Annotated in this window: 102 protein-coding genes, 1 tRNA gene and 1 riboswitch (2 of these 104 cut by a window edge); of the genes, 75 read left to right on the top strand and 28 right to left on the bottom strand. The window is 72.2% G+C overall.

The window, feature by feature from the left end:
- Positions 1-586 carry the 5' portion of an Asp23/Gls24 family envelope stress response protein gene (locus AB0N27_RS07680; protein ID WP_364364722.1) on the bottom strand. It extends 509 nt beyond the left edge of the window, so 586 of the gene's 1,095 nt are visible here — the first part of the coding sequence; it begins with the start codon at positions 584-586; its stop codon lies beyond the left edge, outside the window.
- A gap of 172 nt (positions 587-758) precedes the next feature.
- Between AB0N27_RS07680 and AB0N27_RS07685 the strand changes: the two genes are divergently transcribed.
- The 3 genes from AB0N27_RS07685 to AB0N27_RS07695 all read left to right on the top strand — a co-directional run bounded on the left by AB0N27_RS07685 (position 759) and on the right by AB0N27_RS07695 (position 4,212).
- On the top strand, positions 759-1,601 hold the full coding sequence (locus AB0N27_RS07685; protein WP_364364724.1) for a phytanoyl-CoA dioxygenase family protein: 843 nt from the start codon (positions 759-761) through the stop codon (positions 1,599-1,601).
- Between the two features lie 139 nt (positions 1,602-1,740).
- A complete protein-coding gene (locus AB0N27_RS07690) occupies positions 1,741-2,622 on the top strand; it encodes a hypothetical protein (protein ID WP_364364727.1) in 882 nt (293 codons plus the stop codon).
- Between the two features lie 282 nt (positions 2,623-2,904).
- Positions 2,905-4,212 carry a hypothetical protein gene (locus AB0N27_RS07695; RefSeq protein WP_364364730.1) on the top strand — a complete coding sequence of 436 codons (1,308 nt, stop codon included), beginning with the start codon at positions 2,905-2,907 and terminating at the stop codon, positions 4,210-4,212.
- Between the two features lie 137 nt (positions 4,213-4,349).
- On the opposite strand, the gene AB0N27_RS07700 is transcribed toward AB0N27_RS07695, so the two are convergent.
- The gene (locus AB0N27_RS07700) at positions 4,350-4,697 is read right to left on the bottom strand and encodes an Lsr2 family protein (RefSeq protein WP_364364733.1); all 348 of its coding nucleotides are present in this window, start codon (positions 4,695-4,697) and stop codon (positions 4,350-4,352) included.
- 147 nt (positions 4,698-4,844) lie between these two features.
- Positions 4,845-5,450 (bottom strand): response regulator transcription factor, encoded by a 606-nt coding sequence (locus AB0N27_RS07705; RefSeq protein WP_364364736.1) that lies wholly within the window; start codon positions 5,448-5,450, stop codon positions 4,845-4,847.
- 238 nt (positions 5,451-5,688) lie between these two features.
- Between AB0N27_RS07705 and AB0N27_RS07710 the strand changes: the two genes are divergently transcribed.
- The 3 genes from AB0N27_RS07710 (at position 5,689) to AB0N27_RS07720 (ending at position 9,569) form a co-directional block, all read left to right on the top strand.
- Positions 5,689-6,558, top strand: a complete 870-nt coding sequence (locus AB0N27_RS07710; RefSeq protein ID WP_364364738.1) for a manganese catalase family protein — start codon at positions 5,689-5,691, stop codon at positions 6,556-6,558.
- A 141-nt stretch (positions 6,559-6,699) separates the two neighbouring features.
- Positions 6,700-9,030 carry an endopeptidase La gene (lon, locus tag AB0N27_RS07715; RefSeq protein WP_364364741.1) on the top strand — a complete coding sequence of 777 codons (2,331 nt, stop codon included), beginning with the start codon at positions 6,700-6,702 and terminating at the stop codon, positions 9,028-9,030.
- A gap of 134 nt (positions 9,031-9,164) precedes the next feature.
- Entirely contained in the window at positions 9,165-9,569 is a 405-nt protein-coding gene (locus AB0N27_RS07720) for a DoxX family protein (protein ID WP_364364744.1), read from the top strand.
- 49 nt (positions 9,570-9,618) lie between these two features.
- Here AB0N27_RS07720 and AB0N27_RS07725 read toward each other — a convergent pair whose 3' ends face one another.
- Positions 9,619-11,349 (bottom strand): DEAD/DEAH box helicase, encoded by a 1,731-nt coding sequence (locus tag AB0N27_RS07725; protein ID WP_364364747.1) that lies wholly within the window; start codon positions 11,347-11,349, stop codon positions 9,619-9,621.
- Positions 11,350-11,412: 63 nt separating this feature from the next.
- Positions 11,413-12,312, bottom strand: a complete 900-nt coding sequence (locus AB0N27_RS07730; protein WP_364364750.1) for a hypothetical protein — start codon at positions 12,310-12,312, stop codon at positions 11,413-11,415.
- Positions 12,313-12,444: 132 nt separating this feature from the next.
- On the opposite strand from AB0N27_RS07730, the gene AB0N27_RS07735 reads away from it, so the two are divergent.
- Genes AB0N27_RS07735 through AB0N27_RS07745 form a run of 3 tightly spaced genes read left to right on the top strand, consistent with a single transcriptional unit; the run spans position 12,445 to position 14,732 of the window.
- Positions 12,445-13,599: a histidine kinase gene (locus AB0N27_RS07735; RefSeq protein ID WP_364364753.1), complete on the top strand. Its 1,155-nt coding sequence runs from the start codon at positions 12,445-12,447 to the stop codon at positions 13,597-13,599.
- Positions 13,596-14,201 carry a response regulator transcription factor gene (locus AB0N27_RS07740; RefSeq protein WP_364364756.1) on the top strand — a complete coding sequence of 202 codons (606 nt, stop codon included), beginning with the start codon at positions 13,596-13,598 and terminating at the stop codon, positions 14,199-14,201. Before AB0N27_RS07735 ends, AB0N27_RS07740 begins: the two co-directional genes overlap by 4 nt.
- A 21-nt stretch (positions 14,202-14,222) precedes the next feature.
- Positions 14,223-14,732 (top strand): 2'-5' RNA ligase family protein, encoded by a 510-nt coding sequence (locus tag AB0N27_RS07745; protein WP_364364759.1) that lies wholly within the window; start codon positions 14,223-14,225, stop codon positions 14,730-14,732.
- A gap of 48 nt (positions 14,733-14,780) precedes the next feature.
- On the opposite strand, the gene AB0N27_RS07750 is transcribed toward AB0N27_RS07745, so the two are convergent.
- Positions 14,781-16,775 carry a tachylectin-related carbohydrate-binding protein gene (locus AB0N27_RS07750; protein ID WP_364364761.1) on the bottom strand — a complete coding sequence of 665 codons (1,995 nt, stop codon included), beginning with the start codon at positions 16,773-16,775 and terminating at the stop codon, positions 14,781-14,783.
- 674 nt (positions 16,776-17,449) lie between these two features.
- On the opposite strand from AB0N27_RS07750, the gene AB0N27_RS07755 reads away from it, so the two are divergent.
- From AB0N27_RS07755 to AB0N27_RS07765, 3 genes are all read left to right on the top strand, one after another.
- The gene (locus AB0N27_RS07755) at positions 17,450-27,373 is read left to right on the top strand and encodes a polymorphic toxin-type HINT domain-containing protein (protein WP_364364764.1); all 9,924 of its coding nucleotides are present in this window, start codon (positions 17,450-17,452) and stop codon (positions 27,371-27,373) included.
- Positions 27,373-27,654: a DUF3349 domain-containing protein gene (locus AB0N27_RS07760; RefSeq protein ID WP_364364767.1), complete on the top strand. Its 282-nt coding sequence runs from the start codon at positions 27,373-27,375 to the stop codon at positions 27,652-27,654. The genes AB0N27_RS07755 and AB0N27_RS07760 overlap by 1 nt, the downstream gene beginning before the upstream one ends.
- A gap of 241 nt (positions 27,655-27,895) precedes the next feature.
- Complete coding sequence (locus AB0N27_RS07765; protein WP_364364770.1) at positions 27,896-30,109, top strand: hypothetical protein; 2,214 nt, start codon at positions 27,896-27,898, stop codon at positions 30,107-30,109.
- Positions 30,110-30,171: 62 nt separating this feature from the next.
- Here AB0N27_RS07765 and AB0N27_RS07770 read toward each other — a convergent pair whose 3' ends face one another.
- Positions 30,172-32,397, bottom strand: coding sequence for a family 43 glycosylhydrolase (locus AB0N27_RS07770; protein ID WP_364364773.1), 2,226 nt, complete (start codon positions 32,395-32,397; stop codon positions 30,172-30,174).
- Between the two features lie 173 nt (positions 32,398-32,570).
- Between AB0N27_RS07770 and AB0N27_RS07775 the strand changes: the two genes are divergently transcribed.
- The 5 genes from AB0N27_RS07775 (at position 32,571) to AB0N27_RS07795 (ending at position 37,950) form a co-directional block, all read left to right on the top strand.
- The gene (locus AB0N27_RS07775) at positions 32,571-33,314 is read left to right on the top strand and encodes a winged helix-turn-helix domain-containing protein (RefSeq protein WP_364364776.1); all 744 of its coding nucleotides are present in this window, start codon (positions 32,571-32,573) and stop codon (positions 33,312-33,314) included.
- Between the two features lie 109 nt (positions 33,315-33,423).
- Complete coding sequence (locus AB0N27_RS07780) at positions 33,424-34,458, top strand: cytochrome P450 (RefSeq protein WP_364364779.1); 1,035 nt, start codon at positions 33,424-33,426, stop codon at positions 34,456-34,458.
- On the top strand, positions 34,455-35,252 hold the full coding sequence (locus AB0N27_RS07785; protein ID WP_364364782.1) for an isocitrate lyase/phosphoenolpyruvate mutase family protein: 798 nt from the start codon (positions 34,455-34,457) through the stop codon (positions 35,250-35,252). Before AB0N27_RS07780 ends, AB0N27_RS07785 begins: the two co-directional genes overlap by 4 nt.
- 135 nt (positions 35,253-35,387) lie before the next feature.
- Positions 35,388-36,356, top strand: coding sequence for a DUF5715 family protein (locus tag AB0N27_RS07790; RefSeq protein ID WP_364364785.1), 969 nt, complete (start codon positions 35,388-35,390; stop codon positions 36,354-36,356).
- A 4-nt stretch (positions 36,357-36,360) separates the two neighbouring features.
- The gene (locus tag AB0N27_RS07795) at positions 36,361-37,950 is read left to right on the top strand and encodes an asparagine synthase-related protein (protein WP_364364788.1); all 1,590 of its coding nucleotides are present in this window, start codon (positions 36,361-36,363) and stop codon (positions 37,948-37,950) included.
- A gap of 65 nt (positions 37,951-38,015) precedes the next feature.
- Here AB0N27_RS07795 and AB0N27_RS07800 read toward each other — a convergent pair whose 3' ends face one another.
- Complete coding sequence (locus tag AB0N27_RS07800; protein WP_364364790.1) at positions 38,016-39,227, bottom strand: SLC13 family permease; 1,212 nt, start codon at positions 39,225-39,227, stop codon at positions 38,016-38,018.
- A 150-nt stretch (positions 39,228-39,377) separates the two neighbouring features.
- On the opposite strand from AB0N27_RS07800, the gene AB0N27_RS07805 reads away from it, so the two are divergent.
- The 3 genes from AB0N27_RS07805 to AB0N27_RS07815 all read left to right on the top strand — a co-directional run bounded on the left by AB0N27_RS07805 (position 39,378) and on the right by AB0N27_RS07815 (position 43,882).
- On the top strand, positions 39,378-40,589 hold the full coding sequence (locus tag AB0N27_RS07805; RefSeq protein ID WP_364366131.1) for a sensor histidine kinase: 1,212 nt from the start codon (positions 39,378-39,380) through the stop codon (positions 40,587-40,589).
- Positions 40,586-41,251: a response regulator transcription factor gene (locus AB0N27_RS07810; protein WP_364364793.1), complete on the top strand. Its 666-nt coding sequence runs from the start codon at positions 40,586-40,588 to the stop codon at positions 41,249-41,251. Before AB0N27_RS07805 ends, AB0N27_RS07810 begins: the two co-directional genes overlap by 4 nt.
- A 147-nt stretch (positions 41,252-41,398) precedes the next feature.
- Positions 41,399-43,882 (top strand): FtsX-like permease family protein, encoded by a 2,484-nt coding sequence (locus AB0N27_RS07815; protein ID WP_364364796.1) that lies wholly within the window; start codon positions 41,399-41,401, stop codon positions 43,880-43,882.
- Positions 43,883-44,014: 132 nt separating this feature from the next.
- On the opposite strand, the gene AB0N27_RS07820 is transcribed toward AB0N27_RS07815, so the two are convergent.
- Complete coding sequence (locus AB0N27_RS07820; protein ID WP_364364799.1) at positions 44,015-45,277, bottom strand: nucleotide sugar dehydrogenase; 1,263 nt, start codon at positions 45,275-45,277, stop codon at positions 44,015-44,017.
- A 116-nt stretch (positions 45,278-45,393) separates the two neighbouring features.
- Entirely contained in the window at positions 45,394-46,752 is a 1,359-nt protein-coding gene (locus AB0N27_RS07825; protein WP_364364802.1) for a serine/threonine-protein kinase, read from the bottom strand.
- 504 nt (positions 46,753-47,256) lie between these two features.
- Here AB0N27_RS07825 and AB0N27_RS07830 point away from each other — a divergent pair.
- The 10 genes from AB0N27_RS07830 (at position 47,257) to AB0N27_RS07875 (ending at position 55,005) form a co-directional block, all read left to right on the top strand.
- Positions 47,257-47,961 (top strand): RNA polymerase sigma factor, encoded by a 705-nt coding sequence (locus tag AB0N27_RS07830; protein ID WP_364364805.1) that lies wholly within the window; start codon positions 47,257-47,259, stop codon positions 47,959-47,961.
- A 16-nt stretch (positions 47,962-47,977) separates the two neighbouring features.
- Positions 47,978-48,760, top strand: a complete 783-nt coding sequence (locus AB0N27_RS07835) for a hypothetical protein (RefSeq protein ID WP_364364808.1) — start codon at positions 47,978-47,980, stop codon at positions 48,758-48,760.
- 146 nt (positions 48,761-48,906) lie between these two features.
- On the top strand, positions 48,907-50,142 hold the full coding sequence (gene egtA, locus AB0N27_RS07840) for an ergothioneine biosynthesis glutamate--cysteine ligase EgtA (protein WP_364364811.1): 1,236 nt from the start codon (positions 48,907-48,909) through the stop codon (positions 50,140-50,142).
- Entirely contained in the window at positions 50,139-51,479 is a 1,341-nt protein-coding gene (gene egtB, locus AB0N27_RS07845; RefSeq protein ID WP_364364814.1) for an ergothioneine biosynthesis protein EgtB, read from the top strand. The genes egtA and egtB overlap by 4 nt, the downstream gene beginning before the upstream one ends.
- A gap of 28 nt (positions 51,480-51,507) precedes the next feature.
- Entirely contained in the window at positions 51,508-52,254 is a 747-nt protein-coding gene (gene egtC, locus AB0N27_RS07850; RefSeq protein WP_364364817.1) for an ergothioneine biosynthesis protein EgtC, read from the top strand.
- Positions 52,255-52,304: 50 nt separating this feature from the next.
- Positions 52,305-53,270 carry an L-histidine N(alpha)-methyltransferase gene (egtD, locus tag AB0N27_RS07855; RefSeq protein WP_364364820.1) on the top strand — a complete coding sequence of 322 codons (966 nt, stop codon included), beginning with the start codon at positions 52,305-52,307 and terminating at the stop codon, positions 53,268-53,270.
- Between the two features lie 222 nt (positions 53,271-53,492).
- Positions 53,493-54,080 carry a TMEM165/GDT1 family protein gene (locus tag AB0N27_RS07860; RefSeq protein WP_364364823.1) on the top strand — a complete coding sequence of 196 codons (588 nt, stop codon included), beginning with the start codon at positions 53,493-53,495 and terminating at the stop codon, positions 54,078-54,080.
- Between the two features lie 39 nt (positions 54,081-54,119).
- Positions 54,120-54,482, top strand: coding sequence for a DUF1622 domain-containing protein (locus AB0N27_RS07865; RefSeq protein WP_357990394.1), 363 nt, complete (start codon positions 54,120-54,122; stop codon positions 54,480-54,482).
- Entirely contained in the window at positions 54,479-54,811 is a 333-nt protein-coding gene (locus tag AB0N27_RS07870) for a hypothetical protein (protein WP_364364828.1), read from the top strand. The genes AB0N27_RS07865 and AB0N27_RS07870 overlap by 4 nt, the downstream gene beginning before the upstream one ends.
- Entirely contained in the window at positions 54,808-55,005 is a 198-nt protein-coding gene (locus AB0N27_RS07875; RefSeq protein ID WP_139586568.1) for a hypothetical protein, read from the top strand. The genes AB0N27_RS07870 and AB0N27_RS07875 overlap by 4 nt, the downstream gene beginning before the upstream one ends.
- Positions 55,006-55,062: 57 nt before the next feature.
- On the opposite strand, the gene nhaA is transcribed toward AB0N27_RS07875, so the two are convergent.
- Complete coding sequence (gene nhaA / locus AB0N27_RS07880) at positions 55,063-56,406, bottom strand: Na+/H+ antiporter NhaA (protein WP_364364831.1); 1,344 nt, start codon at positions 56,404-56,406, stop codon at positions 55,063-55,065.
- A 336-nt stretch (positions 56,407-56,742) separates the two neighbouring features.
- Here nhaA and AB0N27_RS07885 point away from each other — a divergent pair, with 336 nt between their 5' ends.
- A complete protein-coding gene (locus AB0N27_RS07885; protein WP_364364834.1) occupies positions 56,743-58,203 on the top strand; it encodes a polysaccharide biosynthesis tyrosine autokinase in 1,461 nt (486 codons plus the stop codon).
- Here the strand turns inward: AB0N27_RS07885 and AB0N27_RS07890 are convergent.
- Positions 58,184-58,738, bottom strand: coding sequence for a low molecular weight phosphatase family protein (locus tag AB0N27_RS07890; RefSeq protein ID WP_364364837.1), 555 nt, complete (start codon positions 58,736-58,738; stop codon positions 58,184-58,186). The genes AB0N27_RS07885 and AB0N27_RS07890 overlap by 20 nt on opposite strands.
- Positions 58,739-58,906: 168 nt before the next feature.
- On the opposite strand from AB0N27_RS07890, the gene AB0N27_RS07895 reads away from it, so the two are divergent.
- From AB0N27_RS07895 to AB0N27_RS07910, 4 genes are all read left to right on the top strand, one after another.
- A complete protein-coding gene (locus tag AB0N27_RS07895; protein WP_364364840.1) occupies positions 58,907-60,151 on the top strand; it encodes a glycosyltransferase family 4 protein in 1,245 nt (414 codons plus the stop codon).
- Positions 60,152-60,251: 100 nt separating this feature from the next.
- A complete protein-coding gene (locus AB0N27_RS07900; RefSeq protein ID WP_364364843.1) occupies positions 60,252-62,036 on the top strand; it encodes a DUF4012 domain-containing protein in 1,785 nt (594 codons plus the stop codon).
- Between the two features lie 13 nt (positions 62,037-62,049).
- Entirely contained in the window at positions 62,050-62,679 is a 630-nt protein-coding gene (locus AB0N27_RS07905; protein ID WP_364364846.1) for a hypothetical protein, read from the top strand.
- Positions 62,680-63,103: 424 nt separating this feature from the next.
- Positions 63,104-63,691, top strand: a complete 588-nt coding sequence (locus AB0N27_RS07910) for a hypothetical protein (protein WP_364364849.1) — start codon at positions 63,104-63,106, stop codon at positions 63,689-63,691.
- Positions 63,692-63,750: 59 nt separating this feature from the next.
- Here the strand turns inward: AB0N27_RS07910 and AB0N27_RS07915 are convergent, their stop codons facing one another.
- Both AB0N27_RS07915 and AB0N27_RS07920 read right to left on the bottom strand, forming a co-directional pair.
- The gene (locus tag AB0N27_RS07915) at positions 63,751-65,178 is read right to left on the bottom strand and encodes an MFS transporter (RefSeq protein WP_364366134.1); all 1,428 of its coding nucleotides are present in this window, start codon (positions 65,176-65,178) and stop codon (positions 63,751-63,753) included.
- Between the two features lie 85 nt (positions 65,179-65,263).
- Positions 65,264-65,500: a hypothetical protein gene (locus AB0N27_RS07920; RefSeq protein WP_357990367.1), complete on the bottom strand. Its 237-nt coding sequence runs from the start codon at positions 65,498-65,500 to the stop codon at positions 65,264-65,266.
- Between the two features lie 147 nt (positions 65,501-65,647).
- Between AB0N27_RS07920 and AB0N27_RS07925 the strand changes: the two genes are divergently transcribed.
- On the top strand, positions 65,648-66,772 hold the full coding sequence (locus AB0N27_RS07925) for a geranylgeranyl reductase family protein (RefSeq protein ID WP_364364853.1): 1,125 nt from the start codon (positions 65,648-65,650) through the stop codon (positions 66,770-66,772).
- 122 nt (positions 66,773-66,894) lie between these two features.
- Positions 66,895-67,068: a hypothetical protein gene (locus AB0N27_RS07930; protein ID WP_364364856.1), complete on the top strand. Its 174-nt coding sequence runs from the start codon at positions 66,895-66,897 to the stop codon at positions 67,066-67,068.
- Positions 67,069-67,128: 60 nt separating this feature from the next.
- Here the strand turns inward: AB0N27_RS07930 and AB0N27_RS07935 are convergent, their stop codons facing one another.
- The gene (locus AB0N27_RS07935) at positions 67,129-68,922 is read right to left on the bottom strand and encodes a 5'-nucleotidase C-terminal domain-containing protein (RefSeq protein ID WP_364364859.1); all 1,794 of its coding nucleotides are present in this window, start codon (positions 68,920-68,922) and stop codon (positions 67,129-67,131) included.
- Between the two features lie 166 nt (positions 68,923-69,088).
- Between AB0N27_RS07935 and AB0N27_RS07940 the strand changes: the two genes are divergently transcribed.
- Positions 69,089-69,991 carry an SDR family oxidoreductase gene (locus AB0N27_RS07940; RefSeq protein ID WP_364364862.1) on the top strand — a complete coding sequence of 301 codons (903 nt, stop codon included), beginning with the start codon at positions 69,089-69,091 and terminating at the stop codon, positions 69,989-69,991.
- Positions 69,992-70,044: 53 nt separating this feature from the next.
- Here AB0N27_RS07940 and AB0N27_RS07945 read toward each other — a convergent pair whose 3' ends face one another.
- Entirely contained in the window at positions 70,045-70,704 is a 660-nt protein-coding gene (locus AB0N27_RS07945; protein WP_364364865.1) for a nucleotidyl transferase AbiEii/AbiGii toxin family protein, read from the bottom strand.
- A complete protein-coding gene (locus AB0N27_RS07950) occupies positions 70,701-71,042 on the bottom strand; it encodes a hypothetical protein (protein WP_364364869.1) in 342 nt (113 codons plus the stop codon). The genes AB0N27_RS07945 and AB0N27_RS07950 overlap by 4 nt, the downstream gene beginning before the upstream one ends.
- Before the next feature lie 505 nt (positions 71,043-71,547).
- Between AB0N27_RS07950 and AB0N27_RS07955 the strand changes: the two genes are divergently transcribed.
- The 7 genes from AB0N27_RS07955 to AB0N27_RS07985 all read left to right on the top strand — a co-directional run bounded on the left by AB0N27_RS07955 (position 71,548) and on the right by AB0N27_RS07985 (position 81,037).
- On the top strand, positions 71,548-72,111 hold the full coding sequence (locus AB0N27_RS07955) for a hypothetical protein (RefSeq protein WP_364364872.1): 564 nt from the start codon (positions 71,548-71,550) through the stop codon (positions 72,109-72,111).
- 250 nt (positions 72,112-72,361) lie between these two features.
- Positions 72,362-75,634, top strand: coding sequence for a formate dehydrogenase (gene fdh / locus AB0N27_RS07960; RefSeq protein ID WP_364364875.1), 3,273 nt, complete (start codon positions 72,362-72,364; stop codon positions 75,632-75,634).
- Positions 75,624-76,598, top strand: coding sequence for a 4Fe-4S dicluster domain-containing protein (locus AB0N27_RS07965; protein WP_364364877.1), 975 nt, complete (start codon positions 75,624-75,626; stop codon positions 76,596-76,598). Before fdh ends, AB0N27_RS07965 begins: the two co-directional genes overlap by 11 nt.
- The gene (nrfD, locus tag AB0N27_RS07970; RefSeq protein WP_364364880.1) at positions 76,595-77,818 is read left to right on the top strand and encodes an NrfD/PsrC family molybdoenzyme membrane anchor subunit; all 1,224 of its coding nucleotides are present in this window, start codon (positions 76,595-76,597) and stop codon (positions 77,816-77,818) included. The genes AB0N27_RS07965 and nrfD overlap by 4 nt, the downstream gene beginning before the upstream one ends.
- 38 nt (positions 77,819-77,856) lie before the next feature.
- Positions 77,857-77,952 (top strand) — tRNA-Sec (locus AB0N27_RS07975).
- Positions 77,953-77,975: 23 nt separating this feature from the next.
- On the top strand, positions 77,976-79,280 hold the full coding sequence (selA, locus tag AB0N27_RS07980; RefSeq protein ID WP_364364883.1) for an L-seryl-tRNA(Sec) selenium transferase: 1,305 nt from the start codon (positions 77,976-77,978) through the stop codon (positions 79,278-79,280).
- A 2-nt stretch (positions 79,281-79,282) separates the two neighbouring features.
- Complete coding sequence (locus tag AB0N27_RS07985; RefSeq protein WP_364364886.1) at positions 79,283-81,037, top strand: SelB C-terminal domain-containing protein; 1,755 nt, start codon at positions 79,283-79,285, stop codon at positions 81,035-81,037.
- 28 nt (positions 81,038-81,065) lie between these two features.
- Here the strand turns inward: AB0N27_RS07985 and AB0N27_RS07990 are convergent, their stop codons facing one another.
- Entirely contained in the window at positions 81,066-82,106 is a 1,041-nt protein-coding gene (locus AB0N27_RS07990; protein ID WP_364364889.1) for an NAD(P)-dependent alcohol dehydrogenase, read from the bottom strand.
- A gap of 96 nt (positions 82,107-82,202) precedes the next feature.
- Between AB0N27_RS07990 and AB0N27_RS07995 the strand changes: the two genes are divergently transcribed.
- The 4 genes from AB0N27_RS07995 (at position 82,203) to AB0N27_RS08010 (ending at position 84,787) form a co-directional block, all read left to right on the top strand.
- Complete coding sequence (locus AB0N27_RS07995) at positions 82,203-82,811, top strand: TetR family transcriptional regulator (protein ID WP_364364892.1); 609 nt, start codon at positions 82,203-82,205, stop codon at positions 82,809-82,811.
- A gap of 164 nt (positions 82,812-82,975) precedes the next feature.
- Positions 82,976-83,173 carry a hypothetical protein gene (locus tag AB0N27_RS08000; protein WP_364364895.1) on the top strand — a complete coding sequence of 66 codons (198 nt, stop codon included), beginning with the start codon at positions 82,976-82,978 and terminating at the stop codon, positions 83,171-83,173.
- A gap of 78 nt (positions 83,174-83,251) precedes the next feature.
- On the top strand, positions 83,252-84,529 hold the full coding sequence (locus tag AB0N27_RS08005; protein WP_364364898.1) for a hemolysin family protein: 1,278 nt from the start codon (positions 83,252-83,254) through the stop codon (positions 84,527-84,529).
- Between the two features lie 72 nt (positions 84,530-84,601).
- On the top strand, positions 84,602-84,787 hold the full coding sequence (locus AB0N27_RS08010; RefSeq protein WP_354825773.1) for a hypothetical protein: 186 nt from the start codon (positions 84,602-84,604) through the stop codon (positions 84,785-84,787).
- A gap of 3 nt (positions 84,788-84,790) precedes the next feature.
- On the opposite strand, the gene AB0N27_RS08015 is transcribed toward AB0N27_RS08010, so the two are convergent.
- Positions 84,791-85,441, bottom strand: a complete 651-nt coding sequence (locus tag AB0N27_RS08015) for a hypothetical protein (protein ID WP_364364901.1) — start codon at positions 85,439-85,441, stop codon at positions 84,791-84,793.
- 87 nt (positions 85,442-85,528) lie between these two features.
- Between AB0N27_RS08015 and AB0N27_RS08020 the strand changes: the two genes are divergently transcribed.
- Entirely contained in the window at positions 85,529-85,780 is a 252-nt protein-coding gene (locus AB0N27_RS08020) for a hypothetical protein (protein ID WP_364364904.1), read from the top strand.
- On the opposite strand, the gene AB0N27_RS08025 is transcribed toward AB0N27_RS08020, so the two are convergent.
- From AB0N27_RS08025 to AB0N27_RS08035, 3 genes are all read right to left on the bottom strand, one after another.
- Positions 85,777-86,253: a hypothetical protein gene (locus tag AB0N27_RS08025; protein WP_364364906.1), complete on the bottom strand. Its 477-nt coding sequence runs from the start codon at positions 86,251-86,253 to the stop codon at positions 85,777-85,779. The two genes, AB0N27_RS08020 and AB0N27_RS08025, sit on opposite strands and share 4 nt — an antisense overlap.
- A complete protein-coding gene (locus AB0N27_RS08030; RefSeq protein ID WP_007460364.1) occupies positions 86,250-86,462 on the bottom strand; it encodes a hypothetical protein in 213 nt (70 codons plus the stop codon). The genes AB0N27_RS08025 and AB0N27_RS08030 overlap by 4 nt, the downstream gene beginning before the upstream one ends.
- A gap of 72 nt (positions 86,463-86,534) precedes the next feature.
- On the bottom strand, positions 86,535-87,416 hold the full coding sequence (locus AB0N27_RS08035) for a universal stress protein (protein WP_364364909.1): 882 nt from the start codon (positions 87,414-87,416) through the stop codon (positions 86,535-86,537).
- A gap of 113 nt (positions 87,417-87,529) precedes the next feature.
- Here AB0N27_RS08035 and AB0N27_RS08040 point away from each other — a divergent pair, with 113 nt between their 5' ends.
- The 15 genes from AB0N27_RS08040 (at position 87,530) to AB0N27_RS08110 (ending at position 99,174) form a co-directional block, all read left to right on the top strand.
- Positions 87,530-88,276 (top strand): SAM-dependent methyltransferase, encoded by a 747-nt coding sequence (locus AB0N27_RS08040; RefSeq protein WP_364364912.1) that lies wholly within the window; start codon positions 87,530-87,532, stop codon positions 88,274-88,276.
- A 67-nt stretch (positions 88,277-88,343) separates the two neighbouring features.
- Positions 88,344-89,522 (top strand): PP2C family protein-serine/threonine phosphatase, encoded by a 1,179-nt coding sequence (locus AB0N27_RS08045; protein WP_364364915.1) that lies wholly within the window; start codon positions 88,344-88,346, stop codon positions 89,520-89,522.
- A gap of 56 nt (positions 89,523-89,578) precedes the next feature.
- Positions 89,579-90,043 (top strand): MarR family transcriptional regulator, encoded by a 465-nt coding sequence (locus AB0N27_RS08050; protein ID WP_364364918.1) that lies wholly within the window; start codon positions 89,579-89,581, stop codon positions 90,041-90,043.
- A gap of 285 nt (positions 90,044-90,328) precedes the next feature.
- Complete coding sequence (locus tag AB0N27_RS08055; protein WP_364364921.1) at positions 90,329-90,961, top strand: CDP-alcohol phosphatidyltransferase family protein; 633 nt, start codon at positions 90,329-90,331, stop codon at positions 90,959-90,961.
- A complete protein-coding gene (locus AB0N27_RS08060; protein WP_364364924.1) occupies positions 90,958-91,902 on the top strand; it encodes a DUF881 domain-containing protein in 945 nt (314 codons plus the stop codon). Before AB0N27_RS08055 ends, AB0N27_RS08060 begins: the two co-directional genes overlap by 4 nt.
- A complete protein-coding gene (locus tag AB0N27_RS08065; RefSeq protein WP_007460356.1) occupies positions 91,899-92,231 on the top strand; it encodes a small basic family protein in 333 nt (110 codons plus the stop codon). Before AB0N27_RS08060 ends, AB0N27_RS08065 begins: the two co-directional genes overlap by 4 nt.
- An 11-nt stretch (positions 92,232-92,242) precedes the next feature.
- Positions 92,243-93,256, top strand: a complete 1,014-nt coding sequence (locus AB0N27_RS08070; protein WP_364364928.1) for a DUF881 domain-containing protein — start codon at positions 92,243-92,245, stop codon at positions 93,254-93,256.
- Positions 93,257-93,315: 59 nt separating this feature from the next.
- A complete protein-coding gene (gene gcvH / locus AB0N27_RS08075; RefSeq protein WP_139582086.1) occupies positions 93,316-93,696 on the top strand; it encodes a glycine cleavage system protein GcvH in 381 nt (126 codons plus the stop codon).
- 214 nt (positions 93,697-93,910) lie between these two features.
- On the top strand, positions 93,911-94,363 hold the full coding sequence (locus AB0N27_RS08080) for an FHA domain-containing protein (RefSeq protein WP_007071101.1): 453 nt from the start codon (positions 93,911-93,913) through the stop codon (positions 94,361-94,363).
- 50 nt (positions 94,364-94,413) lie between these two features.
- Positions 94,414-95,112 (top strand): MerR family transcriptional regulator, encoded by a 699-nt coding sequence (locus AB0N27_RS08085; RefSeq protein WP_364366137.1) that lies wholly within the window; start codon positions 94,414-94,416, stop codon positions 95,110-95,112.
- Between the two features lie 184 nt (positions 95,113-95,296).
- On the top strand, positions 95,297-95,761 hold the full coding sequence (locus AB0N27_RS08090) for a bifunctional nuclease family protein (RefSeq protein WP_007460347.1): 465 nt from the start codon (positions 95,297-95,299) through the stop codon (positions 95,759-95,761).
- Between the two features lie 178 nt (positions 95,762-95,939).
- Positions 95,940-96,536, top strand: a complete 597-nt coding sequence (locus AB0N27_RS08095; protein ID WP_364364933.1) for a MerR family transcriptional regulator — start codon at positions 95,940-95,942, stop codon at positions 96,534-96,536.
- A gap of 357 nt (positions 96,537-96,893) precedes the next feature.
- Positions 96,894-97,292 carry a group 1 truncated hemoglobin gene (locus AB0N27_RS08100; RefSeq protein ID WP_364364936.1) on the top strand — a complete coding sequence of 133 codons (399 nt, stop codon included), beginning with the start codon at positions 96,894-96,896 and terminating at the stop codon, positions 97,290-97,292.
- Between the two features lie 2 nt (positions 97,293-97,294).
- Positions 97,295-98,476, top strand: coding sequence for a globin domain-containing protein (locus AB0N27_RS08105; RefSeq protein WP_364364939.1), 1,182 nt, complete (start codon positions 97,295-97,297; stop codon positions 98,474-98,476).
- Positions 98,473-99,174 (top strand): DivIVA domain-containing protein, encoded by a 702-nt coding sequence (locus AB0N27_RS08110; protein WP_364364942.1) that lies wholly within the window; start codon positions 98,473-98,475, stop codon positions 99,172-99,174. The genes AB0N27_RS08105 and AB0N27_RS08110 overlap by 4 nt, the downstream gene beginning before the upstream one ends.
- Before the next feature lie 182 nt (positions 99,175-99,356).
- Here the strand turns inward: AB0N27_RS08110 and AB0N27_RS08115 are convergent, their stop codons facing one another.
- Positions 99,357-100,013 carry an SDR family oxidoreductase gene (locus tag AB0N27_RS08115; RefSeq protein WP_364364944.1) on the bottom strand — a complete coding sequence of 219 codons (657 nt, stop codon included), beginning with the start codon at positions 100,011-100,013 and terminating at the stop codon, positions 99,357-99,359.
- Positions 100,014-100,121: 108 nt separating this feature from the next.
- On the opposite strand from AB0N27_RS08115, the gene AB0N27_RS08120 reads away from it, so the two are divergent.
- The 3 genes from AB0N27_RS08120 (at position 100,122) to gcvP (ending at position 105,132) form a co-directional block, all read left to right on the top strand.
- A complete protein-coding gene (locus AB0N27_RS08120; protein ID WP_364364947.1) occupies positions 100,122-101,189 on the top strand; it encodes a MerR family transcriptional regulator in 1,068 nt (355 codons plus the stop codon).
- A 40-nt stretch (positions 101,190-101,229) separates the two neighbouring features.
- Positions 101,230-102,075 (top strand): NAD-dependent protein deacetylase, encoded by an 846-nt coding sequence (locus AB0N27_RS08125; RefSeq protein ID WP_364364950.1) that lies wholly within the window; start codon positions 101,230-101,232, stop codon positions 102,073-102,075.
- Positions 102,076-102,138: 63 nt separating this feature from the next.
- Positions 102,139-102,237, top strand: a riboswitch (glycine riboswitch).
- A 72-nt stretch (positions 102,238-102,309) separates the two neighbouring features.
- The gene (gene gcvP / locus AB0N27_RS08130; protein ID WP_364364953.1) at positions 102,310-105,132 is read left to right on the top strand and encodes an aminomethyl-transferring glycine dehydrogenase; all 2,823 of its coding nucleotides are present in this window, start codon (positions 102,310-102,312) and stop codon (positions 105,130-105,132) included.
- A gap of 104 nt (positions 105,133-105,236) precedes the next feature.
- Here the strand turns inward: gcvP and AB0N27_RS08135 are convergent, their stop codons facing one another.
- Positions 105,237-105,437 carry a DUF5999 family protein gene (locus AB0N27_RS08135; RefSeq protein ID WP_139582101.1) on the bottom strand — a complete coding sequence of 67 codons (201 nt, stop codon included), beginning with the start codon at positions 105,435-105,437 and terminating at the stop codon, positions 105,237-105,239.
- A 96-nt stretch (positions 105,438-105,533) separates the two neighbouring features.
- Here AB0N27_RS08135 and AB0N27_RS08140 point away from each other — a divergent pair, with 96 nt between their 5' ends.
- Both AB0N27_RS08140 and def read left to right on the top strand, forming a co-directional pair.
- Complete coding sequence (locus AB0N27_RS08140) at positions 105,534-106,748, top strand: chorismate-binding protein (protein ID WP_364364956.1); 1,215 nt, start codon at positions 105,534-105,536, stop codon at positions 106,746-106,748.
- 31 nt (positions 106,749-106,779) lie between these two features.
- Entirely contained in the window at positions 106,780-107,289 is a 510-nt protein-coding gene (gene def, locus AB0N27_RS08145) for a peptide deformylase (protein ID WP_364364959.1), read from the top strand.
- 4 nt (positions 107,290-107,293) lie between these two features.
- On the opposite strand, the gene AB0N27_RS08150 is transcribed toward def, so the two are convergent.
- Both AB0N27_RS08150 and AB0N27_RS08155 read right to left on the bottom strand, forming a co-directional pair.
- Positions 107,294-108,064 carry a GNAT family N-acetyltransferase gene (locus AB0N27_RS08150; protein WP_364364962.1) on the bottom strand — a complete coding sequence of 257 codons (771 nt, stop codon included), beginning with the start codon at positions 108,062-108,064 and terminating at the stop codon, positions 107,294-107,296.
- Complete coding sequence (locus tag AB0N27_RS08155; RefSeq protein WP_364364965.1) at positions 108,064-108,837, bottom strand: TSUP family transporter; 774 nt, start codon at positions 108,835-108,837, stop codon at positions 108,064-108,066. Before AB0N27_RS08155 ends, AB0N27_RS08150 begins: the two co-directional genes overlap by 1 nt.
- 182 nt (positions 108,838-109,019) lie before the next feature.
- On the opposite strand from AB0N27_RS08155, the gene AB0N27_RS08160 reads away from it, so the two are divergent.
- The 3 genes from AB0N27_RS08160 to AB0N27_RS08170 all read left to right on the top strand — a co-directional run bounded on the left by AB0N27_RS08160 (position 109,020) and on the right by AB0N27_RS08170 (position 112,734).
- Complete coding sequence (locus tag AB0N27_RS08160) at positions 109,020-109,799, top strand: endonuclease/exonuclease/phosphatase family protein (protein WP_364364967.1); 780 nt, start codon at positions 109,020-109,022, stop codon at positions 109,797-109,799.
- A gap of 109 nt (positions 109,800-109,908) precedes the next feature.
- Positions 109,909-112,017, top strand: a complete 2,109-nt coding sequence (locus AB0N27_RS08165; protein ID WP_364364970.1) for a M14 family zinc carboxypeptidase — start codon at positions 109,909-109,911, stop codon at positions 112,015-112,017.
- Positions 112,018-112,089: 72 nt separating this feature from the next.
- Positions 112,090-112,734 (top strand): fasciclin domain-containing protein, encoded by a 645-nt coding sequence (locus AB0N27_RS08170; RefSeq protein WP_364364973.1) that lies wholly within the window; start codon positions 112,090-112,092, stop codon positions 112,732-112,734.
- 7 nt (positions 112,735-112,741) lie between these two features.
- Here AB0N27_RS08170 and AB0N27_RS08175 read toward each other — a convergent pair whose 3' ends face one another.
- Complete coding sequence (locus AB0N27_RS08175; RefSeq protein ID WP_364364976.1) at positions 112,742-113,743, bottom strand: tyrosine-type recombinase/integrase; 1,002 nt, start codon at positions 113,741-113,743, stop codon at positions 112,742-112,744.
- Positions 113,744-113,800: 57 nt separating this feature from the next.
- Here AB0N27_RS08175 and AB0N27_RS08180 point away from each other — a divergent pair, with 57 nt between their 5' ends.
- On the top strand, positions 113,801-114,355 hold the full coding sequence (locus AB0N27_RS08180; RefSeq protein ID WP_364364979.1) for an AAA family ATPase: 555 nt from the start codon (positions 113,801-113,803) through the stop codon (positions 114,353-114,355).
- A 170-nt stretch (positions 114,356-114,525) separates the two neighbouring features.
- Here the strand turns inward: AB0N27_RS08180 and AB0N27_RS08185 are convergent, their stop codons facing one another.
- Entirely contained in the window at positions 114,526-114,834 is a 309-nt protein-coding gene (locus tag AB0N27_RS08185) for a hypothetical protein (RefSeq protein ID WP_364364982.1), read from the bottom strand.
- 321 nt (positions 114,835-115,155) lie between these two features.
- On the opposite strand from AB0N27_RS08185, the gene AB0N27_RS08190 reads away from it, so the two are divergent.
- A protein-coding gene (locus AB0N27_RS08190; protein ID WP_364364984.1) for a hypothetical protein crosses the window boundary here: on the top strand, positions 115,156-115,343 show its 5' end (the start). Its footprint extends 400 nt past the window's final position; the window shows 188 of its 588 coding nt (coding positions 1-188); its start codon is at positions 115,156-115,158; its stop codon lies off the right edge, out of view.

Genomic DNA, 115,343 nt, shown 5'->3' on the forward strand with positions numbered 1-115,343 from the left:
GGTTGACGGTCCGCATGCCGTTCTCCGGCCGGTGGGCCGGTCGTGGCGGTGTGACGCCGTCCGCGCCGGGGACGAGCAGGTCGTCCACCGTCACGGTGACGGCGGCGACGGCGAGCCCGGTGGCGTCCGCCACCCGGTCGGCGACGGCCGCCCGGACGGCCTCGGCGACGGCGGGCACGCTGTGTCCGTACGCGGTGACGAGGTGCAGGTCGAGGCCCACCGACTGGCCGCCCAGGCGGACGGTGGCCGGGCGGGCGTTCGCGACCCCCGGTACGCGACCGGCCGCGTCGCTGGCGATCCGCGCGACGTCCGCCGCCTCGACGGTTTCCCGTTCCCGCCGGATCGCGTTGGTGGCGGCGCTGCTCTCCCCGCCGACGCGGCGGAACAGGCCGGGGGTGGGCCGGCGGGTGGCGACCGGTCGCTGGGGGAGGCGGTGGTGTCTCCCGGCCCGGTCGGCGCGTGGCCGGCGCAGGATTGTCGGATCGCCGGCCCGGCGGGGCCGGCGAGCAGGTCGAGGACCGTCGGTGGGGCGTGGGCGAGCGCCCGGGGCACTGTCGGCGAGGCCGCCGACCTGCTGTCGCGACATGCTGACCTCCCGGCCGGCCCGCTACCGGCGACCCCGCTGCTTACACCGGGCAGGGACCTCTGGAACACGAACGAGCTGTGATCCGGATCACAGCACCGCCCGCAGCTCTGGCGCGGTCCATCAACCCTTGACACGCTTCTACAACGTTGTAACGACCATGAGGAGGCCCCCGATGCGCGTTCACCAGGCCCCCGCCACGGACCCCGCGCCCATCGACGAGGGCGAGGTGCCGGTCGAGGCGCTCGGCGACCTCTACCGCGACGGCATCACCGCCTGCCGTGGCGCCTTCGACCCCGCCTGGGTGGACCAGGTCGGCAGCGACGTGGCAAGCGCGTTCTCCGAGGCCCGCTCCCGCCCCGACGGCGCCGTCGGCCGCGGCCCGCAACGCTGGTACGTGGAGATCCATCCGGAGCAGCTGCGCGGCTTCGTCGACCTGGTGACCCATCCGTGGGTGGTGTCGGTCTGCGCCGCGGTGCTCGGCCCGGAGTACGAGATCGTCGAACTGGGCTTCGACGTCCCCTTTCCCGGCGCGGCGATGCAGCCCTGGCACCGGGACTTCCCGATGCCGCAGGACACCCGGCGGCAGCGGCGGCTCACGTCGCTGGCGTTCAACCTGACCACGGTCGACACCGTCGAGGAGATGGGGCCGTTCGAGATCGCCCCGGGCACCCAGTGGGACGACGGGGTCGACTTCGACCACGGGATGTTCCCGCCCCGGGAGCGCTACCCCCGGTACCAGCAGCGCGCGGTGCGCAAGTACCCGCGCCGGGGTGACATCTCGGCCCGGTCGGCGCTGACCATCCACCGCGGCACCCCGAACGTCTCCCGGCTGGCCCGCCCGGTGCTGGTGCTCGGCGTCGACGCCCCGGGTGCGGGCAACGCGGCCCACCACGACATGGCCGTCACCCGGGACTACTGGGAGAGTCTGCCCCGTCGGTCCGCCAGCACCTGCCCTGCCCGGTGGTGGACCGGCTGGAACCGATCCGGCAGAAGCACACGATCGAGGGCCTGGTGATGGGCGCGGCCGAGTAACCGCCGCCGAAATCGTCGGTCCGACCGGCCGGGCACGGTGTCGGCCGCACCGGCGAGGCGCGCGCCATGATCGACCGCCTAGACTCGGCCCGGCCCGACCGACCGGCGGATGGATCAGGCAGATGACGAGCACCGGCAGCGACGCGCGCGGCTGGCTGCGGGCGGCGCCCGCCGACGGCGGCGGCGCGCTGCTCAGCCGTGCCGGCCACCGGGTGTACGCGACGCGTCGGCTCAGCGACCTCGTCCAGGGACGCCCACCCGGTGTCACCGGCAGCCAGTGGAGTTCGGCGAGCCGGGCCGCGTTCGACTTCGTCCTCTACGCCGACACCGGCCGTCCGGTCGTCGCCGTCCAGATCGGCCCGGTGCCGCCGGCCGGTTCCGCCGAGCAGCGCGCCGAGCGCCTGACGTACGCGGTGAGCGCCGCGGTGGGACTGCCCGTGCTGCGGATCGGCTCGCCGACGCTGCGGGCCGCCGAGCAGGGCCGTCGCCTGATGGAGTACGTGATCGACGCACGGGCCTACGCGGCGGGCGCCGGGCTGGGCACGGGCGGGGACGACGAGCCGGCCCCGGTGGGCTTTCGGGACATCCTGGGCCGCCTGCCGGACGGTCGTACCGGCCCGGTAAACGACCTCGGCGCGTTGACCCGCGCCGCCGCGGTCGACGCGTACGTGGCCGGGCGGCTCGCCGACCCGATCGTGCGGGGACTGCACGTGCGCTGGGCGGACGGCCCGGCGCAGGGGTGGAGCTGGGTGCAGGTGCGCCCGGACGCCTGCCTCGTGGAGCGGGTCTCGGTGACCGAGCACCGGTTCTCCTGCGGTGTCGACGCGGCCCGGTTGGCCGAGGACCTCGCCACGGTTGCCGTCGGGGAGCGGCTGCGCGCCGCCGGGCGCGACGACGCGCGGCTTCTGCCCCGCGCCGAGCTGACGGCGCAGATCGCCGCGCTGAGCCGTCGCCGCGACGAGCTGGTCGGCGGGTTCGCCTTCGACCACCTGTGCGCCGACTGACCGGCGCCCGTTTTCCCAGCTGACCCCGCTCCGGGTCGACCCGCGACAATTTTCTGCGCTCCGGTTGAACCTTCCCGCGCGCCGTCCCGTACTCCTGCGCGAATGAAGAGGATCTCCCCATCCGCGTCGAGCCGACGCGGGGGACGGTGCGGAAAGGGCATCGTCGGCCGTCGACACATCACCCGGTAGGTCGTGGTGGCCGCCGTTGACGCGTGCCATCTCAAATCCGTCGGTCCGCCGAGGGCAGGAATCCAGTACCGGATCGAGAAGGAGAGCAATTCGATGCGCAGGTCCACTCGGGCGCGCCGGCCATCCGGCAACGCGCGGAGCAAGCGTCTGCTGGCCGTTGTCGGCACGCTCGTGGTCTTCGGCGGAGTTGTCGCCGTGACCCAGATTTCGTCGGCCCAGGATCGGCGGACCAACAAACCCCGCCCGGCAGCGGGGCAGTGCGTGGAACCCAGCCCGGGCGCGACCGCGCCAAGCGGAAATGGTTCGACCACGCGGACCTGGCAGAACGGCCGGTGGGTCCGTAACCACTGGGGTGACGGGCAGCAGTCCGTCCCCGAGTGTGAGGACGGCAAGGACGGCACGGTGGGCACCGGCTCGGCGGTGGCCTGCCCGGACGTGGCGTCGAAGCTGCCGCAGGTGCCGCAGCGGGCCCGGGCCGAGGTGGACCGCAATCTCGCCCAGTTGACGGCCCAGATCGCCGAGGCCGACCGTCGACTCGCCGCCGAGGGAAACAAGGGTGAGGCCTTCATCCGCGACGCGATCCTCCAGCCGTTGGCGGGCAAGCGCCGCGCGGTGCTGGACCGCATCACGACCGCCATCGACCGGGTCGGGCCGCGCCCGCAGGGACTGGCGCAGCTCGCCGAGTGTCAGGTGCAGCCGACCGGCGGCAACAGCGGCGGCGGCGACAACGGTGGCAGCACCGGCGGTGGCAACACCGGCGGTGGGAACACCGGCGGTGGCACCGGCAACGGTGGCAACAACGGCGGTGGGAACAACAACGGCGGCGGGAACAACGGCGGTAACGCTCCCGGTGCCGGGCTCGGCGTACTTGCCAACAACTGCGACGAGAGCCAGCTCCAGGCGCACGACGGCTTCCAGAACGGCAACCGCTGCGTGAGCACCGCGTTCGGTGAGGTCGGCGCCGCCGCCAACAACCCCTCCCTGCTCATCACCCAGTTCCCCCAGCAGGTGGGCCGCAACCAGCCGTTCACGCTCCGGGTCAGCACCCGCAACCTGGTCCGGGACCGCTTCCTGGCCGCCGGTCAGGGCGGGTACTACGTGGAGAGCTCGCTGCTCAACGCCCAGGGCCTGGTCCGGGGGCACTTCCACACGGCGTGCCGGATGCTGGACAGCCTGACCACCCCGCCGGAGCCGCAGGAGGTGCCCGCGTTCTTCGTGGCCACCGAGGACGGTCGCGGTGGTGCCGACCCGGACGAGGTGACCATCCAGATCCCGGGTCTGCCGGAGTCGGGAACCGCGCAGTGTTCGATCTGGGCGGGTGACGGTTCGCACCGCCTGCCGATGATGGAGCGCGCCAACCAGACGCCCGCGTTCGATTCGGTGCGGATCACTGTCGACTGAGTAGTCGTACGGTCGGCGGCGGCCGGTCACGCCGGGGCGGAACAGCCCGGGGTGACCGGCCGCCGCCGTCACGAACAGTGCCGACAATATGACGGGGCCGCACCGTTTCGGCGCGGCCCCGTCTGCGTGTCGTCCGGTCAGCGGCTCTTGTACGCCTCGACGACCTCGACCGGGATCCGGCCTCGCTCGGAAATCTTGTAGCCGTTCTTGACGGCCCATTCCCGGATGGCCCGGTTCTGCTCCCGATCCATTCCCGCGCCGCTGGGCCGACCCGGACGCCGAACGGTCCGGGTGTTCTCCACGGCACCTCGCCCGATGCGCCGGCCCGCATTGATGTACGGATCCAGCGCCTTGCGCAGGACGCCGGCATTCTCGTCCGAGACGTCGATCGTGTAGGCCACGCCGTCGAGACTGAACTCGACCGTCCGGTCGGCCTTCCCGCCGTCGAGGTCGTCGGTCAGGACCGTGATTACTTTTCTCGCCATTGCCGATTACTCCCTGTGTGTGGCGGGATGTGTCCAAAGTCTGACCTACTACCCGGGGAATCCGCAACAATATGCGCCGCATTCATTTCGGCGCGTCGCGATTCGGTGACGGGAAACCGCGAATCGGCGCCGAATCGCGGTCCGGCCTCATTCGAGCAGGCCGGCCTGACCGGCCACGGCGGCCGCCTCCGCGCGGTTGGCCACTCGCAGCTTGCGCAGAAGCGCGGCGGTCATCCGTTTCACCGTCCGCTCCGACACGTGCAGTTCCTCGGCGATATCGACGGTGTGGCGGCCGGCGGCTATGGCGCACAGCAGCCGGCGTTCCTCGGCGTCCAGGTCGACGGGTGTGATGCGCGACGGTCGCAGCAGGACGCGGAGCAGTTCCGCCGGCAGCACCGCCCAGCCGTCGAGGACGGCCAGCAGCGGGGGGAGCAGTTCCTCCGGCCCGCTGGTCTTGGGCAGATACCCCTCGGCGCCGGCGCGCAGGGCCTCCAGCACCGGTCCCGGGTCGGTGGAACCGGACATCGCCACCACCCGTGTCTGGGGAGTGGTCCGGCGGATCGCCGCCACGGCCCGGACGCCACCGGGCGGTGGCAGGTGCAGGTCGACCAGGACGAGGTCCGGGAGGCAGCGGCTGACCAGGCCGGCCGCGTGCGCCGCGTTGCCTGCCGAGCCGACGACCTCCGCGCGACCGTCGCTTGTCATCGGCAGCAGCAGTTCCAGGCCGTGGACGAAAAGGGGGTGATCGTCCACGACCGCGATACGGAGGGTGGAACTGCCCGGCATGTCTGCGCCGTTCCCCGTTGGGCACCGATCATGCGGCCCGGCACCGAACGAGGTGGCTCGGGTGGGTCTGCGAACGATAGGGCGTACCGGGCCCGTTGTCGCCGCGCATCCGGTGCGCTGACCCCGCGGGGACACAGGTTGGCCCGGTGGGGTCACCGAGGTGGGGATGCCTCGTCACCAGCAGTTCCGGTACGAGGAGGTTCAGATGTTCAGTCATGTCAAGGATCTGCAGTTCGAGGCGAAGCCGGACGGGCCGGATGCCGCGTTCGCCCGCCGGTTGCAGGAGGTTCTGGGCGGCAAGTGGGGTGAGATGACGGTGGCCAACCAGTACCTGTTCCAGGGCTGGAACTGCCGGCTGCCGGGCAAGTACAAGGATCTGCTGCTCGACGTGGGCACCGAGGAGGTGGGCCACGTCGAGATGATCGTCACCATGATCACCCGGTTGTTGGACAATGCGCCGCTGTCGTTGTCCGAGGGGGTCGCCGACAACCCGGGGGGCGCCGCTACCTACGCCGGGTCGAACCCGGCGCACTTCATCCACTCCGGTGGCGGGGCGTTGCCCGCCGACTCCAACGGGGTGCCGTGGAATGGCGCGTTCATCACCGCCAGCGGCAACCTGCTTGCCGACTTCCAGCTCAACGTCACCGCGGAGGCGCAGGGCCGGCTCCAGGTCGCCCGGTTGTTCAACATGACCGACGATCCGGGCGTCAAGCAGATGCTGCGCTTCCTGCTGGCCCGCGACACCATGCACCAGAACATGTGGCTGGCGGCGATCGAGCAGCTCAAGGAGGACGGGCTGGAGGACATGCCGGTGCCGGAGGCGTTCCCGGACTCCGGCGAGTTCACCGAGGAGTTCGGCTACACCTATCTGAGCTTCTCCTCGGGCAGCGACGCCAGCGAGGGGCGCTGGGCGTCCGGGCCCACGCCGGACGGCAAGGGCGAGTTCCGGTACGGCGACAGCCCGCGGGCGAACGCCCCCGAGCCGGTGCTGCCTCCGGGGGACCCGCGCCTGTACGGCACCAACCCGGGGATGGCCGGTTCGGTCGTGAACACGGTCAAGAACAAGCTCACCTGAGGTGTCCCGTCGGGTCGCCCCGCCGGTTCCGGGCGACCCGACGGGCTCCTGCGAGAGTGGTCTGGGTCACATCGCGGAACAAGGGGAACGCTTTGTTACTTGAGTGAGACACGCTCAACTCAACGCGATAGCAGGTGTTCGATGGCAACTCTTCCGGTACTTCCCCTGACCGACGCCGTGCTGCTGCCCGGCATGGTGATCCCGGTGACCCTCGACCCGACCACCCAGGCCGCGATCGACGCCGCACGGACGACCGACGACCGCAGGCTGCTGGCCGTGCCGCGCATCGACGGCGAGTACGGTCCCGTCGGCGTGGTCGCCACCATCGAGAAGGTCGGCCGGCTGCCCGACGGCGAGCCCGCCGCCGTGGTCCGTGGCCTGTCCCGGGCCCGGATCGGCTCCGGCGTGCCCGGCCCCGGCGCCGCACTCTGGGTCGAGGCGACCGAACTCGACGAACCCGCTCCCGCCGGCCGCGCCCGGGAACTCGCCCGCGAGTACCGCGCCCTGGTGACCTCCGTGCTCCAGCAGCGTGGCGCCTGGCAGGTCATCGACGCCGTCGAGCGGATGACCGACCTGTCCGAGCTGGCCGACTCGGCCGGCTACGCGCCCTGGCTGACCCTGGAGCAGAAGACCGAGCTGCTCGCCGCGCCGGACGTCACCGCCCGGCTGGAGCTGCTCGTCGGCTGGGTGAAGGACTACCTGGCCGAGCAGGAGGTCACCGAGCAGATCAACAGCGACGTCCGCGAGGGGCTGGAGAAGTCCCAGCGGGAGTTCCTGCTGCGCCAGCAGCTCGCCGCCATCCGCAAGGAGCTGGGCGAGGACGAGCCGGACGGCTCAGCCGACTACCGCAGCCGGGTGGAGAGCGCCGAGCTGCCGGAGAAGGTCCGCGAGGCCGCCCTGCGCGAGGTCGGCAAGCTGGAGCGGGCCAGTGACGCCTCCCCGGAGGCGGGCTGGATCCGTACCTGGCTCGACACGGTTCTCGAGATGCCGTGGGGCACGCGTACCCAGGACAACACCGACCTGGCCGCGGCCCGGGCGGTGCTCGACGCCGACCACGCCGGCCTGGCCGACGTGAAGGACCGCATCCTGGAGTACCTGGCCGTGCGCAACCGGCGGGCCGAGCGCAACCTCGGCGTGGTCGGCGGTCGCGGCTCCGGCGCGGTCCTCGCCCTCGCCGGCCCTCCCGGAGTGGGCAAGACCAGCCTCGGCGAGTCCGTCGCCCGGGCGCTCGGGCGCAACTTCGTCCGGGTGTCGCTCGGTGGCGTCCGCGACGAGGCGGAGATCCGCGGTCACCGGCGCACCTACGTGGGCGCGCTGCCCGGCCGGATCGTCCGCGCGCTGCGCGAGGCCGGCTCGATGAACCCGGTCGTGCTCCTCGACGAGGTGGACAAGCTGGCCGCCGGCTACGCCGGTGACCCGGCCGCCGCCCTGCTGGAGGTCCTCGACCCGGCGCAGAACCACACCTTCCGGGACCACTACCTGGAGGTCGACCTCGACCTGTCCGACGTGCTCTTCCTCGCCACCGCGAACGTGGTCGAGTCCATCCCCGGCCCGCTGCTGGACCGGATGGAGCTGGTCATGCTGGACGGGTACACCGAGGACGAGAAGGTCGCCATCGCCCGCGACCACCTGCTGCCCCGGCAGCGGGAGCGGGCCGGGCTGACCGCCGACGAGGTGGAGATCGCCGACGAGGCCCTCGCGCTTATCGCGGGGGAGTACACCCGGGAGGCCGGCGTACGGCAGCTCGAACGTGGCCTCGCCAAGATCCTGCGCAAGGTGGCGGTGACCCTGGCGACCGACCCGTCACCGGTACGCGTCGACAACGGCAACCTCACCGGCTACCTCGGCCGGCCGAAGTTCACCCCGGAGTCGGCCGAGCGCACCGCGGTGCCGGGTGTGGCCACCGGCCTCGCCGTCACCGGCGCCGGCGGGGACGTGCTCTTCATCGAGGCGACGAGCATGGAGGGCGAGCCGGGACTGACCCTGACCGGCCAGCTCGGCGACGTGATGAAGGAGTCGGCGCACATCGCCCTGTCGTACCTGCGCTCCAACGGGCGGCGGTTCGGCATCGACCCCAACGTCCTGGCCGGACGCCGGATCCACGTCCACTTCCCGGCGGGCGCGGTGCCCAAGGACGGCCCGAGCGCCGGCATCACGATGGTGACGGCCCTGGCCTCACTGGTCACCGGCCGCCCGGTCCGACCGGAGTTCGGGATGACAGGTGAGGTGACGCTCTCCGGACGGGTGCTGCCGATCGGCGGGGTGAAGCAGAAGCTGCTCGCCGCGCACCGGGCCGGCCTCACCGAGGTGATCATCCCGGCGCGCAACGAGCCCGACCTGGACGACCTGCCGACCGAGGTGCGCGAGGCGCTGACCGTGCACACCCTGGCCGACGTGGCCGACGTGCTCGCCCTGGCGCTGCGCCCGGCCGACGTCGAGGCGCTGGACGGGCCGGCGCTCGCCGCCGCCTGACGCTCCGCACACGACGACCCCCGCCGTCTCATCGACGGCGGGGGTCGTCGCGGTACGCGGGTGGGGGACTACTGTCCCGCTCGAACCCTCACCCCACCTCTCCGCCGCGAGGCGGTGCCCCGGAGGAAACCCCTGTGACCGTTGCGCTCTGGGTCATCCAGATCCTGCTCGCCGCCATCTTCGCCGGCGCGGGCCTGGCCAAACTGACCCAGCCCAAGGAGAAGCTGCGCGACCCGATGCGATGGGTGGACCCCGTCCCGCCGTCGCAGGTCAAGGCGCTCGGCGCGGTCGAGGTGCTGGCCGCTGTCGGGCTGGTGCTGCCCCCGCTCACCGGCATCGCCACCGTGCTGACACCCCTCGCCGCGGTGGGCCTCGTCATCGTGATGATCGGCGGCATCCTGGTGCACCTGCGCGACATGAAGAAGCCCGACAACCAGGACCGGCGTCGGATGGAGATCCAGGGCGCCGTCACCTGTGCGGTGCTGCTCGTGCTCGCCGCGGTCGTCGCCTGGGGCCGGTTCGGCCCGTACGCCTTCTGATCCGCGCCGCCGGCGACCGTCGTACCCCCGGCGGTCGCCGGCGGCGCCTTCAGCGCTCGCCGCCGCGGTCCCGACGGACAGTGGCCTTGCGGCCCTTGATCGTGCTGGAGCGCAACCCGGAGATCACCTCGTCGGCCACCCCCTGCGGCACCTCCACGAGGGAGAACCGGTCGGCGATCTCGATCGAGCCGATGTCCCGGCCGCGGATACCGGTCTCGCCGGTGATGGCACCCACCAGATCCTGCGGGCGCACCCCGGCCCGCCGGCCCAGGCCGACGAAGACCTGCACGGTGTTGCCGCCGCCCGGACGCGGCCGGCCTCCGCCGCGCCGGTCCCCGCCCCGACCGCCGGCCTCCGGCCGGCCCTCGCGCGGGCCACGGACCGGCACCTGCGGGATCTCCTCTTCGTCGTCCGAACCGGGGGAGGTCACCTCGTGCGCCAGCTTCACCGCGGCGAGGGCGACCTCCATCAGGTCGAACTCGTCGGTGAGCGTCTCCACGATCACCCGGAACGGGTCCAGGTCGTCCTCCAGCAGGCTCTCCCGCAGCGCCGCCTGGGTCAGCTCCAGCCGGCGGGTGCGCATGTCCGCCACCGTGGGGATCTTGTCGATGGTGATCCGCTGGCCGGTCACCCGCTCGATGGTCTTGAGCATCCGGTGCTCGCGCGGCTCGGCCAGGGTGATCGCCACACCCTCCCGGCCGGCCCGGCCCACCCGGCCGATCCGGTGCACGTACGACTCCGGCGCCGACGGCACGTCGTAGTTCACCACGTGGGTGAGCTGCTCGACGTCCAGGCCGCGGGCCGCCACGTCGGTGGCCACCAGCAGGTCGGCGGTGCCCGCCCGCAGCCGGCCCATCACCCGGTCGCGCTGTTCCTGGCTCATACCGCCGTGCAGCGCCTCGGAGCGGTAGCCCCGGCCGTTCATCGTCTCGGTCAGCCGGTCCACCTCCTCCCGGCTGCGGCAGAACACGATGGCGGCGGTCGGCGACTCCACGTCCAGCACCCGGCCCAGCGCGGCCGGCTTGTGCGCCCGCGTCACGATGTACGCGCTCTGCCGCACCCGGGGCGCCTCACCGGCGACCGTCTGCTCCCGGCCGATCTCGATCCGGACCGGCTCGCGCAGGTGCTGGCGGGCCATCCCGTCGATCCGGGACGGCATGGTGGCCGAGAAGAGCACCGTCTGGCGCTGCGCCGGCGCGTGCTCCAGGATCGCCTCGATGTCCTCGGCGAAGCCCATGTCGAGCATCTCGTCGGCCTCGTCGAGCACCACCGTGGCGAGGCCGCCCAGGCGCAGGGTGCCCCGGGCGATGTGGTCCAGGGCCCGGCCCGGAGTGGCCACCGCCACGTCCACCCCGCTGTCCAGTGCCCGCAGCTGCCGCCCGATCGGCTGCCCGCCGTAGATCGGCAGCACCCGCGCGCCCAGGTCCTTGCCGTAACGATGGAACGCCTCGGACACCTGCACCGCCAGCTCCCGCGTCGGCACCAGCACCAGCGCCACCGGGTCCCCGCCGTCGCGGTGCGCCACCATCCGGTGCAGCAGCGGCAGCGCGAACGCCGCCGTCTTGCCGGTGCCGGTGGCGGCCTGACCGAGCAGGTCGCGGCCGTCGAGCAGCGGTGGGATCGCCTCCCGCTGGATGGGGGTCGGCTCCTCGTAACCGAGGGCGGCCAGGGCGCCCAGCAGTTCGGCGCGCAGCCCGAGCTCCGTGAAGGCGTTCGCCTCGTCGGTGCCGTCGGGGGTGGTGTCGGTCGGTGCGTCGTGCTGTGCAGGTGCGGAACTCATGTGCCAAGCCTTTCATCACGCCGTCCGGCCCGCTGCGGCGACCGGCACAAGAGCGCACCCGGGTCAGTCGCCGCTGCTCAGGATCGCCAGGATCATGACCGCGGCGAGAGCCGCGTCGAGCACCCCACACCACTCGGCGTAGCCGCGCGGCACCACCCGGCCGGTGCGGTGGTGCGCCAGGTCCCAGCCGGCGTGCGCCAGCCACCCGAACGCCACCAGCCAGGAGGCCGTCCGCCCGCCGACGGCGACCGCGACGAGCGTCAGGGCCACCCAGGCGACCAGACCGACGAGCTGGGTGGCGAGCACGCCCGGCCCGCCCAGCGAGCGGCGGACCAGGCCGATCAGCAGGTAACCGCCGGGCAGCACCAGCAACGTCCACGGGCTGAGCACGAAGGGATCCACAAACATGTCCACGGTCATCAGCAGCGCCAGCCCGGTCGGCCAGCGGCGGGCGAACGCCACCACGGCCGGCCTCCGCCGGATCACCGCAGGCGTCTCGTGCCGGTGCCGCACCGCCACCAGCACCATCGCCGGCACCATCAGCAGGTGACCGCCGAGCATCAGCACGTCGCCACCCAGCACACCCGCCCAGAACGGGACGAGCAGCAGCAGGAACGGCACGTACATCGCGGCGGCCATCTCGACGACGCCCCGCCAGTGGTGCGCCCGGTAGCGCATCCACACGGTCATCCCGACTGTCATGTTGGTGGCCATCACCAGCGCGGCCACGTCCGGGCGGCCCAACACTCCGCCGAGCCCCAGCGGGTGCCCGACCGTCTCCCACAGCGGCCCGAGCAGCACCATTCCGGCGACCATCGCGAGCGCCATCTCGCCGAGATGCCACAGCAGCCGCCGCGTGCCGCCGGCAGGTGCCGCGTCCGGCGGTGCCGGTCGGTGGGTCGCCAGCGGCCCGGGCGACGGTACGACGGTGGCGGTGTTCGCGTACATCGGTGTCTTCTCCATGCCGTCGACACTGCCGGCGTTCCGGCGCGGTCGGCAGGCCCGTCCGTCACCGGAATTCTGTGCGCGGCGCACGGTCCGACCGTGACAACTCGCACCTGTGGACCGTGCGCCTGGCGGCCCTAGGATCGACGCGTGGCGAGCGAGGCGGTGATTCCCCGGGCGGACCGCCGGATGCACCGGGCCCGGCAGGCGACGCTGCTGTCGCTGGCCACCGGTGTGTGGGCGACTGTACTGCTGCCGGCCGTGGGCCTGACCCGGGAGCCGGACACCTCCCGCGTCGCGTTCGGCGCGGTCGGCATCTGCGCCTTCGCGGCAGCCCAGACCGCCGTGCTGTACGCGGCGGTCACCCCGTGGCTCGCCCAGCGGTGGCGACGCCGCGCCCAGCTCGGCCTGGCCGCCGTGGCGGCGCTGACCGTGCCGTTGGCCGCCCCGGTGGCGGCCGGTGCCTGGCCGACCTGGGCGTGGATCGGCGCCGCCCTGGTCGGGATGGCTCCGCTGCTGTTCGGCCTCCCCGGCGCGGCGGCGGTGGCCGCCGGCACCCTGCTCGTGTCGGCGGGCGTGGCCTGGTGGACCGGCGGCTCGGTCGTCCGGTACGTGGTCGTGACCGGCGGGGTCGGGGTCGCCGTGGCGGCCGTCAACTGGTTGCAGGTCTGGTTCTGGGGGCTGCTCGTGGAGGCCCGGCAGGGTCAGGCCGCCCAGGCTCAACTGGCCGCGGCGAAGGAGCGGCTGCGGTTCGCCAGCGACGTGCACGACGTGCTGGGGCACCACCTCACCGTCATCGCGTTGAAGGCCGAACTGGCCGCCCGGCTGGCGCCTGTGGACGCCGAGCGGTCCGGTCGGGAGGCCGCCGAGGTGCAGCGCCTCGCCGCCGCCGCGCTGGCCGAGGTCCGTGAGACCGTGCACGGCTATCGCGCGGTCGACCTCGGCGAGCAGTTGGCAGCCGTGGCCGAGGTGCTGCGGTCCTGCGGGGTGCGCTGCACGGTGCAGCCACCACCAGCGGAGGTGCCGCAGCCGGCGGCCAGCGAACTGGCTGCGGTGCTCCGCGAGGCGGGCACCAACGTGTTGCGGCACAGCCGGGCCGACTGGTGCCGGATCCGCGTCGACCGGGAGGAGAAGGTGGCCACCATGACTGTCGTCAACGACGGCGCCGACGACCGGGGTCCGGACGAACACAGCCACGGCCTGCGCGGCCTCGCCGACCGGCTCGCCGCGGTCGGGGGAGAGCTGCGGGTGCACCGCCAGGACGTGGTGTTCACCCTCGAGGTCACCGTGCCGGTGTCGTCGTGATCCGCGTCCTGCTCGCCGACGACGAGGACCTGATCCGGGTCGCGGTCGCCGCCCTGCTCGGCCTGGAGCCGGACCTCGACGTGGTGGCCCAGGCCGCCGACGGGCCCTCGGCGGTCACCGCGACGCTCGCCCACCGCCCGGACGTGGCAGTGGTGGACCTGGAGATGCCCGGCCTGGACGGCATCGCGGTGGCCGCCGAACTCACCCGCGTCCGTCCCGAGTGCGCGGTCGTCGTGCTCACCGGGCACGGCCGTCCGGGTCACCTGCGGCAGGCCCTGACCGCAGGCGCGCGCGGTTTCGTGCCCAAGGGCTCCCCGGGCGGCGCGCTGGCCGACGTGATCCGGCGGGTGCACGCCGGAGGCCGGTACGTCGACCCGTCGCTGGCCGCCGACGCGCTGACCCTGCCCGCCTGCCCGTTGACGCCCCGGGAGTTGGAGACACTGCGGCTGGCCGAGTTCGGCGCCCCGGTGGCGGTGATCGCCCGCCGGGTGCACCTGTCCACCGGCACCGTCCGCAACCACCTCTCGGCCGCCGTGCAGAAGCTCGGCGCGGCCGACCGGGCCGAGGCGGTGCGTACCGCCCAGGACAACGGCTGGCTCTGACCACCGGGCTAACGTGGGCGCGTGCGTACGGTGGAACTGCTCTGCTCGCCCGGGTTGGACGCCGAGGTACGGGCGGTCTGGGGCCGGTTGGCGGCGGCAGGCCTGCCCAGCCTGGCCCGCAACACCCATCCGACCAACCGGCCACATCTGACCCTCGCCGCCGTGGACGGGTTCCCACCCGGCGTCGAGGACCGTCTGGCCGGGCTGTTCGACGTCGCGCTGCCGGTGCCCGTCACGCTCGACCGGATCGTCGTCCTGGACGGGAGCGCACCGCTGGTCTGGCTGGTACGGCCGACACCGGCGCTGACCGCGCTGCACACCGCCGTCTGGGACGTTCTCGCCGACGCCGACGGGCAGCGTCCGTGGCACGCCCCGGGGGCGTGGGTGCCGCACCTGAGCCTGGCCCTGCGGTTCCGCGACGCGGACCTGCGGATGGCCCGTGCCGTCGCCGGTGGGCAGCGCCCGACGGGCAAGTTCGCCGCCGCCCGCAGCTACGACGGTACGGATCGGACGGTGACGCCGCTCGGATAGGTGCGGCCGCCGGGGTGTGACCCCCGACGGCCGCCGAACCGGTGCTGGTCAGTCGCGGGGCTGCGGGATCTCCCGCTCGGTGAAGGAGACGTCCCCCGCCGTGGCGCTGCGGGTGGTGCTCGACGCGGCGGACTCGTCCATGTCGTAGAGCCGGACCGAACCGTTGGCCGTTCGGCTCACGAACCCGAGTCGGGTGCCGCCGGAGTTCTGGTAGACGAACGCCGTCGGATCCGTGGGGTAGGTCTCGTCCGGCACCGTCGCCGAAGCCCAGTTGCCCCAGGTGGCGGAGCCGGCGGCGGTCTGCCGCGAGTGGTGGATGGTGTCGCCAGTGGTCCGGGTGAACACCGAGACGCGGCCGGTGTTCGGACTCAACACAGCGGTCGGGGAGCCGACGGGGGTGATGCCGGCGTCGCCGATCGCGCTCCAGGTGCCGGGCCAGGTGCCGTCGGTGTTCTGCAACTGGCTCCGGATCGTTCCGTCGGTGTGTCGGGCGACCACCATGAGGCGGCGGCCGGGCAGGGTGATCACACTCGGCGTGTCCACGAAGCCCGCGTCACCCAGCCCCGTCCACGCCGAGGTGAGCGCGCCGGCCTTGTACGTGGCGGCCTGGAGCGTGCCCGCCGCGTCGGCCAGCAGGACCGTGGCCGTACCCTCCACGCCCGGCACGACGACAGGCGCGCCGGTCAGTCCGGTGCCACCGAGCGGCGTCCAGGGAAGAAGGTCTCCGGCGGTGCCGTCCTGCCGGCGGTGCCACAGGCCGCCCCCGGCGTCCAGGGCGAAGACCGCGCGGGTGTCGTCGGAGAGTCGGACGGCGGTCGGCTCCGAGCGCATCGCCCCGCCGAGGGCGAGCCACGGATTCCAGTCCGGCATGGCAGGGGTCTTCTGGGTCAACGAACCCACGTTGCTGGTGGTCTCGTGGGCGACGATGGTGACCCGGTTCTGGGCATCCGAGACCAGGGACGGCTTGCCCGTGTACGCGTCCGTGCCGGGCACGGCGGACCACTGGATCGAGGCCATCGCGTCCGGGTTGGCGCGTCCGTGCCGCAGCTGGCCGATGTTGTCGCTGTACGCGATCTCCAGGGTGCCCAGCGCCGTGCCGGCGGCCGGGGCCTGCGTGATCGCCAGGGGGGCGTTCTGCTGCACAGGGGTGGCCGGCAGCGCGGGACCGGTGATCGCCCCCTGACGGCAGGTGTTGGTGGTGGTGAAGACGTTCGGGAAGCCGGCCCAGCCGTTGCCGATCTGGTCGGCGGTCAGCGCCCAGGACATGTTGTCCTCGCGGTAGCGGTACTGGAACAGGTCGCCGTCGGTCTGGATGCCGAAGAGGGTGTCGCCGCCGGCGGAGAAGAGCCCCTTGGTGAAGGCCTGCCAGCCGCTCGAACCGACCTGACGGTCACGGCTGATCCACCGCTGGCTCGCCGGATCGAACCGGTGCCGGTAGAGCTTGCCGTCGGCCGCTCGGGCGTAGAGGGTGCCGGGGGCGGCGGCCACGATCAGGTTGTACCGGTCCCATCCGGTGTCGATGACACGCGCGTTGATGGTCCACGTCCGCGTCGACTCGTCGAACCGGTACCAACGGAGTTTGCCGAGGGCGTCGACGGCGTAGAAGTCACCGATCTGGTCCACAGTGATCTTGTTGCGGTAGGCGGCCGTCGCGTAGCCGGTGAAGCTCGTGCTGATGTTCCAGCTCTGTTTGCCGTCGACGGTTTCCCAAGCGCTGCCGGTCCACCGGTAACGGTTCAGTCCGGTCGAGTTGATGCCGTAGACCCGCCCGTCGGGTCCGCCCAACAACCGACCGAACGTCTGCCAGCTGGCGGGCCCGACGGTGCTGGCGGCGGTGAAGACGCCGCCGTCCCGGCCCGGGGTGCTGTACTCGCGACGGGCGAGCGTGCCGGCCGTGGTCGAGTTGAAGAACGCCGCCGATCCGGTGCAGCTGAAAGCGTCAGTCGCCGCCTGTGCGGGAGACGCCGGCAGCGGCGCCACAAGACCGGCGCCGCCGATGAGAAGTGCGCCGGCGAATGCGAGCGCACGACGCCCAGCAGGCACCGCCGCTACTGATTCCTTGGTCAATAGGGACACGTTTGTGTCATCCTCCCCCGAGAATTAGGAACCGGCGTCAATCGATTTACGAACGCGCGGCTCCTGGGCAACATCCAAAGGTGCCAGCCGTACGCGGAGGCCCTTTTCCCCGTCGTCGGCCCGGCTCATCATGCACGACGTCCAGTCACCTGCCAAGCGCGGAGCGGCACCATCCAGGGTGGACGGTCGGATCGCCTTCAACCGACCAGCAAACGGACCTAAGCCATCAAAATCCCCAGCACGTTGACGGAAAGTAATCGGCCCTGGTCGAACAGCTGATGAAGACATTCGCGAGGATCGCGGCTTGACAGCGGATTGGAGGTGCTGCAACCTACAGCGGCGTATCGACGAGTAGCAGCACACGGGGGTGTGAAGCTGTGACCGCTCACCTGGCGGCATTCTGCCGTGACGGGGCCATATCGAGTCTGCCGGCCGATCCGTTCCGACGTGATTTCGGCCCACCCGAGTTGCCTCTTCTCATCTCCTGACGTCCCCGTCGACCGACGGGTCGACGGCGCACCGCCGCGCGCCTGGAAATGGTGCCGGCGACAAGCACACGGATTCGTGCGACCTGCACCGGCCGCGCGGCACTCGCGTGTCTCCTCTCCGCTGTTCAGCCCGTCCTCGATTCAGGGGTGACCATGTCCTTCAGCATTCGGCGTCTGCCCGACCCGCGCGGTCGGCTGACCGATCTGCGTGGTCGGCTGCCCCGACGACGTACGGTGTTCGGCTCCGGCGCCACCCGGTCCGTCCTGGCGGCGGCCCTGGCCGGCGTGCTGATGCTCAACCTGGGCGGCAGCGGAGTGACCGCGCTGCCGGCCGGCGGTGGTGCGCGCGACCGCGACGGCGCGGCCTCCACCGGGCAGCGTGGCGGCGGTGACAAGCCGAACCAGGCGTGGGGTTCGGCGGCCGGACGCTCACACGTGACGCCCGGCCGACCCAACCGGGACGTGCCGAAGTCGCAGCGCGGGCAGTACCCGTTGCACAAGCTGGCCGACAAGCCCGCCCCCGGGCGCAACAAGGCCTCGGTGGCCGCCGCGCCCGTCGACGACACCCAGGGCTTCGACAGGCGGACCAGCCGGGAACGACCGGCCGAGCGTGCTGCCAACCAGCGCGTCTACGACAACGCCGACGGCACCCAGACCACCGAGTTCTCCTCCGCCCCGGTCAACTACCGCAAGCCGGACGGCACCTGGGCACCCATCGACCACGCCCTGGTGCCGGCCGCCGACGGCTGGGGGACCACCGCCGACTCGGTGGGCCTGCGCATCGCCTCGAACGGCGCCGCGAGCCAGGTGGCCCGGTTGAGCTTCGACGGCGACACCGAGTTCGGCTTCGGTCTGGCCGAGGCGGTCAACGCGCCGGGCCGGGTGGACGGCAACGCCGTCACCTTCCCCGGCGTACGCCCCGACGTCGACCTGCGCCTGGAGCCCCGGGCCGGCGGCGTGAAGGAGACCCTGGTCCTGCACTCGGCCAAGGCACCCACGTCGTACGTGTTCCCGCTGAACCTGCGCAACCTCACCGCGAAGCTGGTCGACGGTCAGGTCGTCCTCAGTGACCGGGACGGGCGTCAGCGCGGGGTCATTCCACCGGGTTACATGGTGGACGCCGGCTCGGGCGCGGCCGGTCCCGCCACCTCCACGAAGGTGGCGTACGAGCTGGTCACCACGGGTGGGCAGACGGCGCTGAAGGTCACTCCCGACCGGGCCTGGCTGACCGATCCGGCCCGGCGCTACCCGGTCGAGGTCGACCCGACCGTCGGCCCACCGGTGGACGCGGTCAACGCCGACAGCAGCATGTACGTGCACGGGAGCAGTTCCGCCTCGGGCGGCAGCGAGCTGCTGGTCGGCCGCTCCGGTGGCTCCAACGCGGCGGCGTACCTCAAGTTCGGCAACCTCGTCAGCCGGCTCCAGAACCACACCATCCACGGCGCGGCGCTCTCCGCTGTCAACTTCGACGCGGCTTCCTGCAAGGCGCGTGCGGTCACCGTCCACCCGGTCACCGAGTCGTGGTCGGCCGGCACCGGCTACTCCTACCCGGGTCCGTCGGTGGGTGGCGCGCTGGTCAGCCGCTCGTTCGCCCACGGGTACGTCGGCCTCGGCCAGTCGCAGTCCGCGTGCCCGGCGGCGGGGGAGATGTTCGATCTCGGCGGGGCCGGCCGTAACCTCGTGCAGCGCTGGGTCAACGGCGAGCAGGCCAACAACGGTCTCTCCCTGCGCGCGTCGGCCACCGACACCACCGCCTGGAAGAAGTTCGCCGGCACCGGCACTGCCAACCCGCCAGCGCTCTACATCACGCACAGCCCGTACAACGCCGGGTACGCGATCCCGAAGCCCACACCCGAGCCGCCCGTCCTGCGTAACCAGGACGGCAAGGTGAAGGTGACAGTCACCAACCGTGGTGCCGAGGCGTGGACGCCTGCCAACTACTACCTCGCCTACCGGGTCTACAACGCCCAGACCGGCGCCGCGGTGACCCAGCAGCGTGCCGCGAACCTCCCCGCCACCCTGGCCCGTGGTGCGAAGGTCACGCTCGACGCGACAATCAAGCGGCTGGAGCCCGGCAACTACTTCCTCGACTTCACAATGGTGCGTACCGGCGGTGCGGTCTTCACCGACCATCAGGTGCCACCCGGGCGGATCGTGCTGCAGGTCTTCGACGTTCCGCCCGTGGTGCAGGAGCTCTACCCGGACAACGGCTACCAGGCGCCGACGCTCACCCCGCTGCTCTGGGCCCGGGCCGTGGACACCGACGCCGCACCCGGGGCGACCCTGTCGTTCAAGTTCGAGATCTGCGACCGCACCGATGCCGGGGCGGCGACCAACTGCACCAACTCCGGGTACCAGGCCAAACAGTCCTGGGTGGTGCCCGCGGGTCGGATGTTCTGGGGCAAGAGCTACCTGTGGCGCTCCTACGTCAAGGACAGCGCCAACGAGGTCATCTCCCCGTACTCGACGATGCTCAGCTCGGTGCCGCAACCGGACCTGCTGTCCCGGATCGCCACATCACCCGGCGCCGAACAGGGCCGCGAGTTCGACGCCCAGACCGGCAACTTCGCCACCTCGGCGGTGGACGCCACGGTGGTGACCGTCGGACCGGAGCTGAACCTGGTCCGCACCTACAACAGCCTCGACCCCCGCACGTCAGGGGTCTTCGGCGCCGGCTGGTCCAGCAGGTACGACATGACGCTGGTGCCCGACAACGACGGCACCGGCAACGTGGTGGTCCGCTACCCGGACGGTCAGGAGGTGCGGTTCGGCAAGAACCCGGACGGCACGTACGCCCCGCCGCCGGGCCGGGTCGCGAAGCTGACAGTGGACAGCAGCAACTGGAAGCTGGTCGACCGCACCGGCAGCACCTACCAGTTCTCCCTGCTCAACAAGCTCCAGAAGATCACCGACAACTCGGGGCGCTCGGTCAACCTGACCCTCGACCCGATGACCGGAAAGTTCGCCCGCGCCCAGGTCTCCAACAGCCAGACCAACACCGCCGGCCGGTCGCTGACCTTCACCTGGAACGGCAACCACATCGCCACGGTCAGCACCGACCCGGTCAACGGCGCGAAACTGACCTGGAACTACACCTACAACGGTGACCTGCTGACGAAGGTCTGCGGCCCGGAGTCCGCCTGCACCAACTACACCTACGCGGCCGGCTCGCACTACCGCACCGCCGTTCTCGACGCCAAGCCCGACTCGTACTACCACCTGGGCGAGGCCGAGGGCACCGGCGCCGCGAGCGACGTGGCGATCAACCTCGGCAAGGACGCCGGCACGTACCGCAACAACGTCACGCTCGGCCAGCCCGGCGTGCTCGAGGGCACCAACGGCACGGCCGCCGGCTTCAACGGCACCTCGGCGTACCTGGAACTGCCCAAGGGCCTGATCAAGAAGAGCCGCGACGTGTCCGTCGAGCTGTGGTTCAAGATCGGCCTGACCCAGACCGGCGGCCCGCTCGTCGGCTACCAGGACAAGGCCGTCGGCACCGCCGCCGCCAGCGGCGTACCACTGCTCTACACCGGGACCGACGGCAAGCTGCGCGGCCAGTTCGCCACCGGCACGATCGCGCCGATCACCTCGGGCATCACGGTCAACGACAACAAGTGGCACCACGTGGTGCTGTCCGCGATGGCCAATACCCAGACCATGTACCTCGACGGGGTCAAGGTCGGTGACCTGACCGGGCAACCGATCGAGCACTCGCTGCTGACCTTCAACCAGGTCGGCCTCGCCTCGGCGACCACGCCCGCCTCCTGGCCGGGCTGGGGCACCACCGCCCAGCGTTACTTCGCCGGCACGATCGACGAGGTCGCCGTCTACTCCCATCCGATCGGCCCGGACACGGCCAAGGCGCACTTCCAGTACGCCAAGCCTGCCGCTCAGCAGCTGACCAAGGTCACCCTGCCGAGCGGCCGGGTCGCCACGGAGGTCGAGTACGACACGGCCACCGACCGGGTCAAGGAGTACACCGACGACAACGGCGGCACCTGGAAGGTGGGCCAACCCACCGTCTACGGCGGTGACACCGACCTGCGGCGCAGCGTCCAGGTCCTCGACCCGGCCAACCGCCCCTACCTGTACGAGTACGACGCGCTCGCCGGCCGTCTGCTGCGCTCCGGCACCCCGCTCGGCTTGGAGATCCGGGAGGAGGACCGGCCCGGGCAGGCCAGCCCGACGCCGACGCCACCGCCGACGGAGGTCTGCACGCAGCCCGACCCGAACGATCCCGCCTTCTGCACAGTGATCCCCGGCGACGCCGGCGGGCCGATCTTCGTGCGGCACCCGTTGGACGGCATGGCCATCCGCTCGTTCTCCTACAACGAGGACGGCCAGCAGAGCAAGGTCACCAACGAGAACGGTGACACGGTCGAGATGACGTACGACAGCAAGGGTCGTCTCGCCACCCGCAAGAGCTGCCGTACGCCCACCCAGTGCTTCACGAACTACTACACCTACTCGACCACCATCACCGACCAGTTCGACCCCCGGGTCGATCTGGCCGTCGAGCAGCGCGACGGCCGCTCCAGCGGCCCGACCGACAACACCTACCGGACCACGTTCTCGTACCACCGCACCGGTCAGCTGCTCAGCCAGTTCAACCCGGACGGCAGCACGGTCAGCCACACCTACACCACCGGCGCGGGACCCGGGGTCAACGGCATCCCCCCGTCCGGGCTGCTGGACAGCAGCACCGACGCGCGCTCCAAGGTCACCAGGTACACGTACTACGGCAACGGTGACCTGGCCAGGGTGACCGAGCCGTCCGGGCTCGTGACGGAGTACACGTACGACGCGCTCGGCCGGCGGATCACCGAGAAGGTCATCTCCGACACCTACCCCGCGGGTGTCACCACCACGATCACCTACGACGGGCACTCGCGGGTGGCCACCGTCACCGGCCCGGTCACCACCGACGCCGTCACCGACAAGCAGCACCAGAGCCGCACCGTCAACGAGTACGACGCCGACGGCAACCCCACGAAGGTCACCGTCTCCGACCTGCTCGGTGGTGACCCCGAGCGGGTCACCAGCACCGAGTACGACGACGAGGGCCGGCCGGTCCGCGTGGTCGACCCCGAGGGCAACGAGACCAGCTACGGGTACGACCGGTTCGGCAACAAGACGACGATGACCGACGCCAACGGCAACCGCTACGACTGGGCGTACACCGCGCAGAACAAGGTGGCCGAGGTGCGGCTACGCGACTGGCGCAGCGACCCGGCGGGTACCCCCGGCACCGGTACGGGCGACTACCTCGTCCTGCACTCCTACTCGTACGACTTCGCCGGACGGTTGGCCAGCGACACCGACGCCATGGGCCGGCGACTGGAGTACGAGTACTACCGCGACGACCTGCTGAAAAAGATCACCCTGAAGGACTTCCGCAACCCCGACGGCAGCAAGCGCGACTACGTCGTGGAGGAGAACACCTACGACGGCGCGGGCAACGTGACCCGCAAGGTCGCCGCCAACGGCACCCAGGTCACCGACCACACGCCGGACAAGACCGGCAAGGTGAAGAGCACGGTGCTGGACCCGACCGGGGTGCGTCGGACGAACAGCTTCACCTACGACCTCAACGGCAATGTCACCCAGACCGTCCGGACCGGTAACCCGTCGAACCTGAACTGGGAGGTGCTGGCTACCTCCGAGGTCGTCGACTACACCTACGACGACGCCGGCAACGTGAAAACCGAGAAGATCACCGCCGGCAGCGAGACCAGGGTGACCAGCTACACGTACGACCAGCGCGGTCTGCGCACCTCGGTCACCGACCCGCGTGGCAACGTCGCGGGAGCGGACAAGGCCGCGTTCACCAGCACCTTCCGCTACGACGAACTCGGCCGCCAGATCGGGCAGAGCGGCCCCACCGTCCTCGCCGAGAGCGGCGGCAACCCGGCCGTGCCCACCAACCCGGCCAGCTCGGTCGGCTACAACACCTTCGGTGAGCAGGTCGCGGTCAAGGACCCGCTCGGGCGGGTCTCCACATCGGAGTACGACAAGCTCGGCCGCGTGGTGCGCAGCCTCGCGCCGACGTACCAGGCGCCGGGCGTGACCCAGCCGGTCACCCCGGAGCACAAGCGCCGTTACGACGCCCTGGGCAACGTGGTCGAGGAAACCGATCCGGCGGGCACCACCAGCTACACGTACGACCAGCTCAACCGCCTGACGGTGCGGGACGAGCCGTCGAAGACCAACGACGACCGGGCGCTTACCCGCTACACCTACACCCGTACCGGTGAGGTCCTGTCGGTCACCGGCCCGACCGGCGCCCGCGTCGAGTCGACATACGACGACCTCGACCGGCAGGTCACCCAGACCGTCGTCGAGCGGCGACCGACCACCCGCAACCTGGTCAGCAAACTCGCCTACGACGACGCGGGCAACCTGACCTCGACGGTGTCCCCGTCCGGGGCGACAACCGTCAACACCTTCAACGGGGCCGGCGACATCACCCGCAGCACCGCGCCGACCGGCGAGGCCATGATCTTCGGGTACGACTTCGCCGGCCGCCAGGTCCGGGTGTCCGACGGCCTCGGGCGCACCACCCGCGTCGGGTACGACCAGTTCGGCAACCGGGTCGCCACCCTCAACCTCAAGGCCGACGGCACGGTCCTGCGCACCCAGACCTACGGGTACGACGTGGCCGGCAACATGACCTCGTCGAAGGACCCCTACAACACCGTCACCACGTACGAGTTCGACGCGGCTGACCAGCTCGTCAAGCAGGTCGAGCCGACCGACGGCGACCCGATCACCACCACGTTCGGGTACGACGCCGCCGGCAACCGGACCCGCTACACCGACGGTCGCAACAACTCCACGATCTACACGTACAACTCCCTTGGTCTGCCGGAGTCGGCGATCGAGCCGGCCACGGCGAGCCACCCGGCCGCCGAGGACCGGACCTGGACCGTCGCGTACGACGCCGACGGCAACGCCGTTCGGCTCAGCGCCCCCGGCGGGGTGAGCCGCACGCGTACCTACGACGCGGCCGGTCGACTGACAGTGGAGACCGGTTCCGGAGGTGACACCCCGACGGCGACCCGGACCCTGGACTACGACCAGGACGGCCGTCTGACAAGCGTCAACGCCCCCAATGGCAGCAACACCTACAGCTGGAACGACAGGGGTGGGCTGCTGTCCACCGCCGGCCCGTCCGGCACGGCGAGCTTCGCGTACGACGACGACGGCCAGGTGACCAGCCGCACGGACCTGACCGGCACGGCCACCTTCGGCTACGTCAAGGGCCGCCTCGACACGCTCACCGACAGCATCACCGGCCAGCAGCAGAAGCTGGACTACGACGCCGCCGGCGACGTCAAGACCGTCGACTACGGCGCCGGCCGCGTGCGCACCTTCGGGTACGACGACTACGGGCGGGTCGCCAGCGACGTGCTGCGCAACTCCGGCGGTCAGACGGTCGCCTCGGTCACCTACGGCTTCGACCTCAACGGCCACCTGACCAGCAAGAACACCACGGGCACCGCCGGGGCGGGCACCAACACGTACGACTACGACAAGGCCGGCCGGCTGATCTCCTGGACCAGCCCGGCGGGGACCGTCACGTACGCCTGGGACGCCAGCGGCAACCGGGTCCGGGCCGGATCCAAGACGGCCACCTTCGACGAGCGCAACCGGTTGCTCTCCGACGGCGACTACACCTACGCGTACACCCCGCGGGGCACCCTGCGGACCCGGACCAGCTCCGGCCTGGCCGAGCAGTTCTCCTTCGACGCCTTCGACCGGCTCACCGGGGCGCAGGACCAGACCTACACGTACGACGGCCTGGACCGGGTGGCCTCGCGGACAGGGAACTCGTTCGTTTACGCCGGCCTGGGCGACGAGGTCGTGCACGACGGCGTCGAGTACTACGGCCGGGGCCCGAACGACGAGCTGCTCGCCACCGCCCACGGCGCCGACAAGCGACTGTCGCTTACCGACGCGCACGGTGACGTGGTGGCGGCCATCAACCCCGCCGACACCCAACTGTCCACCCTGAACGACTCCACCACGTACGACCCGTTCGGCAAGAAGGTGAGCAGCACCGGCAACACGGGCCGACTGGGCTTCCAGGGTGACTGGACCGACCCGGACACCGGGCAGGTCGACATGGGCGCCCGCTGGTACCAGCCCGGCACCGGCACGTTCACCTCACGGGACAGCGTCAACTACACCTCCGGCGACTCGATCCTGGCCAACCGCTACACCTACGGCGCCGGCGCCCCGCTGGACTTCGACGACCCGGACGGCCACTGGCCGCGCTGGATGAAGCGCGCCGCGAGCGCGGTCACCAACACCGTCTCCAACGTGGTCAGCGGCGCCACCACGGTGTTCAACTACGCCAGGAGTTTCGCGTCCACCGCATTCAACTACGCCTGGTCCGGCCTCAAGGCGGTTGGCCGAGCGATCTCGGACGGCGCGAAGAAGCTCGTCGAGAAGACGGTCAACGCGGTCAAGAGTGTCGGCAACGCGATCCGTAACGGGTACAACCAACTCGCCCGAGCCGCAGACTGGGCGAAACAGCAGGCCAGAGCCGTCGCTCAAAGGGTCTATCAGGCCAAGGTCGCGGTGACCGCCGCCGCGAAGTCAGCAATCAAACAAGCGGTCAAGTTCACCAAGCTGCCGGTGATCCAGGCTCTGACGAAGCCGCTCGTCGCGCTCGGCAAGGTGGTGTCCACCGGATTCAAGATGGCCGCGAGCGTCGTCGCGGTCACCACGATGGCCATCCAGGACCCGCAGAAGTTCAAACAGAACCTCTGGTTGGCGGCCGCCCAGAGGTTGGCGCCTCTCGTCGAGGGCGCCGAGAAGATGTGGGACAAGGCGACCCAGTTCGTCGAGGACCACGCAGCCGAGATCGCCGGCTTCGCCGTCGGAGCCGTCGTCGGCCTGGGCTGCGGCGCGGCGATCGGCTGGACCGGCGTCGGGGCGGTGGCCTGCGGGGCGCTCGCCGGAGCGGTCGGCTCGGCGGTCACCGGCTACATGAACGGCAAGCGCGGCTGGGACCTCGCCGGCGCCACCGCCATGGGCGGCCTGACCGGTGCCCTCGGTGGTGCGCTCGGCTCCATCGGCGGCCAGGCGCTGGGTGCGGGCATCCGTGGATTGAGCGGTGGGTTGCGGTCGGCCGGCGGGAAGGCGCTGAGCGCGGGCCTGGGGGAGGCCCGCAGCATCGGCCAAGGCCTTCTCGGTAGAGGATGCTCGAACAGCTTCACGGGTCAGACTTCGGTCGTGATGGCCGACGGTGGCCGAAAGGCAATCCGGGACGTCAGAGTCGGAGAGAAAGTCCTCGCTACCGATCCGACGACTGGCAGGACTGAGGCGCGAGCGGTCACCGCAGTTATCGTCGGCGGAGGCAGTAAGAACCTGGTCGATATCGCTATCGATCAGCGTGAAGGAGGCGTTGCCAGGGCTGGAACCTTGACGGCAACTGACGGGCATCCGTTCTGGTTGGTCGATGACAAGCGCTGGGCCGAGGCGAAGGATCTCAAGCCGGGTGATCGACTCAAGACCGCAGACGGTCGGCCTTCCGTTGTGGCCGGCGTCAAGAAGTACGTTGAGCGTCGAGTTGTCTATAACCTCAGCGTTGATGGTATCCACACCTACTACGTGAGCACATTCGGTGCTCAGGTTCTCGTACACAACTGCGGCGTCATGCTTGACGCGAGTACGGCGAGGGCGCTGATTTCGTCTGATCGGAGTGTTGCCAATAGGCTGATGGCGCAGATTGGCGACCGCCGGATGCACATGACCCAGATTGGCGTGGATGAGTTCACCGGCGCTTTGGGGAGGCTCGAAGGGGCCGGTTTCCTCAGTGCTGGCGAGCGGAGCGCTGCGGACAACCTCCTCGGTGCCATTCAAGTTGTCAGGGACAACCCGAGCGCGAGGGCGCTCGGATTGAGAGTGACGAAGAAGGTTGGTGCGAACGACATTCAGATCTTCGGCACCGCTGACAGGTTGAAAATGCCGATCTTCACTGCCGACGAGAAGTTTCTTCGGGGTGCTGAGGCGCAGGGAGTAATCTTTGACGCGATCGTTCATCCACCCGTAAACACGCTGGGATACTGATGATGGAAGAGCCTCTCCTGCGGGTCCTCAATACTCTCCGTACCGCCTACCCGCAAGGCGTCCCTGAATCTGACTACTATCCACTTCTGGTGGTGCTCAGTGACGGTATGGGCGAGGAAAACTTGGGGAAGGTTGCTGGAGACTTCCTGAATATCGATCCACATATTATTGTGCATGACGCCGTGGCAGCAGTTACAACACGTCGCCCCAGCCGAAATGATGTGGAGAGGGTCGCAGGCCTGATGGAGAGTGCTGGTTGGGATCCTGACAACGATTGGTGATGACGCGAGCAGCGCTCTTGTGCTGGTGATGTTCGCGCCTCGCTCCGACTGACAGATATTCGTGCCCATTTTCGTTGAGGCGGTTTTGGTGATTGACTCGACCCATCCTTGTCGGCCATCCAGGTCCGTGTATCCGTTCCTGATCGCCGTGAGTCTGCTTGTCTGTGCCCTTGCTGTGATACCGCGACCCGCGCACGCCGACGCCGCCGGTCGCGGTGGTGACTACGTACCGGTCGACAGCGTGACCCTTCTGGACACCCGGGACGGCACGGGCGGCACCAGCGGCCTGCGTCCAGCCAAGTCGGTCACCACGTTCACCGCTCTCGGGATCGGGGGCATTCCCGCCAGCGGGGTCAGCGCGTTGATGGTGGACGTGACGGCGATCAACCCGACCGCCAACACGTTCCTGACCATCTACCCGGACCTGACGACCGCCAGCGCTTCGGCCATGAACGCGTCGATCGGCGAGGTCATGACCAACTCGGCGGTCGTCAAGCCCGGTACGAACGGCAAGCTCGCCGTGCACAACGCGGGCGGCAACGTCCACATCAGGGTGGACCTGGTGGGTTACTTCACCACCGCCACCGGTAGCACCGGCTCGGGCTTCGTGCCGCTGAACCACACCCGCGTGGTCGACAGCCGGACCGGGCAGGGGATCACGGCCGGCACCCTGGCCAGTGGTGCGACGCGCACCGCGAACATCTCCGGTGGCGGGCTGGTGCCCAGCACCGCGACGGCGGTCATGCTCGACGTCGTGGTGACCGGCGCCGCCAATGGCGGCTGGCTGACCGTCGGGTCGAGCGCGGTCGCGGAGACCGGTATCGACTACGCCAAGGGGACCACCTCGATGGGGATGGTCGTCAAGCTGAACCCTGGTGCCGGCGGCGCGGTGTTGTTGGAGAACCGTGGCTCGGCCGTGCACATCGCCATCACCGTGCAGGGCTACTGGACCGGCAGCCCGACCACCGGGGCCGGCCTGCGTCCGGTTCCGGCGACCACCATCTACGACAGCCGGTTCCCCACCGGAGCCCAGCCGGTGCCCGCCAACGGCACCGTCGACGTGGCCGTCGGCGGCGCGAAGGGTCTACCGACCCGGGGCATTGCCGCCGCCGTCCTCAACGTGCACGCGGTCGGCTCCAAGAGTGAGGGTTTCCTGACCGTCACGCCGCTGGGCAGCGCCGCGAACGCCGCCTCGACGGCGAACTTCCCGGCCGGGCACGTCGCCCGGTCCAGCCTCGTGGTGACCAAGCTCGGCACCGAGGGGAAGGTCCGGATCAAGAACGCCAGTAGTGGGACCGTGCACATCGTGGTGGACCTTCAGGGCTGGTTCGCCGACCCGATGCCGTACCTGCCGACCCAGTCGTTCTCGCGCTCGTCGGCGTTGCAGGGCGAGCCGGCCGACGGCAGCTCGCTCGGGGTCATCGTCTACGCCCACACCGACAACACCGGCCAGGTCCGGGTCGTTCACCAGCAGAACCCCGACGACTTCGGCAGCGTCCAGCACATCCCCCTGTTCGGCGCGGAAGCGTTCACCGGGCAGCCGGCGCTGAACGTCCAGAGCGCCAGCAAGCAGGTACAGATCGCGGCCCTGCACACCACGGGCACCGTGTGGACGGGTGCGCAGACGGCACCGAACGCGGCGACGTGGGGCACCACAGGCAACCTGGGCGGCACCATGGCGGCACCGCCGGTCGCGGTCACGCTCGCCGACGGCACCAGCGTGATCTTCGGGGTGGACGTCGACGGCACCCTCTGGCACTACCGCCAGAGCGGCACGAGCGCTTCGTGGAAGAGCCTCGGCGACGTCGACCTCGCCGGTGGCCTCGCCACCGTCAAGATCGATACCGGTGTGCGGCTCGTCGCCAGCACCGCGACGGGCACCGTCAAGACGGCTGTCTACTCCACCGACGGCACCCTCAGCGGTTGGACCGACCTGGGCGGGAACGTGACAGGAGTGCCGGCCGCCTTCCTCAACCAGGGCTACCGCACCGGTGTGGTGGTTCGCGCGGCCGACGGCTCGCTTGTCATGAAGAAGCAGGAACTGGGCGGCGCCTGGCCCGCCACCTGGCAGACGGTCGGCACGTTCACAGCAGCGGGCTCACCCGCCGCGATCCTCGACCCGGCCCTGGGCCGGACAGTTGTCGTCGCCCGGGCCGCCGACAACGAGATGTACCGGGTGTACGAGACCGAGCAGAGCTCCGGCACGTGGGGTGAGTGGCAGCGCCTGTACGTGAGCCCCAGCGACCCGACCGCGGCCACCGCCGCCACCGATCCCACGATCGCCCCGATCCAGAACAGCGGCGGTCTGGGGTTCGTGGTGGTCTACCGCAACCGGAACAACACCACGATCGCGCTCGACCGACAGTTCGCCAACCCCTCGGGAATGGCGGCGGCGAAGGTCGCCCCCTCGGCTGTCACCTTCACCGCGCACCTCATGCCGGCACCTCCGGCCTGACAGTCCGCACCACCGGCCCCGGGGTCCGCGTCCACGCGACGGAGACCCCGGGGTCGCGCGTCCTACCGGTAGAAGCGCAGGTAGTCGAACTGCGCGGTGACCGCCGGCTCGGCGCCGCCGTGAGCGACAAGCCCGATCCTGGGGGTGGTGTCGGCCGGGAAGGTCCACACCGCACCCCACGTCCAGGTACGCCCGTCGCGGCTGGAACCGGCCCGGTACTCGTGCTCACCTGTCACCGGGTCGATGTGGTGCGCCAGCCGCAGCGAGGTGGTGGTGGCCGGGGTGCCGACGATGCTGCCGCCGTACACCGGCTGGCCGGCGAAGGGCAGCTCGTAGCCGTACTCGACCTGCCGGGTGTTCCAGATCGCCACCTGCGTCAGCCGGGCGAAGCGGTCGTCGTCGACGTACGCGACGAGGCCGGCCTGCTGGTAGTTGCGGACCGTCTCCTCGCCGAGGTCCAGCGTCACCTTCGTCTCGGCGACGAAGTCGCCGCGCGGGGCGTCGCGCAGCAGCACGCCCGCCGTGTTGCCGGTGCCGGTCAGGTCGGCGGACTGCACAGGCCAGCGCAGCGCGCCACCGGCAACGGTTGCCGCCGGGTCCTCGCGGACCCACTGCCAGTCCCCGTCCAGCCCGTCGTTGAACTCGTCGGAGTACGCCCGCAGCGGCGCGCCGACGCGGGGCTCCGGCACCGCCTTGCGCGCGGGCTGGTACAGCCGGGTCGCGCTGACGTTGTCGAACTCGGCCGACCCGCCGGTGGCGGTCAGTCCGACGCGACCGGCGACCGGGCGGTCCAGCCGCAGCGACACGACGGCGAGCTGGTCACCGAGGCGGGCGGGGCTCAGGTCGGCGACGAGCTGCTGTCCGCGTACCTCGATGGCCAGGTTGTGCCGGTCGGCCAGGTCGAGCCCGGCGGGCAGCGGGGTGCTGGCGTGGCGGCGGCCGTCGCTGGCGACGAGCCGGCGGCCTGCCGCGTCCACCCGGACCTCGACCCGGCCGCCGAGGGTGATCCCGGCGCTGGTCGCGCCGGTCAGCCGCAGGTCGGCCTCAGCCCGCACGTCACCGCCGACTGAGGTACGGCTGGTGAGCGCGCCGCTGCCGGTGAGCCGGCCGTCGGTGACCTGCCAGCGACCCGCGTCGCGCCGCCAGCCGGTGAGCCCTGCGGTGTCGAACCTCTCGTCCACCCGGCCGGTGGTGACCGGCGCCGGCCGGCTGCCCTCGGAGGGGCCGGCGCCGGCGTTCACCGTCGGCCATCCGTCGATCCAGTCGAGCCGGTCCAGCAGCATCGGCCGTTCGTTGATGCCGAACGGCTCGTCGAGGTACGGGTCGGCGCGGTCGATGGCGTGGTAGGCGATCCAGTCCTGACCGGACAGGTCGGTGAGGAACCCGTTGTGCCCGGTGCCGATCCAGCGGTTGCCGTTCTGGGTGAGCACCGGCGTGCCGCCGGCCCGGGAGGCGGTGAGCGCGATGCCGTCGCGGTCGGTGAACGGGCCACGCGGGCTGCGCGCCCGGCCGACCTGCACGGAGTACCCGGTGGCCGGGCCGGCGCAGCAGTTCGCGGTGGACGCGAACAGGTAGTACCAGCCGTCGTGGCGCAGCACGTAGCTGCCCTCGAACTTGTTGTCGATCGCCACCTGGGTCGGCGTGCCGACGGCGCTCAGCCCGTCCGGGCTGAGTTCGGTGACCGAGATGCCGCCGTAGTAGCTGCCGTAGTAGAGGTAGCCGCGCCCGTCGACGTCGGTGAACTGGCTGGGGTCGATGGTCCACAGGTAACCGCCGCCACCGCCGGGGCGCGGGGCGACGACCGGCTCGGGCGCGAAGGTCCACGGGCCGGCCGGGGAGGGCGCGGTGGCGGCGCCGATGGCGTAGTCGCTGCCCTCGGCGGAGACGGTGGTGTCGGTGACCGTCACGTACATGACCCAGCGGTCGCCGATCCGGCGCACGTCAGGTGCCCAGTACGCCGCGCCGGGTGCCGCGTACGGCGGGCGCTGGTCGGGGCCGAACGCGTCGCCGACGTACGTCCAGTCGACCAGGTCGGCCGAGCGGGCGGTGGGTACCCGGTGGAACTCACGCTCGCCCTCGCGCAGCGGGTCGGTGGTGCCGTAGGCGTACCAGAAGCCGTCGTCGCCACGGACGACGACCGGGTCGGCGAAGGTGTCGCCGACCCCTGTGGAGATCGGATTGCTGTAGCGCGACGGGCTGTCGGCGCTTGCCGTGTGCACGGGTGCGGTGGCGGCCAGGATCAGACCGAACGCGGCGGCGAGCGCGCCGCCGCGGCGGAGGTGTCGCATGGGGACCTGCCTCGGGAGAGTGGGCGGGTGTCGACAAGGGTCGGTGTGTGCCACCGTTTCTACAACGATGGATACAACGTTGTAAAGGTCTGCCCGCCGACTCGCGCCGGCGCGGTCGGCGCGGTGCGAGACCCGGCTCCGGAGCTGCGGCGGGCCCGGGCGATGATGGGACGATGAGCGCTGTCGCCGAGGGCCGGGGCCTGGCCGAGCTGGCCGCCCTGCTGGCCGACGGCACCCGGGCCGGCATCTGCCTCGCGCTGCTCGACGGCCGCGCCTGGACAGCAGGGGAGCTGGCCCGGCGGGCCGGAGTCGCGCCGTCGACCGCCAGCGACCACCTCACCCGCCTCGTCCGGGGTGGGCTGCTGGTCGAGGAGCGCCAGGGCCGGCACCGCTACGTGCGCCTGGCCGGGCCGACGGTGGCCCAGCTGATCGAGAGCCTGGTGGGGCACGCCCCGGCCTCGCCCGCGCCGACCGGGTCGCTGCGGGCCGTCACCGCCGGCGCGGCCCTGGCGTACGCCCGGACCTGCTACGACCACCTCGCCGGACGGCTGGGCGTGCGCATGTACGACGCGCTGCTTGCCGACGGTCGACTGGACCGGGCCAGCGGGTTGACGCTGACGCCCGACGGATGGGCGTGGGCCGCCGGGTTGGGCGTACCCGTGGAGGCGCTGCGCAGCGGCAGGCGCCAGGTGGTCCGCGACTGCCTGGACTGGACCGAGCGCCGGGCGCACCTGGCCGGGGCGCTCGGGGCGGCGCTCTGCCGTCGCTTCACCGAGCTGGGCTGGATCACCCCAGGGACCGGTCGCGTCGTCCGCGTCACCCCTGCCGGCCGGTCCGCCCTGGCCGAGACCCTGGTCGTCGCCGAGCACACCCTCGCTCCCACCCCGGTGCCGCAGCCCACCGGTGGCCGCGCCTGACTCCTGCGCCGGCGTTCGTCCTCCGCCCCCGCCGACCGGGCGCGGACCGTGGCCGCGAGGCGCTGACTGTTCGGTGGGGACCGAACGGTCACGCACCTACGGTCGGACGATGACCGATGCCTGGCCCGTCGTACCGCCCGCCTCCGGAACGCCCGCGTGTGGGCCGCCCACGTTCGCCCCGGACAGCGGTTGGCGCGTGACCCGGTACGCCGACGTCCGAGCTGCCCTGACCGATCCGGCCTTCGTGGTGCCGGCCGTCGACGCCGGCCCGCCGGGCACGCTCGCCTGGCTGCGTGCCACCGTGAGCCGCTTCAGCCCGCCGCACCGGCACGCCGAGCGCCGGGCGATCGGCGTGGCGGCGCTTGCCACCCTGGACCCGGACGAGCTGCGGCGCGAGGCGGCCGACATGACAGCTGCCGCGCTGGACCGGGCGGGCGGTCGTGTCGACGTGATGGCCGCACTGGCCCGACCGGTACCGCTGCGGGTGCTGGCCGCCCGGCTCGGTCTCGCCGATCCGGTCGCCGCCGGTACGGCGGTGGCGGTCGTCGCCGCCGCGTACCACCCGGGGGTTGATCCGGCCCTGCTGCGGCGCGCGGACGGTGCGGTGGCGGCGCTGCTGGCGCTCTCGCCGCCGGGCCCAGCGCAGGTACGGGCGAACCTGATCGGCCTCCTGGTCCAGGCCTGCGACGCGACAGCCGGCCTGATCGGCGCCGCCGCACACCACCTGCTCACCCCGCCGGCCCTGCGGGCGACGGCGCGGGTGGGCAGCGCCGACCTGCTGGCCGAGGTGCTGCGGCTCGACCCGCCGGTACGGGCCACCCGACGGGTCACCACCGCCGCGGTACGGCTGGGCGGCCGGGACCTGCCGCCGGGCAGTCCGGTGCTGCTGCGGTTCGACGCCGCGAACCGTGACCCGGAGGTGTTCACCGATCCTGACTCGTTCCGACCCGGCCGGCCCGGTGCCGGGCCGCTGACCTTCGGCGCGGGGGAGCGCGGCTGCCCCGGCGACAGGCATGCCCTGGCCCTCGCGGTCGGGGTGTTCGACGTGCTGCGGGAACGCTGCCGCCGCGCCCCGGCCGACCTGCGCCACGAGCCGCACCCGACCCTGCGTGTCCCGACGAACCTGGAGGTGAGCGTTCGATGACCGACCATGTCGCGGCGTTCCGCGCCCTGCACCACGCCGGCCGACCCCTGCTGCTGCCGAACGCCTGGGACCACGCCTCGGCGGCGGCGCTCGCGGAGCGCGGCCACCCGGCGATCGGCACCACCAGCCTCGGGGTCGCCGCCGCCGCCGGTCTGCCCGACGGGACCGGCGCCACCGCCGCCGAGACCCTCACCCTGGCCCGCCGCCTCGCCACAGTGCCGGTGCTGCTCACCGTCGACATCGAAGGCGGGTTCAGCGACGACCCGGCGGAGGTCGCCGGATACGCGGCCGAGCTGGCCGGGCTCGGCGTGGTGGGCATCAACCTGGAGGACGGGCGTGCCGACGGCACCCTGGCCGAGCCGGAGTGCGTCGCCGACAAGGTCGCGGCGGTCAGGGCGGCGGTCCCGGGCCTGTTCGTCAACGCCCGCACCGACACCTGGTGGCTCGGGGTGGACGACCCGCTGGCGCAGACCCTGGCCCGGGCGCGTGCCTACCGGGCCGCCGGCGCCGACGGGATCTTCGTGCCCGGCGCCGTCGACCTGGCGACGCTGCGGCTGCTGACCGAACGGATCGACGCGCCGGTGAACGCGCTGTACCAGCCGGGCGGGCCGGGCCTGGACGAACTGGGCGCCGCCGGGGTGGCCCGGGTCAGCACCGGCTCGCTGCTGTTCCGTGCCGCGCTGGACGCCGCGCTCGCCACCGTCGACGGGGTACGCGACGGTGGCCCGTCCGCGCCGCGGAAGCTGCCGTCGTACGCCGAGGTGCAGGCGCTGGTGCCCGCGGACGGCGACTGACGGTGCCCGACGGCGCGCGCGACATCGGTCCGTTCGAGGGTAGATAGGAGGATTGTTCGGTCCATTCCGGTCCCGATGATTACGGTGTGTTTCAGGGGCGAACCACAGGTGTCGTGACCGGAGAAAGGGACCGTCATGCGAGTGCCCAGCCGTAGTCCGGGACAGCAGCCCGGTTCGCCCGTGTCGCCCACCGCCCCGGCCCGCCGGCGGCCCCTGGGCACCGCCCCACGCCGACTTCCCGCCGCCGCGCCCGACCTGGCCGCCTACCGGGCCGCCGTCGCCGAACTGCTGGTGGAGGTGGGCGCCCTGGCCGACGCGGCGAGCACCCGGGCCCGGCAGGTGCTCATCGACGAGCGGCTGCGCGAACCGGCGCTCGCCGCGGTCCTGGACGCCACCCCGCAGGGGCTGATCGGCGCCCGCGAGACGCTGCTGCTGGAGATGGCCCGCTACCAGCCGAACGACCGCACCTCCGCGCGGGACCTCACCGCGCTGGTCCGGATCTACCTGCTCTCGCGCGTCGACGTCTTCTGGTGGCAGGACGCCCCGACGTTCGTCACCGACGACCAGGTCAACGGCAGCACCGACCTGGTCGACCTGGAGTGGCTGCGCCGCCGGGACCTGCTGCGTTTCCGGTACCAGGATCAGCCGGCCACCGCGCTCGGTCGCGCCGCGCGGGGACTGCGCCGCCGGCTGCGACCGGACGCCACGCCCCGCACCGCCGGACTGCTGTTCCGCCGCGCCCGCCGCGAGGTGGTGGCCCTGCTCAACGACATCGCCCGCGAGTTCGCGGCGGCGGCGCCGCCGGCCACCCCACCACTGTGGGTGACCAGCCTGGTCCGCAGCGCCGAGCACCAGTACCGGCTGCGTCGCCTGGGGTACGCCGCGATGCTGCCCAGCGGGCACTGCCTCGGCTACTCGGCCGACGTCGAGCTGGCCTGGTTCGAGCGCTTCGGCGCGCGGGACGCTCTCGCCGAGCTGCTGCTGGCCCGGCAGGAGGCCGGCGAGATCAACGTGATCGACGAGGGGCAGGCCTGGCACCTGTGCCTCGCGCCCACCGCCCGGCGTCGTCTGCGCCGGGCGTACGAGGCCGAGATGGGGATCTGAGCCGATGTGCGGCATCGCGTTGAGCATCGGCCCCGAGGCCGACCCGGCGACGTTCCGGCGGATGCTCGCCGTCCTCGCGCCCCGTGGCGAGGTCACCGAGACCAGGGCCGAGAACGCGCTGCTCGCCGGCACCCGCCGGCTGCGGGTCGTCGACCGGGACCGGGCGGAGCAGCCCTGGACGTCCACCGACGAGCGCCTGCTGCTCTGCTTCAACGGCGAGATCTTCAACCACCGTGAACTGCGGACGCAGCTCACCCGGCTCGGGCAGGTGTTCCGCACCGACAGCGACACCGAGGTGCTGCTCGCCGCCTTCCAGCAGTGGGGTGAGGCGGCGGTCACGCGGCTGCGCGGCGAGTACGCCTTCGCCGTCGTCGAACGCGCCACCGGCCGGGTCTACCTCGCCCGCGATCCGCTCGGCGTGAAGCCGCTGTACTGGTCCCGCCGGCCCGGCTGCCTGCACCTCGCCTCCGAGGTCAAGGCGCTCGTCGGGCACCGCGCCCCGATCAGCGAGGTGCCGCCCGGGCACCACGGGTGGGCGGAGACCGACGGACACGTGCGGCTGCGGCCGTACGTCGACCTGCTCACCATCGGCGAGGGCCTGCCGGTCATCGACGACCCGGACGAGGCCGCCCTGCTCGTCCGTGCCGCGCTGAGCGACGCCATCCGCATGCGGGTGGACACCGACCTCACCGTCGGTGTGGTCCTCTCCGGTGGGCTGGACAGCTCGGTGACCCTGCGCCAGGTACGGGACCTGCACCCGGACTGCGTCGCGGTGACAGTCGGAGTGCCGGACAGCCCCGACGTGGCGTACGCGCGGCGGCTCGCCGCCGACCTCGACGTGCCGCACGTCGTGGTCGAGCTGCGCCCGCGCGACATCCGGCTCGCCGACGTGCGCGAGGCCATCCGGATCTCGGAGCTGACCGAGTACGGCGACATCATCAACGCCGTGGTCTCGGTGCCGATCTTCCGGCGGTTGGGGCAGCTGGGCATCAAGGTGGTGCTCACCGGCGACGGCTCGGACGAGCTGTTCGGTGGGTACCCCATGTACCACCAGGTCGGCCCGACCGACGCCCGGCGCCTGTTCCTGCACCGGATCCGCAACCTGTGCCGCACCGAGTTGCAGCGGGTCGACCGGGCCGCCATGGGGCACGGCGTGGAGGCGCGGGTGCCATTCCTCGACCTCAGTGTCGTGGAGCTGGCGATGCGACTGCCGCTGGGGCTGAAGCTGCGCCACGGGCAGGAGAAGTGGATCGTCCGGCGGGCGTTCGCCGACGTGCTGCCGGACTACATCCTGCGGCGACCGAAACACCCCATGTCGTACTCGTCGGGGCTGCACGAGCGGGTGCGGCTGTACAAGCCGCTCTTCGCCCGGCTGCACCGCGCGTTCGGCTACGACCTGCTGGAACCCGTGCGCCGCGACTTCGACACGGTGCTCAGCCGGTGCGGCAACGACCTGGACCGGGCCATCGCCGACGGGTTGAGCCGCCCCGACTACACAGTCCTGGAGCATGCCCGCGACCTGGTCGGCGCCGCGAAGTGGAACGCCGCGCCGATGGTCCGCCGGCTGGTCGGCCCGCGCCCCGCGCGGCGCTGACGCCCGGCCGGGCACCGCCAGGTCCGACCCCGCCGACCCGACGACCCGCCGACCGGGGCCGGCGCTCAGCTCACCAGCAGCAGCGCCCCGACCGCCGCGAGCGTGCCGGTGACCGCGAGCAGCGTGCTGGTCAGCACGAACCGGGTCACCGGCACCGTCACCCCGGCCGCCCGGCACCGCTCGAACCACAGCAGGGTGGCCAGCGACGCCCAGGGGGCGGCCAGCGGGCCCACGTTGGTGCCGATCAGCAGGGCCAGCAGACGGGTGTGGTCGGCCACCGGCAGCACCGACTCGCCGGCCAGGTAGGCGGGCAGGTTGTTCACCGCGTTGGCGAGCAGCGCGCCGGTGCCGCCGGCCCGCACCGCGCCCAACGCTCCACCGTCGGCACCGAGCAGGCCGCCCACCAGGTCGTCCAGCCCGTGCCGGCCGAGGGTCTGCACCACCAGGAACAGGCCGACGACGAAGAGCAGCAGCCGTACCGGCACCAGGCCGGGACGCAGCGCGCCGGGGGAGCGGACCACGAAGCCGAGCAGCACCACAGCGAGCGCCACGCTGGAGGCCAGCCCGATCTCCACCCCGGCGAGGATGCCGGCGACGAAGAGCAGGCAGCCGCCGAGCGCGGTGCGGTGCAGCACCGGGTCGGCCGGGACATGCCGGGCCGGCGGGACGAAACGCCCCCCGGCCGGCCGGTCGCGCCGCCACCAGCCGTACCAGAGCAGCGCCATGGTGACGAGCACTGCGGCGAGCTGCGGCAGCGCCATCCGCTGCGCGTACGCCAGGGGCGCCAGGCCGACCCGGTCCGCGGCGAGCAGGTTGGTCAGGTTGGACACCGGCAGCAGCAGGCTCGCGGTGTTGGCCAGCCAGACCGTGGTGACCGCCAGGGGAGCCGCCGGGACGCGCAGGGTGCGGGCCAACGCGAGCAGCACCGGGGTGAGCAGCACGGCTGTGGTGTCGAGGTTGAGCACGAGGGTGGTCACCGTCGCCAGCGCGCCGCACAGCAGGAACAGCGCCACCCAGCTGCCCCGCGACGCGATGGCCAGCCGGCTGGCGAGCACGTCGAAGACACCGGCCACGGCGGTCAGCTCGGCGAGCACGATCACGGTGCCGAGGAAGAGCAGCAGCGGCAGGATCCGGTGCAGGGTGGCGGTGGTCTCCGCGCGGGGCAGCAGCCCGCTCAGCGCGCAGGCGACCCCGACCACCGCGAGGACGACCGCCACCAGGTCGAGCGGGTGCGGACGCCAGCGCACGGCGGGCTCGGGCGGGGCGGCGGTCTTCACGTCTGCCCACGCTGGCACAGTCTCGCGGTGATCGTGGTCGCCGCCCCCCGCGCGGGTGACCGGCCCCACCGGAGCGCCCACCGCCGACGCGAAACCACTCGACCGGACCCTGCACGCGACAGGCCGCCTGCCGCCCGGCACGTACGCTTGCTGATCGTGAGACGCACCGTGTTCGGTCGCCCGCTGCGCGGCGTCGCCTTCGACGTGGCCGTCTCCGCCCTGGTGGCGCTCGTCAGCCTGACCGCGGCGGTGAACCAGCCGGGCGGCTGGGCGGCCACCCTGGTCGGGGTGGCGATGGCCGTGGCGCTGCTGTTCCGGCGTACCCACCCGGGTGCGGTGACGGTGGCCGTCGCGGCGCTGGCCATGGTCCAGGTGATCGCCCGGTGGGGTCCGCTCGTCTACGACGTCGCCGTCCTGATCACCCTCTACAGCGTGGTGAAGTACGGGCGGCGGCTGCGCGACGGCGTGCTCGCCGGTGGCGTGGCCGCCGTGGGGGTGCTGCTCGCCGCCGCCCAGACCCCCGGTGTCGTCCTCTGGTGGGTGACCGCGCTGTGGTACGCGCTGGTCACCGGAGCGGTCTGGCTTGTCGCGCTGAACGTGCGCACCCGCCGGCTCTACGTGCTCAGCCTGGAGGAGCGGGCCACCACCCTGGAACGCGAGCGGGAGGCCGAGTCCCGCGCCGCGGTCGCCGAGGAACGCACCCGTATCGCCCGGGAGCTGCACGACGTGGTGGCGCATAGCATGGCCGTGATGATCGTGCAGGCGGACGGGGCGCGGTTCATGCTGGACCGCGACCCGGAGCAGGCCCGCACGGCGGTGAAGGTGGTCGCCGACACCGGCCGGCAGGCCCTGGAGGAGATGCGCCGGCTGGTGGGTGTCCTGCGCGACGCGGGCCCCACCGGCGCCGGGGACTCGGCGGTACCCGCCGACCCGGAGCACCGCAGGCTGGCCCTGGCCGACCTCACCGACCTGCTGGCCCGGTTCCGCGACGCCGGGCTGAGCATCCGGCACACCGTCACCGGCGACGCGCCGGCCCTGCCGCCGGGGCTGGAGCTGACCGTCTACCGGGTCGTCCAGGAGGCGCTGACCAACGCGCTCAAGCACGCGGGCGTCGGCGCCCACGTCGACCTGTCCCTGGCGTACACCGCCGACGCCGTCGTGGTCCGGGCCGCCGACGACGGTCGCGGCCGTCCGGTGGTCAGCCCGGCACCGTCCGGCGGTCACGGCCTGCTCGGCATGCGCGAGCGGGTGACCGTGTACGACGGCAGCCTCACCGCCGGCCCCCGGACGGGCGGGGGCTGGCAGCTCGAGGCACGGCTACCGCTACCGTCGGGTCCCGCAACGGAGGTGATCGCGGCATGACGATCCGCGTGGTGATCGTGGACGACCAGGCGCTGGTGCGCGCCGGGTTCCGGATGGTGCTGGACTCGCAGGCCGACCTGGAGGTGGTCGGGGAGGCCATCGACGGCGCGGACGCCCTGCGGGTGCTGGCCCGTACCGAGGCCGACGTGGTGGTGATGGACATCCGGATGCCGACAATGGACGGGGTGGAGGCCACCCGCCGGCTCTGCGCCGACCGGCCCGCCGGTCCGCCCCGGGTGCTGGTGCTCACCACCTTCGACACCGAGGCGGACGCGTTCGCCGCCCTCCAGGCCGGGGCGAGCGGTTTCCTGCTCAAGAACGTCCCGCCGGAGGAGCTGCTGGCCGCGATCCGTGTCGTCGCCCAGGGTGACTCGGTGGTGGCGCCGTCGATCACCCGGCGGCTGCTGGACCGGTTCGCCGGGCAGCTCGGCACCGGCCCGACAGTCGACCCCCGGCTGGCGCAGCTCACCGAGCGGGAACGCGAGGTGCTGCTGCTCGTCGCGCAGGGACTGTCCAACGCGGAGATCGCCGCGCGGGTGCACGTGGCCGAGGCGACCGTGAAGACCCACGTCGGCCGGATCCTGGCGAAGCTCCAGCTGCGCGACCGGGTCCAGGCGGTGGTGCTGGCGTACGAGAGCGGGCTGGTCACGCCCGGCGGATGAGTCCGCGTACGACCTGGGTCGTACCGGTCGGCGGGCGTACCGCGACCCGGGGAGCACAGAGGTCTAGCGCGCAGGTGGAGATCGACTGACCGGTGCCGGCCATAGCGTCGGAGGGGTCCGATCCATACCGCCTCCCGGGAGTCCCGCATGATCCGCCTGACCCTGCGCTCGCTGCGTGCCGAGGCGCTGCGCATGTTGCTCTCCGCGCTGGCAGTAGTGCTCGGTGTCGCGTTCATCGCGGGCACCCTGATCCTCGTGGACGGGATGCGCGCGGGGGCGTACGAGCGGGCCGGCACCTTCGACAGGCATACCGACCTGGCCGTGTACGCCACCGGCGAACGGTCGCTGCCCACCGCCCTGCTGGACCGGGTCCGGGGGGTCGACGGGGTGGCGGCCGCGGGCGGAGAGTTGACCGGCACCGGCGGTGTGGTGGGCGCCGATGGCCGGCCGGTGCTCGGCTACGCCGTGCTCGCCGCCATCCCGACCGAGGCCGCGCTGCGCTCGTACGACGTGGTTTCCGGACGGCTGCCCGACCGCGCCGGCGAGATGGTGCTGGACACCGACACGGTGGCGAAGGAGGGTTTCACGCTCGGGGCCCCGGTGCGGGTCGGCGGCACCGGTGGTCCGGCCCGCCCGTACACCCTGGTGGGTACCGTCGACGTGGCCGGCACGGCGCGTGACATCGGCGGTCCGTTCATCGGTCTGGTCGGGACGGACGCCCTCGCCGTGACCGGGGAGTCCGGCTACGACCGGATCATGGTGGCGGCGCGGCCGGCTGTCCCGGCGGGCGCGCTCGCCGAGCGGGTACGTGCCGTGGCCGACGCCGGCACCACGGTGAAGGATCGCCAGCAGATCCTCGACGACGCCGTGGACGAGGCGGTCCGCGACCTGACCCAGTTCACCATGCTGCTGATGATCTTCGTGGCGGTCGCCGTGGTGGTGGCCGGTTTCGTGATCGCCAACACCTTCGCCATCGTGCTGGCGCAGCGCACCCGACGGACCGCCCTGCTGCGACTGGTCGGCGCCACCCGTGGGCAGGTCTTCCGGTCGGCGCTACTGGAGTCGGCGGTGCTCGGGGTGGTCGCCTCGGCGCTCGGGGTGCTGTTCGGGGTGGCCCTCGCCGGTGGGATGCGACTGCTGCTGATCCGCCTGGACGTGCCGGTCTCCGGTGGGCTGCGGGTGACCGGTTCGACGGTGGTGACCGCTCTGCTGCTGGGCACCGTCCTGACCGTGGGCGCCGCCCTTCTCCCGGCGTGGCGGGGGACGCGGGTCCCGCCGGTGGCCGCGTTGACCGACGCCGCCGTGCAGCCCGGCCGGGGAGCGGGCCGGCTGCGGCTGGCGCTCGGCGCGGTCGTGCTGGGCGCCGGCGTCGCCGCGCTGGCCGGTGCCGCCGGTGCCGGTCAACTGGTGCTGGTGGCCGCCGGCGGCGTGCTTGCCTTCTTCGGGATCGTCCTGTTCGGACCGGTGCTCGTCCCGGCGCTGGTCCGGGTGTTCGGCTGGCCGCTGCGGCGGCTGGTCGGTACGACAGCCACCCTGGCGGTGGCGAACGCGGTCCGCAACCCGCGCCGGATCGCCGCCACGGCCACCGCTCTGGTGATCGGAATCGGACTGGTGTCGGCGTTCGTGGTGGGTGCCCGCAGCACCAAGGACGGCATCGAACGCAGCGTGGACGCCGAGATCGGCACCGATTTCGTGGTCAGCGGGATCGGACAGGACCTGCCCGCCGCGCTCACCGGCGAGCTGGCCGCCCGCCCCGAGTTGGGTGTGGTGCACGAACAGCGCAGTGCGGTCACCGCCGACATCGAGGTCCGCGCCGCCCACCCGGCCCTGGTCGGCCGGACCATCACCGGGGTGCTCTCCGGCGACGCGGGCCGGCTCGGACCGGGGCGGGTGCTGGTGCACGAGGAGTTGGCGCGGGCCAACGGCTGGACTGTCGGCTCACCTGTCACCGTCAAGGGGCGGGGGTTCCAGGTGGCCGCCGTCGTGACCGACGACAGGCCGGCCATGGTCGCCAGCGACGCGCCGGCCGGGCACGTCATCGACATGGCCGACGCGGACTTCGCCGCGCTCTTTCCCGACCGGCGCGGCTTCCTGGCCGAGATCGATCCCGCCGCCGGTGTCGACGTCGACCGGGCGCGGGACGCGATCGCGCAGGTGCTGGCCGGCTACCCGACGGTCAACCTGATGGACCAGGGCGCGTACAAGAAGATGCTCACCGGCACCGTCGACATGCTTCTGGCGTTCGTCACCGCGCTGCTCGGCCTGGCCGTGGTGATCGCACTGGTAGGCGTGGCGAACACGCTGAGCCTCTCGGTTGTCGAACGCACCCGGGAGAACGCCGTGCTGCGGGCGGTCGGCATGACCCGGGGGCGGATGCGGGCCATGCTCGCGGCCGAGGCAGTGCTGATGGCGCTGGTCGGCGCGGTGCTCGGGATCGGGTTGGGCACCGGGGTCAGCGCCGCCGCGATGGCCCTGCTGGACCGTCTCGGCGGGGACTTTCACGTGGTGCTGCCGTTCGGCCAGCTCGGGCTGATCCTCGGCGTGGCGGTGCTGGCCGCCCTGCTCGCCTCGGTGCTGCCGGCCCGTCGGGCGCTGTCCAGGCCCGTCGTCGAGGCGCTCGCCGACCAGTGAGCCGGCCTGGTGCGACAGTGCTCGGTGGACCCGGCCCCTGCGCCGGCGTGCCGCGTCGCACCGTCCGGGCGGACATCCGCCGGCCGGCCCCGCCGTCTTCCCCGGCGGCGGGACCGGCCAGCGGTGCCGGGTCTACAGGCGCTCGACCACCGGGCCGGAGCACCTGTTGCGGGTGTCGAAGACGTAGCGGGCGTGCTCGACCACCAGGTCGTAGTCGAAGCTGTCGTGGTCGGTGACGACCACCACCGCGTCGGCGGCCCGCACCTCCCGCTCGGTCAGGCCGACCACTGTGACGCCGGCGGGAATCTGGTGCGCCTCGGCGTACGGCTCGACGGCGTGGACCTCGGCGCCGAGGTCCTGGAGCCGGCGGGCCACGTCGACCGCGGGGGAGTCCCGCATGTCACCCGTGTTCTTCTTGTACGCCAGACCGAGCAACAGCAGCCGGGCGCCGCTGACGGCGCGGCCGGTCCGGTTCAGCCCGGCCATGATCCGTTGGGCGACGTGCTCGGGCATCTCGTGGTTGACGTCGTTGGCCAGCTCGATGAACCGGAACTGCCGGCCGAGGCGGCGCTTGACCTGCCAGGACAGGTAGCACGGGTCGATCGGCAGGCAGTGCCCGCCGACGCCCGGGCCGGGCTTGAACGGCAGGAAACCGAACGGCTTCGTCTCGGCGGCCTCGATCGCCTGCCAGACGTCGATGTTCAACGGATGCGAGAGCATCGTCAGCTCGTTGATCAGCGCGATGTTGACCTGCCGGAAGGTGTTCTCGATCAGCTTGGTCAGCTCGGCGACCTGGGTGGAGTCCACCGGCACGGTGCGCTCCACCAGACGCCTGTAGAAGCCGTCCACCCGGGCCAGCGACGTCGGGTCGACGCCGGACACCACCTTCGGCGTGTTCTCCAGCCGCCAGGTCGGGTTGCCCGGGTCGATCCGCTCCGGGCTGTAGCCGAGGTGGAAGTCGCCGGGGCTGTGCAGCCCGCTGGCCGACTCCAGAAGCGGACGCAGCAGCTCCTCGGTGGTGCCCGGGTAGGTGGTGGACTCCAGGATCACCGTGCAGCCCGGCCGCACGTACGGGCCGATGCCCACGCCCGCCTGCTCGACGAAGCTCAGGTCGGGGGTGCCGTCGCGCAGCGGCGTCGGAACGGTGATGACGCAGACGTCGAAGCCCTCGGCGTCGGCGTAGTCGGAGCTCGGACGGTACCGCCCGCTGCCCAACGCCCGGCCCAGCCGGTCGGTGGGGATGTCCTCGACGAACGACTCGCCGGAGGCGAGCCGCTTGACCCGGTCGGTGTCGACGTCGAGGCCGATCACGTCCAGACCCGCCTCGACGGCGCGCATGGCCAGCGGCAGTCCGACGTACCCCTGGCCGATCACGACCAGCTTCTCAGCGCTCACCCGGGCTCCCGCGGCAGATGGTGGAAATGACCTGCTGTGAGCCTAGAGTGGTAGTCGACGACGTAAGTCCGTTTTGGTGATATCGGTGCTGGTGGGGGCCCGGTCGGACCGCCCGCTCAGTCGTTCGTCGGGTCGTCCGGGTCCGTCACCGGCGGGGTCGTCGGAGTCGTCGGGCCCGTCGTCGGGTCGCTCGGGGTGGCGCTCGTCGGACCGCTTGTCGGAGCCGAGGTGGTCGCCGTCGCCGTCGGTGTCGGCGGGGTTGTCGTCTGGCTCGGCTGGATGCTCGGCGTCGCGCTGACCGGGGCCGACGGACTGGTCGCGGGAGCGTTCGGCCGGTTCGGGCGGGCCGAGTCCTCGGTGACCTGCTCGTTCCCGGCCGGCACCTCCACCTGGCCGGTCGGTGCCACGGTCGGGGAGTTGGTGGGCAACTTGACCGCCGGGGCGTCCGCGTTCTTCGTGGCGCCCAGCGCGGCCACCAGCGCGGTGACCGCCACCAGCACAGTCGCCGCCGCGCCGACCAACGCGCCCCGCCGGCCGCGTCGACGACCCGCCGGGGCCACGGCCGCGCCGGCCGGCACGTCGGTGCGGGTGCCCGGCCCGGCGTCCCGCAACGGAACGGACGACGCCATGGCGGTGGGCGGTTCGCCGCCGGTCACCGCCGTGCGGGCCGCCTCGGCCATCGCCGCGCCGCTGCTGAAACGGTCGAGAGGATCCTTGGCCAGCGCCCGCGAGACCAGGGCGCGGACCGCCTCCGGGATCTCGTGCGGCAGCTCCGGCGGCTCGTCGTCGAGGTGGCGCACGGCGACCTGGAGCGGGTTGTCGCCGGTGAACGGTGGACCGCCGGTGAGGCAGCAGTAGGCGACGGCGCCCAGGGCGTAGATGTCGGTGGCGCCGCTGACCGGTCGGCCGGCGGCCTGCTCCGGTGCCATGTACAGGGCGGTGCCGGGCACCGCGTTGGTGCTGGTGATGCTCGTGACGTTCGTCGAGCGGGCCACGCCGAAGTCGACCAGGACGACGGTGCCGTCCTCCTGCACCAGCAGGTTGCTCGGCTTGACGTCGCGGTGCACGATGCCGCCACGGTGCGCCGCGTTCAGCGCGTGGGCCGCCTGGGCCACGATCGACATCGTCTCGGAGACGTCGAGCCGGCCGGCCGCCTCGATCCGCTTGGACAGCGGCTCACCGTCGACGAACTCCATGACCAGGTAGTCGGCCCGACCGCCGTCGGGCAGGTCGTCCTCGCCGCAGTCGTACACCTGCACGATGCCCGGGTGCCGCAGCGCCGCCATGATCCGCGCCTCGGCCCGGAAGCGGGCGATGAAGTCGGGGTCGGAGACCAGCGCCGGCAGCAGGACCTTCACCGCCACCTGTCGGCCCAGGACCAGGTCCGAGGCGCGCCAGACGTCGCCCATGCCGCCGGTGGCGACACGTTCGTCCAGGCGGTACCGCCCGCTGAGCACGACCTCCGATGACAACACAGCATTACCGTACCTAGAGTGGCGCGGAACGGCGCGCTGCGGGCGTCCCGCCGGACGGCCCGTCCCCGGGTGTGACCTGGGCGGGGATCGCCGTTCCGTGACGGGCTGGTAGCCCGGCGTCACGGAAGGTCGACGGGTGGACGCCGGCCCGTTGTCGAGGAATGCTCATGCCCAGCCGCGGGTACGGGGAGCGTCTGCCGGCCGCCGGCCGTTACGGGGACGCGCCGATTCAGCGGTTTGACAATTGTCACTCTTCCGTGACGCGGTGCCGACTTGTCGCCCGGTGGGTCCGCTCCTAGCGTTAGCGCGGCTCGGGCCCCGCCCGGCGGCCACGGCGGGTCACCCGTCGGGAGCCGACCGTCGTCGCGCTGGCCCAGACCCCCGGCCGAGACGACCTCGGTCGTGGCATGACCAGAGTCGGTGGAGGGCGGTGCGGGTGCGGATGCTGGTCGAGCCGGCACGTCCCGCCTCATCGAACGCCGCGCGGCGATCCGCGGGCCACCGATGACCGCCGAACTGACCGACGCGGTCACCGCGGCGCAGGCTGGAGACGAGGAGGCGTTCCGCTTTCTCTACCGCAGCCTTCAGCCCGGGCTGCTGCGCTACCTGACCGCCCTGGTGGGCGGGGACGCCGAGGACGTCGCGTCGGAGACCTGGCTGCAGATCTCCCGTGACCTGCCCAGCTTCACCGGCGGCGAGTTCCGGGCCTGGACCGTCACCATCGCCCGTAACCGGGCGATGGACCACCTGCGCAAGCTGCGCCGTCGACCGTCGCTGCCGGTGCCGGTGCAGGCGCTCGCCGACCTGGCGAGCGACGCGGACACCGCCGAGCGGGCCGGGGAGACGATCGGCACGGAGTCGGCGTTGGCGTTGATCGCCACCCTGCCGCCCCGGGAGGCGGAGGCCGTCCTGCTGCGGGCGGTGATCGGCCTGGACGCGGAATCCGCGGGTCAGGTGCTCGGTCGCCGCGCCGGCGCGGTGCGCACCGCCGCGCACCGCGGCCTGCGCCGTCTCGCGGCCCTCCTGGAACGCCCGGATCCGGCCGTCGCCGGCACACCGACCGTCCCGCCACCCGCCGGCGGAGATGGCGCCGCGTCGCCGGTCGGTGTCGACGACGGCGTGTCGTCGGTCGACGGCGGGACGGTCGCGCAGCCGCCCCGTCCGCGCGGGCTGTCAGGTCGGACACACGCCGAGTCGGCGGATGGCTGACGTGAGGGGATTCCGGATGAACCCGAACCGGCCCGACCGGTGGGCCGACCGCGCCGAGACCGAACGGCTGCTCGACGCCGCCCGCGCCGCCGCGTCGCCGGCGCCTCAGCACGCGCCCCTGGCGGCCCCCGACCCGCTTGCCGGCCTCCTCGCCGCCGCTGCCGCCCCGGCCCGGCCCGGTGAGCTGGCCGGTGAGCAGGAGGCACTGGCCGCGTTCCGGGCCGCCCGGGCCGACCAGCAGCCCGCCGTGTCCCGCCGGTCGCGCCGCCGCCGGCTGACCACCGGCGCGGTGGCGTGGGTCGGCGCGCTGGCGGCCACCGCCACGGCGGCGGGCGTCGCCTTCGCCGCCGTCACCCTCGACCAGCCACCCGACCCGTCGCCGCCGCAGGCGCCGAGCAGTCCCCGGCCGAGCCCCACCGACGCCGGGGCGAGCCCCTCCGGCGACCGGGGAGCTGTGCCCGATCGGGCGACACCTGGTGCGCCGTCGGCCACGGGCGTCACCCCGTCCGGGGCGCTACCGGCGAGCCAGTTGCGCGGGCTGTGCCGTGCCTGGCAGGCCAAGAAGCCCGACCAGCGGGAGAAGGCGCTGCGCACGCCCGGCTGGCGGGAGTTGGTGACCGCCGCGGGCGGGCCGGCCCAGGTCGGGCCGTACTGCCAGCGGCTGCTGCACGAGGCGACGCCGGCCCCGACCACGTCGCCCGTACCGCCCTCGACGCCGCCGAAGCCGAAGTCGAAGCCGTCTGAGTCGGCGAAGGTCAAGCCGTCGGAACCGCCGACGGAGCATCCCGTCCGGGACTGAGGATCGCGGTTCGTTCCGCCCTGCGGGCCGGAAATTCGTCTGTTAGACAGGGGTTGGTGGCGCCGCGGACGCCCCGACGCTGTCGGTGGGCGGGTTTACGGTGGCACCGTGTCCCGAAGTCGGCACACGGAGAGGGGGCACGACAGGTGGTGACGTCACCCGAGCTGGACCGCAGCGCGATTCTGCGCGAGTCCGCCGCCGCAGTGCGACATCTCGCCCGGATCTGCTTCAAGACCGGCCCACCCACCCACACCGGCGTCGAACTGGAATGGACCGTGCACGACGCCGCCGATCCCGCCCTCCCTGTCACACCGACGCGGCTCAGGGCGGCGCTCGGACGGCACAGCCCCGTCACCCTGGACGTGACAAGCTCGGCCGAGCCGCTGCGACACGGCGGCACGGTGACGCTGGAGCCGGGTGGCCAACTGGAGATCTCCACCCCGCCGCGCTCCTCGACCGCCGCGCTGATCGAGGCCACCGAGGCCGACATCGCCCAGGTCACCGACCTGCTGGCCGCCGCCGGTCTGATCCTCGGCCGCAGCGGCATCGACCCGCACCGACGGCCCCGCCCGGTGGTGGAAACTCCCCGTTACCGCGCCATGCGCGGCGCCTTCGACAGGCGTGGTCCGGCCGGCCGGACCATGATGTACAGCACCGCAGGCCTTCAGATCTGCCTCGACGCCGGCGAACCGGACCAGGTCTCCGCACGGTGGGCAGCCGCGCACGCGGTCGGCCCACCGCTGCTCGCGGCATTCGCGTCCGCCAACCGGCACGCCGGGCGTCGCACCGGCTGGGCCTCGGCCCGGATGGCGGCGTGGCTGGCCATCGACCCGTCCCGCACCCGGCCGGTCTGGACGGCAGCGGACGCCCACGAGGACCCGAGGAACACCTGGGTGCGGTACGTGCTCGCGGCACCGCTGCTCTGCCTGCGCCGGCACGGCCCGGACTGGGCCGCCCCGCCCGGCGTGACGTTCGCCGACTGGCTCGACGGGGCGCTGCCCCACCCACCCACCACCGACGATCTCGACTACCACGTCAGCACGCTGTTCCCGCCGGTGCGTCCCCGCGGCTACCTCGAACTGCGGTACCTGGACGCCCAGCCGGGGCGGGACTGGCGGCTTCCGCTGGCGGTGCTGACCGCCCTGTTCGCCGACCCGGGCACGGTGCGGGACGCGTACACGATCGCCGCCGCGGTGGCGCACCGCTGGTCCGCGGCCGCCCGGCACGGGCTCGCCGACGCGGCGCTGGCCGCCGCCGCCTCGGCGTTGCTCGACCTGGCCCTGACCAGGCTGCCGCTGCTGGACCTGCCCACCGACATCCACGACGACATCGCACGAGGCGTTCGGCGGCGGCTGACCGCCGCGGAGAGGGGAGACCGGTGACCGCGAGCACGACGACGGGACACACCGACGGGGAGCGGCTGCGCGACCGGATCGCGGCGGAGCTGGCCCGGGCCCGATCCCGTACCGCGCTGCTGACCGAGGTGGTCGACGACGCCGACCTGATGCGCCAGCACTCGCCGCTGATGTCGCCGCTGGTCTGGGACCTGGCGCACGTCGGCAACCAGGAGGAGCTGTGGTTGGTGCGGGACGTCGGGGGCCGCGAGCCGGTCCGGTGCGACATCGACGAGCTGTACGACGCGTTCAAGCAGCCCCGCCGCGACCGGCCGACGCTGCCCCTGCTGCCGCCCGCGGAGGCCCGCGCCTACCTGGGCACCGTCCGGGACAAGGTGCACGACCTGCTCGACACGGTGCGGTTCACCGAGCGTCCGTTGGTGGCCGACGGGTTCGCCTTCGGCATGATCGTCCAGCACGAGCAGCAGCACGACGAGACGATGCTCGCCACCCACCAGCTGCGCGCGGGGCCGGCGGTGCTACACGCCCCGGCGCCACCGGAGCCGTCCGCGTCCGTCGTCGGGGAGGTGCTGGTCCCGGCCGGCGAGTTCACCATGGGCACCGACACCGATCCGTGGGCCCTGGACAACGAGCGTCCCGCGCACCGCGTCGACCTGCCCGCGTACGTCATCGACGCGGCCCCGGTCACCAACGGCCAGTACGAGGCGTTCATCGCCGACGGCGGCTACACCGACAGGCGCTGGTGGAGCCCGGCCGGCTGGGCGCACCGGGTCCGGGAGCGGCTCGAGGCCCCGATGCACTGGCGGCGCGACGGCGACGGCTGGTCGTACCGGCGGTTCGGCCGGTGGGACCGGGTGCGCGCGGACGAGCCGGTGGTGCACGTGTGCTTCCACGAGGCGCAGGCGTACGCGGCGTGGGCCGGCAAGCGACTGCCGACCGAGGCGGAGTGGGAGAAGGCTGCCCGGTGGGATCCGGCGACGGGGCGCTCGCGCCGCTACCCGTGGGGCGACGACGAGCCGACCGCCGCGCACGCCAACCTGGACCAACGCCACCTGCGGCCGGCTCCGGTGGGCGCGTACCCGGCGGGCGCCTCGCCGCTGGGCGTGCACCAGCTGATCGGCGACGTCTGGGAGTGGACGTCGACTGCCTTTCGGGGGCATCCCGGGTTCACCGCCTTCCCGTACCGGGAGTATTCGGAGGTCTTCTTCGGCGACGACTACCGGGTGCTGCGTGGCGGCTCGTTCGGCACGGACCGGTCGGCCTGCCGGGGCACGTTCCGCAACTGGGACTATCCGATCCGCCGGCAGATCTTCAGCGGTTTCCGGTGTGCGCGGGACGCCGGCCCGGACGAGTCGCGCCTGTGACGCGACGCGCGGCTGACCGGTGGCGCTGATGTGCCGCCACCTGGCCTATCTGGGGCCACCTGTCACCCTGGCCGAGCTGCTCTTCGAGCCCGCGTACTCGCTGGTGCGCCAGTCCTGGGCGCCGCGTGACATGCGCGGCGGCGGCACGATCAACGCCGACGGTTTCGGTGTGGGCTGGTATCCGGGTGACGGCGAGCCGGTGCGCTACCGGCGGGCCCAGCCGATCTGGAGTGATCCGACGATCGCGGAGCTCGCGGCGGTGACCCGCTCCGGCGCGGTTCTCGCCGCGGTGCGCTCGGCCACCGTCGGGATGGCGGTGCAGGACGGGGCCGCCGCGCCGTTCGCGCAGGACCGGTGGCTGTTCAGCCACAACGGTGTGATCCGTGGCTGGCCGGACGCGGTGGTGCCGCTCGCCGCCGCGCTGCCCGTCCGCGACCTGCTGACCCTGGACGCCGCCACCGACTCGGCCCTGTTGTGGGCGTTGGTGCGGCATCGGCTGCGGGCCGGCGACGACCCGGCGCGGGCGGTCGCCGAGACGGTGGCGGACGTGGCCGCGGCCGCGCCGGGCTCCCGGTTGAACCTGCTGCTCACCGACGGGCGGTCGGTGGTGGCCAGCGTGGCCGGGCACGCGTTGTCGGTGCGCGCGGCGCGCGGCTCGGTGCTGCTCGCCTCGGAGCCACACGACGACGACCCGGGGTGGCGGCCGGTGCCCGAGGGGCAGCTGGTCACCGCCACGGCGGACGGGGTGCGGGTACGCCCACTGCCGGTCCGGTGAGCGGCACCGGTCGGGCACGCGAGTGTTGACTGAGCAGAGAGGCAGGGCCGATGACTGCGGAACCGTTGGAGATCTACCTTGAGCAGCAGGACGTGGAGCGTGGCCTGCGTCAGGACGTCCGGACCGGGTTGACCGCGGAGCCGAAGTGGCTGCCGCCGAAGTGGTTCTACGACTCCCGCGGCAGTGAGCTGTTCGAGGAGATCACCCGTCTTCCCGAGTACTACCCGACCCGGGCCGAGCGGGCGGTGCTGGCGCGGCACGCCCCCGACATCGCGGCGGTGACCGGCGCGAAGACGCTTGTCGAGTTGGGTTCGGGCTCATCGGAGAAGACCCGGCTGTTGTTGGACGCGTTCACCCGCCGGGGCGGGCTGGGCACGTTCGTTCCGCTCGACGTGTCGGTGAGCGCGCTGCTGGGGTCCACCGCGCGGATCGCGGCGGACTACCCGGGCCTGCGGGTGCGGGGCATCGTCGGGGACTTCACCAGGCAGCTCGACAGGTTGCCGACCGGCGGCCGTCGCCTGGTGGCGTTCCTCGGTGGCACGATCGGCAACCTGTTGCCGGCCGAGCGGGCCGAGTTCCTGGCCGCCATGCGCGCCGCTCTGGAGGTCGGGGACTGGCTGCTGCTCGGCACCGACCTGGTGAAGGACCCGTCGGTGGTCGTGCCGGCGTACGACGACGCGGCAGGGGTGACCGCCGAGTTCAACCGCAACGTGCTGCGTGTGATCAACCGGGAGTTGGGGGCCGACTTCGACCCGGAGGCGTTCGCGCACGTCGCTCTCTGGGATTCCGAGCACGAGTGGATCGAGATGCGGTTGCGCGCCACGAGGCCGATGACCGTGCGGGTGCTGGACCTGTCTGTCGAGTTCGCGGCGGGGGAGGATTTGCGGACCGAGGTGTCGGCGAAGTTCCGTCCGGCGGGGATCGCCGCCGAGTTGGGCGCGGCGGGGTTCACCGCGGAGGAGTTCTGGACCGACCCGGACGGGTTGTTCGGCGTGACGCTGGCGCGGGCGCGGTGAGCCGGCCCACCCACCCGGGCGCCCGGCCATGGGGAGTGATCCGTTAGGCTGGTCGCGCGAAGGGGAGTAGCCCCCAATGTCGTGGTCGACATACTGGTGCGTTCCGCATCCGGCCACGCGGCCCCGGTTCCCAGGGGCGGGCGAGACCTTCGACTCAGGCTGTAGCAGCCGGGTCGAGGGCGCCCCTGTACCTCCTCCCGGTGTGAAGACGGGAAGGATGTCATGGAGGGATTTTTCGCCGCGCTGGTGGTCAGCTTCGGCGTCATCTTCGTCGCCGAACTGGGGGACAAGTCCCAGTTGATGGCGCTGACCTTCGCCACGCGGTTCAAGCCCATCCCGGTGTTGATCGGCATCACCGTCGCGACGGCGGTGGTGCACCTGGCGTCGGTCGCCATCGGTGTGGGTCTCGGGGCCGTGCTTCCCACCGACTGGATCTCTCTGGTGGCCGGTGTGGCGTTCCTCGGCTTCGGCGCGTGGACCCTGCGGGGGGACAAGCTCACCGAGGAGGAGAAGAGCAAGGCGGAGAAGACCAACAAGACGGCGCTGGTGGCCGTGTCGGTGGCGTTCTTCCTCGCCGAGTTGGGCGACAAGACGATGCTCGCCACGATCACCCTCGCGACCAAGTACGGCTGGTTCGGCACCTGGCTGGGCTCCACGATCGGCATGGTGGCGGCGGACGCCCTCGCGATCATGGTCGGGCGGATGCTCGGCCGTCGCCTCCCGGAGAAGACCATCAGGTACGGCGCCGCGATCCTCTTCGCCATCTCGGGCCTCTGGCTGATCCTGGAGGCGGTGAACGAGCTGACGTGAGCACCGACTAGGCGCCCCGAGGGCGGGTAACGGCCCGGGGTGGAGCCGGCGGAGTTGCTGCGCCACGGCGACGAGGTGCTGGTCGCCGTGGTGGAGGTCGCCGGAGCTGTGGTGATCTTCGTGGGTGCCGTCTGGGCGGCGGTGCGGTTCGTGGTCGAGGGGCTGCGGCACCGTACCGCCGCCGTCTTCACTCCGATCCGGCTCACCCTGGGTCGTTTCCTGACCCTGGGTCTGGAGTTCCAGTTGGCGGCCGACGTGCTCCGGACGGCGGTGTCTCCGTCGTTCACCCAGATCGGCCAGCTGGCCGCCATCGCCACGATCCGGACGGCGCTCAACTACTTCCTGGGTCGGGAGATCCGTCAGGAGCAGCGGCAGGTGGCCGAGGGCGAGCGCCGGTCGTGACCGGCGCGCCGGCCCTGGCGGTCACCGCGCTGGCCCTCGTCACGGGTGTGGTGGTGGTGTTGAGCACCGGGGCTCCCCGGACCGCCATCCGGGTGCTGCTGGACCTGCTGGTCGCGGCAGGTCTGCTCCGGCTCGTCGGCCAGCCGGACTGGAGCGGACTGGCCGGCGCGGCGGCGATCGTCGCGCTTCGCCAGCTGCTCTGGGCGGCGCTGGGCACCGCGCCGGCGTGGCCGCGTCGACAATCCGGGCCGCCCTGCGGCGGGGACGATCACCACCTACCGTTGGCGGTGAGAGGCGGAACCGGCGAGAGCGGGAGGACAACCACATGAGCAGGCACGACGAACCGAACGAGTACGGCTTCGCCGGCGGTGCCACCGCTCCCGAGCCGCAGCCCGGCGGGAAGCCCGACGAGCGGGACGTGGCCGAGGAGGTGGCGGTGCCCGGTGACGACCTCACCGGGCCGGCGGCCGAGGCGCTGTCCGAGGAGACCGAGGAGCACCGCCCCGCCGACCGGGGGCGCTGACCGGCACGGACGGTACGTCGGGGAGCGCGGGTCGGTGCCGGCCCGCGCTCCCGGTCGTCAGCCGCCCGGGCGCTGGTAGACGTCGGGCACGCCGTCGCCGTCGGCGTCCACCCGTTCCCGTTCGGCGACGCGCCGGTACGCGGCGTTGCGCCGCAGCAGCACGACGGCGGCCATCCCGGCGGAGATCACCGAGCCGGCCAGCACCGCGGTCTTCACCCGCCCGTCGGCGACCGTGCCGGCGCCGAAGGCCAGGTCGCCGATGAGCAGCGACACGGTGAATCCGACGCCGGCGAGCAGCGCGATGCCGAGCAGGTCGGCCCATCTGATGTCCTCGTCGAGTTCGGCGCGGGTGAACCGGGCCAGCAGCCAGGTCGACCCGAAGATCCCCACGCTCTTGCCCACGACCAGACCGGCGACGATGGCGATGACCACCGGGTCGGTCAGCAGAGCCCCCACGTCGGTGGCGCGCAGCGTGACGCCGGCCGCGAACAGGGCGAAGACCGGCACGGCGAAGCCTGCGGACACCGGCCGCCACAGGTGTTCCAGGTGCGCGGCGAGACCACCGGCGTCGTCGGTCGGGCGCGCGGCGCTCGACGGCTCGCCCGCCGGGCGGCGGGCCAGGACCGGCACGGTGAAGCCGAGCAGGACGCCGGCCACCGTGGCGTGCACACCTGAGGCGTGCACCAGCGCCCAGGTGGCAACCGCGAGGGGGATCAGCGCCCACCACCAGGTACGCCCCCGACGGACCAGCAGCGCGAAGATCGCGATAGGGACCAGCGCGGCGAGCAGCGGTACGGGATGGAAGTCGGCTGTGTAGAAGACCGCGATGATGGTGATCGCGAACAGGTCGTCGACCACGGCGAGGGTGAGCAGGAAGGCGCGCAGGCCCTGGGGCAGGTGGGAGCTCACCACCGCGAGCACGGCCAGCGCGAAGGCGATGTCCGTGGCGGTCGGGATCGCCCAGCCGCGTAGCCCCTCTCCGCCGCCGGCCACCACGACCGCCACGTAGATGAGCGCGGGCAGCAGCATTCCGCCGAGGGCGGCCACCACCGGCAGGGCCGCCCGTCGCGGGTCGCGCAGTTCCCCGACGACGAATTCGCGTTTGAGTTCGAGCCCCACCACGAAGAAGAAGATGGCCAGCAGGCCGTCCGCGGCCCAGGTGGCCAGAGAAAGGTCGAGGTGCCAGCGCGCGCCAGCGGGCCAGGGCACCCAGTCGCCGAGCCGCAGGTACGCGTCGGACCAGGGCGAGTTCGCCCAGATCAGCGCGATCACGGCGCCGAGCAGGAGCAGGGCGCCGCCGACCGTCTCGGTGCGCAGGACGTCGGCCAGGTGCCGCGCCTCGGGCCAGGACGACCGGGAGAACAGCCGGAACCGGTCGGCGGGCGGGGTGGGGTCGGCCATGTGCGGGGTTCACCTCGGGTGTCGGGACGGCAGGAATCCGTTCGCCGACCAGACTTCCCGGCACACCGCTGTCGACCCTATCCGGGCGCGCACGCCGCGCCGACCGCGGGGGCCGAACGGACACCGCCTGATCGGTTGGCGACTTTTCCCCGATGTCGCCGCTGCCGAATGGCCTTCTGTCGGGTTGGTCATGTCGGCGCACATCTCGTCGCCGAAAATACATAACTCCGGACATAAGCCGTATGAGCGGCTTTAATGGTTTCACGAGTTTAAGACGACCTTGGGGGTTTTCGTGAAGTTCTTTGGCGTAACCGGATCGGCACGGAGGCGCGCCTGATGGACCTGCTCCGCCAATTGCGGCACGTACGTCGGCACTGGTGGCTCGTGCTGGTCACGGTCATGGTCGCTCTGGGTCTCTCGGCGTTCTTGACCGTACGGGCCCAACCCCGGTACGTCGCCTCGGTGACGTTCTTCGTCACCACCCCCAACCAGGGCGTCACCGACGCCTACCAGGGCGGGCTCTTCCTGCAGCAGCGCGTCAAGTCGTACGCCGACCTGCTCACCAGTGACCGGCTGGCCCAGAGCGTGGTGGCCGAGACCCCGGTCGGGCTCACCGCGGACGAGGTGCAGCGCCGGGTGAGCACCACCACCGAGGCCGGCACCGTCCTGCTGCGGGCGTCGATCACCGACACCGACCAGACCCGCGCCCTGCGGGTGACCGAGACCCTCGCCGCGAAGTTCGTCGACCTCGTGCAGAAGGTGGAGACGCCACCCGAGGGCAAGGCCCCGATCAAGATCGAGGTGGTGAGCGGTCCACGGGTCAGCGCGAGCCCCGTCTCACCCCAGCCGGTACGGAACCTCACCCTCGGAGGGCTGATCGGTCTGGTGCTCGGCGTCGGCCTGGCGATCCTGCGCGGCGTGGCCGACATCCGGTTGCGTGACGCCGCGGGCCTGCAACGGGCCACCGGCAGTCCGCTGCTCGGTGAGATCCCGTTCGAGAGCAGCGCCCGGACGGCGCCGCTGATCGTCGGCGACGCCGCGACCTCGGCGCGCGCCGAGGCGGTCCGCAAGCTGCGGACCAACCTGCGCTTCGTGGACGTGCACGAGCCGGCCCGGGTCATCGCCGTCACCAGCGCCCTGCAGGGCGAGGGCAAGACCACCCTCTCCTGCAACCTGGCCATCGCCCTCGCCGAGGCCGGCTGGCGGGTCCTGCTTGTCGACGCGGACCTGCGCCGGCCCAAGGTCGACGAATACCTGGGTCTGGACGCCGGCGTCGGCCTGACCGACGTGCTGGTCGGCGACGTGCAGGTCGGTGACGTGGTGCAGCGCTGGGGCGACAAGTCTCTGCTGGTGCTGCCCAGCGGCTCGGCCCCGCCGAACCCGAGCGAGCTGCTCGGCTCCAAGGCGATGGCCGATCTGCTGCTGGCGCTGCGCGAGTCGGCGGACATCGTGATCATCGACACCGCGCCGCTGCTCGCGGTGACCGACGGTGTGGTGGTGGCCGTGCAGGCCGACGGCGCGCTGCTGGTGAGCCAGCAGGGTCGCACCTCGCGGACCCAGGTGGCCGCCGCGGCCCGTTCGCTGCACTCGGTCTCGGTGCGGCTGCTGGGCTGTGTGCTGAACATGGCCAAGGTGGCCAAGGCCGAGGCGTACCAGTACGAGGCCTACCGGGTGGTCGCGTCGACCGCCACGCCGTCGGTGCCTACCGACCGGGCGACCGCGGCCAAGCACAGCGAGAGCAACGGGGTCAACGGCGTCAGCGACCGCACCCAGGAGCTCACCCGGCTGCCCCGATGAGCGCGGCGAGGGGTCGCAGCGACCGTTCGATCTCCTCGGCGCAGCGTCGGAAGTCGGCGGCGGTGCCGCCGATCGGGTCCCGGAGGTCATCCGCGTCGGGGGCGGCGGGTTGCAGCCGCCCCCGCGCGCGGGTGGCGGCGGCTATCGCGGCTCCCAGCGGATCGTCGGCCGGCTCGGTGGCCGGTTCGGCAGCCGCGGCCAACCGGCCGAACTGGAGCATCGTGAACGTCCGGTGCAGCGCCGTGGGCGCCAGCGCGGTGCAGACCGAGCGCTGGCGCCGGGTCGCGGTGAGCACAAGCGTCGCGTCGGCCAGGTACTCCGGGCGCAGCGTCCGGCTCCGGAAGTCCGCCGGGTCCGCGCCGCTCTCGGCCGCGATCTCCATGGCGTACGGATGCATGGTCATGCCGTCCATCCCGTCGGTGCCGGCGCTGGCCACGGTGACCGGCTGGTCGGCGAGCAGGCGACGGGCCAGGTACTCGGCCATCGGCGATCGGCACAGGTTGGCGTGGCAGACGAACAGCACGCGGTCGGCCATCGGGGTCCCTTCCGTCGGTGCGGACCCGGCTGGGCGCACCGCGAGCGCGGTGCGTCGACGCCGGTGGCCGCGCGGGGAGGGGTTGTCGGCATCGTACGCGGGCCGGGTGCCGGCCGGGTGCGGTGCCGCGCCGACCGGGGCCGATCCGCTGTGGACGGCGGTGTCCCGGTGAAGATCGGCATCCTGTCGTACCACTTCCCACCCGAACCGGCGTTCATTCCGGGGAGCCTCGCGGAGGCGCTGGCCGCGCGGGGGCACGAGGTTCGGGTGCTCACCGGCTTCCCGGACTACCCCGGCGGGCACGTCTACCCGGGCTGGCGGCAGCGCTGGCACCACGAGACGCACAGTGAACGGCTGACCGTCCGGCGCGTGCCGAGGTACACCGGCGCGGGCGCCTCCACCGGCGCCCGGATGGCCAGTTACCTGTCCTTCGCGGGCAGCGCCACGATGGCCGCGCGCCGCGTCCTGGGCGATGTCGACGCGCTGTATGTCTTCCAGCTGCCGGCCACCACGTTCGCCGCGGCCGGGGTGTTGCGGCTGCTCGGGCGGGTGCCGACGGTGCTGCACGTCCAGGACGTCTGGGCGCGCGACGGCGCCGCCGAGGCGGCCGAGGGGCGGTGGGCGACGCGGATGTCCGCCGCGATGACGAGGATCTACCGGTCCGCCGCGCGGGTGGCGGTGGCCGCGCCGTCCATGCGGGACCTGGTGGTCGCCGCCGGCGCCGACCCGGCACGGGTCCAGGTGGTGCTGAACTGGACCGACGAGCGGATCTTCCATCCGGCGACGCCGGACGCCGCGGCCCGCCAGCTGGTCCGCCGCGACGGTAGGTGCGTGGTGATGCACGCCGGCACGATCGGCGTCCGGCAGGGGCTGGAGACGGCGGTACGGGCGGCGGCGGCGCTGGACCGGACGATGGATCTGGTCCTGGTCGGCTCGGGTGGCGAGGAGCGGCGGGTGCGGGGGCTCGCCGCCGAGTTGGGCGCGGAGAACGTCCGCTTCGTGGAGCGGCGCTCGCCTGTCGACATGCCGCAGTTGTACGCCGCCGCCGACTACCAGCTGGTGATGTTGCGGGATCTGCCGGAGCTGCGGGGCATGGTGCCCGGCAAGCTGCAGGCCGCGCTCTCCTGTGCCGCGCCGGTGGTGGCCTCGGCCGGCGGCGATACCGCCGAGCTGGTCGAACGGGCCCGGGCGGGGCTGTCCTGCCCGCCGGAGGACTGGGCCGCGCTGGCCGACCGGTTCTGGTTGGCCGCGACGATCCCCGGTCCGGCGCGGGTCGAGATGGGTCGCCGGGGGCGTGCGGCGTACCTGCGGGAGATGTCGTTGCCGGCCGGGGTCGACCGGATCGAGCGGCTGCTGTACGAGGCGGCCGGTCGTGTCGAGGAGCTCGCGGCGCCGCGAATGAACCTCGCGTAAGCGACGAGAAATGCCATAACGGTACGAGAGTGCGCGATGCGTGCTAAGAACGTCAGGGGGAAATCGGACTTTGTGTCCGGTTCCGGATGGGGAGTGTGGTGTGACGGAGAGCGAACGGCCTCGCCGGCGGCGTAGCCGGTCCCGGCGTCGCCGGCGGGCGCGACTGCGGCGGGCGCTGCTCGGCGCCCTGGTGGTCGCGTCGCTGCTGCTGACGGTGGGAGGCTGGGTCGGCTTTCGTGGGTGGCAGGCGCGCTCGCACCTGCTCAACGCCGCCGGTCTGGCGCGGGAGTTGAGCGCCCAGGTGGTCGGCGGGGACACCGACCGCGCCCTGCGGACACTCGCCGCCCTCCAGGAGCAGGCCGGCGCGGCCCGAGCCGCGACCAACGACCCGGGCTGGGCGCTCGGCCGGCACACGCCGATCGCTGGCGACGACCTCGACGCCGTGCGGCAGATCGCGGTCGCCATCGACGAGCTGGCCCGGCACGCGTTCCCGACCCTGCTCCGGACGGACCTGACCAGCCTCGTCCCGACCGACGGCCGGCTGGACCTGGCCCGGCTGACCTCGGTCTCCACCGAACTGTCAGGGGTGAACGAGGCGGTGCAGCGCACCCGGCGCGACCTGGCCGAGGTGCCCGGCGACCGGCTCGTCAACCAGGTCCGCCAGGCGCTTACCGACCTGCGGGGTGAGATCGACCGCTTGGCCGGCCTGACCGCCGCCGCCGACCGGGCTGCCCGCCTGCTGCCGCCGCTGCTCGGCATGCACGGCTCGCGGAAGTACCTGCTTGTCTCGCAGAACCTCGCCGAGTTGCGGGCGACCGGCGGCATGTTCGGCGCGTACGCGATGATCGAGGCCGAGAACGGCGCGGTCAAGATGGGTCAGCAGGGCAGCAGCGCGTCCCTGGGCCGGTTCACGCCGGCGTTGAAGCTGCCGGCGGAGACCCGCGCGATCTGGACCGACCTGCCCGGCATCTATCCCGCAGACGTCAACCTGAGCCCGCACTTCCCGACGGCCGCCGCGCTGTACCGGGAGATGTTCCGGCGCAAGACCGGGACGACTGTCGACGGTGTGCTCGCCGTCGACCCGGTGGTGCTGTCCTATCTGCTCAAGGCGACAGGGCCGGTGCTGGTGCCCGGAGGCGTGCCCCTGGCCAGCGAGAAGGTCGTGCAGACCCTGCTCAACGACAGTTACCAGCGGCTTGACGTCCGGGAGCAGGACAGGTTCTTCGCCTCCTCGGCCGCCGCGGTGTTCGACGCCTTTTTCAAGAAGAATGTCAACCCACGGGTGTTGTTGTCCGCATTTGACCGTGCTATCACTGAACGCCGGATATTGTTCTGGAGTGCCCGACCTGAGGAACAGCGGACGTTCGGCGGCAGCCGGATGGCCGGGACGCTTCCGGAACAGGACACCGTGCCGACCGTCGGCGTGTTCCTCAACGACGGCAGCGGCGCGAAGCTCGGCTACTACCTGCGGCCGACGGCGAACCTGACGGTGGGCGAATGCCGCCCCGACGGTCGCCGCGAGCTCCGGCTGCGGGTGACCCTGCGCTCGACGGCGCCGAAGTCCGGACTCAGCGAGTCCGTCCTCGGCCTCGGCCTGGCCGGTGATCCGTACACCGCACGCACTCTGGTGTCGATCTTCAGCCCGGCCGGTGGAGCGGTGCTCGAGGCCCGGCTCGACGGGACCGAAACGGCGCTTGGCAGCGGCACGGAACGCCGCCGCCAGGTGGCGACGGCAAGCGTCGACGTGGGTCCCGGGGCCGAACGGGCGCTGGAGGTCACCGTGCTGACGGCCAAGACCGGCGTCGGACAGGCCGAGCTGTGGCTGACCCCCACCGCCAGCCCTTGGACCACCCAAGTTCATTCCGCACCAAGCTGTGACCAGTAGGAGGGAACCAATCATGCGGCTATCCCGCATCATCATGGCGCTCACGGTCGGCCTGGCCGTGGTGGCCGTGCCGACGGCAGCGGGGGCGGCACAGCCGCAGCCGACGCCCAGTGCGACCACCGACCCGCCCCAGCCGCCGCCGTACCCGCCGACCGCCGCGTCACTGACCGTCAACCGCCCGACGATCTTCCTCGGCGAGACGGTCGTGCTGACCGGTAGGGGCTTCGGTCCGAACGAGACGGTCGACATCACGGTGACAGTGACGCCGCTCGCCGCTCCCGCGGCCGGTCAGGCGCCGGCGCGTCGCAGCGACGGCACCACGGTCGCCATGGCGCCGGTGGCGTACCAGGCGAGCGCGCCGCTGAGCTTCACGGCGTTCACCGACGCCCAGGGCCGCTTCACCAGGAGCTACCGGCCGTCGGTGACGGGTCTGCTGACCTTCACCGCCACCGGTCGGGAGTCCGGTCGGACAGCCACCGCCGAGCTGCGGGTGCTGCACAAGAAGCAGCCGCTGCCCGTCACCGGTGACAGCATCGGTACGCCCATGAAGCTCGGCGGCGGCCTGGTCGGCGCCGGCGCGCTCATGTTGCTGCTGACCCTGGCCTGGCGTCGTCGCCAGCGCTTTGGTGGGGCTGCGCACTGATCGGCACCACCGCCGGGCAGTGCCCGGATCTCACCTGAGGCTGGTGCCCGCCGGATTCGTCCGGCGGGCACCAGCCCGTCCTGTGTGCGGGCTGTCCGGTCTCATCCGATCGCCATCCGCATGAGGGGTATGTCCCGGTCTGGGTCGTGACCGGGCGCACCCGTGCGGCGGAATGGTGGCGGGCCGGGGGCCGTTACACACCCCGACGACCGCAGGACCACGGGCCCGCCGGCCCGCGGGTCAGGCCCCGGGAATGACCCCCGGCCGCCGGTCGTTACACCCGGTCCGGCACCGCGAGCCCCCCGCTCGTGGCGGTCGGGACCGAAGACTTCCCCCGTGTACGCGCAGCGCCGGACGAGGTGCTCACACCCGGCTCCACCCATCGGTGGCAGCGGGTGGACCTACCCCCGAAGGAGCTACCCCCATGAACACGATCATGCGCAAGAGTGTGCTGTCGGTTGCTGGTATGGCGTTCGTCGGTGGCGTGTTCGCCGGCCCGGTCGCCCACGCCGTCAACAACCCCGTCGGCGATGCCAGGCCGGTGGCGGTCGTGCAGGCCGACAAGCCGGACATCGGCACCCTGATCCCGCACGGCACCCAGGGCGCCCAGTCGCACATCGACCTGAACGACGAGCAGACCGCCAACGTCAAGGCGATCATCGCCGCGACGAAGAAGGCAGGCCTGCCCGAGCGCGCCGCGGTCATCTCGATCGCGACGAGCCTGCAGGAGTCGAAGCTGGAGAACCTGGGCCACCTCGGCGACATGAACGACCACGACTCGCTGGGCCTGTTCCAGCAGCGCCCGTCCAGTGGTTGGGGCACGCCGGAGCAGATCACCGACCCCGAGTACTCGACTATGGCGTTCCTCAAGGGCCTGAAGCAGGTCGACGGCTGGCAGGACATGCCGCTGACCGTCGCCGCGCAGACGGTGCAGGTCTCGGCCTACCCGGACGCGTACGCGCAGTGGGAGCAGCAGGCCGCTGACCTGGTCGCCCAGTACTGGAACAGCTGACCCGCAGATGGGCCGGCACCCCGACCCGGGGTGCCGGCCATCGGCGTACCCCAGGGTTGTCAGCCCTTGCGCAGGATGTCGACAAGGGCGGCGACCAGCGCGAGCGCGATGATCCCGGTGGCCAGCACGAGTGACGTCTCGAAGGCGGTGGTCCAGTTGCCGCGGCTGTCGGCGAGGGCGGAGAAGAACATCGAGCCGACCGCGGCGATGCCCGCCGCGGCGCCGATCCGCTGACCGGTCTGGAGCATGCCCGCTCCGCTGCCCGCCTGGTGCACGGGCACCTGGGCGAGGGTGAGTGTCTGGTTGGGGGCGATCACCAGCCCGCTGCCGATCCCGGCGACGAGCAGGGGAGCGGCGGTGACCCAGGGCGCCGGGGCGTCCGGCGCGAGGCGGAGCGCGACGACCGTCGCGGCCAGGCCGATGACCACGGCGAGCAGTCCGATCCCGACAAGCGGTCGACCGAACCGGTTGACGATACGTCCGCCCAGCGCGGACGCGGCGGCCGACCCGAGGGCGAACGGTGTGATGGCCAGGCCGGCGACGAGCGCGCTGTAGCCGAGGCCGTTCTGCAGGTACAGGGTGAAGACGAAGAAGATCGCGGTGAAGCCACCGAAGTAGATGAGCGCGATGAGTGCGCCCAGGGAGTACGACTGGAAGGTGAACAGCTTCAGGTCGAACAGGGGCTCGTGGTGGCGTGCGTACGACCGCTCCCAGAGCCCGAACGCGACGAGGACCGCGAGGCCGGCCGGGATGAGCGCCCACTTCCAGGGGGTCTGCCACTGCTGTTGCTGCACAAGTGGCAGCAGGAGCAGGACAACGCCCACGCCGAGCAGCAGTACGCCCACGGGGTCGAGCCGCCGCCGGTCCGGCTTGCCCTCGGGGCGGCTGGGCAGCAGTCGCCAGCCGAGGATGACCGCGAGGATGCCGACGGGCACGTTGACGAAGAAGACCCACCGCCAGCCGTGCGCCTCGCCACCGACGGCGATCAGCAGTCCGCCGAGCAGGGGCCCGACGGCTGTGGAGATACCGATCGTGGCGCCGAGCAGCCCGAACGGGCGGGCGCGCTCCGACCCCCGGAACAGCTGCTGGATCAGGCCGGTCACCTGCGGGTTGACCACGCCTGCCGCGGCGCCCTGGAGCAGCCGGGCCGCGACCAGCCAGGTCGGTGAGGTGGCCAGGCCGGCGAGCGCGCTGGTAAGGGTGAACAGGGAGATGCCGAACACGAACGCGTTGCGCCGTCCGCGGGCGTCGCCGAAGCGACCGGCGGGCACGAGGACCAGGCCGAAGGTGAGCGCGTACCCGGACAGGACCCACTGGAGGTCGCTCGGTGAGGCGTGCAACGCGCGGTCGATGGACGGCACCGCGACGTTGACGATGCTCACGTCGAGCAGCGTCATGAACGCGGCGACCAACCCGACGCCGAGGGCCTGCCAGCGTTTGCGGTTCTCGGCGGCGTCGAGCGGCTGCGGCGCCTGCGCTGTGCTCATCGAGCCGCCCGCCGACCGGTGATCGTCCATTTCTGCTCGCTACCCCGGTCGTCGGGGGCCGAATCGCCGCGGGCGGTCCCTCGGGTCACGCCATCTGGCGGGCGCAGAACCGGGGTCCGAAGTCGAGGCCGGCCAGCGGGGAGTCCTCGCGGTGCAGCAGGCCCTTCTCGGTGAGCTGGTGCAGTGGGGCGTGCACCTGCTCCTCGGTCAGTCCGGCCTCCTCGCTGATGAGGTCGGGGTACGGCACGTGCCCGCGCTGTTCGAGGGTGGTGACCGCCTGGTACACCCGTTGCTCGACCTCCGACAGCTGCACCTGCTGCATGATCTCCTCCTTTGTCCGTCCGCTCCGCGCGGACGTTTGCGCAGCGTGGGGTACCCCCTGTGGCAGCGAAGATGCCCACCCGATCGGGCGGTCGAGGCGGCGTGCCGCAGCCGGTCCGCGCGGCGTGCGGTGCCCTAGGCTGCAACCGTGATCATCTGGGATCTCATCGTCGTCGGCGCCGGCCCCGCCGGGCTCTCCGCGGCCCACGCCGCCGCCCGGGCGGGCGTGCGCACCCTGGTCGTCGAGCGGGCCGCGCACCCGAGGTACAAGACGTGCGGTGGTGGCCTGATCGGCACGTCGCTGACCGCCGTCCGGGACCGGATCGAGGTGCCCGCGCGCGACCGGGTGGATCGTGTGACGTTCACCAGGGACGGTCGCCGGGAGTTCACCCGCCGGCACGGCAGCCCAGTGGTGACCATGGTGCGCCGGGATGAGTTCGACGACCGGTTGCGCGCGGCGGCGGTCGCCGCCGGCGCGCAGGTCCGCGAGCAGGTAGCGGTCCGTGCGATCGAGCAGGACCCCGATCAGGTACGCCTGCGACTGGCCGACGGTACGACGCTCACGGCGCGGACGGTGATCGGCGCGGACGGGTCGTCCGGGGTGACAGCCCGGCACGTGGGGGTGCGGTACCGGCAGGTGGATCTCGGTCTGGAGTTGGAGGTGCCGGTGCCGCCGGCGGAGCAGGAGCGGTGGCGGGGCCGTCTGCTGCTGGACTGGGGGGCGATGCCCGGCTCCTATGCGTGGGTCTTCCCCAAGGGTGAGCGCCTGACGGTCGGGGTGATCGCGGCCCGGGGCGCGGGGGAGGGGACGCGGGATTATCTGCGGCACTTCGTCGACCGGTTGGGGTTGACCGGGCTGCCGGCGGAGCACGACTCCGGTCATCTGACGCGCTGCCGCGAGGAGGATTCCCCGCTGCGTGCCGGTCGGGTGCTGGTGGCCGGTGACGCGGCGGGGCTGTTGGAGCCGTGGAGCCGCGAGGGCATCAGCTTCGCGCTGCGCTCCGGGGAGTTGGCCGGCGTGGCTGTCGCCGCCGGCGAGCTGGACGGGTACGAGCGGGCGGTGGCCGAGCGTCTGGTGCCGGAGATGCGGGCGGGGTTCCGGCTGCTCGACGTGTTCACCCGCCGTCCGGAGGTGTTCCACGCGCTGCTGGCGACGCCGCCGGGCTGGCGGATGTTCGTGCAGTTCTGTCAGGGGCGGGCGAGCTTCGCCGAGATGCTCCAGCGCCGGCCCATCCGGGCGGCGCTCGGGGTGCTGGACCGGCTGCCCGGCTGACCGTCGCACCCCATTCACCCAGGATCCTAGGATGGCCTGCAGGTTGTGCGGTGGGGCGCACAGCGGAAGCTTCCGCCGACGCACCAGCGGCCGGAGAATGACGGGGGAGCAGGGAGGTGACGATGGCCGAGCAGCCGTTCACCGATGACGAGTACGCGTTTCTGCGCCACGTGCGGTTCGGGGAGCTGCCGCCCGCCGTCCGCCCGGACGACCGGGTCGCGTTGACCGAGACGGACCCGGGGCGGGACGGGCCGGACAGGACCGAGGACCCGATCCGCTGGAACGTGCAGGGCTGAGAACGCGCGACGGGCCGCGGGTGATCACCACCCACGGCCCGCCTCGACGGGTTGCTCCGGTCAGAAGACCGGCACGCCCTCGCGCACCAGGCGCCAGTTGGGCTGGAAGAAGTCGGCCGGGTTGATCGTCCCCCTGGCCTGTGCCCAGTCGATGAGCAGCTGGCGGATCTCCTGCTGCTCGTTGTAGACCTGGGTCTTGACGATGCCGGGGAAGTTGCCGCCGCCGCTGCGCCGGTAGTTGTTCACCGCCATCACGAACTGCGCGTTGTCCGCGACGGGGGTGTCGGTCCCGGGCAGCACCAGGCGGGTGATCCGCTGGCCGATCGGCTTGGAGATGTCGATGTCGTAGTCCAGGCCGGAGATCACGTCGTAGTTGTAGTCCGGCACGGCCGGCGAGTCGCTGATCTGCTCCGGGTCGACCGGGGCGCCCGGGGCGAAGGTCCGGAAGTACTTCGCCGAGTACTCCAGGTACGCGCGCACCTCGGCGCCGCTGAGCACGACCGCCTCGAGGGTGTTGTCGTACACGTAGAGCCCGGCCACGTCGCGGATCTTGACGTCGCCGGCGGGGAAGACCGCAGTGCGGCTGAACGGCGAGGCCTGCGACAGCACCGGCAGATCGGCGTACTGCGTGCCGGCCAGGGCCTTCGTGACGGTCTCGGCCTGGACGTGGTTGATGAAGTCCAGGATGGGCGTGTCCTTGTATCGCGACTCCACGGTGGACATCTCCACGGTGGCCTGGGCGACCACCTGGTTGACGTACGCGATGGTCTTCTGGTGCTGGGCCCGTACGGCGGCGAGCACCTTCGGGTCCTCGACCACCGTGTTGGTGTTCAGCATGGTGGCGGCCTTCTTGGTGATCGTCCACCGGCCCCGCTCGCGCGCGAGGGTGAAGTCCATCCGGGTGAGCCGCTGGCCCCACTTCGACGGCTCGGAGAGCAGCACCTGAGCGCCGGTGCGCTCGTTGGTGACGAACCGCTCGACCACCTCGTTGTGTGCGTGCCCGAACAGGATCGCGTCGATGCCCGGCACCTGCTGGGCGATCAGCGCCACCGGGTTCTCGTTCGGCAGCTCCGGGCCGTAGCTGGACGTGCCGCTGTCGCCGCCGTGCGCCGAGATCAGCACCAGGTCCGCGCCGCGGGCCCGCATGATCGGCACGTACTTCGCGGCGGTGGCGATCATGTCGTCGAACCGCAGCCGGCCCTCGACGTTGCCCTTGTCCCAGATGGCCACGCCGGGGTTGGTCAGGCCGAGGATGCCGACGCGCAGGGTCGGCGCGGCGAAGCCGAGGGAGACCTTCTTGATGACGTACGGCTGGAAGGCCGGCTTGCCGGTCTTCGCGTTCACCGCGTTGGCGGCGAGCGCCGGGAAGCCGAGCTGGCGGATCCACAGGTCCAGCAACGGCAGACCGTAGTTGAACTCGTGGTTGCCGAGCGTCACCGCGTCGTAGTCGATGATGTTCATGGCGCGGGCCATCGGGTGCTTCTCACCGGTGGCGGTGATCGGTTCCTGCTTGGCGTAGAACGTCGCGAGGGGAGTGCCCTGGATGGTGTCGCCGGCGTCGAGCACAAGCGTCGCCCTGCCGCGCCGCTCGGCGCGGATCTGGTTGATCAGAGTGGCGAGCTTCGCGACGCCGATGTCGTTGTGCTTGCTGTCGTCGTACTCGGCGTCGCGGTAGTAGTCCCAGTTGTAGACGTTGCCGTGGGTGTCCGACGTGCCCAGGAGGGTGAGGTCCCAGGTGCGTGACCGGGCCGGGCCGGCCGCCTGCGCGGGGGCGGCAGCGATCAGCGGGGCGGTCGCCGCCGCGGCCGCGGCGGCGAGCACCTGGCGACGCGACGGGCCGGAGGGAGAGGTCATGACATGCCTTTCCAAGGGGGTGGACGCGCCTCGTGGGCGCCTCGCGCACCATAACCACAGTCGGTCACTCCTGCCACGTCAGCCCCGGTTTCCGCAGGCCGTCGCCGGGTAGCGGTGGGGAACGGTTGTCGCGGGGAAGGAACCCGCGCGGTGCGAGGAGACGTCGGTGAGTGAGGACCAGCACACCCAGCAGGACCCGACCAGCCAGTACGGTCAGCAGTCCGGCCAGCCCGGGCAGCAGCAGTCGCCGCCCGGCTCGACAGCGGAGATGACGCCGAAGCCGGACCACGGGGAGGACACGTACCGGGGCAGCGGCAAGCTCGACGGCAAACGGGCGCTGATCACCGGTGGTGACTCGGGGATCGGCAGGGCCATCGCGATCGCGTACGCCCGGGAGGGCTCCGACGTGGTCATCTCCTACCTGAGCGAGGAGGAGGACGCCGACGCCCGGGAGACCATCCGACTGGTCGAGGACGCGGGCCGGCGGGGTGTCGCGGTGCGCGGCGACATCACCGACGAGGCGCACTGCCAGGAACTCGTCGACCGCACGGTGCGTGACCTGGGCGGCATCGACATCCTGGTGAACAACGCGGCCTACCAGATGTCGCAGGACAAGGGGATCCTCGGGATCAGCACCGAGCAGTTCGACCGGGTGCTCAAGACCAACCTGTACGCGATGTTCTGGCTGTGCAAGGCCGCCATCCCGCACCTGCCGGAGGGGTCGGCGATCATCAACACGGCGTCGATCCAGGCGTTCGACCCGTCGCCGCAGCTGCTCGACTACGCCACCACCAAGGCGGGGATCGCCAACTTCACCAAGGCCCTCGCCGCCGACCTCGCCGAGCAGGGCATCCGGGTCAACGCGGTGGCACCCGGCCCGGTCTGGACGCCGCTGATCCCGGCGACCATGCCGAAGGAGAAGGTGGAACAGTTCGGCACCGACACCCCGGAGGGCCGGCCCGGTCAGCCGGCGGAGCTGGCTCCCGCGTACGTCTTCTTCGCCTCGCAGGAGTCCAGCTACGTCACAGGCGAGATCCTCGGCGTCACGGGCGGTCGACCGACCAAGTGAACCCGCCGACGGGCGGGTGACCCCGGGTCGCCCGCCCGCACGGTGTGCGGTGGTCAGCGCGGCCAGGTGGCGAAACGCTCCCGGACCCGGGCCACGTCGGCGCCGCCCAGGCCGTACCGGCCGAAGCGCTGCTCGGACAGCCGGTCGAGGTAACGGCCGGCGGCCCGCACGTCGTCCGGGTCCAGCGCCGGGTCGACCTGCCGGGCCAGCACCAGCAACTCCGTCACGTCGTAGTGCTCCAGTGCCGCAGCCACGTCGATGAAGTCGCGGACCTCCCGCCGGTTGACCAGCGCCGCGACCTTGTTGGCCACCAGGTCGCGGACGTCCATGACCGGGCCGAGATCCATCACCACGGGGCTCTGCTGCCGGTCCAGCCGGGCCAGGCTGAGCCGGATCTGCCGCCCGTCACGGCCCACCACGAAGTCCTTCATGTCCCGCTCGTACCCGTCGAACAGCTCGGCGAGGTCGCTGTCCGGGTCGGCGTCGGTGACGGTGAACCCGGCGCGCTCCAACGCCACACGCACGCCGGCGGAGGCCGCCGCGGCGGCACCCTCGACGTCGGCGAACAGGTCGACGTCCTCCGTCGGGCGGGCGACGAGGCCGTGCGCGGCCCAGGCCACCCCGCCGCCCAACACGAAGCGGTACGGGCCGGCGGCGGCCAACGCCACCCGGGCCACCTCCCGGTAGAACTCGTGCAGATGCGGCGCGATCACGCCGCCCGCAGGCCCCGGTGGCGGCTCTCCCACGCCAGGCGTACGCCCCGAGGCAGGTTGAGCAGCCGCCACACCCGCCGCAGCGTCCGACCGTTGATCAGGACGCGCAGGTCCTCGGCGCGGGTGGTCTCCCGCAGCACGTTCTCGTACATCCACAGCAACTGGTCGGGGTCGCCGAGGTCGAAGGTGCGTTCCGCGTTCCACATCAATCGCACCGGCAACTCCACCACGCCCCGGGTGGGGCCGGCCAGCTCGGCGAGCGTCCGCGCCACCACGGCGGGGCGACCCGGGCGGGCCAGGAAGGCCACGCCGGTCGCGGTGGGGGAGACGGCCTGCATGGTGTCAGGGTAACGCCCGGCAGTCCGGGTGTCGCTCAACCAGGTTCTCGCCGGGTCGGTTGCCTCGCCGACCGGGTGGCCGCCGGGTGGACATGTGGTGCTGACGCGCCCGCTTGGTGGTGGTGCCAAGGGTGAGTGTTATGTCCGGTCCTGGGGTGTCTGGGCTGTGACCGGGGGCATCCGTGCGGCGGAATCGTGGCGGGCCGGGGGTCGTTACATACCCTGACGATCGCAGGACCACGGCCGCTCGGCCCGCCCGCACGGGGTGGGAATGGGAAGCCCGGCCCGGTCGTTGCAGACCCCCCCAGGCACCGCCTCGATGCGGTGCCGCCGGATGGGCCACCCCCCGGAATGACCCCGGCCCCCGGTTGGTTACACCCAGACCCCGGCGCCGCGAGCCCCCCGGCTCGCAGGCCGCCGACCCCCCGACTTTGTGCGGCGCCGGACGAGGTGCTACACCCGCCGTTGAGCGGTGGGTGTCCTTACCCCCGAAGGAGCTACCCCCATGAACACGATCATGCGTAAGAGTGTGCTGTCCGTTGCTGGTCTGGCCTTCGCCGGTGGCGTCTTCGCCGGCCCGGTTGCCGCCCACGCCGCGACCCCGGTCGACGCCAAGCCCGCCGCCGCCGCGGTGCAGGTGGCCGCGCCGAAGCCGCAGGGCGACCAGTCGCACATCACCCTGAACGACGAGCAGAGCGCCAACGTCAAGGCGATCATCGCCGCGACGAAGAAGGCAGGCCTACCCGAACGGGCCGCGGTCATCTCCATCGCCACGAGCCTGCAGGAGTCGAAGCTGGAGAACCTGGGCCACCTCGGCGACCGCAACGACCACGACTCGCTGGGCCTGTTCCAGCAGCGCCCGAGCTCGGGTTGGGGTACGCCGGAGCAGATCACCGACCCCGACTACTCCACCACCGCCTTCCTCAAGGGTCTCAAGCAGGTCGACGGCTGGCAGGACATGCCGCTGACCGACGCCGCGCAGACCGTGCAGGTCTCGGCCTACCCGGACGCCTACGCCCAGTGGGAGCAGCAGGCCACCGACCTCGTGGCCCAGCACTGGAACAGCTGACCCCGTGAAACAACCGATAGCCGGCACCCCCACACGGGGTGCCGGCCATCGGCATGCCCAGCCGAGATCGTGGACAGTTCCCGTTGGAGCCGCGTCGCGCCACTCGCCGAGAGGCGACCTGCACACCGACACCAGCGCCGCCCCCGACCCACCCGGGCCGGGGGCGGCGCTGTCTGACTTCCCCCGCTCGCGAAGATGTCTCGGCTGGCCTATGTTCATGGGGTCGCTCGCGTGGGAGGGGGTGTCGAGGATGGGTCTGCGGACCTTCATCGAGGGTTGGCCTGTCTACCGGCAGCTCACCGGCACTGACCCGCTCGGGCGGGGCGCCGCGGCGCAGTCCGCCCGTTCGGCGGAGCTGACCCCCCGTACCGAGGCGGCGGACAGCGTGGCCCGTTCGGTGTGCCCGTACTGTGCTGTGGGTTGTGGCCAGCGGGTGTACGTGAAGGACGGGCAGATCACCCAGATCGAGGGTGATCCAGACAGCCCGATCTCGCGGGGCCGGCTCTGTCCCAAGGGTTCGGCGAGCAAGAGCCTGGTGACGAGTCCGTTGCGGCAGACGACGGTCCGTTACCGCCGTCCGTACTCGACGCAGTGGGAAGACCTGGAGCTCGACACCGCGCTCGACATGATCGCCGACCGGATGCTCGCCGCGCGTGAGCAGACCTGGGAGGACGTCGACGCGCAGGGCCGGCCGCTCAACCGGACGCTTGGTTTCTCCAGTCTGGGTGGGGCAACGCTGGACAACGAGGAGAACTACCTCATCAAGAAGTTGTTCACCGCGGCCGGCGCGTTGCAGATCGAGAACCAGGCCCGTATTTGACACTCCGCCACCGTCCCCGGTCTGGGGGCCAGCTTCGGTCGTGGCGGTGCGACGGATTTCCAGCAGGACATCGCCAACGCTGACGTCATCGTCATTCAGGGTTCGAACATGGCCGAGGCGCATCCGGTGGGTTTCCAGTGGGTGATGGAGGCCAAGCGCCGGGGTGCGAAGGTCTTCCACGTCGACCCTCGGTTCACCCGGACCAGCGCGGTGGCTGACGCGTACCTGCCGATCCGGGCGGGCACGGACATCGCCCTGCTCGGTGGGGTGGTGCGCTACATCCTGGACAACGAGCTGGACTTCCGGGAGTACGTGCTCGCGTACACGAACGCGGCGACGATCGTCAGTGAGGAGTTCAGCGACACCGAGGACGGCGACGGGTTCTTCTCCGGCTTCGACCCGGAGACCGGCAGTTACGTGCAGGACAGCTGGCAGTACGAGGGTCACGAGGATTCCTCCGGCAGCGGGCACACCGCTCAGGAGCGGGACAGCGCCGCCGGACTGACCCACGAGTCGCACGGCGCTCAGGTGAGTGGCCAGACCCGGCGGGACGAGACGTTGCAGCATCCGCGCTGCGTCTACCAGATCCTCAAGCGGCACTTCGCCCGCTACACGCCCGAGATGGTGGAGCGGGTCTGCGGCATCCCGCAGGAGCAGTTCCTCGAGTTGGCGCGGGCGTGGACGGCGAACTCGGGCCGGGAGCGCACCGGGATGCTGATCTACTCGGTGGGCTGGACGCAGCACAGCGTGGGTGTGCAGTACATCCGGACCGGGGCGATCATCCAGCTGTTGCTCGGCAACATGGGTCGTCCGGGTGGCGGGGTGATGGCGCTGCGCGGGCATGCCAGCATCCAGGGCTCCACTGACATCCCGACGTTGTTCAACCTGCTGCCGGGCTATCTGCCGATGCCGCACCACGCCGAGCACCCGAGCTTCGACGAGTGGGTGGACAGCATCCGCCACCCCGGGCAGAAGGGCTTCTGGGGCAACGCGCGGTCGTTCGCCGCCAGCCTGCTCAAGGCGTACTGGGGTGACGCGGCCACCCCGGAGAACGACTTCTGCTACGGCTACCTGCCGCGAATGACCGGCGACCACGGCACCTACCAGCAGGTGCTGAACATGATCGACGGGAAGATCAAGGGGTACTTCCTGTTGGGTCAGAACCCCGCGGTCGGCTCGGCTCACGGCCGGGCGCAGCGCCTGGGCATGGCGAATCTGGACTGGCTGGTCGTCCGGGACCTGTTCATGATCGAGAGTGCGACGTTCTGGCAGAACGGTCCCGAGGTGGCCACCGGTGAGATCGTCCCGGAGGAGTGCCGCACCGAGGTGTTCTTCCTGCCCGCCGCCTCCCATGTGGAGAAGGAGGGCAGCTTCACCCAGACGCAGCGGCTGTTGCAGTGGCGGGAGAAGGCCGTCGAGCCGCCGGGCGACGCCCGCTCCGAGCTGTGGTTCTTCTACCACCTCGGGCGCAAGCTGCGCGAGAAGCTGGCCGGCTCCGACCTGCCGCGCGACAGGGCGCTGCTCGACCTCACCTGGGACTACCCCACGCACGGTCCGCACGCGGAGCCGAGCGCCGAGGCGGTCCTGCGGGAGATCAACGGGTACGACGTGACGACCGGCAGCCCGCTGTCCAGTTTCGCCGAGGCCCGCGCGGACGGCTCCACGGCGGTGGGCTGCTGGATCTACACCGGGGTGTACGCCGACGGGGTGAACCAGGCGGCCCGGCGCAGGTCCCGCCACGAGCAGGACTGGGTCGCCGCCGAGTGGGGCTGGGCGTGGCCGGCGAACCGCCGCATCCTCTACAACCGTGCGTCCGCCGACCCGGACGGCAACCCGTGGAGCGAGCGCAAGCGCTACGTCTGGTGGGACGCGGACAGGGGCGAGTGGACGGGCTACGACGTGCCGGACTTCGAGAAGACCAAGCCACCGTCGTACCGGCCGCCGGCCGGAGCGTCAGGGCCGGAGGGCATCGCCGGTGACGACCCGTTCGTCATGCAGGGTGACGGCAAGGGCTGGCTGTACGCGCCGAGCGGTGTCCTGGACGGGCCGCTGCCGACGCACTACGAGCCGGTGGAGTCGCCGGTGCGCAACCCGCTGTACCGCCAGCAGGCCAACCCGACCCGCAAGATGTACGCGCATCCGGTGAACTCGGTGAACCCGAGTCCGCCTCAGGAGCACAGTCAGGTGTTCCCGTACGTGTTCACTGTCAGCCGGCTCACCGAGCACCACACGGCCGGTGGGATGAGTCGTACGGTGTCGCCGCTGGCGGAGTTGCAGCCGGAGATGTTCGTCGAGGTGTCACCGGAGCTGGCGGCCGAACGTGGGCTCGACCACCTGGGGTGGGCGCACCTGGTCAGCGGTCGGGCGGTGATCGAGGCGAAGGTGCTGGTCACGGATCGGCTCACCCCGCTGCGGGTGGAGGGCCGGGTCATCCACCAGGTGTGGTTGCCGTACCACTTCGGCTTCGAGGGTCTGGTGACGGGCGACTCGGCGAACGACCTGTTCGGCATCAGCCTGGACCCGAACGTGCTGATTCAGGAGAGCAAGGTCGGCACCTGCGACGTGCGGCCCGGCCGCCGTCCGATTGGGCCCGCGTTGCTGGACCTGGTCGCCGACTACCAGCGGCGTGCCGGGATGACGCCGGGCCAGAACGCTCCGGCGATCACCACCGACAGCGAGGGGGAGCAGCGCGGTGCTTCCTGACCCGAACAGCCTCTACGGTCCGCTGGACCCTGCGCCCGACGCGGGCTATGTGGACGCGCCGCCTCGGATGGGGTTCTTCACCGACACCAGCGTGTGTATCGGGTGCAAGGCGTGTGAGGTGGCGTGCAAGGAGTGGAACGGTGTGCCGGAGAGCGGGTTGGACTTGCTCGGCATGTCGTACGACAACACGGGTGCGTTGACGGCGAACTCGTGGCGGCACGTCGCGTTCGTCGAGCAGCCTCGCCCGGCCGGGCAGCACCCGTCGTCGGCGGACGTGCTCGGCGAGCCGGTGAACGCCGCCGGGCAGCGGTCGGTCGACGCGGGCTCGGGACCGCAGTTCCTGGGGATGCCGGGGGCGCAGCCGCCGGGGCGGGACACCGGCGTCGAGCAGCGCACGGATTTCCGCTGGTTGATGATGTCGGACGTGTGCAAGCACTGCACACATGCGGCGTGTCTGGATGTGTGTCCGACGGGGTCGTTGTTCCGGACGGAGTTCGGGACTGTGGTGGTGCAGGAGGACATCTGCAACGGGTGTGGGTACTGCATCTCGGCGTGTCCGTACGGCGTCATCGATCAGCGCAAGGGTGACGGTCGGGCGTGGAAGTGCACGTTGTGCTACGACCGGCTCGGGGCTGGGATGACGCCGGCGTGCGCGCAGGCGTGTCCGACGGAGTCGATCCAGTACGGGCCGCTTGAGGAGTTGCGTGACCGGGCCGCCGCACGGGTGAGCACTCTGCACGAGCGGGGGGTGCCGGAGGCACGGTTGTACGGGCACGACCCGGACGACGGCGTCGGTGGCGACGGGGCGTTCTTCCTGCTGTTGGACGAGCCCGAGGTGTACGGGTTGCCGCCGGACCCGATCGTGACGACCCGCGACCTGCCGGCCATGTGGAAACGCGCAGGCCTCGCCGCTCTCGCCATGGCGGCGGCCGCCGTCGCCGCGTTCGTCGGAGGTTCCTCGTGAGTCCGCAGCGCCCCGAGGTGGGCGACTTGTTCCGCCGCTTCCGTGCCCGGCTGGCCGCCGAGGGTTCCGACCGACCGGGCGTGTCGGCACGGCCGGAGCCCGGTGCCGACGGCGGGCCGGCGGGTGCCGACGACCACGTTCCGCACGCGACCGCCCCGCCGAAGGAGATCGCCACGCGGCACCAGGCCGCCGGACCGCACGGGACCTCCGCCGACCAGCCCGGTCGACGCACGGGCCGACGACGCGGCGGTCGCGGCGGCGAGGAGCTGCGGGTTCCGGAGGCGGAGTTCACGTCGTACTACGGTCGGCCGATCCTCAAGGGGCCGGTCTGGAAGTGGGACATCGCCGCGTACCTGTTCACCGGGGGGCTGGCGGCCGGATCGTCGCTGCTCGCGGCCGGTGGGCAGCTCACCGGTAGGCCGGCGCTGCGGCGTGCCGGCCGGGTCACCGCGCTGGCCGCCGTCAGCGCCAGCGCCGTGTTCCTCGTCAAGGACCTGGGCCGGCCGGCCCGCTTCCACCACATGCTGCGGGTGGCGAAGCCGACCTCGCCGATGTCGATGGGCACCTGGATCCTCACCGCCTACGGGCCGGCTGCCGGTGTCGCCGCGATCGCCGAGGCCGCCGGTGTGCTGCCGCGCCACGGCCTGCTCGGGTTGGCCGGTCGGGCGTTGCCGTCGGTCGGGCACGCCGCCGGGCTGCTCGCCGCCGGTGCCGCGCCCGCGCTGGCCACGTACACCGGGGTGTTGCTGGCCGACACGGCGGTGCCGTCGTGGCATGAGGCGTACCCCGAGTTGCCTGTCATCTTCGCGGGCAGCGCGCTGGCCAGCGGCGCGGGCGTGGGTCTGCTCGCCGCGCCGCCGGCCCAGGCCGGACCGGCCCGGCGGATGGCGGTGGCCGGCGCGGCCCTGGAGCTGTACGGCGCGCACCGGGTGGAGACCCGCCTCGGTCTGCTCAGCGAGCCCTACCGGCTGGGCCTCCCCGGTCGACTGTTGCGCGCCGGTCGGCTGCTGACCGCCTCCGGGGTCGCCGGGGCGTTGCTGGGCCGCCGCAGCCGGACGGTCGGCGCGCTCTCCGGCGCCGCGTTGCTTGCCGCTTCGGTGGCGACCCGGTTCGGCATCTTCTACGGCGGCGTCGCCTCGGCCCACGACCCCCGGTACACCGTGGTGCCGCAGCGCGAGCGGGTGGAAGCCCGGCGCAGAATCGGCGGAACTTCCACCTGACCGGGCGGTGCCGTCCGTGCTGTGATCGAATGTCCGGTGGAGGCGTTCAGGCGGCTGGTGCCCCTCCCGGTCTTCAAAACCGGTGTGGTCCGGGACCCGGGCCAGGCGGGTTCGATTCCCGTCCGTCTCCGCCAAAACCAGTGCGGGAGATGACGTGATGGGCGACGGGCCGATGGACCCGCGACGGCGGGTGCCCCGCACCGACACGCTGCTCGCCGATCCTCGGCTCGCCGCCGCCAGCGCGACGCTCGGTCGGGACCGGGTCAAGGCGGTCGTCGTCCGCGCCCAGGACCGGGCCCGCCGGGGCGAGCTGAACCCCGACGAGGTACGCGACGCCGCGGTCGCCGCGCTGCCCACGGCCGGCCCCCGCGTGGTGCTCAACGCGACAGGCGTCGTGCTGCACACCAACCTGGGCCGGGCGCCGCTGTCACCCGAGGCGGTCGCCGCCGTGGTCGCCGCCGCCAGGCACACCGACGTGGAGTTGGACCTGGCCACCGGTCGGCGGGCCCGCCGCGGCCGGGACGCCCTCGACGCGTTGGCCGCCGCCGTGCCCGCCGCCGAGGCCGTGCACGTGGTGAACAACGGCGCCGCCGCGCTGGTGCTGGCCGCCACCGCCCTGGCCGCCGGCCGGGAGATCGTGGTCAGCCGGGGTGAGCTGGTCGAGATCGGCGACGGTTTCCGCCTGCCCGACCTGCTGGAGAGCACCGGCGCGCGGCTGCGGGAGGTGGGCACCACCAACCGCACCACACTCGCCGACTACGCCGCGGCCCTCGGCCCGCAGACCGGTTTCGTGCTCAAGGTGCACCCGTCGAACTTCAAGGTCACCGGCTTCACCTCGGCGACCCCGGTGCGGCAACTGGCCACCCTCGGCGTGCCGGTGGTCGCCGACATCGGCTCCGGTCTGCTCACCGCGGATCCGCTTCTGCCCGACGAGCCGGACGCGGCCGGCACCCTGCGCGCCGGTGCCGCACTCGTCACGGCCAGCGGCGACAAGCTGCTCGGCGGCCCGCAGGCGGGCCTGCTGCTCGGTGACGTCGAGCTGGTCGAGAGGCTGCGCCGCCACCCGCTGGCCCGGGCGTTGCGGGTGGACAAGCTCACCCTGGCCGCGCTGGCCGCCACAGTGCACCAGCCGGACACACCGACCCGGGCGGCCCTGCACGCCGACCCGGGCGCGCTGCGCCGCCGGGTGGAGCGACTGCGTGACCGACTCGGCGCGGACGGCCGTAAGGCCGAGGTGGTGCCGGCCGTCGCGGTGGTCGGTGGCGGCGGAGCCCCGGGGGTGGAGCTGGACTCGTGGGCGCTGAGCCTGCCCGAGCGGTACGCGGGCCCGTTGCGCACCGGCGAGCAGCCGGTGCTCGGCCGGGTGGTCCGGGGCCGGCTCCTGCTCGACCTGCGGTGCGTGCCCGAGGAGGCCGACGAGGCGGTCCGGGCGGCTGTGCTGCGCGTACCCGGGGACGACTGACCGTGTTCGTCGTCGCGACCGCGGGGCACGTCGACCACGGCAAGTCGACACTGGTCCGGGCGTTGACCGGGATGGAGCCCGACAGGTGGGCCGAGGAACGCCGCCGGGGCATGACGATCGACCTGGGATTCGCCTGGACGACGCTGCCGTCCGGCGCCACGATGGCGTTCGTCGACGTACCCGGGCACGAGCGGTTCGTGCCGAACATGCTCGCCGGTGTCGGCCCGGTGCCCGCGGCGTTGATCGTGGTGGCCGCCGACGAGGGCTGGATGCCGCAGTCCGCCGAGCACCTGGCGGCGCTCGACGCGCTCGGTGTCGCGTACGGCCTGCTGGCGGTGACCCGCGCGGACCTGGCCGATCCCGGGCCGGCCATCGCCCACGCCCGGGCCGAGATCGCGGCGACGAGCCTCGGCGCGGTGCCGTCGGTCGCGGTCAGTGGCCTGACCGGCGCGGGCCTGCCGGAGCTGCGGGCAGCCCTGGACGGCCTGGCCGCCCGGGTGCCCGCACCCGTCCTCGACGACCCGGTGCGCCTCTGGGTCGACCGCAGCTTCACGGTGCGGGGCAGCGGCACCGTCGTCACCGGCACCCTCGGCGGCGGACGCCTGCGGGTGGGCGACGAGTTGGAGCCGGCGGGGGCCGACGAACCGGTCCGGGTCCGCGGCCTGCACACCCTGGGCGAGGCCCGACCGGAGGTGACGGCGGTGGCCCGGGTGGCGGTCAACCTGCGCGGTACGCCCCGCGACCGGCTCGGCCGCGGCGACGCGCTGCTCACCCCGGACCGGTTCCACCACACCGACCTGGTCGACGTCCGGCTGACCGGCGACCCCGCCGCCGACCTGCCGGCCACCCTCACCCTGCACGTCGGGTCGGCGGCGGTGCCGGTACGCGTCCGCCCGCTCGGTCCGGACACCGTACGGCTGCGGTTGGCCCGTCCGCTGCCATTGCTGGTCGGTGACCGGGCGCTGCTGCGCGACCCGGGCCGCCACCACGTGACCGGTGGGGTGCGAGTGCTGGACGTGGCGCCGCCACCGCTGGCCCGCCGGGGTGCCGCAGCCGCCCGCGCCGAGGTCCTCGCCGGGCTGGACGGCCGACCCGACCTGGCCGGAGAGCTGCGCCGCCGTCGGCTGGTCCGCGCCGGTGCGCTGATCCGGATGGGTGTGCCCGTGCACGCCGCGCCGGTGGCCGGTGACTGGCTGGCCGACCCGGAGCACTGGCGGCGGCTCGGCGAACAGGTGACCGAGGAGGTCGCCCGTCACGCCCGGGAGCACCCGTTGGAGCCCGGGATGCCGGTGGACGCGCTGCGTCAACGCCTCGCCCTGCCCGACCGGGCGCTGGTCGAGGCGCTGGTCCGACCGCCGCTGCGGATCCACGCCGGGCGGGTCGGGGCGGCGAGCGCCGACGCGCTGCCGGAACCGGTGGCCCGGGCCGTGCGACGGGTCCGCGCCGAGTACGGCGACCGCCCGTTCCGCGCCCCCGAAGCGGACCGCCTCGTCGACCTGGGTCTGGGCCCCCGGGAGATCGGCGCGGCGGTGCGGGCGGGCGCCCTGCTGCGGCTGGCCGACAACGTGGTGCTGCTGCCCGACGCGCTCGACGGCGCGGTCCGGGTGCTGGCGGGACTGCCGCAGCCGTTCACCCTCTCCGCGGCCCGCCAGGCGTTGGACACCACCCGGCGGGTGGCGGTGCCCCTGCTGGAGCTGCTGGACCGCCGGGGCGCGACCCGACGACTGCCCGACGACGCCCGGATCGTCATCACGTGAGCGCGCGCCGCGATCGGGCGAACCGCACTCAGTCCAGGTCGGACAGGTCGAGCACGAAGCGGTAGCGGACGTCATTTCGCCGGAGGCGGTCGATTGCCGTGTTCACCTGGGCCGACGGGAGTACCTCGATGTCGGCGGCGATGCCGTGGTCGGCGCAGAACCGGAGCATCTCGGCTGTCGAGCGGCGGCCTCCGCTGCCGGCGGAGCTGAGCTTCTTGCGGCCGACAAGCAGGTCCGTGGTCTGCACGGTGACCGGGCCCAGGTATCCGAGCAGGCTGAGGGTGCCGTCCATCGCCACCAGCTTCAGATAGGGGGCGAGGTCGTGTGGTGCGGAGATGGTGTCGATGACGAGGTCGAAGGTGTCGCGGGCCGCAGCCATCTGCTGGGGATCGGTGGAGTCGACGAGGTCGTGTGAGCCGAGCCGGCGGGCGTCGTCGCGCTTGTCCTGGGTGCGGCTGATCACGGTCGTGGTAGCGCCGAGTGCCACTGCCATTTTGACCGCGAGGTGGCCCAGGCCGCCGAGTCCGGCTACGGCGACGCGACTGCCTGGGCCGACGCGATGGGAGCGCAAGGGTTCCCAGACGGTGACGCCGGCGCACAGCAGCGGGGCGGCCGCGGCCGGGTCGAGGTCGGCGGGCAGCGGGTAGGCGAAGGTGTTCCGCACGACGTATTCGCGGGAGTAGCCACCCAGGGTCGTCGACCCGTCCTGCCGATCTGTGCCGCCGTAGGTCAGCGTCGGGAAGGAGTGGCAGAAGTTCTCCTGTCCGGCTGCGCACATGGCGCAGGTGCCGCAGGAGTCGACGATGTTGCCCACCGCGACACTCTCGCCGATCGAGAAGCTGGTCACCTCGGGGCCGGTGGCGGTCACCACGCCGGTGAATTCGTGACCCGGCACCAGGTGTGCGTTGGTGTCCTGGTCGTAGTCGTGCAGGGCGTGCAGATCGGTGTGGCATACCCCGCAGTAGTCGACCCGCACCGCGATGTCGTCTGGGCGTAGGTCACGGCGCTCGATCGGGGTACGCCCCAGCTCCGTCGGGCCGGTCGCCCGCCATCCGGTGGTCCGTCGCATGATCGACTCCTTTAAACAGACTGTTCGGTCTGTCTCAGCTTAGGTCCGTAGTCGAGGCGAAGCAAACCAACCGTTCTGTTTTGCTAGGGTGGGAGCATGCCGGAGCAGCCCCTGACCTCGCGAGGTGCCGCGACCTACCAGCGCATCCTGGACGCCGCCACCGAGGAATTCGCCCAACACGGCATCGCCGGGGCACGCGTCGAACGCATCGTGACGGCGGCCCGCACCAACAAGGCGCAGCTCTACGCCTACTTCGGGGACAAGGAGAGACTCTTCGACGCGATCTTCCTCAGCTCGCTGGAGCGCATCACCAACGTCGTGCCGATCAACGCCGACGATCTCGCGGACTGGGCCGTTCGCCTCTACGACGAGTACCTGCGCCGCCCCGACCTCATCCGGCTCGCGACCTGGACGCGGCTGGAACGCCGGCCCGCCGGACACCTCGTCGAGACCCACCAGCACTACGACGATCACAAGCTCACGGCAATCGCCGAGGCCCAGGCCGCCGGGCGTATCCGCGGCGGTGACCCGTTCGACATCATGGCCCTGGTCATCGCGATGTCCATGGCCTGGTCGCCGGTGAGCAACGTGTATGCGGCCAGCAGCCAGGAACCCGACGACGCGCATTCCCGACGTCGTGCTCTACTTCACGAGTGCGTCCGACGAGCCACCGTGCCGACGGACCAGGATCTGTCTGACCGCTGACCGCCGACCGCCGACGTTGGGCTGATGGTCGCGGTGGCCCCTCCCGCTCGGGGTGGGTGTGCTCGCCTGGATGTAGCGGGAGCTCTGGCCGCCCGCGTCGGCGCTGGTCCCCGACCGAGGGCTAACCGGCCCCTGGGCCGACGTCGGTCACCTACCGTGACGCCATGGACCCTTCGGCGGTCTGGCGGGACCGGCAGCACCAGTGGCGGATCGAGGCGTACCGAGCGCCGGATCTGCGGTTCGCCATCTACGCCACGAACGGCACCACCGAGTCGGCGCCCCTGTGGCTGTTCGGCATGACGGCGCTGGCCCGCTGGCTGATGACCCACTCCATCTCGCTCGACGATCTGGAGGTCGACTGACCGCCGGCGCGCCGGAAACCGGGCCACGGCCGGCTCGGCTGCGGTTGAGTGACCTCAGGCGGCTGGAGGGGGTGCGCGATGGGCGGTCAGCTCGGGCAGGTGGCCCTCGTGGCCGTCCTGGTGCTGGTCAACGCCGCGCTCTCCGGAAGCGAGATGGCGTTGGTGACGCTGCGCGAGGGGCAGTTGCGTCGGTTGGGTAGGCGGTCCCGTTCGGGTGACCGGCTGGTACGGCTGTCCCGTGACCCGAACCGCTACCTGGCCACCATCCAACTCGGCATCACCCTCGCCGGTTTCCTCGCGTCGGCGGCGGCCGCGGTGTCACTTGCCGAGCCGTTGGTCGGCCCGCTGGGTTTCCTGGGCGCGGCGGCGCGTCCGGCCGCGGTGCTCGTGGTGACGGTGCTGCTGACGTTCGTCACGCTGGTGTTCGGGGAGTTGGCGCCGAAGCGGTTGGCGATGCAGCGGGCCGAACGGTGGGCCCTGCTCAGCGCCGGCCCGCTGGATCTGCTCGCCCGGCTGTCCCGACCGGCGGTGTGGCTGCTCAGCCGCGCCACCGACGTCGTGGTGCGGCTGGCCGGCGGAGACCCGCGCGCCAACCGGGAGGAGATGACCGAGGACGAGCTGCGCGAGATGCTGGTCAGCCAGCGCGGCCTGTCGGCGCAGCAGCGGGAGATCCTGACCGGCGCGTTCGACATCGCCGGCCGGACGCTGCGGGAGATCCTGGTGCCCCGGCGGGAGGTGACCGCCCTGCCGGCCGGCCTGCGCGCCGACGAAGGAGTCCGCCGGCTGGCCTCGGCCGGGCGGTCCCGCGCGCCGGTCACCGGGCCGGGTGGCCTGGACGAGGTGACAGGTGTCGTGCACATCAGGGACCTGGTGCGCGCCGGTGGCGGCACCGTGGGGCAGTGGGGGCGAGCGCCCCTGCTGCTTCCTGTCACGCTGCCGGTCGCCGACGCGTTGCGACAGCTTCGTCAGGAGCACCAGCAGCTTGCCCTGGTCGTCGACGAGCACGGAGGCATCGACGGCATGGTGACCCTTGAGGATCTGCTGGCCGAGGTGGTCGGCGAGCTGTACGACGAGACGGACCGCGACGTGCACGACGTGGTCCGGGAACCAGACGGATCCCTGCTGGTGCCCGGCGACTTCCCGCTGCACGACCTGCCCGACCTGGGGGTGCGGCTGAGTTTCCCGCTGTCGCGGGAGTACACGACCGTGGCCGGTCTGGTGCTGGCGCGGCTGCGGCACCTGCCCGCGGGGCCGGGGGAGGTCGTACGCCTGCCCGGGCTGACCCTCGAGGTGGTGGAGGTCGCCGACCGGGCGGTACGCCGGGTGCGGCTGCGCGGGTTCGTCGCAGAGGGCTGACGGCCACCCGAACGACTGACAGGAGTCCCAAAACGGCACAAATCGGGTGGCGCCTGGCCTACCGTGCGGTACGTGAAGGACCGAGGGTTGCGTACGTTCGTCACGGTGCTGGCCGGCCTCGCGGTGATCTACTTCGGCAGCACCGGCCGCAGCCCCGAGGAGGGCGGCGGCATCTCCGGCGGGGTGGTGGTGCTGGCGCTGCTCGCCGCGCTGCTGGTGTGGCACCTGACCCGCCCGGGCGACAAGACGGTCAAGTGAGTCTCAGCGGGCCGCCACGCGGGTGACCTCGCCTGCGGACTCCTCGCCGAGCGCCACCCGCACCAGCGCCGAGGCCAGCCGGCCGAAGTCCGGCTCGTCGACAAGCCCGGCCAGTCCGCCAGGCGACCCCGGCAGGCCCAACCGCTTCGCCCCGGCCAGGGCCCGGCGGTCGGCGTACGGGCGCAGGTCGGGCCAGACCGTCTGCGCCTCGCGCAGGTAGATGTCGGCGCCGGTGGGGCCGATCCCGGGGAACTCGGTGAGCCGTCGGCGCAGGCCGGCCGGGTCACCCTGGGCCTCGCGGTGCAGCCGCCGCAGGTCACCGTGCCAGCGGTCCAGGCACAGCCGGGCACCGGTGCCGAGCATCGTCGCCGTGCGCTCGTCGTAGCGGCGGTAGTGCCCGCGACCCAGCGCGTCGACCCGCTGCTGCCAGCTCGCCGCCTCCATCGCCTGCGGCGTGCGGTAGCCCGCGGCGAACAGCTCCCGCGCGGCGTCCACCGCCACGCACGCCCGGATCCGGGTGCTCAGCAGTGTGGCGAGCACCAGCAGCTGGTACAGCGGCCCGGGTCGGTCGGAGAGCCGGATACCGGCCTCCTCCGCGTAGGTGTCGCCACGGCGGTCCAGCAGGACCCGCACCACGTTCCGATCGTCGCCCACACCCGACTGGTACCCGCCCGGCCGGCGACTAGCCCTCCCGGCGGGGAGCGGGACCGGAATGCCGTCGGACCCGGCGGGTATGCCGCCGTGGAGGCGGTCGACGCCGCCCGCCGTACCCGGAGGGAGACACCAGTGGTCAACCCGCAGCAGGAGGAGTTCCGGCGTAACGCCAAGGGCGCCACCAGTCAGGACAGCAAGGGGCCCAAGCCGACCGGGCACCCGCTCAACAGTGGCTCGTCGCGTGGGGACGCCGGCCGGCCGGTGCCCAAGGGGCAGGTGTCGCCGTACGGCCCGGCCGGCGAGCCGGTGGCCGAGGACGACAGCGACACACGGGCCTAACGACCTCGACCCGACGGCCGCCGCAACCTGTTCCAGGTGGCGGCGGCCGTCAGCCCGTACGCCAGGTGCGGAATGATGTCGGAGATCCAGTCCGAGCGCCGCCACGTCCGGGGATCGCTGATGCCCAGCGCCGTGATGGACCCGTCGGTCATGGTCATCACGCCGGCGCCGAGAAGTCCCGTGGCCACCGGCAGCGGCTGGCGCCGGCCACCGGCGTAGAGGGCGAACGCGACGCCCGCGGCGATGCCCAGCCCGTAGCCGATCAACGGGCCGAGGCCCGAGCGGCGGTTGGCCGCCCGGTCCCCGGAGCCCAGGCTCACGTGCGCGATACCGGCCAGTCGGTCGACCGTCTCGCCCGGGACGTCGCTCTCCGGGCGGGCCCGCAGCGCCACGTCGAGGTAGCTGACCACGTTCAGCGCGGTGCTGCCGACGGCGCCCGCGATGGCGCCGTCGGCCAGGTCCACCCGCCTCACTTCGGATCGCCCGGTTCGCGCTCGCTCTTGGGGCCGTACGTGCGCTCACCGCGCACCACGCCCCGCTGGCCGCGATCCTCCTGCAGGATCCGGTTGGCGACCTGGTTGGCCTTGCCGTCGGGTACCCGCCGTCCGGAGTCGTCGATCGCGTTGCGCATCCGCGCCCGCTGCTTGTCGTACGCGTTGCTGCCCGGCCGTGGTCCTGGCATGTGCCGCCTCCTTGCCTCGCCGTTGGCGTACCGCGGCCGTCTACCCGTCTGGCGGCGGGCCAACCCCGGGGCTCAGCGAGGGCCAGGCACCACGGCGACCGGGCACCGCGCGTGGTGCAGCACGGACTGGCTCACCGACCCCAGCAGCAACCCGCTCACCTCGCCGCGCCCCTGCCCGCCGACCACCACCAGTTGGGCGGCGCCTGACGCCTCGGCGAGCACGGCGCCGGCACGGCCGTGCACCGCATGCCCGGTCATCCGCAGGCCGGGGTGTCGCTCGGCCAGCCCGTCCAGGGAGTCGGCCAGTTCGCGTTCCCGCTCGTCGTGCAGCCGTGTCTCGTCGTACACCAGGGGTTGCATGTCGCCGGGGCCGCTGCTGCCCGGATGCCGGTAGGCGCGCACGGCCCGCAGCGCGACGCCGCGCGCCTCGGCGGTCTCGGCGGCGAACTCGGCGGCGAGGCGGGACGCCGCCGAGCCGTCGATCCCGACCACCACCGGCTCGTCGGGCCGTTGCTCGCCGCGGGCCACAAGCACCGGGCAGTCGGCGTACGCGGCGACCTGGACCGCCACCGAGCCGAGCACCAGCGCGGCGAAGCCGCCCAGCCCCCGGTCGCCCAGCACGATGAGGGCCGCGGTGGGGGATTCGCCGACCAGCACGGCCGACGCCTCGCCGTCGATGATCTCGCCCGTGACGGTCAGCCCGGGGGCCGTCGCCTCGGCCTCGTCCACGGCGGCCCTGACCAGTTCGGTGGCCTGGTGACGCAGCCCGCCGCCGGGTGGGGCGCCCGGCGCGGGGGAGTCCGGCACCCGCAGCAGCGGCCAGATGAACCCGTGCACCACGCGCAGCGGCCGACGCCTGCGCACGGCCTCGGCGGCGGCGAGGCGCACGGCCCGCAGGGACGGCTCCGAGCCGTCCACGCCGACCACCACCGCCGCGCTGTTCGCCGAGTTCACCTGCCACCTCCCGCCGGTTCCACTATCGCGCCCGACCCGGGCGCGGCGCAGCCATACCGCCGCGCGCCCAGGTCGGTACGCTGGCGACCACCTGACGAGAGGGAGCGTCGTCGATGGGCGAACCGGATCAGCCGAGCACCGCGCGCATGATCGACTACTGGCTCGGTGGGGCCGACCACTTCGCTGTGGACGTGGCCGCCGCGGCCGCCTTCGAGCAGGCGTACGGGCCGTGCGCTCCGGTCTTCCGGGAGCTGCGGGCGTTCCTCGGCCGGGCGGTGCGGGCGATCGCCGCGCAGGGCGTGGACGGTTTCCTCGTCTTCGGCGCGGGCGTGCCCACGATGGGTAACGTGCACGAGGTCGCCGCCGAGGCGACGGTGCTCTACACCGACGTCGACCCGGTCACCATCCGGCTCGGGCAGCGCATCCTCGCCGGCAGTGACCGGGCCGGCTACGGCTTCGGGGACGCCACCGACATCGGCACGATCGACCCTGCGCAGCTGCACCGGTTCGTCCCGGGGTGGGGGCGTCGGCCGGTCGGGGTGGTGTTCCTGGGGCTCGCCGCGTTCCTCGACGACGACACGGTGACCCGCACGTTCGACGAGTTGTACGCGGCCGCCGCGCCGGGCAGCCTGCTCGCCGTGGACTTCGACACCGAGGAGCTGGCCGCCCATCCGCAGGCGCTGGCGATGATGGGGCCGACGTTCCGGATGCGTCCGCCGAGCGCGTTCGCGCCGCTGCTGGGTCGGTGGGCGCCGACGGAGGACGGGATCGTGCCGGTCGCCCGGTGGCGCCCGGACGGCGTACCGGCCGAGGTGCCCGACGCGTTCTACGGCGCGCTGGCGGTGCGCGGCGACGAGTGACCGCGGCGACGGGCTGTCCGGGGGCGTCCGTATGATGCTTGCCCTGTAGCAAGTTTCTGGAGGACGCATGGTGGACGGGGCGGATGCGGTGTCGCGCGCGTTGCGCGAGGCTCCGCCCGACCAGCTGGCGGAGGCGGCGGACCGCGCGATCCGTTCGGCGCTGGGCGCCGTACGCACGGACGTGTTCGTGGCCGACTACCGGATCAGCGGGCTGTGGCCGGTGCTGGATCCGGATCTGCCGGCGGCCGGGTTCCTCGCCTGTCACACCGTGGCGCAGCGCTGTTTCAGCAGCCAGCAACCGGTGCACGACATCACCGACGAGGGGCCGTGCCGGCTGTACCTGCCCCTGACGGCGTGGGGGGAGCGGCTGGGCGTGCTGCTCATCGAGCTGCCCTCGGCACCGGGTCCGGCCGTCACCGGCCGGGCTGCCGAGATCGCCGGGGCCCTCGCCCTGGCGATGCGGGCGGCGGACCGGGTGACCGACCGCTACCGCCGGGCCCGCCGCCGTGAGCGGCTGAGCATGGCCGCCGAGATGCAGTGGGATCTGCTGCCCGGTCGCAGCGTGTCGCACCACGCGTTCCACCTGGCCGGCCAACTGGAGCCGGCGTACACGGTGGGCGGTGACCACTTCGACTGGTCGCTCGACGGTGACCGGCTCACCCTGACGGTCCTCAACGGCGAGGGCAGCGGTCTGGCCGCGTCGATGCTGACAGCGGTCACGGTGAACGCGATGCGCAACGCGCGCCGTTCCGGCGGTGGTCTGGTAGAGCAGGCGGAGTTGGCGTCGGACACCGTCTTCTACCAGCACCGGGGGCACCGGTACGTGGCCACGCTGCTGCTGGAGGTGGACACCCGCACCGGGCGGGTGCGGGTGGTCGACGCCGGTTCGCCGCACCTGCTGCGCCTGCGCGGGGCGGTGGTCGACCCGGTGAAAGTGGAGCAGCAGATGCCGCTGGGCATGTTCGCGGAGACCCGCTACGAGCTTCAGGAGTTCCAGCTCGAGCCGGGGGATCGCGTCTTCGTGGTCAGCGACGGGGTGTGGGCGGCCGAGCCGCCGGGGCAGGAGCCGTACGGGCAGCGGGCGATGGCGCGTTCCCTGCGCGCCACACGCTTGCAGCCGCCGACCGAGGCGGTTGGTACGGTGATGCGCGAACTGCATGCCTACCACGCGGATTCCGACCTGCGCGACGACGCGGTCGTGGTCTGCCTGGACTGGCACGGTCCGCGCGAGCGGAACGGCGGGTGAGGATCGCCGCCGCTCCGTCGGGTGGGCACCAGCGCGACGACGGCAGGGGACATCGGGTGGAGCGGCCTGGGGATCTCGCCGCGGCGATCGCCGCGGCCGCCGAGACGATGATCGCCGTGCTCGAGTCGGCGGCCGCGCGTCATCAGGTGCCGCCGACCCAGTTGCGGGTGCTGATCCTGATCAGCGGCCGGTCGGAGACGAACGTCAACCGCCTGGCCGAGCTGCTGGATGTGGGGCCGTCCTCGGCCAGTCGGCTCTGTGACCGCCTGGAGGCGACGGGTCTTCTGCGTCGGGTGGCCGACCCGCGGGATCGGCGCGAGGTGCGCCTGGTGCTGACGGCGGCGGCGCAGACCCTCCTGGGGGAGTTGGCCGAGCGGCGGCAACGGGCGGTGCAGGCGGTCCTGGACCGGATGCCACCCCGTACCCAGCACGACGTCCTGGCGGCGTTGCTGGCGTTCGGTCGGGCGGCGACCCAGACGGTGCCGGAGCAGCAGTCCGACCCGGCGGTCCAGACGGCCTGACCGGCCGGCCCCTTCCACTGTATCCTAGGACGCTCTACGCGTGGTGATCCACGCCACAACGCGGCAGAGCCGCACCAACAGCCGAGCGGAGGGGCCGGGCAGGTCAGCGGGAGCCCGATATAGTGGCAGCGCACTGAGCCGGCCCGTGATCATCGAGATCGCGGGCCGCGTCAGGGGAGAGGCCCCGTCCGGGGCCGCAGGGGGAGCCGGCGGTGGCCGGCCCGACAGCGCGTACGACCTCGGCGCCCGCCCGGGTGGATCGGAGCGTGCCGCGAAGGAGGTTCGGTGTCGCCTCGGCCGGCTCGGGCAGAGCATCCGCGAGACACCGGCGAGCAGACTCCCGGCGACCAGGTGCTCACCCTGCCCAACCTGATCAGCTTCGGGCGGCTGCTGGGCGTACCTCTCTTCCTCTACCTGTTCCTGGTGTCCCGCGCGGACGTGGCGGCGGTGGTCGTCCTGGCCGTCGGCGGCACCACGGACTGGGTCGACGGCTGGATCGCCCGCCGGCTGCGTCAGGTGAGCCGCCTCGGGGAACTGCTCGACCCTCTCGCCGACCGGCTCTACATCCTCGCCACGCTCGTCGCGTTCACCGCCCGGGAGGTGGTGCCGTGGCAGTTCACCGCGGCGCTGCTGGCCCGGGAGTTGCTGCTGCTCGGCTCGCTGGGGGTGCTGCGCCGCTACGGCTACGGCCCGCCGCCCGTGCACTACGTCGGCAAGACCGCCACGTTCCTGCTGCTCGCGGCGTTCCCGGTGCTGCTGTTGGCTACCGAGTGGAGCGCGGGGGCGACGGCGACGGCCGCGATCGGCTGGGGGCTGGCCTGGTGGGGTCTGGTGCTCTACTGGGTGGCCGGCGGCATGTACGTGGTGCAGGCGTACCGGCTGGTGCGCGCGGCGCGCGGCCCGGGAGCGGCGGCATGAGCGCGCCGCGGCCCGGGGGCGGTCGGCAGGACCGGGTGTACGCGCCGGACTTCCTCACCGAGTTGTTCCGCAACCCGCTGGATCCTGGGTACGCCGACGCGGCGGCCGCCCGTCGTGGCGCGGCGTCGCGGCCGCCGGCCCGGGGTTGGCGGGCCTGGTCGACGCGCTCGGTCAGCCTGGTCGTGGTGGTGATGCTGGGTTTCCTGTTCGCGGTGGCGTACCGGCAGACGATGGCGGACGAGCCGGGGCGTAGCCAGGCCCGCTCCGGTCTGGTGGCGCAGATCAAGGAGCGGGAGAGTCAGACCGACCGGTTGTCCACGCGGGCGGACGAGCTGCGCGAGGAGGTCAGCCGGCAGCGGGACGCGGCGTTGAGTGGGACGGCGGCGGCTCGGCTGCGGGACCTGGAGGCGGGCACCGGGCTGGGTCGGGTGCGCGGTGACGGTGTGGTGGTGCGTCTGGCGGACGCGCCGGACAAGGCGGACGCGGTCACCGGTGCCGGTGCCGGGCCGCCGCGGGTGCTGTACAGCGACCTGCAGGGGGTGGCTAACGCGTTGTGGAGTGCCGGCGCGGAGGCGATCGCCATCAACGGGCAGCGGTTGACGGCGACGTCGACGATCCGTTCGGCGGGTGAGGCGATGCTTGTGGACTTCCGGCCGGTGACGGGGCCGTACGAGGTGTCGGCGATCGGCCCGTCGTCGATGCGGCGCAAGTTCGACGACAGTCGTAACGCGGCGCTGATGCGGGAGGTAGCGCAGAAGACGGGCCTGTCGTTCGGGGTGCGCAAGGCGGATGACCTCACCCTGCCGGCGGCACCGGAGCCGCAGCTACGCTACGCCAAGCCGTCGGTCAGTCCGAGCCCTTCCGTGTCGGGTGACCGGTCCGGCAGTTCCGGGTCGTCTGGTTCGCCGGCGACCGTCAGCCCCTCCGGAGGTGGTCGATGATCGCGGTGCTGGCGTTGCTCGCCGGTGTGGTGCTCGGTGTGTGGCTTGATCCCACGGTGCCGGCGGCGTTGCAGCCGTACCTGCCGATCGCGGTGGTGGCCGCGTTGGACGCGGTGTTCGGTGGGGTTCGGGCCAAGCTGGACCGGATCTTCGATGACAAGCAGTTCGTGGTGTCGTTCATCTCGAACGTGCTGGTGGCCGGTCTGATCGTCTATCTGGGTGATCAGTTGGGTGTGGGCGGGCAGTTGTCCACCGGTGTGGTGGTCGTGCTCGGTGTGCGTATCTTCGGCAACGTGGCGGCGATCCGTCGGCACCTGTTCCGGGCGTAGGTTTGGATGCGATGAGCGACGAGCAGACCGAGACGGGGACGGGCTGGCCGCAGCCGGCGGGGCCGGTGCGTCCGGGTGGCCCGGCGGGTGAGCCGGATCCACGGCCGGATGCGCCGGATCCGGACGAGTTGAGTCCGCTGGCTCCGCAGGGGCCGGTGCCGCGGGAGCCGGTGCCGTCGGTGGACGAGCCGGGGGTGGCGCCTGTCGACGACGGTGCGACGGTGGACCTGGGCGGGGTGTCGCGGTCGGCCGGGTCGGCCCCTTCGGAGGCGCGGCCGGTGCAGGACGCGGCCCCGGTGGAGGACGCGGCGCCGGTCGTGGAGCCGGCGGCGCCGGCGGGTCGGTCCCGGTTGAGTACGGCCGGTGTGATGATCGTGGCGTTGCTCGCGTTGCTGGGTTTCACGCTCGTGGTGCAGTTGAAGACGACGTCGACGGATCCGACGTTGGGAGCGACGCGTCAGGAGGACCTGGTGCGGATCCTGTCGGACCTGGACGCGCGGGAGAGTCGCCTGCAGCAGGACATCCGGGCGTTGGAGGACAGTCAGCGGCAGTTGGCCTCGGGTGAGCAGGGTCGTCAGGCGGCGTTGGACGAGGCGACGCGGCGGGCGGACGAGCTGGGCATCCTGGCGGGGACGTTGCCGGCCGTGGGGCCCGTCATCAGCGGTGGTAAGCGGATCTCGGCGGACCAGGTGCTGGACGCGGTGCAGGAGCTGCGCGGTGCGGGCGCGGAGGCGATGCAGATCTCCGGTGGTGACCGGGCGACGGTGCGGATCATCGCGTCGACGTTCTTCCTGGATGGGGAGAACGGGTCGCTTGTGGTGGAGGGGCGTCGGTTGGTGGGTCCGTTCACGATCACGGTGATCGGTGATCCGGCGACGATGCGTACGGCGTTGAACATTCCTGGTGGGGTGGTGGCGTCGGTCCGGGGTGACGGCGGTAACGTGACGTTTGGGGAGCGTGAGGTTGCCGAGGTTTCGGCGCTGCACGCGCCGATCAAGTTGGAACACGCCCGTCCGGTCTCCTGACCGGCGCGGCCGCGCCGGGCCCGGGTGGTCCGGGGCACGATGGATGAAGGACGCGTCTGGTGATTCCCGAGGATCTGCGATACACCGCCGAGCATGAGTGGGTGGCGGGTGACGGCACCGGTTCGGTTCGGGTCGGCATCACGCACTTCGCGCAGGACGCGTTGGGCGACATCGTGTACGTGCAGTTGCCCGAGGCGGGTGCGGTGGTCGCGGCTGGTGACTCGTTGGGTGAGATCGAGTCGACCAAGAGCGTGTCGGAGATCTACGCGCCTGTTGCCGGTACGGTGGCGGCGCGTAATGAGGCGTTGGGTGACACGCCGGAGCTGATCAACACGGATCCGTACGGTGCGGGTTGGTTGGTGGAGATCACTCCGAACGATCCGACGGCGACGGACGGGTTGCTGACGGCGGCTGCGTACCAGAAGATCACCGAAGGCTGAGTGTGCTTGATCCGGTGCGTGTGATGTCTGCGCGCGTCCGGTTGCCCTGCATTTCGGCGCTGGCTAGGCTCGCCCAGTCGACCGAGAACCCAATAGTTGAGCGTTGCGGAATTGCCTTCCCGGGCACGGGGAGCCAGCCGCCGGGTGTGCATGTGCCCGGCGGCCAGACCCGCCATTACCCGACGCCGACCGAACAGATCCGTGAGGTGGTCCCATGACGCGCCCAGACGACGAGTTCCCCCCGCTCGACGTCACTTCGACGCTCAATCTCGGTTCGCTCGACGAAGTGCTGGAGGGGCCGGACACCGATGTGGTGCCGAGCCGGATGTCCGGTTCGTTGCCGCCGGGTATGGCGCTGCTGGTGGTTCGTCGCGGCCCGAATGCGGGTGCCCGGTTCCTGTTGGACCACGATGTGACGACGAGTGGCCGGCATCCGGACAGTGACATCTTCCTCGACGACGTGACGGTGTCGCGGCGGCACGCGGAGTTCCACCGTGATGGTGGGACGTTCACGGTGCGGGACGTGGGCAGCCTGAACGGCACGTACGTGAATCGTGAGCGGGTCGAGGCGGCCACGTTGAGCAATGGTGACGAGGTCCAGATCGGTAAGTTCCGGGTGGTGTTCATCGCCGGTCCGCGCCCGGAGGAGGAGGCCGGCCGGGGGTGAACGAGCCTGCGGCCTCCACGCCACCCGGGGCGGCCCGGTCCCAGCCGCTGATGAGCATCGGTGAGGTGCTGGGTCAGTTGCGGGTGGATTTCCCGGACACGACGATTTCGAAGTTGCGGTTCCTTGAGGCCGAGGGTCTGGTGGAGCCGCAGCGGACGGCGGCGGGTTACCGGAAGTACAGCTGGGACGACGTGGCGCGGTTGCGGTTTGTGCTGTCCGCGCAGCGCGACAGGTATCTGCCGTTGCGGGTGATCCGTGAGCAGTTGGCGGAGTGGGATTCATCCGGTGAGCAGCCGGGGCGTACGCGGCCGGCGTTGGTCGCGGTGGGTCCCGATGGTGAGGTGCCGGGTCGTGAGTCGCCGGAGCCGGCCGAGTCGCAGGTGCGGCTCGGCCGGGCGGATCTGGTGGCGCGCAGCGGGATCGACGAGTCGACGTTGGTGGAGCTGGAGCGGCTCGGCGTGCTGGTGCCGGATCCGCCGGGGTGGTACGACGCGGATGCGTTGATCATCGCGTCGGCGGTTGCGGGGTTGGCGGCGTACGGGTTGGAGCCGCGGCATCTGCGGGGTTACCGGACGGCGGCGGACCGGGAGGTCGGTTTGTTCGCGCAGTTGGTGGCGCCGTTGGTGCGGCAGAGTGATCCGGCGGCGCGGGCGCGGGCTGCGGAGACGGCGCGGGAGTTGGCGGCGTTGTCGGAGCAGTTGCACGCGGCGTTGGTGCGGGTGGGTCTGCGGTCGACGTTGGGTCGGTGACGGGGGCCTCGGTGGGCGGCGGCGGAGCGGAAAGATCTCTTTCCGGAAGCGTGCCGTAGGCTTGCCGGGGTAACCCCTTCCTGCGCGGGCGTGGTGCTGTTGCGCATGGGACGACCGTGTCGCGGTCCGTGTACGGTGCAGGGAAGGGCGCGGTGCGTAGGTTGACGACGACACGGAGGCGGCGGTGCGCGAGCTGAGCGTGGTCGGAGTTCGGGTGGAGCTGCCCAGCAACCAGCCGATCGTCCTGCTCAGGGAGGTCGAGGGCGACCGCTATCTGCCGATCTGGATCGGCGCGGTCGAGGCCACGGCTATCGCCTATGAGCAGCAGGGGGTCAAGCCTGCCCGGCCGTTGACGCATGATCTTTTGCGTGACGTGTTGGCGGCGTTGCAGGCGCCGTTGCAGGCGGTGGAGATCACTGAGCTCAAGGAGAATGTCTTCTACGCGGATCTGTTGATCGGCGATGGGGTGCGGGTATCGGCGCGTCCGAGCGATTCGATCGCGTTGGCGTTGCGTGTCGGGGCGCCGATTCGTTGTGCGGAGCAGGTCCTCAGCGAGGCGGGGATCGTGATCCCGGACGAGCAGGAGGACGAGGTGGAGAAGTTCCGCGAGTTCCTGGAGCAGGTGCGTCCGGAGGATTTCGCGGGCTGACCGGTTCTGCTCGTGCGCCGGTGACGTCGGCGTGTGGTTGGTGATCTTTCTCGGTGGCTGCGCGGCGTGTCGCGTCGGTTCCTCCGTGGTAACCCCTGAGGGTGGCGATAGGGTTGCCGTGTCGAGGGGTGCGCGTCCCGGAAACGACGCGCGCCGCACAGACGGGGAGGTTGTCCGGATGCACGAGCCGCAGGATCCTGATCCGGGTACACAGTTGGGCCTGCCGGGTGCCTCGTCGCCGGCTTCGGCGGCTGAGGGTGACGGTTCGGTGGGCTACCGGGGTGTGACGGCGTGCCACGCGGTGGGCATCAGTTACCGGCAGCTGGATTACTGGGCGCGTACGACGCTTGTGGTGCCGAGCGTGCGGGACGCGTCGGGTTCGGGGACGCAGCGGTTGTACTCGTTCCGGGACCTTGTGGTGTTGAAGGTCGTGAAGCGGTTGTTGGACGCGGGGGTTTCCCTGCAGAACATCCGTAAGGCGATCGAGGCGCTGCGGTCGCGTGGTGTGGAGGATCTGGCCGGCATCACGCTGATCTCCGACGGGACGACTGTGTACGAGTGCCGGTCGCCGGAGGAGGTGGTCGACCTGTTGCAGGGTGGCCAGGGTGTCTTCGGTATCGCGATCGGTGGGGCTTTCAAGGAGATCCAGGGGTCTTTGTCGCATCTGCCGGCGGAGCCGGCGGCGAGTGGTCCGGCGGAGCCCGTGGTGGCGCCGGAGTCGGATCCGGTGGGTGACGAGTTGGCGGCGCGGCGGGCGCGGCGGCGGGCGGGCTGATCGCCGGTTCCGGGTTGTGGACTCGCCCGGTTTTTTTGCGGTCCGCTTTTTGTGGCGCTGGTTGGTGACTGTAGGTCAGCGTGGCCGACGTGACGCGATTCCACGGGGTGCCGCGTCCTGTGTGGATGACTCTGGGTGCCGTGTTGGTGGCCGACTGTGGATGGTGTGTCGGTTGCGGTGACGGTGTGTGCTGGCGTCCTGTCGGGAACCCGATAGGGGGGCGCTGACCGGAGGCCGTCGGCACGCTATGGTCCGTCACGGTCCCCGGTGTGTCGCCGTGGCACGACGGTGTCGCCCGGGTGGGCCGTTGCCCCTCCGCGCCGACGCCGCGCGCCCCTCACCTCGGAAGGAAAGACCGTGACGGTTACCGAAGAAACCGCTCCCGCTTCGCACTACGACCGCATCGGCGGTGCCAGTTCGGTCAAGGCGGCCGTCGATCTGTTCTACGGGCGGGTGCTCGCCGATCCGGAGTTGGCTGGTTACTTCACCACAGTGGACATGGTGGGTCAGCGGCGGCACCTGACGTTGATGTTGACGGTGGTGCTGGGTGGGCCCAACGAGTACGCCGGTCGTGGTTTGGCCGAGGCTCACCAGCCGCTGAACATTCCGGCGGAGCACTACGTGAAGGTGGGTGAGCACCTGACGGCGACGCTCACCGAGCTGGGTGTGCCGGCCGACATTCTGGCGCACGTGCAGACGGTGCTGGGTGAGGTGCAGGACCAGGTCGTGGCCTCCGGGAACCGTCCGGGCGTCTGAGCGTGGACGCGGCCCGACTCAAGCAGAGTTGGTCCCTGGTCGCCGAGCACGGTGATCAGGTGCCGCTCTATTTCTATTCGACGTTGTTCCTGGCCCATCCCGAGACGCGGCAGATGTTCCCCACGAACATGGCGGGGCAGCGGGACCGTCTCGTGACCGCGTTGGGGCACATCGTGTCCAACGTGGACCAGGTGGATCGGCTTGTGGGTTTCCTGCAGGACCTCGGCGCGGATCACCGCAAGTTCGCGGTGCGCGCCGAGCATTACCCGGCCGTCGGTGAGGCGTTGCTGGCGACGTTGCAGCATTTCCTGGCCGAGCAGTGGACCGACGAGTTGGCGCAGGACTGGGCGGCCGCGTACGGGCTGGTCGCGCAGGTGATGACCGAGGCGGCGCAGGCCGCCGAGGCGGTGAACCCGCCGTGGTGGGTGGCGGAGATCGTGGCGCACGAGCGGCGGGCGTTCGACGTGGCGGTGTTGACGGTGCGTCCGCAGTACCTGTTGCCGTTCACGGCCGGGCAGTCGATAGGTGTGTCGCATCCGTCGGTGCGGTCGTGGCGGTACTACTCGCCGGCGAACGCGCCGCGTTCGGACGGCACGTTGGAGTTGCATGTGCGGGCCGCGCCGGGTGGCGCGGTGTCCTCACGGCTGGTGTACGGGTCGTCGGTGGGGGACCGGATCCACCTGGCGGCGCCGGTGGGGGACCGGCTGGGGTTGTGGGCGGCGGGTTCGAGCGATCTGCTGCTGGTGGCCTCCGGTACGGGTTGGGCTCCGGTGAAGGCGTTGGTGGAGCAGGTCGCCGCGGAGGGTTCACGCCGTCGGGTGGATCTGTACGTGGGTGCGCGGTCGCGCAGCGAGTTCTACGACAGCGACGCGATCGACAAGTTGGCGTCGTCGTACCCGTGGTTGACGGTGACCTACGTGGTGGGCGCCGACGGGGCCCGGCCGGGGGAGTTCGTGCACGCGGTGGACCGGGCGCTGGCCGACGGTGACTGGCGGTCCCGGCATGTGTACGTGTGCGGGTCGGACGAGATGGTTTCGCACGCGGCGCAGGCGTTGGCTCGGGCGGGTTACCACCCGGGTCAGGTGCATCACGAGGGGTTGGGCAAGCAGTGGTACGGCCCGGCTTGGCGGACGGCGGTGGATCAGTCGACCGTCGGTGACACTTCCGGAGGTGGGCTCAGGTGAGCGCGACGCCGATCAGTCGGTACGACGGTGTGCAGGTGTCCGGTGGGGTGCACGTCCGGATGACCGCGGACCGGGTGCGGCGGTGGGAGTTCGGTACGGCGCCGTTCGCGCGGCGCGGTTACGACAACGCCGACGTGGACCGGTTCCGGGTGCAGGTGGCGGACGAGTTGGATCTGCTGGCGACGCAGATCGCCACTCTGCGGGCGGAGAACGAGCGGCTCACCGACCGGGTGGAGTTGCACAGGCACGGGGTGATTCCGAGCGCGGGCAACGCCGCGGCGAAGGTGCCGGCGGCGAAGGAGGTGAATCTGCTCTCCGCGGCGCAGCGGGAGGCGGAGCAGATCATCGCGCAGGCGCACGACTACGCGCGGCGGGTCGCCGAGTACGCGCGGATGCAGTACGAGAGTTACATGCGCGCCGCGGCGGAGGAGGCGAAGCAGGAGGCCGAGCGGGCGGTGGCTGATTACCGCAGTTCGGCGGGTGCGAGCTTCGACGACACGGTGGCGACCCGGGAGGCGTTGCGGATCTTCGGGGAGATGATGGTGTCGCACATGCAGGCGGCGGCGCGGCATCTCGACGACGGCAGTGAGCAGTTGGCGCGCACGATGGATCGGATCGCGAAGGAGACGCCTGGTGCGCCGTTCGCCGCGGGTGCGGCGGCGGGGCAGGCGGCGTTGCCGCGGCACCATCAGCGGTGATTGTCGGGGTGGGGCCCGCCGTCGGGCGGGCCCCACCGCCACCGACATGATCGCCGCCTTCGGCATCGGCCGGCCGGCCGGTCGAGGAGAGCGCCCGGGTCGTCGTCCGTCTGGCCACGCTCGACCCGACAGGTCCGGCGCCCTTGCAGGACGAGCCAGGACAGCTGCCCTGGTGAGAAGGGTCAGCCGGCGGCGGCGCGGACGGCGTCGGCGATCGGCGTGGGCCCGTTGACGAGTTCCAGTGTCGCGCCGGCGGTACGTGGCTCGTCGAGCAGGGCGGCGAGGACGTGGGCGACGTCGGCGCGGGTGACCGCACCACGCCCGGCGTGGCGGGTGAGGGTGACGAGCCCGGTGGGCGCGTCGTCGGTGAGCCGCCCGGGCCGCAGGACCGTCCAGTCCAGGTCGCGGGCGCGCAGGTCGTCCTCGGCGGCCCGTTTGGCGAGCAGGTACGCCGCCCACACCTCGTCGGTGCCGGCGGCCGGTGGGTCGTCCACACCCATCGAGGAGACCAGCAGGTAACGGCGGACACCGGCGTGGGTGGCGGCGTCGGCGAGCAGCGCGGCGGCGCCCCGGTCGACGGTGTCCTTGCGGGCGGTGCCGCTGCCGGGGCCCGCGCCGGCGGCGAAGATCACCGCGTCGGCGCCGGCGAGGTGCGCGGCGAGGTCGGTGACGTCGCTGTGTTCCAGGTCGCAGACGACTGGTGTGGCGCCGGCGGCGCGCAGCGCGTCGGCCTGGGCGGGGTTGCGGATCAGGCCGACGGCGGTGTCACCGCGCTCGGCGAGGTGGCGTTCCAGCAGCAGGGCGATCTTGCCGTGGCCTCCGGCGATGACGGTGCGCATGCGTCCCAACCTACCGGTGGTCGGGGTCGCCGGCTTGACCTTGACCTTTGGGTAACCCCCAGTCTGGGTCGTGCCGGTCGCCGTGACCGGCACGAGGAGGATGCCGACATGGGGTTGTTGACCATCGGGGCGTTCGCCCGGGCGGCGGGGCTGACACCCAAGGCGTTGCGCCTGTACGACCAGGTGGGGGTGCTGCGGCCGGCCGCTGTCGATCCGGAGTCCGGATATCGGCTCTACGACCGGGCGCAGGTGCCGCTGGCCCGTCTGGTGGCGCGGCTGCGTCGCATCGGGATGCCGCTGGCGACGGTCCGCACCGTGTGCGCGCTGGAGCCCGCGGCGGCCGCGGAGGTGATCACCGCGTACTGGCGGCAGGTCACCGTCGACACCGCGGCCCGGGCGCGGGTCGCCGCCGTCCTCGTGGATCACCTGTCCCAAGGGGGTACCACCGTGTCTGGTTCGGATCACACTCTTGTGGTGCGCTGCGCCGCCGGCTGCGACGTCGGCGTGGTGCGCGACAGCAACGAGGACGCCGCGTACGCCGGTGAGCGGTTGCTCGCCGTCGCCGACGGCGTGCGGGGACCTGGTGGCGCTGCCGCCAGCGCCGCCGCCATCGACGCGCTGCGGGCGTTGGAGCTGACCGACGTGCCGGCGGCCGAGCTGCTGGCGATGCTGGCCGGTGCGGTGACCGACGCCGACGCCGCCGTGCGCGCCCTGGCGACCGACGAGCATCAGCCGGCCACCACGCTGACCGCGCTGCTGCGCAGCGGCTCGCAGTTGGCGCTCGTGCACATCGGTGACACCCGGGCGTACCTGCTGCGCGGCGGTGAGCTGTCGCTGCTCACCCAGGACCACACCTGGGTGCAGACCCAGGTCGATCAGGGCAGGCTCGGCCGGGACGAGGCGCAGGCGCATCCGCGGCGCGCGGTGCTGGTACGCGCTCTGGGCGGCGGCCCGCGCGTCGAGGCGGATCTCGCGCTGCGCACGGCACTGCCCGGTGACCGGTACCTGGTGTGCTCCGACGGGTTGTCCGCGGTCGTCGACCGGGCCGCCCTCGCCGGGACGCTGGGCGCGGCGACCGACCCGGCGCACGCGGTACGGGAGCTGATCGCTCTGGCGACGCAGGCGGGGGCGCCCGACAACATCGCCTGCGTCGTCGCCGACGTCGCCGCGGTGTAGCAGTTCGCCGCCGCCGGGCGCGTTGAGGCAGCATGAAAGGGTGACGGAGAGTCTGGACGCGTTGATCTCGCTGGTGGCCGGCGGTCGGGTGGTGGTGCTCAGCGGGGCGGGCCTGTCCACCGAGTCGGGCATCCCTGACTACCGGGGGCCCAGTGGAGTGGCCCGCCGCCACACCCCCATGACGTTCCAGGCGTTCACCCGTGATCCTCTCGCCCGGCGGCGGTACTGGGCGCGCAGCCACCTGGGGTGGCGGTTGATCGCCCGGGCGGCGCCGAACGCCGGGCACCGGGCGGTGGCGCGGCTGCAACAGGCCGGCCTGGTCGACGCGGTGATCACACAGAACGTCGACGGGTTGCACGGCGCTGCCGGCAGCGGGTCGGTCGTCGAGTTGCACGGCCGCCTCGACGAGGTGACCTGCCTGGACTGCGGCAACCTGACCTCCCGGGAGGAGGTGGACCGGCGGCTGCGCGAGGCCAACCCGGACTTCGTGGCCCGCGTCGCCGCGGTCAACCCGGACGGTGATGTTGATCTCCCCGATGAACAGGTGGCGGCGTTCCGGCCGGTGGACTGCGGGATCTGCGGCACCGGCATGTTGAAACCCGACGTGGTGTTCTTCGGCGAGACGGTGCCGCCGCCGCGGGTGGCGCGGTGCTTCGCACTTGTGGAGCAGGCCCGGGCGGTGCTGGTGCTCGGCTCGTCGTTGACGGTGATGTCGGGTCGCCGGTTCGTGATCCACGCGGCGAAACGCGACATTCCGGTGGCGATCGTCAACCAGGGGCCGACCCGTGGTGACGGGTACGCCACGCTATGCGTCGACGCGCCGCTGGGGTCGCTGCTGCCGGCTCTGGCCGAGCGGGTCACCGGCGGCGCGCCCGCGCCCGTGTGACAGCCACCCGGGGGTAGGACATCTGCCGGAAACACCGGCGCTGGTAGCGTTGACCACGCCGGTAGCACCCACGTGGGAGAGACCGCCCGACAGCACCCGGGGCGGCGCCGAAGGGGCAAATCCTCCCCGGAACCTCTCAGGCAAAAGGACCTCGTGGGCAGGCACTGTGGAGCACCCTGTGCGGTGCGACAGAGGGGGAGGCCGACACGTCGACCTCGCCCGGGAGTGCCGCCAATGAGCGTAGAGCAGTTCGCCACCCGTCACATCGGTCCCGGACCGGACGACGAGCGCCGCATGCTGGAGGTCGTCGGGCACGACTCGATCGACGAGCTGATGGACGCCGCGATCCCCGAAGTGATCCGCTGGCACGGCACCCTGGACCTGCCCGATCCGGCCACCGAGGCCGAGGCGATCGCCGAGTTGCGGGCCCTGGCGGCCCGCAACACCGTCGCCGTCTCCATGATCGGCCTGGGCTACCACGGCACGCACACCCGGGCGGTGATCCGCCGCAACGTCCTGGAGGACCCGGCCTGGTACACGGCGTACACGCCGTACCAGCCGGAGATCAGCCAGGGCCGCCTGGAGGCGCTGCTGAACTTCCAGACCATGGTCACCGACCTGACCGGCCTGGCCACCGCGAACGCCTCGATGCTCGACGAGGGCACCGCCGCGGCCGAGGCCATGACCCTGGCGCGGCGGGCCTCCAAGAGCAAGAGCGGCGTGTACGTCGTCGACGCCGACGCCCTGCCGCAGACCATCGCGGTGATCACCAGCCGGGCCGAGCCGCTCGGCATCGACGTGCGGGTCGTCGACGTCGAGCGTGACGAGCTGCCGGCGGAGTTCTTCGGCCTGCACCTGCAGTACCCGGGCGCGTCCGGGGCGGTGCGCGACCACGCGGGACTGGTCGAGGCGGCGCACGCCGTCGGCGCGCTGGTCACCGTCGCGGCGGACCTGCTGGCGTTGACGCTGCTGCGCGCACCGGGGGAGATCGGCGCGGACATCGCCGCCGGCACCACCCAACGGTTCGGCGTACCCATGGGCTTCGGTGGGCCGCACGCCGGTTACCTGGCGGTGCGTTCGGGCCTGGAGCGGATGCTGCCCGGGCGCCTGGTCGGGGTGTCCCGCGACGCGGACGGCAACCCGGCGTACCGGCTGGCGTTGCAGACCCGCGAGCAGCACATCCGGCGGGAGAAGGCGACGAGCAACATCTGCACCGCGCAGGTGCTGCTCGCCGTGATGGCCGGCATGTACGCCGTTTACCACGGCCCGGACGGGCTGCGGGACATCGCGGCGCGTACCCATGACATGGCGGCGCGGCTCGCGGCCGGGCTGCGCGCCGGCGGCGTGGACGTCGCGGACGTCGCGTTCTTCGACACCGTCACCGCGACCGTGCCGGGCCGGGCCGCCGAGGTGGTCACGGCGGCCGCGCAGCGGGGCGTGAACCTGCGGCTGGTCGACGCCGACCGGGTCGGGATGTCCTGCGACGAGACGACCACCGACGCGCACCTGAGCGAGGTGTGGGAGGCGTTCGGTGTGCCCGTGTTCGACGGCGCCGTGGACGCCGCTCTGCCGGCCGACCTGGCCCGCACGACCGACTTCCTGACCCACCCGGTGTTCCGCAGCCACCACTCCGAGACGGCGATGCTGCGCTACCTGCGGCGGCTGTCGGACTTCGACTACGCCCTGGACCGGGGCATGATCCCGCTCGGGTCGTGCACGATGAAGCTCAACGCCACCACGGAGATGGAGCCGATCAGCTGGGCGGAGTTCGCGCACATCCACCCGTTCGCGCCGGACGCCCAGACCGTCGGGTACCGGGAGATGATCGGTCAGTTGGAGTCGTGGCTGGCCGAGGTGACCGGCTACGACGCGGTGAGCGTGCAGCCCAACGCCGGGTCACAGGGCGAGCTGGCCGGGCTGCTGGCCATCCACTCGTACCACGCGTCGCGGGGTGAGTCGCACCGCGACGTGTGCCTGATCCCGTCGTCGGCGCACGGCACGAACGCGGCGTCCGCGGTGATGGCCGGCATGCGGGTCGTCGTGGTGGCCTGCGACGACGACGGCAACGTCGACCTCGTCGACCTGGACGCGAAGATCGACAAGCACCGGGACGCGCTCGCCGCGATCATGGTGACGTACCCGTCGACGCACGGCGTGTACGAGACGGGCATCGCGTCGCTGTGCGCGAAGGTCCACGACGCCGGCGGGCAGGTGTACGTCGACGGGGCGAACCTCAACGCCCTGGTCGGGTTCGCCAAGCCCGGCAAGTTCGGCGCGGACGTGTCGCACCTGAACCTGCACAAGACGTTCTGCATCCCGCACGGCGGCGGTGGCCCCGGTGTGGGTCCGGTGGCGGTCCGCGCGCACCTGGCGCCGTTCCTGCCCGGTGACCCGCTGGGCGCGCACGCCGACGCCACCCCGGCGATCTCGGCGGCGAAGTACGGGTCGGCGGGCATCCTGCCGATCCCGTGGGCGTACCTGCGGATGATGGGCGCCGAAGGGCTGACCCGGGCGACAGGGGTGGCCGTGCTCGCGGCGAACTACGTGGCGGCGCGACTGCGGGGGCACTTCCCGGTGCTGTACGCCGGCAACAAGGGCCTGGTGGCGCACGAGTGCATCCTGGACCTGCGGCCGTTGACGAAGGCGACGGGCGTGAGTGTCGACGACGTGGCCAAGCGGCTCATCGACTACGGCTTCCACGCGCCGACGATGTCGTTCCCGGTGGCGGGGACGCTGATGGTGGAGCCGACCGAGAGTGAGGACCTGGCCGAGCTGGACCGGTTCTGCGACGCGATGATCGCCATCCGGGCGGAGATCGACAAGGTGGGAGCCGGGGAGTGGCCGGCGGGGGACAACCCCCTGGGGAACGCGCCACACACCGCGGCGATGGTCAGCGGTGACGAGTGGCCGCACCCGTACCCGCGGTCGGTGGGCGCGTACCCGGGCGGGACCGATCGGGCGGGGAAGTACTGGCCGCCGGTGCGGCGCATCGACGGCGCGTACGGCGACCGGAACCTGGTCTGCTCGTGCCCGTCGCCGGAGGCGTTCGAGGACTGAGAAGGGCGGGCGTGCCGGGGCGGGCGGAATGGGCCGCCCCGGCAGCCGCTGCGACCTGGACGAGCCCTGTCGACGGCGGCTAGACGGTGACGCTCAGTGGTGGATCAGGCCACGAGGGCGTGACGGGCGGGACCGCGGTGCGGGGCGATGCTGCTGCCGTCGGGCAGAAGCTCACCTGTGTCCTCGAAGACGATGACACCGTTGCAGAGCAGGCTCCAGCCCTGTTCAGGAAAGCAGGCGAGGACGCGGGCGGCTTCGCGGTCGGTCGCTGCGGCGGAGGGGCAGGTCGGTTGGTGCTGGCACATCGGGTTCTCCGGACTGTGGGGGCACTGTGTCATGGTTCACATGACCAGTGACGCACAGTACCAAGCGAAAGTGTCCAGCATCGAGCAGGTGTCGGGTTGGCGTACGGGAAATCCACTGAACGGATGAGGAAGGTCGGACCATACGGCGTGGAAACGCTCCCACAGGTGCTGGTCGATGTCCCCGCGGCACCAGCCGGTTGCCGCGACTCGCTCGTCGAGTCGGCGCGCCTGCACTGGCGCCGCGCCGACGGCGGTGACCCCGCCGCACTCGCCGAGGAGTTCCTCGCCGCGCACGGCCTGGACCTGCACGACCTGGCCCGACCCGCGCCGCACGGCGTACGCGTCTGCGGTGCCGCCCTGTACCTCTCCGCCGCCGCCGGGGCGCACCTGGCCGGCGCACCCACCACGACGCCCGAACCCGCGCCGACCCTGCCCGACCTCGCCGTCGTCGTCTACCACCACGGCCCCACCCGCAGGACCCCGGCCCCCGTGGCGACGCCCTGGTGGCTCGGCCCGTGGACCGAGAGCTGGACCCCCGGGCAGCACGCCGCCGCCGTCGACGCCGTCCGCGCCGCCATCGGCCGTGGCGACGTCTACCAGACCAACCTCGTCGGGCACGCCGCCGCCCGCTACACCGGCGACCCGCTGCCCGCCCTGCGCCGCCTCGGCGCGCTGCCCGGCGCCCGCTACGGCGGCGCGCTCACCGGCGACGACTGGGCCATCGGCTGCGCCTCCCCGGAAACCCTCATCGAGGTCCGCGACGGCACCCTGACCACCCGACCCATCAAGGGCACCCGCCCCGCAACCGCCGCCGGCCGCGCCGAACTGCTCGACAGCGCCAAGGAACGCGCCGAACACATCATGATCGTCGACCTGGAACGCAACGACCTGGCCCGCATCGCCCGCACCGGCACCGTCACCGTCGACGACCTGTTCGCCGTACGCCGGTGGTGCGACCTGTGGCAGGCCGAATCGACGGTCCGCGCCGCCGTCGCCGACGGCCTCGGCCTGGCCGACCTGCTGCGCGCCACCTGCCCCGGCGGATCCGTTACCGGAGCGCCGAAACTCGCCGCACTGCGCCAGATCGCCGCCCTCGAACCCGTCGGCCGCGGCGCCAGCATGGGCGCGCTCGGCTGGGTCGCCCCCGACCACGTCGACCTCGGCCTGACCATCCGCACCGCCGCCGCCGACGGCGAGAGACTGCACACCTGGGCGGGCGGCGGCATCACCTGGGACAGCGACGCGCACGCCGAGGTCGCCGAGGCCGCCGCGAAAACCGCCCCCGTCCGCGCCACCCTGGCCGGACGCTGACCCCGGCGCCCCCGGCGATACGCTGACCCCCATGACCATGCGGCCCATCCGGATCATCGGCGACCCCGTCCTGCGCACCGAATGCGAGCCGGTCACCACCTTCGACGCCGAGCTGCGCGCCCTGGTCACCGACCTGATGGACACCCTGCTCGGCGAGCCCGGCCGCGCCGGCGTCGCCGCACCGCAGATCGGCGTCAGCGCCCAGGTGTTCGTCTACGACGCCGACGGGCACCGCGGCCACCTCATCAACCCCACCCTGGAGCTGTCCGACGACCTCCAGGACGACGAGGAGGGCTGCCTGTCCATCCCCGGGCTGTACTTCCCGACCACCCGCGCCCTGCACGCCACCGCCCACGGCGTCGACCAGAACGGCGAACCACTCACCATCAGCGGCAGCGGCTTCCTCGCCCGCGCCCTGCAACACGAGACCGACCACCTGCGCGGCACCCTCTACGTCGACACGCTGCGCGGCGACACCCGCCGCAGGGCCCTGCGCGAGATCCGCGCCGGCCGCTTCGACTCACCCAGCCGCCGCCGCTGACCCGCTACCGCGCCGTCAACGTCCACTCGTCGTAGTCGGCGAACCGGGTGAACCCCACCCGCTCGTACAGCCGCACCGCCGCCGCGTTGTCCGCCTTCACGTTCAACGTCACGTGCGTGACGCTCTCGCGCAGACGCGCGCACAACGCCGCCACCACCCCCGCGCCCAGACCCCGACCCCGCCAGCGCGGGTGCGTCGTGACGTTGCCCAGAGCCGCCACCCGGTACGCCGGCGAGAACACGTGCACCCCGGCCACCGCGACCAGCTCACCGCCCTCGCGGACCCCCACGTACTGCCCGGTCTCCAGCATCCGCTCGTCGAACCAGTTCCCGGGGTACGCCCGCGCGTACAGGCGCCGCAGCCCCGGCAGGTCCGCCGCCCCGAGCACCACACCCTGCGGACGCACCGCCGACAACCGGGCCGGATCGGTCAACGCCATCCGGTGGTGCCGGCCACTGGACTCCAACCGGAACGGCCCGCCCAGGACGTCGGACAGCCCGGGGGAGAGGTGCGCGTACAACCGGGCCGGCAGCACCGGCGCGAGGTCGGCCAGCAACGCCCCCAACGCCGTCGTGTCCGCCGGCGCGGCGAACGCCAGCAGCGTCGGCGGATCCACCCCGTGGTACAGCAACGCGACCTGCTCACCCCGACGAAACCACGAGGTGTACGGCCAGAAGAAATCGTCCAGGTCACCCAACTGGTAGGCGTGCAGCACCGGATCACGCCCCAGCAACCCCGCCAGAACCGCCCGGTCGTGCTCGGCGCGCACCGCCATCAGCGGGCCACCCACTGGTCGTGGCCGAGCTTCGCCACCAACGCCACGACCACCACCAGCAGCACCACCCGCACGAACCCCGACCCGCGCCGCAACGCCATCCGCGCCCCCAGCACCGCGCCCGCGATGTTGCACACCGCCATGCCCGCGCCCAGCAACCACCACACGTGCCCGGTCACCCCGAACACCACGAGCGCACCCAGGTTCGTGCCCGCGTTGACGACCTTCGCCATCGCCGAACCGTGCACGAAGTCCGCACCCACAAGCGCGGTGAACGCCAACACCAGGAACGTGCCGGTGCCCGGGCCGATCAGCCCGTCGTACAGGGCGATACCCACCCCGGCCACCGCGACCACCGCCGCCACCCGCACCGGAGTCCGCTTCGCCGGCACCGCCACCACACCCAGCCGGGGACGCAGCAGCACGAACACCGCCACCGCCACCAGGACCACAAGCACCACCGGCCGGTACGCCGACGCCGGCACCGCCCCGGCCAGCGCCGCACCCACCCCCGCGCTCAGGACCGCCAACCCCGCCGCCGGTCCGGCCACCCGCCAGTCGACCTTCGTACGCCGCGCGTACGTCACCGCCGCCGTCGACGTGCCGAAGATCGCCGCCAACTTGTTCGTGCCCAACGCCGTGGCCACCGGCAACCCCGGCGCGGCCACCAGCAACGCCGGCAACAGCAGCAGACCACCACCGCCGACCACGGCATCGACCCAACCCGCCATCGCGGCGGCGGCCAGCAGAGTACTAAGCGAAACGGCGTCCACGGGCGGCAATTCTGCCCACCCGACCCGCCCGAGCAGCCCGGCAGTGGCAAGCCTCACCCCTCAGCGCCCCCGCGTACGCCGCAACCACACCCCCAACGCGCCAACCGCCACGAACACCAGCACGGAACACAGCAGCACCTTGACCACCCGGCAACCCTGCCACGGGGACGTAGGGTGCAGGAGTGCGCCTGGCCACCTTCAACATGCTGCACGGACGATCCCTCACCGACGGGCTCGTCAACTCCGACCGCCTCGCCGCCGCCATCGGCGCCCTCGACGCCGACGTGCTCGCCCTTCAGGAGGTCGACCGCGACCAGCACCGCAGCGGCAAACTCGACCTCACCACCATCGCCGCTGCAGCACTCGACGCGCCCCACCACCGCTTCGCCGCCGCAGTCGTCGGCACCCCCGGCGAACAGTTCCGCCCCCTGCGCCACGACGACGACGGCCACGGCGAACCCTGCTACGGCATCGGCCTGATCAGCCGCTACCCGGTGCGCAGCTGGCAGGTCACCCGACTCAAACCGGCGCCCGTACGCTCCCCGGTCTACGTCCCCGGCCCCCGTGGCGGCCTCGTCCTCCTGCACGACGAACCCCGCGTCGTCCTCGCCGCCGTCCTGGACACCCCCCACGGCCCGCTGACCGTCGCCGCGACGCACCTGTCGTTCGTCCCCGGCTGGAACGCCCGCCAACTCCGCCAGACCATCCGCGCCCTGCGCGCGCTCCCCGCACCCCGCGTCCTGCTCGGCGACCTCAACCTGCCCGCCGGCCCGGCCCGACTCATCTCCGGCTGGCACCCCCTGGGTCGCCGCCCCACCTACCCCGCCGGGCAACCCCGCGTCCAACTCGACCACGTCCTGGCCGACCGGCACGCCCTCACGCAGCTCCCACCCGTACGGGCCGTCACCGCGCCGCTGTCGACCATCTCCGACCACCGACCCCTGCTGGTCGACCTCGGCTGACCGCCGCCTCCCGCGCCAAGCCGCAAGATTCCCTCAAGATCATTGCATCGACGAACTCCGACGATCATGCTGGTCGACACGCCCCACGATCGACCCCGTCGGAGGCCACATGAGACGCCAGCGAACCACCCTGCTCGCCGTGTCCACACTCCTCACCGTCACCCTCACCGCCGCACCAACCCCCGCCAGCGCCCAGAGCGCCGCAGCACCGAACCAGGTCACCAACCTCACCGTCCACCAGGCCGACGGCTACGCCACCCTCGCCTGGCAACCCGTACCCGACGCCACCGACTACCAGATCGAACGCACAGCCGTCGACGCCACCAACACCCCCACCGGCGAGCCGACAATCGTCGGCATCTGGCGACCCAACCGCCAGATCAACCAGAACGCACCCACCTTCGCCGACGCCGGCTTCAACCCCGGCGACAGCTTCCAGTGGCGCGTACGCGCCCGCACCGGCACCACCGAACAGCCCTACTCCGACCCCGTCACCGGCACCACCACCGCACCCTGGGGCAACCCCGACACCCCCGGCCAACAGCTGCGCACCCAGTGGGAGACCACCCACGCCGCGCAATACACGAGCGACACCGACGAGTACGCCTACACCGCCGCCATCGACGCCCTCAGCGACCGCGTACGCGTCGTCGAACTCGGCCGCACCGTCCAGAACCGACCCATCAACATGCTGGTCATCGGACACCCCACCCCGGCCACCACCCCCGAGGCCGTCGCCGCCACCGCACCCGTGGCCATCAACTGCAACGTGCACGGCAACGAACCCGGCGACCGCGAAGCCTGCCTCATCATGGCCCGCCAACTCGCCTTCAGCACCGACCCCCGCATCACCGACCTGCTCAGCCACACCACAGTCCTGATCGTCCCCACCATCAACGGAGACGGCCGCGCCAACAACACCCGCGGCAACTCCACAGGCCAGGACCTCAACCGCGACTACTCCCTGATCCGCCAACCCGAGACCGCCGCGTACATCAAAATGGTCCGCGACTACCGACCCGTCGCCGGCTACGACGGCCACGAGTTCGGCAACTCCCGCGCCGGCGACCTGCCCATGCTGCCGCCCCGGCACCAGAACGTCGCCCAACCCATCTTCGACCAGTCCCAGGACATGATCGAAGGCCACATGTACGCCAAGGGCGCCGAAGCCGGCTGGTGGCCCTGCCCCTACGGCTGCGAAGGCGGCGGCAACATCGGCCTCAGCGAGGAAACCATCCTGCGCAACACCCTCGGCCTCAAGAACGTCACCAACTCCCTGCTGGAACTGCGCAGCTCCGGCGGCCAGACCCGACCCGACGAGGGCAACACCGCCAACAACCGGCGCCGCAAGACCTACTCCGCCCTCTGGACCTTCCAGCAGTTCCTCGACTACCACCGCGCCGACCGCGCCGACATCCTCACCTCCCGCGCCGAAGCCATCGAGATCCAGGCCGCCAACACCGGCCGCCTCGTCTTCCGCGGCTCCCGACCCATCCCCGCCCACCCCGCACCCCACCCGGGCGACAGCCCGCCGCCCCTGGACGCGCCCCCGGCCAACCTGATCCTCGACAACGCGCCGTGCGCCTACAAGCTCACCGAAGCCCAGTACAACGGCCCCCGCACCGACGGACCCGGAGGCGTCGGCACCACCGTCGCCCAGCGCATCGCCGCCCACGGCTGGAAGGTCATCACGACCACGGACGGCTACTACGTCCCCCTCAACCAGCCCGAACGCGGCCTCATCCCGCTGCTGCTCGACCCGATGGGCGTGGAGAAGCTGAGCGACGGCGAACGCGTCTACCCGACCCTCACCGGCCGACGCAACGGACCACTCGCCGTCACCGGCTTCACCTGCGCCGCCGACGCCACAATCAACGGCCCCGTCACCGTCCGCGCCGGCGCGGCACTCGTCACGACCGGCACCACCATCAGCGGCCCGGTCACCGCCAACGCCGCCGCCGGCGTCCTACTCGCCGACAGCACCGTCAACGGCCCCGTCCACATCGCCAACACCACCGACGCGGTCTCCCTCATCGACGTCACCATCGCCGGCCCGGTGAGCCTCACCGGCAACACCACAGGCACCGACATCCCGCTGCTGGCCGGCTCCACCATCCGCGGCCCCCTCACCTGCACCGGCAACAACCCCACCCCGACGAACCTCGGCATCGCCAACACCGTGCACGGCCCCCGCACCACCCAGTGCGCGGCACTGTGACCTCCTGACACCACCGGCGGCGCGGGCCACACGCCCGCGCCGCCGGCCCACCCCCCATCTCGTGGAGGCCGCGTGCCGCAACCCGCCACCGCAGCGCGACACCCCCGACTACGGACCCTCGCCCTGCTCGCGTCGACACTGCTGCTCACCGCCTGCACCGGCACCCCCCGCACGCCCGACGCGTCAGCCACCACACCCCAGGTCACCGGACCCCTCTGCGCCGCCCTGCCCACCGGCACCGACCCCGGCAACCCGACCTTCCTCGCCAGCCAACCCGTCGAGGCGGCACTGCGCTGGATCCCCACCCTCACCACGTTCGAAGCGGCACTGCGCACCAGCGGCGTCCTCACCGACCTCCCCGCCGGCACCCCCGTCACCGTCCTCGCACCCACCGACGACGCCTTCGCCGCCACGTTCTCCGAGGACAACTGGGACGACCTCATGACCCACCACCCCGACCAGCTCCGCACCCTGCTCAAGGCCCACCTCAGCACCGGAGCCCACCCGATCGACGACCTCACCACCGCCGGCTCGACCACCACCCTCGACGGCACCACCATCACCGTCACCCGTACCGGACCCACCACCCGCCTCGCCGACCGCGCCAACACGGTCTGCGCCAACTACCAGGCCACCAACGCCCGCATCCACATCATCAACGCCGTCCTCGGCCCCCTTCCCGTCACCGCCGACGGCACCGGCCACCGCGCACACTGAACCCCGTTCACTCCTGGTCCGCCGCGACCAGAGCCGCCAACGCACGGTTGGTCCGGTTGGCCCGCACCGCGTCACGCTGCTGCCCGGCCGTCACCTCGATGTACGTCTGCGACGACGCCAACGACGCGTGCCCCAACAACCGCATGATCTCCGCCGCGCTCGCCCCGTCCTCCGCCAACCGCGTCGCGAACGTGTGCCGCAACGCGTGCAACCGCGCCCCCCGAGGCACCCGGTCACCGATGCCCGCCCGCCGGTAGCAGGACTCCACCAGATACTGGAGCCCACCACGGCGCAGCGACTCACCGCGCCGGTCCACGAGCAACGCCGAGTCCGGCCGCACCGACCGCGAACCGAAGCGGCGCACCCGACTGTCCAGGTAGTCCCGCAGCACCCGGTCCAGGTCCGCCTCGATCGGCACCACACGTGGCCGCCCACCCTTGCCGACCACCTCGATCCGCCGCTCGCCGGGCCGGCCCGCCAGCGAGCCCACCCGCAACGCCAGCAGCTCCGACAGGCGCAACCCCGCGCACAGCGCCACCGCCAGCACCGCCACGTCCCGTTCCGGCCACGGGTCACGCTGCCGGCCGTCGTCCCGGGCGACCGACGCGAGCAGCACCTCGGGGGTGTCCGCGCCGCGCAGCGGCTTCGGCTGGGGGAGGAGCGCCCGGGGACGCCCGACCGCAGGCATCGGGTTGCCCGCCACCAGCCCGTCGGCGACCAGGAACGTGAAGAAGCTGTTCCAGGTGGACCAGGCCCGGTGCACCGACGCGGGTGCCCGGGGCGCGGCGAACCGGGCGAAGGCCGCCCGCATGACGCGGGGGGAGAGGTCGGTGATCGACACGGCGTCCAGGGGGAGGGGAGTGGCGTCATCGTCGGCCACGAGGGTGGCCACCGCGTACAGGTCCCGCCGGTAGGCAGCCAGGGTGTGGGGGGAGGGCTTGCGGGTCGCGCGGGCGGTCAGGAACTCCTCGATCAGCACCCCGAGCGATTCGTCCTTTTTGTCATGCATAAGGGATATTATGCAGCATTTTCGCGTTCGCGGGAAGCAGGGGAGAGAGGAGAAGCCGTGCCCGAACCACGACGGTTTGTGCTGACCGGAGCACCGGGCGCCGGCAAGACGACCCTGCTGGAGGCACTGGGCCGCAGGGGGCACGTCACTGTCCGGGAGGCCGCCACCGACGTCATCGCCGAACGTCAAGCACGGGGCTGCGCCGAGCCGTGGGACGAACCCGACTTCATCGACGCGGTCACCGCCCTGCAGGCTCGCCGCCAGGTCGCCGCGCCTGCCGCACCGGTACACCTGTACGACCGTTCGCCGCTGTGCACACTGGCGTTGGCGCACTACCAGGGCAGGCCGATCGGGGCGGCGCTCACCGCCGAGGTGGACCGCATCACGCGGCAGCGGACATACGAACGAACGGTGTTCCTGGTCGGCCCACTCGGCTTCATCCACCACACGGCCGCGCGCCGGATCAGCTACGCCGAGTCGCTGGCCTTCGCCCGCGTGCACGAGCAGGTGTACGAGGCGCACGGGCACCACCTGGTCCACGTGCCGGTCGGCACGGTGGCGCAACGGGTCGCGCTAATCGAGAGCCACGTGTCACGCACGCGCGGCCGATGAGTCGCGTCCACCCCTGCCGGGGGTGCCTCACATCGGCTTACTTTACATAATGTGCATTATCGAATCAGGACTTCGCCTCGCGGAGGTGCGAGAGTGCCCGCCCACCTGATGGACGGACGGTACGCGACACGCCACCGGATGCGTTGAGGTGTCCACATCGCTACGATGAGTCAGCGAACTCGAGCGGAGGGGGTCGTGCCCGCGTGCGAAGTCCCGTCGATGGCACTGCGCCGACCCGATCCGTTCCCTTCGCGGCCGACCGGATGCGCCGGCTCGCCCGGCGGATGCTGCTGATCCTGGCCGCCGTCGGCGCCGGCTTCGTGGTGGCCGTTCTGTTCCAGGGGCCGGCCGCCGCGGACGACGGGGTCGGCGGCGGCCATCATCAACGGACCGGTGTGATCGAGCGCGTCGTCCGGCTCACTGTTGGAGAAGGCATCGACCGGCACCGCCAGCGGGACGCGAGAGCCGACGACAGCCACCGGAATGTGCCCCCCACCTCGCGGACTGGGGCTGTCCGGGTCGCCCCAGCGACGCCACCGACGTCGCCCGGGGGGTCGGGCCGAGGCTGGGCCAAACCGGTCGCGCTCCCCCGCGTCGGCGCGTCCGTGACGCATCGTCCGGTCGAGCGAAAAGCGGTCCGACCTGGAGCTCGCTCGGAGTCGACGGTCCGGGTCGGTAGTCGTCCGCCTCACGACGCCGGCCCGTCGCAACGGCTCGTGACTCCCCCGGCACCGATCGTGGCAGAGGTAATCGCGGCGGATCCCTCGACCCGGGCACACCCGCACCTAGCCGCGCCGCCGGTGCTCCGGCCCGTCCTGTCGTCCACGACAGGCCTGGTCAGCGCCGTGGTCGCGCAGGTCGTGGACGTCGTGGAGCGGGTGCCGATCCGGCCTGTCGTCGTCGCCCTCGGTCGCATCACCGGTGTCGTCCTGTGGCCGGTTTTCGACGCGGTGATCGTTCCGGTGACAGCGCGGCTGCCCGCGCCGCC

The sequence above is a fragment of the Micromonospora sp. NPDC093244 genome (assembly GCF_040683695.1).
Taxonomy (GTDB): domain Bacteria; phylum Actinomycetota; class Actinomycetes; order Mycobacteriales; family Micromonosporaceae; genus Micromonospora.

Bases quoted from the DNA above. Each gene is read 5' to 3' on its own strand.
- AB0N27_RS08030 (WP_007460364.1), bottom strand. From the start codon at position 86,462: ATGCCAGGACCACGGCCGGGCAGCAACGCGTACGACAAGCAGCGGGCG.
- AB0N27_RS08040 (WP_364364912.1), top strand. From the start codon at position 87,530: ATGGGCGAACCGGATCAGCCGAGCACCGCGCGCATGATCGACTACTGG.
- AB0N27_RS07915 (WP_364366134.1), bottom strand. From the start codon at position 65,178: ATGAGCACAGCGCAGGCGCCGCAGCCGCTCGACGCCGCCGAGAACCGC.
- AB0N27_RS07695 (WP_364364730.1), top strand. From the start codon at position 2,905: ATGCGCAGGTCCACTCGGGCGCGCCGGCCATCCGGCAACGCGCGGAGC.
- AB0N27_RS07920 (WP_357990367.1), bottom strand. From the start codon at position 65,500: ATGCAGCAGGTGCAGCTGTCGGAGGTCGAGCAACGGGTGTACCAGGCG.
- AB0N27_RS07835 (WP_364364808.1), top strand. From the start codon at position 47,978: ATGAACCCGAACCGGCCCGACCGGTGGGCCGACCGCGCCGAGACCGAA.
- egtD (WP_364364820.1), top strand. From the start codon at position 52,305: ATGACTGCGGAACCGTTGGAGATCTACCTTGAGCAGCAGGACGTGGAG.
- def (WP_364364959.1), top strand. From the start codon at position 106,780: ATGACCATGCGGCCCATCCGGATCATCGGCGACCCCGTCCTGCGCACC.
- AB0N27_RS08080 (WP_007071101.1), top strand. From the start codon at position 93,911: ATGACGCGCCCAGACGACGAGTTCCCCCCGCTCGACGTCACTTCGACG.
- lon (WP_364364741.1), top strand. From the start codon at position 6,700: ATGGCAACTCTTCCGGTACTTCCCCTGACCGACGCCGTGCTGCTGCCC.
- AB0N27_RS07775 (WP_364364776.1), top strand. From the start codon at position 32,571: ATGAGCGCTGTCGCCGAGGGCCGGGGCCTGGCCGAGCTGGCCGCCCTG.
- AB0N27_RS07690 (WP_364364727.1), top strand. From the start codon at position 1,741: ATGACGAGCACCGGCAGCGACGCGCGCGGCTGGCTGCGGGCGGCGCCC.
- AB0N27_RS07995 (WP_364364892.1), top strand. From the start codon at position 82,203: ATGCCGGAGCAGCCCCTGACCTCGCGAGGTGCCGCGACCTACCAGCGC.
- AB0N27_RS07725 (WP_364364747.1), bottom strand. From the start codon at position 11,349: ATGAGTTCCGCACCTGCACAGCACGACGCACCGACCGACACCACCCCC.
- AB0N27_RS07910 (WP_364364849.1), top strand. From the start codon at position 63,104: ATGAACACGATCATGCGCAAGAGTGTGCTGTCGGTTGCTGGTATGGCG.
- AB0N27_RS07730 (WP_364364750.1), bottom strand. From the start codon at position 12,312: ATGGAGAAGACACCGATGTACGCGAACACCGCCACCGTCGTACCGTCG.
- AB0N27_RS07810 (WP_364364793.1), top strand. From the start codon at position 40,586: ATGACGATCCGCGTGGTGATCGTGGACGACCAGGCGCTGGTGCGCGCC.
- AB0N27_RS07860 (WP_364364823.1), top strand. From the start codon at position 53,493: ATGGAGGGATTTTTCGCCGCGCTGGTGGTCAGCTTCGGCGTCATCTTC.
- AB0N27_RS08005 (WP_364364898.1), top strand. From the start codon at position 83,252: ATGGGCGGTCAGCTCGGGCAGGTGGCCCTCGTGGCCGTCCTGGTGCTG.
- AB0N27_RS08065 (WP_007460356.1), top strand. From the start codon at position 91,899: ATGATCGCGGTGCTGGCGTTGCTCGCCGGTGTGGTGCTCGGTGTGTGG.
- AB0N27_RS07790 (WP_364364785.1), top strand. From the start codon at position 35,388: ATGCGAGTGCCCAGCCGTAGTCCGGGACAGCAGCCCGGTTCGCCCGTG.
- AB0N27_RS07685 (WP_364364724.1), top strand. From the start codon at position 759: ATGCGCGTTCACCAGGCCCCCGCCACGGACCCCGCGCCCATCGACGAG.
- AB0N27_RS07890 (WP_364364837.1), bottom strand. From the start codon at position 58,738: ATGGCCGACCGCGTGCTGTTCGTCTGCCACGCCAACCTGTGCCGATCG.
- AB0N27_RS07755 (WP_364364764.1), top strand. From the start codon at position 17,450: ATGTCCTTCAGCATTCGGCGTCTGCCCGACCCGCGCGGTCGGCTGACC.
- nhaA (WP_364364831.1), bottom strand. From the start codon at position 56,406: ATGGCCGACCCCACCCCGCCCGCCGACCGGTTCCGGCTGTTCTCCCGG.
- AB0N27_RS08095 (WP_364364933.1), top strand. From the start codon at position 95,940: ATGCACGAGCCGCAGGATCCTGATCCGGGTACACAGTTGGGCCTGCCG.
- AB0N27_RS07935 (WP_364364859.1), bottom strand. From the start codon at position 68,922: ATGACCTCTCCCTCCGGCCCGTCGCGTCGCCAGGTGCTCGCCGCCGCG.
- AB0N27_RS08175 (WP_364364976.1), bottom strand. From the start codon at position 113,743: ATGCATGACAAAAAGGACGAATCGCTCGGGGTGCTGATCGAGGAGTTC.
- AB0N27_RS07955 (WP_364364872.1), top strand. From the start codon at position 71,548: ATGAACACGATCATGCGTAAGAGTGTGCTGTCCGTTGCTGGTCTGGCC.
- AB0N27_RS08000 (WP_364364895.1), top strand. From the start codon at position 82,976: ATGGACCCTTCGGCGGTCTGGCGGGACCGGCAGCACCAGTGGCGGATC.
- AB0N27_RS08150 (WP_364364962.1), bottom strand. From the start codon at position 108,064: ATGGCGGTGCGCGCCGAGCACGACCGGGCGGTTCTGGCGGGGTTGCTG.
- AB0N27_RS07770 (WP_364364773.1), bottom strand. From the start codon at position 32,397: ATGCGACACCTCCGCCGCGGCGGCGCGCTCGCCGCCGCGTTCGGTCTG.
- AB0N27_RS08120 (WP_364364947.1), top strand. From the start codon at position 100,122: ATGGGGTTGTTGACCATCGGGGCGTTCGCCCGGGCGGCGGGGCTGACA.
- AB0N27_RS07785 (WP_364364782.1), top strand. From the start codon at position 34,455: ATGACCGACCATGTCGCGGCGTTCCGCGCCCTGCACCACGCCGGCCGA.
- egtC (WP_364364817.1), top strand. From the start codon at position 51,508: ATGTGCCGCCACCTGGCCTATCTGGGGCCACCTGTCACCCTGGCCGAG.
- AB0N27_RS07885 (WP_364364834.1), top strand. From the start codon at position 56,743: ATGGACCTGCTCCGCCAATTGCGGCACGTACGTCGGCACTGGTGGCTC.
- AB0N27_RS07795 (WP_364364788.1), top strand. From the start codon at position 36,361: ATGTGCGGCATCGCGTTGAGCATCGGCCCCGAGGCCGACCCGGCGACG.
- AB0N27_RS07930 (WP_364364856.1), top strand. From the start codon at position 66,895: ATGGCCGAGCAGCCGTTCACCGATGACGAGTACGCGTTTCTGCGCCAC.
- AB0N27_RS07875 (WP_139586568.1), top strand. From the start codon at position 54,808: ATGAGCAGGCACGACGAACCGAACGAGTACGGCTTCGCCGGCGGTGCC.
- AB0N27_RS07950 (WP_364364869.1), bottom strand. From the start codon at position 71,042: ATGCAGGCCGTCTCCCCCACCGCGACCGGCGTGGCCTTCCTGGCCCGC.
- AB0N27_RS07780 (WP_364364779.1), top strand. From the start codon at position 33,424: ATGACCGATGCCTGGCCCGTCGTACCGCCCGCCTCCGGAACGCCCGCG.
- AB0N27_RS08135 (WP_139582101.1), bottom strand. From the start codon at position 105,437: ATGTGCCAGCACCAACCGACCTGCCCCTCCGCCGCAGCGACCGACCGC.
- AB0N27_RS07710 (WP_364364738.1), top strand. From the start codon at position 5,689: ATGTTCAGTCATGTCAAGGATCTGCAGTTCGAGGCGAAGCCGGACGGG.
- AB0N27_RS07905 (WP_364364846.1), top strand. From the start codon at position 62,050: ATGCGGCTATCCCGCATCATCATGGCGCTCACGGTCGGCCTGGCCGTG.
- AB0N27_RS07815 (WP_364364796.1), top strand. From the start codon at position 41,399: ATGATCCGCCTGACCCTGCGCTCGCTGCGTGCCGAGGCGCTGCGCATG.
- AB0N27_RS08045 (WP_364364915.1), top strand. From the start codon at position 88,344: ATGGTGGACGGGGCGGATGCGGTGTCGCGCGCGTTGCGCGAGGCTCCG.
- AB0N27_RS07760 (WP_364364767.1), top strand. From the start codon at position 27,373: ATGATGGAAGAGCCTCTCCTGCGGGTCCTCAATACTCTCCGTACCGCC.
- AB0N27_RS07990 (WP_364364889.1), bottom strand. From the start codon at position 82,106: ATGCGACGGACCACCGGATGGCGGGCGACCGGCCCGACGGAGCTGGGG.
- AB0N27_RS07830 (WP_364364805.1), top strand. From the start codon at position 47,257: ATGACCGCCGAACTGACCGACGCGGTCACCGCGGCGCAGGCTGGAGAC.
- gcvP (WP_364364953.1), top strand. From the start codon at position 102,310: ATGAGCGTAGAGCAGTTCGCCACCCGTCACATCGGTCCCGGACCGGAC.
- AB0N27_RS08070 (WP_364364928.1), top strand. From the start codon at position 92,243: ATGAGCGACGAGCAGACCGAGACGGGGACGGGCTGGCCGCAGCCGGCG.
- AB0N27_RS08085 (WP_364366137.1), top strand. From the start codon at position 94,414: ATGAGCATCGGTGAGGTGCTGGGTCAGTTGCGGGTGGATTTCCCGGAC.
- selA (WP_364364883.1), top strand. From the start codon at position 77,976: ATGGGCGACGGGCCGATGGACCCGCGACGGCGGGTGCCCCGCACCGAC.
- AB0N27_RS08165 (WP_364364970.1), top strand. From the start codon at position 109,909: ATGAGACGCCAGCGAACCACCCTGCTCGCCGTGTCCACACTCCTCACC.
- AB0N27_RS07700 (WP_364364733.1), bottom strand. From the start codon at position 4,697: ATGGCGAGAAAAGTAATCACGGTCCTGACCGACGACCTCGACGGCGGG.
- AB0N27_RS08060 (WP_364364924.1), top strand. From the start codon at position 90,958: ATGAGCGCGCCGCGGCCCGGGGGCGGTCGGCAGGACCGGGTGTACGCG.
- AB0N27_RS08115 (WP_364364944.1), bottom strand. From the start codon at position 100,013: ATGCGCACCGTCATCGCCGGAGGCCACGGCAAGATCGCCCTGCTGCTG.